This is a genomic window from Larkinella humicola, assembly GCF_008727875.1.
Lineage (GTDB): Bacteria > Bacteroidota > Bacteroidia > Cytophagales > Spirosomataceae > Larkinella > Larkinella humicola.
In genome coordinates this window covers 921,884-1,037,226 of sequence record NZ_VTWS01000001.1, presented here as the reverse complement: position 1 = coordinate 1,037,226, position 115,343 = coordinate 921,884, and the positions used below count along the sequence as shown (strand labels likewise).

Here is a 115,343-nt window from a genome sequence, read left to right as displayed (position 1 = left end):
AATCCAGGATAAAGCGGAATGGGCAAGCAGTCAGCCCGATGTGATTAATTTTTGCTCAGGCACGCTTTCGCATAGCTGGGGAGGTGTATCCACTACCGATCTTGAATATGATAACCATACAGCCGTTATCAGAAAAGGAAATATTGAAAGGACTTATCGGGTAGTAATTAAGCAGAATGAGGATATGTATTTTGCTTCTAAGGATAAGGTAATCGAGATTGAGGCAAATTTTGGTGGCAGTTTTTTGAGCAATATTCCCATTTATAATTTTTCAGATGGCGACAATAGAACAGCCGATATTGTTTTTACTAATACACAATCGGGTAATCAATTTGTCGAAAGTGGCCCTAGTTGCTGGTATAATTTTGCCACTATTGATTTATGCAGAATTCCAGCAAATGCGCCACTTGGTGAATATAGTGTTCAGCTACGAAAGAAAAACGGCCGGAAAACAACCAATCAACTTCGTGTGTTGCTGAAAGCTGGGGCACCTTATGTCGCATATCTGAATGAAATCATCCTAACTCCCCGTCCGAAGGATATAAAATTAGTTGGGGCAAATTTATATCCACAGGCAAAAATAGAGGTAGAAATTTGGCATCATCGCACCAAAGAAAGCCATCGGATGAAGCCAGTATTAAACGATCCGAGTGGGCGGGAAGGGTCATTGCCCTTGCCAGTAAATCTTAAAGCTGGTCAATATTACTATAAGGTGTATTCTGAAGGGAAACTTCAGGAGAAAGAAAAGAGACTGATTGTGCGGGAAACCGAAGAGCAACCAGTTATTTTTTGGTCAAGCTCTGGAGTGCCAATAATTCTGAAGAGAAATATGCCGGTGAATTATATTACTTGCTACCCGGTTTTGCCAAATAGCTCACCCAGTATAAAATTAACCTCAATAACCGACGGTACGAAAACATATCTGCTCAATATTCTCACAAGAGACTCCATTTATGAGTTAGGGCCTAATTACTTTAACATGCCAAGTGATATTCCATCCGGTCGTTATTTAATCACCATGCAATACAAAGATGTAGATGGAGTGTTACAGGAAAGCGAACCGCTGGAAACGGATGTTATTGTTGAATAAAATAGCTTTGGTGATTAACCATACCAAAAATATTATTGACTTATGAAAGTCCGACTACCGGATATTGTCAGCAGGTATGCGTACGTAAATCCTGTGATTGCGGTTTGCTGGGTTGGCTGTTTGCCAACGAGTCGATTCCGGTGCGCCAAGTGCTGGTGTTGGCGGTTATTCTGGTGGGGGTTTTGCTGGTCAATTTATCCAATTACCGGAACGTTCAGAAACCGGCAGCGGCAAAAAAATGATTTGTTATCAGGAAATCGCCTTCCTTGCTACCTTTGCACTAAAATCAGTTTAGGATTTATAGTTCATAGTTTAAGGCTTTTGGTGTAGAGTTTTGACTACCAATGGCTTGCGGTCTTTGGCGGACTGTGAACCAGAAGCTAAAAACGCATTCACTTTTGTATGTCCCGCACAGTTGTAACGGCAATTCTGATTATTGCATCGGTTTTACTGGCCACCTTTTCATTTTACGGGTGGCAGATTTTCAAAACGCCCAATTTGCAGGTGGGTGAAAACGACAAGGATTTTGAGTTGTTCATCCCACGTGGGGCGACGTTCAAAACCGTCATGGATTCGCTTGATGCCCACGATGTAGTGCACGATAAAATGTCGTTCCGGTTTCTGGCCCGTTTCATGAAATACACCGACAACGTGAAGAATGGCCGGTATGTGATCAAAAAGGAGATGAGCAACCAGGACGCGATTCGGAAACTGCGATCGGGTGCTCAGGATCCGATGAAGCTTACGTTCAATAACATCCGGTTGAAAGACGAACTGATTGCCAAACTGGGCAGCAAATTCGAATTCGGCCCGCAACCCCTGGACTCGCTGCTGAAAGACCCGGCGGTGTGTGAACGATACGGTTTCGACACCACGACCATCATGTGCATGTTCCTGCCGAATACCTACGAATTTTTCTGGACCACCAGTGCCACTAATTTTCTGGATCGGATGGGGAAAGAATACAAGAAATTCTGGACGCCGGAGCGCCAGCAAAAGGCAAAGAACATGGGGCTGACCCAAACCCAGGTGCAGACACTGGCGTCCATCGTGGAATCGGAAAGCAAAAAGAACGACGAAAAACCGCGCGTAGCCGGTGTATACTGGAATCGTCTGCAAAAAGGGATGCTGCTGGAAGCCGACCCGACCCTAGTTTTTGCCCACCGCGATTTCTCCATCCGCCGGGTACTGAACGTTCACAAACTCATTGATTCACCGTACAATACCTACCGGTTTAAAGGACTGCCACCGGGGCCGATCAACCTGCCGACGCTCAGCTCAATCGATGCGGTTTTGAATCACGAGAACCACGATTACCTGTATTTCGTCGCAAAAAGTGATTTTTCCGGGTATCACACCTTCGCCAAAACCTACGAGGAGCACATCAACAACGCCCGAATTTACCACGCGGAGTTGAACAAACGGGGAATTATGAAGTAAGGATGCAGAATAAAGAGGTGGGACAGGAGAAGAAAGATTAGAAAAAGCCCACGAAGTCTTTACGCTTTTATCTCACCGCTCTTGTCTAAGAAAAAATGTTCACCTACGACGTTCCACCCATTCGAGTGCGGTATGCCGACACCGACCAGATGGGGTATGTATATTACGGTAATTACGCCCGGTATTACGAAATCGGTCGGGTGGAGGCCTTGCGGAGTCTGGGGTTTCATTACAAGGAAATGGAAGCGTCGGGCGTGATGATGCCCGTGTATGAAAACCGGTCGCGGTATTTGCGCCCGGCACGGTACGACGATTTGCTGACGATTCGCGTGTCGATTCAGGAAATGCCCGGCGTGCGGATTGTTTTTCACTATGATATTTACAACCAGAACGGCGAGCACCTGAACACGGGCGAAACCACGCTGGTTTTTATGATGACGGTCACGGGCCGGCTGACCAAATCGCCGGCTGAACTCAACGAAAAACTCAAACCTTTTTTTGAAACGACGGTTTAATTTTCGTCCAGTAACGAATCTTCATCATGTTGGAAAAATTGATGCGGTACAATGCGGTGCAACGGGTTATTATTTACCTGCAAAAGCACCAGGCCTTTGATTCGCGGCAGAATTGGTTCGATTTTCTCAAGTGTTTTATTCCGAAGGTGACCGACAACGATACCAGCGAGCGGGCTGCGTCGGTGGCATTCAGTTTGATCCTGGCGGTTTTTCCGGCTATCATCTTTCTGTTTACCTTGATTCCGATGATCCCGATTCCGAATCTGGAAGGACAGGTGATGGATTTTTTTTCACAGGTGTTGCCGGCTTCTACCTACGAAACCGTTAAAACGACGATTTATGACATCATCAGCCGACCGCGGAGCAATGTGCTGTCGTTTGGTTTCTTGCTCGCACTCTATGCTGCCACCAACGGGATTCTGTCGCTGATGATGGCGTTTAACTCGTCGCACAAAACCGGTGAACGGCGCGGTTTTCTGAAAACCCGGCTGATTGCCCTGGGATTAACCATCATGCTGGCCGTAGCCCTGTTTCTGGCCATTGCAGGGCTTGTCGTCGGGGGGGTTCTGACAGACTATCTGATGCACATCAGGATTCTGGATAATGTGGTGGTGACGACCCTGTTGAACATCGCACGGTATCTGGTGGTTTTTGCGGTTTTTGTTGCCGCCATTTCGATGATCTACAAGTTTGCGCCCGACATCGACATGAAGTGGAAATTTGTCAATCCCGGCTGTCTCATTGCCTCTGTTCTGGTGGTGCTAACTACCTATGGTTTTTCCTTTTACGTCTCCAATTTTGGCTCCTATAACAAACTGTATGGTTCCATCGGAACCCTCATTGTGCTGATGATCTGGATCAACCTGGTCTGCCTCCTGCTCATTATCGGCTTTGATCTGAATGTGGCTCTGTATCAACTGGAGGGCGACAAAAACCCGCAGGTGGGGGACAAAACAATAAATGCTCCCCAAACCGCTTAGAGAGCATTTACAATAACCCTAACCCAAACTAATCAGAAGCCAAGCTCTCGGCAAGAACTCTGACCGTTTCTTGCTGACAATCAGTATAAAAACCGTGCCAGTTCCAGCGAATACTTAGTATGCGGTTTCACGGATCTGCCTTTTTTGCCCTCGCCGTTCGCTAAAAAATGTTGCATTTATGGTTTGAATAATCCATACTATTGTCGCGTAAAGAGTTACGGTCTCTTTGTCCGATAATTACCTATCCTTCATCATCATCATGGCTGAAACTCTTGTCGTGGAATCGCAGGGCCTGCTAGCGGATTACCTGTCGTCGCTCAGGCCGCTGGTAACGGTAATTTGTACCAGTTACAACCACGAACGATTTATTACCGAGTCACTTCAATCCGTTCTTGACCAAACGTATCCCATGGTTGAGCTGATTGTCATCGATAACCACAGCCGGGATCAAACAGTCGCCCGGGTGGAAGAACTCCGATTGCAATACCCCCATATTCAGTTGATTCGCAATTCCGAGAACCTGGGCATTTGTCGGGCATTTAACCAGGGGCTCAAACTGGCCAAAGGAAAGTATGTCATTGACCTGTCGGCCGATGATGTGATGCACCGTGAGCGAATTGCCCGGCAGGTGGCCGGTTTCGAGCGGCTGGCGGGGGATTACGCAGTGATCTTTAGTAATGCCGCCTACATTGACGAAGACGGTCAATTGACGGGCTACCATTATCCCATCGATGCCAGCGGCTTGTCTACCATCAATGTGCCTTCGGGCTGGGTGTTCAAGGAAATACTCACTTCCTATTTCGTCTCTACGCCCACCATGATGATGCGCAAAGATGTATTGGAAAGTCTGGGTGGTTACGACGAATCGCTGAGCTATGAGGACTTTGATTTCTGGGTGCGCACGGCCCGGAATTACCGCTATCACTACCAGGACGAAGTGCTGACAAGCAAACGAATGGTCCGTCATTCCCTGTCGACGTTGTTTACTGACCGGCAGAATTCCCTGTTGAGTTCGACGCTGAAAGTGTGTTACAAGGCCTTTGATCAATGCCAGACAACGGAAGAATACCAGGCGCTGGCTGGACGCATTCGCTGGTTTATCCGGCAGTGTTTCTACGCCGAGCAGTTTGAACTCGCGTTCCGGTTTAAAGAATTGCTGGAATTTATAGTGAAGCCCGACTTTCAAACAGCCCTGATTCTGCGTCTTTGTAAATGGCACATTCCGGTCAACGCGCTTTACCGGCGGTATACCCACTGGCTGCAAAACCGCCAGAGCGGTAAGGGTGCTGTTCGGTTATTGGTTTGACAAGCATGGAAGGCTCTGCGACTGAGATGAGCAGCGAAAGAGAAAAGGAAGGCATCACCTTCGTCTTTATTCATACTTCTCTTCTCTTTTGTCTTCCGACCTTGTTATTTGCAACCAAAATGCGTCAGCTTAGTTAAGCCAGTAAGCGATTAAACTTATGTCAGCCGAGTTTTTACGGATTCACCCCGATACCCCTGAAGAGCGAAAAATTCGCCATGTCGTTGATGTCCTGCGCGATGGTGGCGTCATTATTTACCCAACCGATACTATTTATGGGCTGGGTTGCGACATTCACAATACCCGAGCCATCGAACGCATTGCCCGAATCAAAGGCATCAAACCGCAGAAAAATGATTTTTCGTTTATCTGTCACGATTTAAGCCACATTGCCGATTATGCCAAAGTCAGCAACCTGGCCTTCAAAATGATGAAACGTCTGTTGCCCGGCCCCTACACTTTTATTCTGGATGTAAGCCACCGGGTGCCCAAAATCCTGCACACCAATAAGCGGACGGTGGGCATCCGGATTCCGGACCACAGCATCCCGCGGGCCATTGTAAAGGAGCTGGGCAATCCCATCATTACGACGACCATCAAAGACGACGACGATATTGTCCAATACATTACCGATCCTGAAATCATTTTCGAGCGGTTTCAACACCTGGTCGATCTGGTCATTGATGGCGGTATGGGCGGCAACATCCCCTCGACCATCATCGATGCCACCACCGATGACTTCGAAATCGTTCGGCGGGGATTGGGAGAAATTGAAGAGTAACCTGTTTTTCAGATTGAAGAAAAACGCACCTGTTGCTCATTAATTTCAGATTTTTTCTTCCGTTTTCCTACAGAGTTTCTATTTTTGGTGCAACTACGGATTTTAATCTGTATTTAATTTTTTCAAAGGGACACGAACTGCGGTTCGTTGGTAGGGAACAGTTCACATTTATTCATCAAAGCACAGTGGTAAACGGAGGGTGTAAGTCGTGCCGAACGGCATGGAAATTGGTTGCAATTACTTCAATTCTAATTCAATTCAACGCATTAACAGGCTGCTCGGGCAGCAACGGAAGCGGAGACGAAACGAAAAAATCCGACAGCACGGCGGTTCAAACCCCGGCTCCGTTAACGGACTCGGTTCCAGCCCCAACCCCAACCGCGGCAGTAGCGGTTGATACGACAGAAAAAGACCCTTTAAAAGCCGACACCCTGCAATTTGCTGGTACCTTACCCGACACGCTGCTGCCGAAACACCGAATTCTGGCCTTTTACGGCAACCCACATTCCAAGAGAATGGGCATTTTGGGTGAGTTTCCCCGCAAGGAAATGTTGCAGAAACTGGATCGGGAAGCGGAACGCTGGCAAAAAGCCGATCCGTCGAAACCCATTCAGAAGGCACTCCATCTGGTGGCCATCTCGGCTCAGGGAACACCCCAGAAAGACGGAAAATACCGCTTGCGGATGAGTGATAAAACGATTCGCAAAGTGATTAGCTGGGGTGCCCAGCACGGAGCAATTGTGTTTCTGGACATTCAGGTGGGTCTGGCGGATTTGAAAGGTGAGATGGCTTTTCTTGAAAAATACCTGAAGCTGCCGTATGTCCACCTCGGCATCGATCCTGAGTTCTCGATGAAAACGGGCGCCCGTCCGGGAACCCGAATTGGAACCTACGATGCGGCTGACGTCAATGATGCGGTTCAGTTTTTAAGCCGGGTAGTGAAAGAAAACAACATTCCGCCTAAGGTCCTGGTGGTTCACCGGTTCACGCAGCGCATGGTCACCAACTACAAGAACATCAAGCTCGATCCACGGGTTGCCATTGTGATTGATATGGACGGCTGGGGGCCTCCTTCCCTGAAAATCGATTCGTACCGCGATTACATTGTGAAAGAACCCGTACAGTATACCGGTTTCAAATTGTTCTATTACAACGATTTGAAGAAGGTCGACCACCGTTCGAACCACAAAGCCCCGCATGTGATGGAACCGGCAGAGGTGCTGGCCCTGGATCCCAAACCGCTCTACATCCAATATCAATAAATACTATTCCCATAAAGCCTGAAAGGCTTGCCTCCCGTAACTCCGGGCGTCGCCCCGCTTTCCCTGCCCTCCATGATGATCGTTGGACTGGGGATGCCCCGGGCGATGCCCGGGGTTAAGGGAGGCAAGCCTTTCAGGCTTTATGGGGCTGCGGGAGGCTATTATTCTGGCAGCCCCGGGCGATGCCCGGAGTTGAGGGAGGCAAACCTTTCAGGCTTTGTTGGTCTGCGGGAGGTAATTATTTTGGCAGCCCGGGGCGATGCTAAGGGTTAAGGGAGTCAAGCCTTTCAGGCTTCCATTAAATTCATTTTTTTACCACTTCACTTGCGTCTTCACGTACTTGTCCCGTTGGTGCTTCCAGCGTTTGTGTGACCAGAGCCAGTCGGAGGGAGCGTTCCGGAGCGTTATTTCCAGCAGGTCGCGGTACCGGTTCAGGATTTCTCCTTCCGGTAGGGCCAGATACGGCGGTTCGGCAATAGGGTAGAACGTCATCGTGTAATAACCTCGTCGGATGCGTTGCATCTCAATGTAAAAAACCGGAAGACTAAAACTCCGGGCCAGGCGTTCCGTACCCGGATAGAACGGTGTTTCCTGGTTCATAAAAGAGGTCCAGTAGCCATACTCGGGCTGGTCGGGAATCTGATCGGCGACGAGGGCAATCAGCCGCGGTTCATTCCGCCGGGTCACCATCTCGCGGAGCAGGGCTTTCATAGGCACCGGTTTGGCCCCAAAGCTCGAGCGAATGGAATACACCAGCTGCTCTGAAACGGGACTGGCCAGTCTTTTATAGACGGCATCGGCTGGCATGCCATTCACGACGGAAGCGGAGGGCGCCCATTCCCAGTTGCACTGGTGCGACGCCATAATCAAAACCGCCTGCCCCTGAGCCAGTAGGTCCTGCACCAGCTCTTTATTGGTGAAGTGCACCCGCTTTTGTAACTCGTCGGCTGACATACCCGGTAACTTGAACGTCTCCACCAAAACGTCTGCGAAATTGCGGTAAAATTTTCTAGCGATCTGCCGGCGTTCCGTATCCGATTTCTCAGGAAATGAGCGTTTTAGGTTGGTGTCGATCACCGTTTTCCGGTAGCGGATCACATAGGCCAGTACATAGTACAAAACGTCGGCAACCACATACAGGGCAGCAATCGGAATTCTGGAAAGGAAACGAAAAAAGGATAGTGTCATTCGAAAAAGGATAGTCCGGTTCGCAAAAGCATACCGCCAAATTAAAATTTTGCGAAACCGTTTGCTTGTTCAATACGAAATTCATTTATTTGGTGCTATCAACGCGTCGAGTATATTGGAAAAGTACCACGTTGGTCAACTAAGTCAGGGAATTCGGATTGAATTGCACTATCTGCCCAGCCTGACCTATTTCACCGCCCTCTTACCCTTCGATACCGTTTGGCTGGAAGCAGCCGAGCATTATGGAAAGCAAAGTTACAGAAATCGGTGTTATGTCCTGACGGCAAATGGCATCGACCGACTGACGGTTCCGGTACGCAATGGTACGCATAAGCAATCGATTCGTGATGTGCGGATCGATGACCGTCAGGCCTGGACCGATCGTCACTGGCGATGTTTGGTGACGGCTTACAGCAAAGCTCCTTTTTTTGAGTATTATGCTGATGAACTTGAAGCAGTATTTCGCAGAAAATGGGTCTTTCTGTTTGACCTGAATCTCGAACTGCTGACATTGTGTCTGAAATGGCTGCGCTGGCAAAAGACGCTGTCGATGACAAAAGCCTTTGAAAAACAGGTAGGTAGCGAAGTTCTGGACGCCCATGGCCAAATTGCTGATCGGAACGATGAACAAAATGGCAGGTTTTACCACCCGGTTTCGTATCAGCAGAACTTTGGCAATGTATTTGTACCTGACCTTAGCATTCTGGATTTGATTTTCTGCCAGGGAACAGCCGCCACCGACGTTTTAAAGCAGTCTCTCAACCCGTGAACAATACCGAAAAATTTTTCGTTACTACGAAAAGACGCAACTAAGTACGATACAACCCTAAGCGAATGGAAGCTAAATTTTCGAACCGAGTTAAAGAAGTTATCTCGCTCAGCAGAGAGGAAGCCCTGCGTCTGGGTCATGACTACATAGGTACAGAGCATCTGCTGCTGGGTATGATTCGGGAAGGCGAGGGGGTAGCCGTTGGGTTATTGAAAAAATTGGGCATTTCTTTAGATGAACTGCGTGTCACGATTGAGCAGGCGACCAAAGGAACCGCAACCAACAATGTCAAAAATCTGGCCAATATACCACTCACCCGCCAGTCTGAAAAAGTACTCAAGATCACGTACCTGGAAGCAAAAATCTTCAAGAGTCCGCTGATTGGCACCGAGCATCTGCTCCTGTCGATTCTTCGTGATGAGGACAATGTGGCCACCCAGATTTTGAACAAATTTAATGTCAACTACGAGGTAATAAAGGAAATGCTGGAATATCAATCCTCCGGTACACGTCCGCACATGGGCCCCGAAACGGACGACGACGACAACGACCGCGGAATGTTCGGTAGCAGCAGCTCCGGGTCGGGAAAAGATCCGAAAGGGTCTGAAAAGTCGAGAACGCCGGTTTTGGACAACTTCGGACGTGACCTAACCAAACTTGCCGAATTGGGTAAACTTGACCCGATTGTTGGCCGTGAAAAAGAAATTGAACGCGTCGCTCAGATTCTGAGCCGCCGGAAAAAGAACAACCCGATTTTGATTGGTGAGCCCGGCGTTGGTAAAACTGCCATTGCGGAAGGCCTGGCGCTGCGGATCGTTCAGAAAAAAGTATCGCGGGTGCTGTTCGGCAAACGCGTGGTAACCCTGGATCTGGCTTCGTTAGTCGCCGGTACCAAATACCGCGGGCAGTTTGAAGAACGCATGAAAGCGGTGATGAACGAACTGGAAAAATCGCCGGAAGTGATTCTGTTCATCGATGAACTCCACACCATTGTTGGTGCTGGTGGTGCTTCGGGTTCGCTCGATGCCTCCAACATGTTCAAACCGGCTTTGGCGCGGGGCGACATTCAATGTATTGGTGCCACCACGCTGGACGAATACCGCCAGTACATCGAGAAAGACGGTGCTTTGGCCCGTCGGTTCCAGGTTGTGATGGTCGACGCCACGTCGGTTGAAGAAACCATCGAAATCCTGAACAACATCAAGGATAAGTACGAAGATCACCACCACGTCAACTACACCCAGGAAGCGGTGGAAGCGGCCGTAAAACTGTCGGAGCGGTACATCTCTGACCGGTTTTTGCCCGATAAAGCTATCGACGTTCTGGATGAGGTGGGTGCCCGCGTACACATCTCCAACATCTCGGTTCCCGAAGATATTCTGCGGCTGGAAGACAGCATCGAGAACATCAAGAAGGAGAAAAATCAGGTGGTGAAAAGCCAGAAATACGAAGAAGCCGCCCAGCTTCGCGATAAGGAAAAACGCCTGATTGATCAACTGGACCGTGCCAAACTGGCCTGGGAAGAAGAAACCAAGAAGAAACGGTACACGGTTTCGGAAGAAAACGTGGCCGAGGTTGTCGCCATGATGACCGGTATTCCGACCAGCCGCGTAGCCACCAACGAAGGCGCCAAGTTGCTGAACATGGCCGAGCAATTGACTGGTCGTGTTATTGGTCAGGACAAGGCGGTTCAGAAACTGGTGAAAGCCATTCAGCGGACGCGCGTCGGATTGAAAGATCCGAAGAAACCCATCGGTTCGTTCATCTTCCTTGGCCCAACCGGGGTTGGGAAAACGGAACTGGCGAAAGTACTGGCTTCCTACCTCTTCGACAAAGACGATGCGCTGGTGCGGATCGACATGTCGGAATACATGGAGAAATTCAGCGTAAGCCGTCTGGTCGGCGCTCCTCCGGGCTATGTGGGTTACGAAGAAGGCGGTCAGTTGACGGAAAAAATCCGTCGGAAACCGTACTCCGTGGTTCTGCTGGATGAGATCGAAAAAGCCCACCCGGATGTGTTTAACATTCTGTTGCAGGTGCTTGACGACGGTATTTTGACGGATGGGTTGGGTCGCCGGGTCGATTTCCGGAACACCATCATCATTATGACCTCGAACATCGGGGTTCGTGACCTGAAAGATTTTGGTTCCGGGATTGGTTTTGCCACCCGTGGCAAGTCCGAAAACCAGGACGAGATCATGAAGAGCACAATTCAGAATGCGCTTCGGAAAGCCTTCTCGCCGGAATTCCTGAACCGTCTGGACGATGTGATCGTGTTCAACTCGCTGCAACGCGAAGATATTCACAAGATCATCGACCTGATGCTGGGCAAACTGCTTGGTCGCGTTACAAGCCTGGGTTACAAAGTTGAACTGACGGAAAAAGCGAAGGATTTCCTTTCAGAAAAAGGATATGACCCTCAGTATGGCGCACGTCCGTTAAGCCGGGCGATCCAGAAGTTCCTGGAAGATCCCGTCGCAGAAGAGATTCTGAAAGGCGATCTTAAGGAAGGTGATGTGATTATGGCCGACTACGAGGAGAATGCCGAGAACCTGACCATCACGGTGAAGAAGCATGAGCAGGTAACCGAATAAGCTGAATTAAGAACAATTAAGATACGATTTCGAATAGGCTGGACGCAAGTTCAGCCTATTTTTTTTGAAGTTGATAGGAATTGCGGCAGATTGGTTTGGGAATGTTGAACCGGTATTATTATTGCTCTATTCTTTCCGTAACTCAACCTCTTATGAAATTCACGGCTACTCTGTCTTTCTCCCTCCTGCTTGTCCAACTCTCGTTTGCCCAAACCGAACCGGGCCGGGCTCTCTGGAGCGGTACTCTGCAGATCAACACTACGCAACTGGCGGGAGACTACCCCAACGGCTACACCCGGCGAAGTCCTCAACTCACTTTTTCCATCAACCATGGCGTTTTCCTGCAAAACAACTGGATGCTGGGGCTAGCCGTCAGCGGTTCTCATTACAAACAGGTGAATGCCAATACCATTCCGCTCAATCAGCAGTATACGAGGGGTGGTTTGTCGGCTTTTGTCCGAAAATACTGGGGCACCAACAACTGGCGAATCTATGCCGGGGGGGGCATCGGCGGCAGTCTTGATCAATATCGTCAGGAAGTGTATGATGCCGCAACAAGCATCCGGAGCGAAAACCGTACGAATACCTACCAGGTTTCGCCCTTCACCCAGATCGGGGGCGTCTATTTTCTGGATGGCCGTTGGGGAATGGAAGTTTCGACCAACAGCACCATATTCCCTTTCACGTTTAGCGGGTTAACGGCAGGGTTGATCTACATGACCGGCCGGACGCGGTCGGAACGGGACATTCAGGCGGCAACACCTCCAACGGTTGGCTCCCAGGCCCGCGCCGGGCGGTTTACGGTTGGGGCGAGTGTGGTGTTTTCGGGATCGAAAGAAGACGTAAACCTTCGGACTTTTGAATCCCAAAGCCTGATTGCCGCTCCGGCATTGGGCTTTTTTGTCGCCAATAATTTTTTAGTAGGTCTTTCGGTTCCGATCACCTGGAGCAAGAACCAGGGCGCCAACTTCACCAGCGAAACCAGCCTGGGCTTTGCACCGTACGTTCGGGCCTACTTGTCCAACACCCGGCTTCGTCCGTATGTCGGAGCGACGTTCACGTATTCCGCTTACTCCTTTAAGCAGGACCCGTTTCCGAAAGAACAAATTAACCACACCGCCGGGGGAACACTCAATGCCGGGTTAGCTTACCTGATCGGGCAGAATTTCATTGCGGAAGCCAACCTGTTAAACCTCAATGTCAGCAAGCAGACCCAGAACAATGAGTTGAAAAACGGGCTGTGGCTGCAGGGGTTGCAGGTGACCACCTCACCGGCTTTTACAGTTCAGTACGTTTTTTAGAAACCGGCTTCTATAAGGAGTTGCATACGGTTTTACTCACCAGTTGATACAACAGATCAATCGCTTCTTTGGATGTTTCGATACCGTGGCCGGTTTGGCGTAAAATCTGGCTACACTGTAGCGTCAGAATATGCTCTTCGGCCAGTCGAATGGTTTCGTCGGGCGGGAAGAGCGGGTCGTTTTCGCCCAGAATCAGGTAAATGTCCGTGGTGATCCGATGCAACTCTTCCTTCCTGAGGGGAGTCGGATAGTCGCCCCGAAACCGGTGGTTCACTAGCGCATACAGGAGGTAATCGCTGACAAGTTGTCGATAAGCGGGCGGAACCGTGTGGTTTGGAGGACAGAAAATGGCCTTATCCAGAAACGTGTTCAAATTGCCCGGTGTCGGAAACACCATCGGCAGCAGGTTGTAGTAGAGATTTCGGATTGAGGATGAAAAGGACTGAATACCCGCCGGATTGATCAGAATGGCCTTGTTGACCCGTTCAGGCGATTCCAGGCAGAGCCTTAGACAGATCAGTCCGCCGAGTGAAGCGCCCGCCAGGGTCGTTGTCTTTAAACCCAGCCCGTCGAGCAGTTCGGTTGCCCACATCCCATAGTCGTTCGATTTCACGCCGGGACTTTGCCCATCGCTCAGGCTGGGCTGTCCATTGACATCAACCAGAAAATACCGGTACGTTTCGCGGAAAGGCTGCAACGCATTGTCCAGATCCCAGAACAGGCCGCAGGTCCGGGCACCCGGAAAAAAGACCATCGTCGGTGCGTCCAGCAAATGCATATTGGCCGCCCAAATCCGGGTGTTGCCGAACGACGTGGAAACCGTAATCCGCTCGTACCTAAACCCGTTCAGGGCTTCCACCTGCTGGTTCCAGTCTTCCAGAAAAAAAGTAGCTTCGGCTGGGTTTTTAAACGTTGAACGACGGGATGGTTGCATACTGATTCGGGATGGAGCGTGTCTCAATGGACCAAAAATAGCTTCCCGTGGCCGAAGGAAATAAAACTAATGAATAACGGGTGGCTATGGGCTGACAACTGGCAAATTCGGGTGAATACCGGGTAGAAATCAGGTAAAATCAGTTAAAGTGATCTTAACTATTTTTAACGAAGCAATTTTACACATAGGTCAGTGAATCCCTTTATCTTTTCCGGATAAACCACAGCAACATGAAAAAGTATGTACTGATAGCCAGTTTGTGTTTGATTTCCGCACTCGCGGTAGGACAAACGGAAAAGGGCCAGGGGTTTTGGTCGGGCAATGCGTCACTGACTTACACTTCATTTAAGCAAAATCGGAGCGCATTTGAGAATCAGTACCAAAGCTCTGTCAATACGTTTTCCTTCAATCGGGGGGTGTTTTTTAAGGATAACTGGTTAGCCGGTGGTGGGCTAACGGTTTCACTGAACACCATCAATCAGAAAGTCCCGGAGCCTAATCAACAAAATTCGTACAAATCCACAACGGTTGGAACGGGCCTGTCTGGCTTTATAAGACGGTATTGGGGCAAGGATCAGTGGCGCGTGTTTGCGGGGGGCGGCTTATCGGTTAATTACGGAATCGTTCATTACAACGCTGCTGTTACAAATCGATCGGATGAAAATTCCTTTTTCATTCAGCCATACGCGCAGGTAGGAGCAGCTTATTACCTCACCGACCGGATTGGGCTGGAGGCTTCAGCCAGTTCAAATTCATTTCCGCTTCATTTTAGCAGCTTTGGACTTGGTCTAACCATTCTGACTGGTGTGACCAGGAATGGGCCAGATGTATACGAGGCTCCTCAAACGGCAAAGGGGCGTTGGATATTAGGGGGGCAACTCGGATTCTTCACCCAGAGCACCAAGCCCGGCATAGCCTATCCGGAAGGGCAACGAACAACGGAGTTTTCGATCGCTCCTTCAGTCGGATGGTTTGTTAAAAAGAATCTTTTACTCGGTGTTTCGATTCCAATCGTTGCCCGATGGCAGGAGGAGAGGTCAGGGTTTTCTTATGGACTCAACCCTTATCTGAAAAAATACATTTCTGATAACCGGCTAAGGCCTTTCGTTGCGGGCAATTTAAGTTACCAAATTTCTGGAAACAAACCGGACGACGGATACGGTTCCGTCCAAAAGGCGGGCCTGGCAGTAAGTGCCGGTTTGGCTTATCTTTTGGGTGATCGGTTTATTGTGGAAGCTACGCTGGGCCGGATTTACTTTGATCGCAGTTTTTACCCGAAAGACCAGAACATTGACCAATGGACGGGTGGAGCATCGGCAACGCTGCAACCGAGCTTTTCCATCAATTACGTTTTTGATTGAAATAAAAAACCAGTCAAGATGCCGGGGCTTGACCGGTTTTTTGCTGCTATTCTCTGGTGATCGTTTATTTCAACGTCTTAGCACACTCCTCCACTTTGTCGGTGTTGATGTAATCGACACCGATTTTGGCCAGTTGTTTCCAGGTATTGGGGTTATCGGGAGCAGCCCAAAACCGGATCGGTTTGTCCTGAGCGTGCGCCCGTTTGATAAACCGTTTTAGTGTTTCCCGGTCTTTTTCCGGCATTTCGCCTTCGCCGTTCCAGCGGGAATAGGTTTGAAAGGTATCGCTGAAAAGGGCGACGTGTTTGATCGTTTCATCGTCGTATAATTCACTGGGCCGTCCGTCGAACAGGATGTAGGCAGGGTAGTCGATCCAGTTGGCGATGGGTGGACGACTGCCGCTGACCACCAGTTGAATGGCCATCGGATTCATGGCCCGGTCGAAGCAGGTGCGGTAAGGCGCCACGGCTTTCTGCAACTCCTCAAGGGCTCTCTCGCCATTGTCCTTCAGATCGACCAGTAACTGAAACGTGTATTTCCGGTCTTTGCTCACCGATCCATTGACCGACTGGCGGCTTTTATTTTGCCCGAACAAGGCGGCAATGGGCTTTAAATACAGCGAATCCAGCGTTCGGCCCGGCTGAATTTGGGATTTATCATGGGCAACCAGTAACTTACCGTCAACCAGAAAAACGTCGGCTTCAATGGAACCGGCCTGACTTCGGATTGCGGCCGTTAGCGGCTCCGGTTTTTCGTAATCGTTGTGGGCGTGAACTTTCTGAGCAACACTCCATTGACTCCAACAAACGATAAAACAGATACATACAAACCTTGCCATAATGATGAGAGAATGTTCGGTGAAGGGACAGGGACCCGTTTCGCAACAGAAATTGGATTTTCTTTCCGGTTTGCAGTGGAAAATAAATCGCTGATGCGACTCTTTGCAACGTTTCGGGCAAAAGTAGTCGGATGATCGAATATATACTACTATTTTTGCGGCCAATCTTACAAAGCCTCGTTACTTACATTTTACTCCATGAGTTTACTTCAAGGAAAAGTTGCATTGATAACCGGAGCCTCCCGGGGCATCGGTCGAGCCATTGCCATTCGGTTTGCCCAGGAAGGTGCCGATATCGCATTTACGTACCTCTCCAGCGTTGAAAAAGGGCAGGCGCTGGAAGCCGAACTGGCGGCTTTTGGGGTCAGGGTAAAGGGGTATCGTTCCGATGCTTCGGATTATAAAGCTGCTGAAGAACTGGCCAGCCAGATCGTAGCTGATTTTGGCACCATTGATGCCGTGGTCAACAATGCCGGTATCACCCGCGACGGCTTGCTGATGCGGATGAGTGAAGAACAATGGGATGTCGTTATCAACGTTAATCTGAAGTCGGTCTTTAACCTGACCAAAGCCGTGATCAAACCGATGATGAAAGCCAAAAAAGGCTCCATCATCAACCTGACTTCCGTGGTCGGAATTCGGGGTAACGCTGGTCAGGCTAACTATGCCGCTTCCAAAGCCGGTATTATCGGGTTTACCAAGTCGGTTGCGCTGGAACTGGGTTCCCGCAACATTCGTTCGAATGCCATTGCGCCCGGTTTTATCGAAACTGAAATGACCGGCGAAATCAACGAAAAAGCCGTAGAAGAATGGAAGCAGTCGATCCCGCTCCGGCGCGGTGGACAACCGGAAGAAGTCGCTGACTGCGCCGTTTTCCTGGCTTCCGACCTTTCCCGCTACATCACCGGCCAGGTGCTGCAGGTGGACGGGGGAATGCTTACTTAAATGATGAATGATGGATGATGAATGATGAGCAGGTCGTTTGCTCCATTCATCGTTCATCATTCATAACTCATCATTCTATAATCGATGCGCTCCGAACTTTATTTCCAATCGTCTCCCTGGTGGTTGCTGCTGTGTCTGGCGGTGGGGGCGGCCTATGCATTTGCGTTGTACCAGCGGAATTCCGGTTGGAGTCAGCGGATGAATCTCTCGCTGGCCGCGTTCCGGTTTCTGGTGGTCAGTACCGTGTGTTTTTTGCTGCTCAATCCGCTGATTCGCAGCACGCAGACCATCACCGAAAAACCGAAAGTAGTACTGGCGATTGATAATTCGGAGTCGATGATGGTGGGCGGCAGGCCCCAACTCGACCGCGCTCTTGAAGCCGCCAACCAACTGCGCGAGCGGCTGACGAGCGACGACATCGACGTGTCGGTGCAAACATTGGGCGACAGCCTGGTGGCGGGTGACCTGAAAACGATTCCGTTCAACCAGCGGACCACCGACTTGTCGAACCTGCTGGGCGGCATTCGGAATGCCTACGAAGGCCGGAACCTGACCGACGTGGTGCTGATTTCGGACGGTATTGCCAACCAGGGGCTTTCGCCAACGTTCGGGCGGTATAACTTTGCCCTGCACACCGTGGGCGTGGGCGACACCATTCCGAAGCGCGATGTTCAACTGAAAGACGCCGTTGCCAATAAAATCGCCTACCTCGGCAACCAGTTTCCGATTCAGGCCGATGTGGTCAGCTACGGTTTTCAGGGCCGTAGCGGAACCGTAGTGTTGCGGCAGAACGGCAAGGAACTGAGTCGGCAAACCGTCAATTTCAGCCAGGCCGAAACCTTTCAGCAACTAACTTTTCAGGCGTTTTCGAACCAGAAGGGTATGCAGCACTACGTGGTCGAAGTGTTGCCCCAGGACGGCGAATTTACGCCCCGCAACAACCGCCGGGATGTGTATATCGACATCATCGACGGCAAGGAGAAAATTCTGTTGCTGGCCCTGAGTCCGCATCCCGACGTGAAAGCCCTGCGTAGCATTATCGAGAAAAACCAGAACTACGAGCTCGACATCCGCATTCTGAACGGCGGAACCGCCGAGATTCCGGACAAGGTCTATGATCTCGTAATTCTCCACCAGTTGCCGGATAACCAGAACGCTGGGGCTGCTGTGGTGCAGCGTGTCATGCAAAAAAACACGCCCCTGCTGTTTATCCTGGGAAATCAGTCCGGCCTGCAATCCTTTAACGGCCTGAATCCGGTGGTTCAGGTGGTGGCGGGGGGGGGCCAGACCGACAAAGTAACCGGGCGGTTTAATCCTGATTTTCGGCAACTGAACCTGGATGCGCAAAAATTGACCCTCCTGGATCGCTTGCCGCCCATGCTGGTTCCGTTCGGCGATTACAAACTGTCGCCGGGGAGCGAGGTGGTGCTCTGGCAACAGGTCGGAAGTGTTCGCACGAGCAAACCGTTGCTGGCCATCAACATCACGACGCCCCGTAAAGCCGCCGTTCTGGCGGGGGAGGGGTTTTGGGAATGGCGTCTCGAAGAATTTGCCCTGACCGATAACCAGGCCGTGGTAGACGAACTGATTCAGAAAGTGATGCAATTGGTTTCGATCAAGGAAGACCGCCGGAAACTGCGGGTGTATCCGATTCGGAACGAATTTCTGGCGGGCGAGAAAGTGACGTTCGAGACCGAAATGTACAACGACATTTACGAAAAGCTGTTCGACCGGCCGGTTCGGCTGGAAATCACCAACGAGCGAGCGGTTCCGCGCAGTTTTAACTACACACCAACGGCGAGCAATTCCCGGTTTGAGGTGAGCAGTTTGCCGGAGGGCGTGTATCGCTTCCGGGCCACGGCCTCACTCAATGGCCGGACCGAAACCGCCAGTGGCGAATTCATCGTACGGGAGCAGCAGTTTGAAGCCATCAACACCACCGCCGACCATATGATGCTGCGGCAATTGGCACAGCAAACCGGGGGCCGTTTCTACAATGCATCGACGCTGGCATCGCTGGCGGACGATCTGGTGAAAAAGAAACCGCCCGGACGACTGAGTAGCAATGAAGAATTGAACGAACTCATCAATTTACGATGGCTGTTTTTCCTGATCGTCATTCTGATCAGTGCCGAGTGGGGATTGCGGAAATATCATGGAGCGTATTAGAAAGTGTGAAGCAGGAGGGCGTGATGGCATGAGGAAAAGAAGGCGACACGTCTGGATGGGAATGATTCTTTTTTCGCTCCTTCATTCCTCCATTTCCCCGTCTTTCGCTCAGGATACGACCAGGCAGGCGGCAGAACCCTGCTACCGCTGTCGTCTGCGGAATTTGCTCATTGCGGAAACCGTCGTCTACGGAACGACTATTTACGGCCTGAGCCGGGCGTGGTATGACAACCCGCTGACCAATTTTCATTTTTTTAACGACAACCGGGAGTGGCTGCAAATCGACAAGGTGGGTCACATGGTGACGGCATATCAGATAGCCCGGGTTTCGGCACAGGCGTATCGCTGGGCGGGTTTGTCGGATCGGAAAGCCGCTATGTATGCCGGACTTACCGGTCTGATTTTCCAGACACCCATCGAAATTCTGGACGGTTTTTCGCCCGAATACGGTTTCTCGGTGGGGGACATGATTGCCAATATGGCAGGCCCCGCGTTGTATACAGGACAATACCTGGCCTGGGGTGAATTGCGGATTCAGCCGAAGTTTTCGTTTCACAACACCGCGCTGGCGAAAGTTCGTCCAAACTTGCTGGGCAGTAGCTGGAATGAGCGGTGGTTAAAAGATTATAACGGGCAAACATATTGGTTATCGATTAATCCGTCGACCTTTGCCCGGCGGGACTCAAAATTGCCCAAATGGCTGAATATTGCCGTGGGGTATGGGATTCAGGATATGGTAGCCGCTGAAACGTCAAAAAGCATCGAGCTTGGCTACCGGCCCTACCGGCAGTATTTCCTGTCGCTGGACATTGATTTTACCCGGATACCCACCCGAAAAAAAGGCTTGAAAACGTTGTTCTTTTTGTTGAACACGCTGAAAATGCCCGCGCCGACGCTGGAATACAACGGTCGGAACGGTTTTCAGTTTCATGCGTTATACTTTTAGTAGAGTAATTAACTATGAATATTGGTGACAAAGTGCGCATGTTGCGGGCGAAGGAACAGGGGGTCGTTACGCGCTTCCTGCCCGGCAATCAGGTAGAAATTGAAATTGAAGACGGTTTTCGAATTCCGGTTTTGCGGTCGGAGATCGTGGTCGTGTCGGCGCTGGAATCCACGCGGTTTCAGTCCGCTCCCGGTATTGAAGCCCAAAAATCAGCAAAACCCGAAATTATCAGCAGTGCAGGCATTTACCTGGCTTTTGTGCCGCAAAACGGTCCCGGTAACCTGAAAATAGTCGTTACCTATCTGGTGAACAATACGGACTGGGATCTGCCATTTTCCATCGGTGAAGAACGCGAAAACCGCTACACGGGCCTGTATGCGGAAGTACTGAAAGCGCGCTCCTTTTTCAAAATGGCCCAGCCCTATGCGCTGGCCACTTTCGAAAACTGGCCGACTTTTTTGTTTCAGGCTCTTTGGCACCGGCGTGGTGCCGCTTCGTTGCGAGAACCGTTGATCCGGCGGCTCAAGTGTCGAACACAGACTTTTCAGGCCAGCACCGGCCCCATCCCGGTGTTGAATCAGACCGGTCATGTTTTTCAACTCGATGTGGAAGATGTGGAGGAGGAAAAACCGGTTGTGAAGGAAGCTGGCAAACCGCTGGATGCCACGGCTCTGCGCGAAAGTTTGATGGGAAATACCGAAAAAAAGGAATCGTCGGCCAAGGAACCGGTTAGGCTGGTGCGCCCCTCGTCGATCATCGACCTGCACATTGACAAACTCCTGCCCAGTGGATTTGGAAGCCGAACCAATGCCGAGTTGCTGGACGTTCAGATTCAGGAGTTTGAGAAAAATCTGGAAAAAGCGATTGCCAGCGGCATGGACGACATTACGTTTATTCATGGGGTTGGCAACGGTGTTTTGCGAAATGAACTCCACCGGCGGTTGGGTAAATACCCCGGCGTAGCTTATTTTGAAGATGCTCAGAAGGAAAAATTTGGCTACGGTGCGACCAAGGTTAAGATTAAATAAAATTATTTTTACTACATTGACCCGATTCCTGAGTCTATTGCTGGTTTTTCTGGCAGTACAGGCTTGCAAACACACCGCTACGACAAATCCGAAGGCGCCGAAAGCCGCCTATTCGGTAACCAAAATGGAGGTACAGAACGACAAGTTTTTATCGACTGTAAATATTCCTGTATCCATTGCGCTGACCGACGTCGAGCGTCAGATCAACAGTCAGGTAAACGGCCTGATTTATGAAGACAACAGCCTGACTGACAACGATGACGATCAGTTTATGACCAAAGTCTGGAAGCGGGAACCCATTCAGGTGACAGCGCAGGACAGTCTCTTTTTCTTTCAGGTTCCGCTGAAAATATGGGCGAAGGCCGGGATGTCCGTGCTGGGCTTCACGAAATACCAGGAAACGGAATTCGAACTGAACCTCAAATTTGCTACCCGGTTTTCCATCGACAAAGACTGGACCGCCAGCACCCAGACCACCGCGCAGGGGTACGACTGGGTGAAAAAACCGGCCTTAAAAATTGCGGGTTTCGACGTTCCGGTAACCAGCATTGTGGGACGGCTCATCGACAAAAATCTGGGCAAGATCACCAAAGCCCTCGATGAACAGATCCACAAGCAAATCGATCTGCGGACACCGGTGCTCACGGCCTGGAACACCATCCGCCAGCCCTACCTGGTTTCCGAAAAATACCGCACCTGGTTGCTGGTAGTACCCAAACGCATTCTGATCACCCCCTTTCGGTTCGAAAAAGGAGCCATCCGGTCGACGATTGGCATTGAAGGCTTTACCTTAACCCAGACCGGAGCCAAACCCGACGTCCGACCGGCCGTTACCATTCCGGAATTAATCGTCTCAAAAGAAATCCCCGATCAATTTCGCATCGGTTTGCTCAGCGAAGCGACCTACGCCGAAGCAGCGAAGGTGGTTTCGGACGAATTTGTGGGGCAGTCCTACGAATTTCGCGACGGACGTTACAAGATTACGATCCGGGGCATCGAGTTGTACGGACAAAACAACAATTTGATCATCAAGGCCACGCTGGAAGGCAGCATCAACGGTGCTATTTACCTGCGGGGACAACCTTTTTATGACCAGCAGACCCGGACGATCTCGTTGAGGGACCTGCATTATGACCTGGACACAAAAAATATTCTGTATAAAACGGCGAGTTGGTTATTACAGGGTAGCTTTGCACGCACGTTGGAAAAACAACTGACGATTCCGGTCGGCAGCCAGATTGATGAAGCCAGAAAGTCGCTTCAGGCCCGATTAACGAACAATCAAATCACAAAGGGAGTTATTATCAACGGGAAGCTCGAACAAGTATCGCCGGATCAGGTTTACTTGACACAGGAGTCGATGCTGGCGGTCGTATATGCGTCCGGTCGAATCAGTTTGAAGGTCGAAGGATTATAGTTAAACCCGGATTGATGCATCTTTTTTGGCAATAGGCTCGAAAAATTTGCAGTTTTTCGATACCAGGTTTTTAAAGAACCTAAGTATTTATAGATTTGCGGTAATCACGGAATGGCAACCAACGCGAGGTAAATTGTCTTATCGCTCCGGAACGGTTTACCGAACCGGGGAGGAAAGTCCGGACAGCATAGAGTACCATACTTCCTAACGGGAAGGCAGGTGGTGGAAGGCGCTCGCGCTGACGGCCATTTGACAGAAAGTGCCACAGAAAACGAACCGCCGGTGCTGTGTTTAGTTTCTAAACGGAGCGACGGTAAGGGTGAAAAGGTGGGGTAAGAGCCCACCGCCCGGCTGGTGACAGCCGGGGCAGGGTAAACCTTATGGGCTGAAAGATCAAATAGGCATCAGAAGGGGGGCGACTCGTTCCCGTAGTTTCGACCCCGGTCGAAATGATGCTGATGCGGGTAGATCGATGGAGTTTCGGAGTGATCCGGAATCGAGATAAATGATAAGAACCCGAACAGGGTTGTTTCGGCAATCTGATTGGAGACAGAATCCGGCTTATAGATTTACTTCGCGGAAAGTTGCCGACGAATGAAAAGAGTAGTTTTTAAACGGTCCGCCGTAGCGCCGGCTTGCCGAGCGATTGTTCTACGTTAAAGGCTTATGAATTAAACCTGAGTTCTCATGAAGAAAATTTCCATTTTCGCTTCTCTGACGCTTCTGTTACTGACGCAGGCTGTCGGGTATGCCCAAACTGACACCACCACCCGTTCCTCGGCCGGAACATCGAACCGTAATCGATCCTACGAAGGCGACTACAAAATGAATACCTGGTCAGTGACCGTCACACCCGCGCTCACCCGTTTCTTTGGCGACCTGGATAATTACGGTTTTTACAAAGGATTCCCCCAAAAAGGGCCCAACACCAAAACGACCGGTGCGCTTGGCGTATCGATCAACAAACAGCTTAGCCACCTTTTTGGAGCATCCGCCGATTTTCACATCGGCTCGTTGCGCGGCTCGAAACAGGCACTCTATAATGCCTCGTTCCGTTCCAACTTCCTGCAGGGAACGCTGAACGCCAATGTCAACATGAAATCACTCCTGTTTGGAACCCGGAAGCTGAAACGCTGGAAGTGGGATCTGCACGCCGGGGCTGGTTTGATGTGGTTCGATACCCGCGTGTATGACCTGACGACGGGCCAGATGATTCGGTATAGCAACGACCGGCGCGACTACAGCTCGGTTACCCAGGGAAAATGGGAAAGCAACGGCTCTGTTTACACCCGTGAATTTGTTTTCCCACTGGGGTCGGCCCTGCATTATGAACTGACGTCGCGTCTGGACCTTGGGATCGATGCCACGCTGTATATGGTCAATACCGAGAAACTGGATATGACCGTTGGCGGTGTTGACAACTCGAAAGCCGCGAATGTATACGGCTGGAGACGGGGTGATTCCGGTTTGGACAAGTGGGCTGGGCTGGGCCTGTCGCTGACCTACAAGATTGGTAAAGACGCCGTTCGGGTTGGAAAAGATGGCGTATATGACCCCGCGAAAGGTCGCTACCACCTGCGTTGGGCTGATCCAAAAGATCTGCTGAAAGAGCCTTACAACCCAACCATGAACGACGCTGATTCGATTGCCAAAGCCAACATGCCTAAACCCGTCGATCCTCGTTTGTATACGGACACGGACAATGACGGTGTTGCTGACCTTTTTGACAAAGAACCCGCTACGCCAGCCGGTAGTATCGTTTCCGGTGCCGGTGTTGCCATGAACCTGGACAGCATCATCAGCTCGATCCTGCGCGGCAAATTTGCTCCGGAATGCGAAGCGTTGTTCAGTAATATCGAATTCGATACCGACAAAGCCACGATTCGGCCGGCTTCGCAGGACATCATGAAGAAGGTAGTTGAACTGTTGAACCTGAAAACCAACTGCGGCATCATTCTCGTAGGACACGCCGATTACCGGGCTTCCTACGGTTACAACATTCAACTCTCGAAGCGTCGGGTGGATGCCGCCAAACGCTATCTGACCCGCGCCGGTTTAACAGACCCGAGTCGGGTGACGGTCGAGTATTACGGTGAGTATCGACCGATTGCGCCGAATACGTCCGGGGATAACCTCCAGCGAAACCGTCGGGTCGAAATCAAAATTGTTCCGATGAACATGCTCCGGTCTCCGTACCAGTCCGGGCAACGGTTCGACTCAAGAGAACCGAGATAATAACAGACAACCCTGTATGCAAAACCCCGGCGTTCGTCGGGGTTTTGTTGTTTTGTAGGTAATGATAAATGTAAAATGATGGATGTTAAATGTAAAAGTGTTCTAAACGTTCCACCCTACTTTTACATTTAACGTCCATCATTTTACATTTATCATTTTCTGACTTCGCCCCTCTGTTTCAAGAAAAAAAATAGTACCTTTGCACCCTAATTCTATTGAAGGACGGCCTCACTTTTGTGAACCAACCGTATCCCTCCAAAAACAAACCAATAAAATGGCAGTTAAAATCCGTTTATCGCGTCGGGGACGCAAAAAACTGGCTATCTACGACATCGTTATAGCCGATGCCAGAGCACCACGTGATGGTAGCTTTATTGAAAAAATCGGTTCGTATAACCCGAACACCGATCCATCTACCGTGGTCCTGAAAAGTGATCGTGCCGTAGATTGGCTGATGAAAGGGGCTCAACCGACCGATACCGCCCGTTCAATATTGTCACACGAAGGCGTTATGTTGAAAAAACACCTGCAAGTCGGTGTACTCAAAGGCGCCATCTCGCAGGAACAGGCCGATTCCAAGTTTGAAGACTGGAAACAAGGTAAAGAAGGCCGGAAACAAGGCAGTGCCGACACCAAATCTCAACTGAAAGCCGATGCCAAGCAGGCTCGTCTGGAAGCTGAGAAAAAGGTAAACGAAGCACGTGCGCTGGCGATCGCCAAGAAAAACGTGGTTGAAGAGCCCGCGGTTGAGGCTCCGGAAGTGGTTGAAGAAGCGGAAGTGGAAGCACCTGTTGCGGAAGCTGCCGTTGAAGCCCCTGCTGCTGAGCCCGTTGCCGAAGCCGCTCCGGTAGAAGCACCTGCTGCTGAGCCCATTGCCGAAGCCGCTCCGGTTGCCGAAGCCCCTGCTGCTGAAGAAGCACCTGTTGCTGAAGCACCAGCCGCTGAAGAAGCCCCTGCTACTGAAGCTCCCGCCGATGCACCGGTTGCTGAAGCACCAGCCGCCGAAGAAAAACCCGCTGATGAGGGTGAAGCAAAAGCTTAGTATTTCGTAAGAAATTTGAGTTGACAACTGATGGAAGTCTGTTTCTTGAAATGGAATTCTGTCAGTTGTTGTTTTATACAGACCTATCCCGAATCATCGGCGGGATGCAAAATGTTAGAAGTCGTGACCAAAGACGATTGTTTTCAATTAGGAAAAATAACGAAAACGCACGGAGTACGGGGCGAACTGGTATTCTTTCTCGATGTCGATATGCCGGAACTCTACGCCGAAATGGATTCGGTTCTGATCGAAGTGAAAGGCGATCTGGTTCCCTATTTCATCGAGTCGATTTCGGTGAACCGCAACCGCGGCATTGTGGCTCTGGAAAGCGTGGAAACGATTGAGGAAGCACAGAAGCTAGTGAACTGTGACTTGTTTTTACCCCTCGACAACCTGGACGAACTGGATGAAGGGCAGTTTTATTTTCACGAAATTGTCGGGTTTCTGGTTCGGGATGAAAAACTGGGCGATCTTGGAACGGTTCGTACCGTATACAATGTAGCCCCCCAGAATTTGATTTCGATGGATTACCAGGGTAAGGAAGTTCTGATTCCGGTGAACGACGAACTGACCCCCTCGGCGGATAAAGTGCACAAAATCCTGCATGTCCGACTGCCGGATGGCCTGGTCGATATTTACCTCGAAGAACCATCCGCCAAAATCGGGAAGAAAACCAACGAAGACGACGAAGAGGAATTGCTTGATGAGGATTGATATTTTAACCTGTCTGCCCCGCTTGCTGGACAGTTTCTTTGCGCATTCCATTTTGCAACGCGCCCAGCAGGGCGGTTTTGTGGAAGTGGCAGTGCACGACCTGCGTGATTATACGCTCGACAAACACCGGCGGGTCGACGATTATGCGTTTGGGGGCGGAGCCGGAATGGTAATGTCCATCGAACCGATTGCCCGCTGCATTCGTGCCCTCCAAAGCGAACGTTCCTACGATGAAGTGATCTATGTAACGCCCGACGGCGAGCGGTTTGAGCAACGAACGGCCAACCGGCTTTCGTTGACCCGGAACCTGATCATTTTGTGTGGCCATTACAAAGGCGTCGATGAGCGCGTTCGGGAACTGTTCATTACCAAGGAAATCAGCGTGGGTGATTATGTGTTGTCCGGGGGCGAACTCCCTGCTGCGGTCATTTCCGACGCCATCATCCGCTTGTTGCCCGGCGTTCTGAACGACGAAACCTCAGCCCTGACGGATTCTTTTCAGGATGATTTGCTGGCTCCTCCCGTTTATACCCGTCCGGCCGAATTCGAAGGGCATACGGTGCCCGACATCCTGCTTTCAGGCCATGAAGCGAAGATCAACGAGTGGCGGTTTGAGAAAGCCCTGGAACGAACCAAACTGCGTCGCCCGGACTTGCTGTCCTGAAACCGGGCCACCCCCCCAACTCATTGAGTCGGTGGGTTGTTTTCCTGTTCTTCCTTTTCCTTCCGACGTTGCTCCCGCCGTTCCTTGCGCAATTGCCGCCGTGATTTGGGCACCGAATCCGTTTGAATGGCGGCACCTTTGGCGGGCTCCTGCTCGGGTGAGACCACTTCCGGTTCGGCCCGGTCGCGTCCTAAAACCCGCCGAAAAAAATCATTGATGCCGTTGGTGGCTTCATCCGTTTCTTCTTCCGGCATCATCAATGAGTCGATTTCGATGGAATCGACCGGCGCCACTTCCTGCCGCAATCCTTCCCGCAGTCGCACACCGTAGAACCCATACGCCGTTGTGTCATAGGGTGTTAATCCCCGCGAAGCCATGATCCGGCCAATCAGCCTGAAATAACCCCGCAAATAGGTTCTGACGGATCCATCCGGATAAAACCGGCTCAGGGTCGCTTTCGGCGAAGGAACGACGTATGATAAAAGAATGCTTTCACCAATGTCGAGATTAGACGGGCTTTTGGCAAAATAATACCGGGAAGCCTCTCCGATTCCGTAGATGTTTCGACCCCATTCGATGAAGTTGAGGTAAATCTCATACATCCGTTCTTTGCTGATAATGCGCTGGTTTTCAATGAGCCACACGATCAAAATTTCTTCGGCTTTCCGGGAAAGTGTTTTGTTTCGATTCAAAAACGCATTCTTCACAAATTGCATCGAGATAGTACTGGCTCCGCGTTTGAACTTTTTGGTTTTGAAGTTGGTCGCCAGCGACACCCGGAATGCCTTTTCGTTGAAACCGTTGTGGGTGAAGAAGTTGTAATCCTCCGCCGTCAGAATGGCATTGCGCAGGTTGGGCGAAATGGCGTTGAGGGGCGTAAAATCCGGGTTGGCGGGGCCAACGATGAACTTGCGTACCAGCTTGTCTTTTTCGTAGACCTCGTGTTCAAACGGTTTGTTGACCCGACTAAAATCTTCCTTCCCAAATTGCAGAATCTTGAACTGATCCGGCGTGAGGCTGGAGTTGAACTGCACCGAATCGGGGAGGGAACTATCGAGGTGAAGCACCGCGTCATACTTCAGTTTACCGGCAACTTTCATGCCTTCCAGCGATTCAAACAGGCCTTGCGGAAAGGCATCGAACAGGTCCTGAGCGTCGAGCGGATCGGTATGGATTTGAACGTCGTAGATTTTGACGGGCGAAACCGTGTATTTGATAAACGGTCGGGCTTTGGCTTTTCCGAGGTAAATGGTGGAGGAACTGTCGATGCCGATGTAGTTCTCCCCAAAAAACAGATTGGCGTCCATGGCAGCCCGTTCCACCACCACGTCGCCCAGTGCCACGGCCGGGTGATTGATGCGCAGATTTCGGACGGCTCCAGCGCCTTCAATCTTGAACTCACCGCCGGAACTGGCGACATCGCGGAGTTCGGCCCGCAGCGTATCGGCCTGTAATTTCAACTTGAAGCGTTGTTCCAGATACGGTAATTCGAGCGGTTTTCCATCGGCAAAGAGGGCCACGTTGGCCTCCTGATCTGAGGCCGCTATTGTGCCCATCAGGTGCCAGACCGACTCGTTGCCGTTGATCCGAATGGTCGATGTCAGTTCTTCGTCGTCAATGGTGGCCGTTTCTGTCAGAAAGCTCAGTTGACGGTCGTCGTCGGTCAGCCGGAGTTCCAGATTCTGAATGTCCATATTTTCCGGAATCTTGGCCAGCAGGTTATCGACCAGATTTTCGGCCACATCTGCCAGATCGACCCGTCGGCTGCTGGTTTCGGTATCACGGGCCGAAGCCGTCGAATCCTTTTTCTGTGATTTGAGGAGGAAGTCGATGTTGGAGGTGCTGTCCCGCCGAACGATGTGGGCGAGGCCATTTTGCAGGGTGAGTGATGAAACCGCCACGCGACCGAACAACAGGGGCCAAATGCTGACCCCAACCTCCGTTTTGCCAACCCGCAACAGGCTATCGCGCGACTCCGGAACGACAGTAATATTGGAAAAAGCTACGGTTGACAGGCCCGTAAATTGAGCTTTCCCAATGGTAACCGTCAGGTTATAGTCCCGCTTCGCTTTCCGAATGCCTCTGGCGAGCCCTTCTTTCAGCAGAGCTTCCCGTTTGGTGTAGATAATACCGGCTCCAATGGCACCCAGGACAAAAAATCCCAGCAGCACCCAGCCTGAAATAATCAGTATACGTTTTTTATTGACTTGCATTGTAAGCTAGTAAAGTGGTCCGAAAAGGAATTCCGGCACTTTCATGGTGTGGTGCGAAGTTACGGCTATTTATCAAAATCCAGGTGGCAATTCCACCAACCGGTATCGAAGCGGGTGTTAAATTGCTTGTAAAACTGGATGGCGGGCTCGTTCCAATCGAGCACCTGCCACATCATGCCCGTACAGTCCGTTTTGCGGCCTTCTGCAATGGTGGCATCGAACAACGCCTTGCCCAGCCCCCGACCCCGAAAGTTTTCGTTAACAATAATATCTTCCAGATACAATCGCTTGCCTTTCCAGGTCGAATACCGGTAATAGTATAACGACATGGCCACAATCTTGTTTTCGATTTCGGCCACCAGCACCCCGAAAAGCGGGTTTTCGCCAAAACCGTCTTTCAGCATCTGTTCGGGCGTGTTGGTCACTTCGTGGGGTGCTTTTTCGTACAGGGCCAGTTCCTGAACCAGTTCAAACAACTGCAGAACATCGGCGGGGGTACCTTTGCGGATGGTCATTCGAGGATACGAAGTATTGTTTTAAATTGAGTTTTCTATACTTTTTATATTTCGCTATTCAGAATTTACATTTCAATATTCGTTATTCAATATTCATCATTCGATATTTTTACCAGCGTTTAAATATCGAATGATGAATATTGAATAACGAATATTGAAACACAAAACCGTTCATCGGTTTTCGAGGTATTTTTCCCATTTCTCCAGCACCGACCGGAAATCATCCGGGAGTTCAGACTCAAACTGGAGCCACTCGCGGGTTCGGGGATGTTCGAAACCGAGCGATTTGGCGTGGAGGGCCTGCCGGGGCATCAGGACAAAACAGTTCTGAACAAACGATTTATAGGAACCGTTGGCATTTCCGCGCAGGATGCGGTCACCGCCGTACGTGGCATCGCTGAAAAGCGGATGGCCCAGATACTGCATGTGCGCGCGGATCTGGTGGGTTCGTCCGGTTTCGAGTTTGCATTCCACGAGGGAAACGTAGTGGAGTGCTTTCAAAACTTTGTAGTGCGTAACGGCGCGTTTTCCCTGGCTGCCGTCGGGAAAAACCGCCTGCACTTTCCGGTCGCGGAGACTCCGGCCGATGTTCCCGTCGATGGTGCCTTCATTTTCTTTCAGTTCGCCCCAGGCCAGGGCGTTGTAGGTTCGCTCGATGGTGTGTTCAAAAAACTGGCGGCCGAGGTGGGTCATGGCGTATTCGGTTTTGGCAATGACCATCAAACCCGAGGTGTCCTTGTCGATCCGGTGCACCAGACCGGGGCGGATGCTGCCGTTACGGGAGGTGGGTAAGTTCTGGAAATGAAACACCAGGGCGTTCACCAGCGTACCGGTCCAGTTGCTATACGCCGGATGCACTACCATGCCAGCCGGTTTGTTCAGCACCAATACCTCATCATCTTCGTAAACAATGTTCAGCGGAATGTTTTCCGGCAGAATATCCGTGTCGCGGGGCGGATGGGGCAACGAAACCGTAATGACATCCTGCGGTTTGATTTTATAACTCGCCTTGATGGCATTGCCGTTGACCTTCACCGCTTCCGTATCAATTCCGTTCTGAATTTTGGTTCGGGTCGCGTTCGGCAATCGCTCGGTTAAAAACCGGTCAATCCGTACCAGATTCTGACCGGGATCGACCACGATGCGGAAATGTTCGTAAAGCTCGTCTTCATCCGGGTCAGCAAGCACCGGTTCTTCATCCTGCTGGGCCATGGTCTCAGGTTGTAACATCTTACAAAAGTACCAAGAATCAGACGTTTTAGCGAACGGTCACTAGTTTTTGTTAAAATATCGCGTGACCTTGTTACTTTTGTGGCGTCGAAATAGGAACGACGTGTTGCAACCTGATAACAATGACAACGTATATCCCACCCCGAATGTGGCCTTTACGGGCCACCTGTCTGAAAATTGCCCTCATTCTACCCTTCGCACTGACCACGCTTTCCAGTTGCGAACCCGATGCAGTCGTCGTCCCTGAAACTGAGTATGGCGGTGTTTTTACCGTCCAGGAAGCCGATCCAAAGGAAAGTTATTTGTTGACGCTGCGTAAAAATCCGGAGAAAGCGAAAACATTTACTATCGAAAATCTGGCCAATCTGGTCAAAGAGCCCCTCCAAGCGACGGTAACAAATGGGAAACTGGTGATTGTAGACCAGGCTTTTACCAACTATCTGGGCGACAAGTATACCATTTCCGGCGAGGGAGAACTCATCGACGAAACCCTGGTTCTGCGCTATTCCATCAATGGACACAATGGGTATGCCGGATCGGTTTTCGCGAAAAAACAGGGCGACGGCAAATAAACGGACGTGAACGACTGGCTGGCAGTTTCTGAATTTTCCCGACTGCAATTTCTGCCGAACCCTTTTCTGGAACCGGTGCCCGTTCAGCTCTATCTGAAGCGGGATGATGAGTTACATCCGACGGTGTCGGGTAACAAGTGGCGCAAGCTCAAATACAACCTGGCCGAAGCGCGTCGGTTGGGTCACCAAACGCTGTTAACCTACGGCGGGGCCTATTCCAACCACCTATACGCTGTTGCGGCCGCCGGTCGCGAATTCGGTTTTTCGACCATTGGCGTCATCCGGGGGGAGGACCGCCGGGAGCGCGACACGCCAACGCTGGCCTTCGCCCGTGCGCAGGGAATGCAGCTTCATTTCGTCACCCGGCAGCAGTTCCGGAACCTAAGCGATGCGGTTTTTCAACAGGATCTTCGGCAACGTTTCGGCACCTACTACGACCTGCCGGAAGGCGGCACCAACGCGTTGGCCGTGCGGGGAACGGCGGAAATTATCCCGGAAATTTTGCAGCAAATCAATTCTTTGCCAGACTACATCTGTTGTCCGGTCGGCACGGGCGGAACACTGGCGGGTCTGGAGCAATCGGCCCCGAATGGCCTGAAGGTGTTGGGTTTTTCGTCCCTGAAAGGCTTCATTCCTGACCTGAACCGGCCCCAAAACGTGCAAACCGACTACCATTTTGGTGGTTACGCCAAAACCACCCCCGAATTACTGACCTTCATTCGCCGTTTTGAACAGAAAACCGGCGTGCAGATCGAGCAGGTATACACCGCCAAAATGCTGTATGGCATTTACGATCTGGCCCGAAAAAACTACTTTTTGCCAGACAGTAAAGTTGTCGCGATTCACACCGGTGGTTTGCAGGGGAGAAGTGACAAGCTGGATGAATAAAACGGACTTTCCGGCGTGATCGGGTGAAAACGAAGACCAGTAAAATCACCAGCCAGCCCTCTTTTAGAGGAAAATCAATCAACTCAGAATAGACAGATGGAATATCGGAAATTGGGCGAGTCGGACGTAACGGTTTCGGCCATTGCTTTTGGTGCCTGGGCGGTTGGCGGCTGGATGTGGGGCGGAACGGAGCGAAAGGAAGCTGTCGAAGCCATTCAGGCCGCGTATGATCTGGGCGTTACGTCCATCGACACGGCCCCGGTTTACGGCCAGGGAACGAGCGAAGAAATTGTTGGAGAAGCCATCAAAGACATTCCCCGGGATCGGGTGCAGATTCTGACCAAGTACGGGATGCGGTGGGATCTGGCGAAAGGAACGCTGGCTTTTCATACGAAAAACAACGACGGAACGCCGATCGATGTGTACAAATACGCGGCTAAGGAAAGCATCATCAAAGAGTGTGAAGCCAGCCTGAAACGACTCGGAACCGATTACATCGACCTGTACCAGATTCACTGGCCGGATGTTACCACCCCGATTTCGGAAACGATGGAAGCCGTGAGCCGGTTGATCGAGCAGGGGAAAATCCGGCAGGCCGGAGTTTCCAACTACAGCGTCGAGCAGATGAAGGAGGCCGAAAAAACGCTGCAACTGGCTTCGAACCAGGTTTCCTACAGCATGGTCAAGCGTGAAATCGAAGCCGAGCTGGTGCCGTATTGCCTCGAAAACCGGAAGTCGATTCTGGCCTACAGTCCGCTGGAACGCGGTTTGCTGGCGGGCAAAATCAAACCGGGGCATCAGTTTGCCGAGGGTGATCATCGGGTCAATTACAAGGCTTTCAAAGACGGAAACATCGCGCGTGTGTGGCCCTTTCTTAATAAAATCATTCCAATGGCCGAACAGAAGCAGGTGAGCCTGAGTCAGTTGGTGATTCGCTGGACGATTGACCAACCCGGCATTACCGTCGCCCTCGTGGGGGCCCGGAATGCCGAACAGGCGGTTCAAAACGCCAAAGCCATCGACGTCCGGCTGACGGCGGAGGAGACGGCTTTTATCAACCAGCAACTGGATTCCGTCGTGTTGGTGTAACCCTGTCAGCGGTCGAAGACCCTGACAGCGGTTGAGGGTTCGTTAATGCTTAACCGCTGTCAGGGTCTTCGACCGCTGACAGGATTACTTCAGGTATTTCCGGTAAAAAGGCCGGTAGCCGAGCAACAACGCAAACGGCGTCAGAAGCCCAAACACAATTTTCTGGACGGCAAAGGGCGGTTTGGCCAGGCGAAACACCTGATCAAAATGATTCATCATGAGGGCCACCTGCAAAAGGCCCGGTACTCCGTCGGCGTTGGTTTTGCCGTCACTCGCCAGCCCGGTGTTTAGCTCCAGTAAGTATTCTGTGTCCATCGCCGGAATGGTTTTCCAGGAAGCAACGGTTTTGTCGTCGGTGGCATTCCACATGGAATGAACGCTATTTTTTTTGATGTGGATCTTGTCGCCGGGTCGGAGAGTCTGAAGGTTACCCTCCAACCGAATGGATAATTCGCCCTGCAACACTTCAAAATATTCGTCCTGATGGGGATGGTAATGGGCAATGGGTTCTTTGGAGTGAGCCTCGTAGGTCGTTATCAGTTCCAGAAGCTGACCGTTGGTATCGGCCTGCGTCTGCACAAACTGGATGATCTGCCCGGTTTTCGGGTTCCGAATTTCTTTACCTTTATGTGCCATGGTGTGTATTTGTTGTTGGGCGAAGATAGCAGGGCCTGTTCGCAGATACCAAGACATTATTAGGAAGCGGTTAAAGGGTATGCCCCCCAAGATCGTATTTCAACTTCGATATTTGTTATTCAATATCAGTCCTGTACGAAGGATGCATTTCCCCCAACCACTTTGGCTGCTGGCGCAGAACGATCTTTAGAATGGCTTTTTATGATGCTGTGGCGCGACTGATGAGGGGCCGCGTAGCGGACGGATGTTTGTAGCCACAGTGTGTCATCGAGAAAGCCCGCGTGCCTTTGGGTACGAAACAGGCAGGGGCAGGCGATGGCGTACCCAAAGGCACGCGGCAGGAACCGGGTCGTCTTTTCGTTACAAACCTTTGTCCGCTACGCGGCCCCTCATTGGCGTTAGCATCGACAAGGGTTTGCAAAAATCGTTACCCAAAAAAAGAAGAAAAAGCGGTCTGCCAAGCGTTTTAAATCCTTCGTACAGGACTGATATTGAATAACGAATATCGAAATTGAACTCCAACTCAAACCGGCAAATAAATGGTGAAAGAGGCTCCTTTGTTTAACTCACTTTCGGCGATAATCACTCCTTTGTGATTTTCAACGATCTTTTTACACAATGCCAGACCAATGCCCGTTCCACTATATGACTTTCGCCCGTTTAACCGATGAAAAATGGTGAAAATCTGTTCGGCATACTGCTGTTCAAAACCGATACCGTTGTCTTTAAAATTCAGTTTGACATACACCTGATCGGGCTGTAAATTCGGAATCGTTCGGGCTACTTCTGGCAAAAGAAAATCCGATGAAATACGGATTTCGGGATTCTTTTCAGAAAACTTGAGCGAATTGCCAATCAGGTTTGAAAAAAGCTGATTCAATTGCAGTGGAATCGCGGTCAGTGTCGGGAGTTCATCCTGTACGATAACCGCCTTTTTTTGCTCAATTAATAACTCAAAGTCAGTTTTGACATTCTTCAGAATCAGGTTAAGATCAGTCGGAACAAATTGTTCGTCGGTTCTGGAAAGGCGTGAATAATTCAGCACATCTTTAATCAGGGCGGACATGCGCTGTGCCGAAGAACTGATTTTAGACAACAGGTTCTTTGACGATTCTTCGTCGTGAGCGGTGTCGGTTAACAGTTCTGTAAACGTTTGAATTTTGCGCAGCGGTTCTTGCAAATCATGGCTGGCGATGTAGGCAAACTGCTCCAGTTCGTGGTTGGTGCGCACCAGTTCATCGTTCATATTCCGGAGTTCAAGCGTTCGCTCCATTACCCGCTTTTCCAGTTCCTGGGCAATTTCTTCCAGATTTTTCCGGGCCTCCACCTGCTGTGTAATGTCGATGGCCGACCCCAGTAACCGGACGGGTTTCTGTTGGGCATCAAAAATTACTTTTCCAATTGCCCGCACCCAGTGAACGGCATGGTCGGGCCGGGCCAGCCGGGCTTCGTAGTGCAAACGACCCGTTCGGAAAGCCTCTTCGTGCGCTTTGGCCCGAATTGGCAGGTCATCCGGGTGAATGGCTCCACTAAATTCAGAATGCTGATGCGGCTGATTTGGGGCCAATCCGAAAATTTCCACGAGCCGTTCTGAATACTGAAAAACGCCATGCTCGATGTCCCAGTCATACGTTCCCATTTCGGCGGCTTCGACGGCCAGACGGGATCGTTGCTCGGCCTCATAAATGGTGATGCGGGCTTCCACTTTCTCCGTCACATCGTTAACGGTCACCATGATACCGGAAACCGTTTGGTCGGTTCCGAAGAGGGGAGCATATTCAAAATCAAGGTAATATTTGCCCATGCCCTCCGGGGTGTTCACATAAGCGAGGGCTTCTTTTTCCGTGTAGGATTCGCCCGTTTTGTAAACTTTGGCAAGCAGATCGGGAAAGGGCTGATCATGCAACTCCGGGAATATCTCCAGCAATTTTTTTCCCTGAACCTCCGAAAAGGGTCGTTTCCACAGCGTTTTCAGCATGGTCTCGTTGGCAATTTCGATGATCAGGTCGGTTCCTCTGAAAATCGCCATCGCAATTGGCGACTGAATGACCAGATTCCGAAATTGCCGTTCACTTTCCTGCGTAGCGTGTTTGGATTTGACCAGTTCGGTCACCTCATTGGCAACAACGATGAGGCCGCTCACCGACTGATCGGCTTCCCGCAGGGGCTGATATACAAAATTGACATAGACGATGTCCGTTTTTCCAAACCGGTTGAGGGCGACGGCAAATTCGTTGCCAAAAAAAGGTTCGCCCGTTTCGACCACCCGGTTTAGCAATTCCAGGATGCCCTGATTGCGAATTTCCGGCAAGGCATCCAGTATGGCCTTTCCGAGCGTCTGCTCCGCCGACTTTCCAATCAGATTGAGATAGGCATCATTGGCGGCCTCAAACACAAAATCAGTTCCCTGTAAAACCGCAATGCCCACAGGGGCCTGGTTGATCACATTCCGAATGTGTTCTTCCGCTTTCAGGCGGTTTTTCGCAATCGTCAATTGCGTCTGACGGTCGATGTCAGCCAGTAGTTGGGCCTGTATAAACTCATTTTCGTAGCGTTCGATCGTGTCAATGGCTGTGGCGATCTGTGTGCTAATCTGGCTAATAAACTGTTGATAATCAGTGTCAAATTCGCGGTGCGGATTAATGCCAGTTACCAGAATGCCCAGCCGGTCTCCCGAACTTGCTTTGAGAACCGGGTAGCTACAGGCATTGTCGGGTAGTCGGTCTGTCAGCGACTGGACGATCGATCTGACTTTCTTCGAAACGCCCAGAATCCAGATCGGCTGACCGGTTTTTAGGGCGGTGTTGAGTTGCCAGAAGTCGTCGGTGGCGTCGTCGGCGAGCGAAACGGTTTTCTCGAACGGAGCTTCTTCCGGCAGAATACCCGAACAATGGATCAACTGAGCCTCCTGCCCGTTCGGGTCGATCAGATAAAAGGCGGCAAACGGAATGTCTTTGTAGTTCTGGCCCAGAACGTCAATGGCAATCCGGCCTGCATCGACTTTTGTTTTTGCGGATAGAACCCGACTGGTTAGCGCATTCAGCGTCTGCAACCGGCGTTGTTGCAATACCTTGCCCGTTTCTTCATGACAGGCGCAGAACAAACCGCCTACCTGCCCGTTCTCGTCGATAATCGGGCTGTATGAAAAATTGAAGTAGCCCTCTTCGGGAAATTCTTTTCGTTCCAGCAACAGCATCAAGTCCTGGCCGTAGATCGATTGCTGCTGATCAAAAACCAGATTTTTCATCGGAAGCAAACTTTCTTCCCAGATTTCGGACCAGAGTTCGTTGGCGGGCTTGCCCAGAAAGGCGGGATGTTTATGGCCCATCAACGGGACATAGGCATCGTTGTGAAGGTTTATCAATTCCGGTCCCCACCAGATAAACATGGGGTAGCTGGACCGAAGCACGATGCTGACGGCGGTTTTTAAACTTTGCGGCCACTGATCGGGTTCGCCCAGGGGGGATTTGGACCAGTCGAAAGCCCGCAGGCGTTGGCCTACTTCACCACCACCTGCTAAAAAAGGGAACAGGGTGGAATTTGGGGTTTGTTTACTTACCAAGTCGATGTTAGAAAATAGCCGATTTTACAATAAAGTTACGAAATAAAAAAAGTACACCCGATAAGGTCCGCTTACTTCTTCACTTCTCTGAAATCCAGTTGTTGAATCAGGGCAGGGTTTTCGGGCGTCAGGGTAAAAAAGACATCGATAGTCGCTTTTTCGCCTTCAATCAGGAAGCGGCCCCGCAGTTGATTTTCGGCCACCAACTCGCCGACACGAACAATGGTTCCTGCTTTGGCGTACAAATCCTGTACCGTTTTTCGACGGATTTCGAGCGACAAATCCGGGAAGAAGTTTTCCGCAAAGAGTTGGCTTTCAGTCGCATTCTTCCAATCGGGGAGAAGTTGAACCAGTTCAGCTTTGCGTTGCGCCAGGATTTTGGAAACCGGAATCAGACGGGGTTTTAAACCCGCCGTCGTAATCAGCGTATCCAGTGCGGCCCAGTTTACCGAACCCATGCCGGCGTAGGTTAGGTTCCCGAAGGCCACCACGCCAATTCCGTATTCCGGCACGATCCACCACTGGCTGCCAAAACCGGGAAGCCCGCCTGTATGGCCTACATAAACCCGCCCATCGCAATCGCGGCTCCAGCGCAGACCATAGGCGTAGCTGCTCACCATTGGGCAGGCCCGGCCACTGGGGTATTTGAAGTTGGCACTGAGGCTGTTGAATGTCCAGGGTTGTTGCATTTCGCGCACCGAACTGCGTTTGATGGGTGACCCGCTGCCCCGGCCGGTTTCGGCATCGCTGCGGGCGGGCCAGGCTGACTCATGAAACGCCATGTACTTGCTAAAATCCTCCACAGAGGTAATTAAACCGCCCATCGCGCCGTATGATCCGTCGTGCAAGAGCGGTTCTTCGAGCCAGCTATTCGCTTGCCAGCGGTAACCGTGTGCCAGTAACGCCGACGGTATTTTGGTGTATTCCCAAACCGTTTGCGTCATACCCAGCGGTTTGAAAATGGCTTCGTCGATGTATTGCTGGTACGGTTTTCCGGAAACTTTGGTGATGATGGCACCCAGCATCGCAAACCCCAGATTGCTGTATTCATAGGTTATTCCCGGAACATTCGAAAGCGACAATCCTCCCGCAATCAGCTTGAGCAGATCGGCCGGGCTGTCGTCCAGTTGCCGGTCACCCCAGGGATTGTCTTCGGGAAATCCTGCTGAATGCGTCATCAGATTCCGAACCGTAATCAGGGGCGAATCCGAGGTAAGGTAGGACAGTTTTTTTAATTCCGGAATGTAGAGGTAAGCCGGATCGTCGAGCCGCAGTTTGCCTTCGTCCCGCAGTTTCAGAATCGCCATGGTAGTCACACTCTTGCTCATCGATGCCATGCGAAACAGTGACTTCGGCGTGGCCGCGGTTTTCTTCGCCACATCCGTGAAGCCAAAACCGCCCGCATGAACCAGCTTTCCATCGACTACGACGCCAAACGCCAGACCGGGAAAATGGTTCTTTTCAGCATGTTGGCGGTATAAACTGTCGATGACCGGGAAAACCGCTGCAATTTTTTCATTCCGCTGGGGATCGGCAAAAAACGGCGCCTGGTAAGTGGTTGAATACGAGGCAGGCAGGCGTTCTCCCGCTGCGGGTTTGGGCTGGCCGTTGGCGATCGAGGCAAGCAGAAGAGCGAGGGGAAGGAGGTGTTTTTTCATGGCTGTATTCGGTTGCGCTAAAATAGGACGCATTTGTGAAAAGAGCTATTTCTAACCAACAAGAACTACCTTTGTCTGGAACGAAGCCCGGCAGCATCTTGGAACAGAAGATCCTTTTTATTACCCCACCTTTCACGCAGCTCAACACGCCGTATCCGGCCACGGCTTACCTGAAGGGCTTTCTGAATACGAAGGGATTCCGGTCGCACCAGGCTGATCTGGGGATTGAGGTGATTCTGAAGCTGTTCTCACGAAACGGTTTGCAGACGTTGTTTTCCGAACTGGACGCTTCAGACGCCGAACTGTCTGAAAACAGCTTTCGGATTTTTTCGCTCCGCGACGATTACATCAGCACCATCGACCCGGTGATCCGGTTTTTGCAGAACAAAAATCCGACGCTGGCCCACAGCATTTGCGATCGTTCCTATTTGCCCGAAGCCTCGCGGTTTGCCCAACTCGATGACCTGGACTGGGCGTTCGGCACGATGGGCATTCACGACAAAGCGCGGCATCTGGCGACCCTGTACCTCGAAGACCTGGCCGATCTGATCACCGAAGCCATCGATCCGCACTTTGGATTTAGTCGGTATGCCGAACGTCTGGGGCGCTCGGCCACGCACTTCGATGACCTTCATGCGGCTTTACAAGCTCCCGAAACCCTGATTTCGGTAACCTTAACGAACCTGCTCGAACAACGGCTGCAACAATGGCAACCCGATGTGGTTTGTCTGACAGTTCCGTTCCCCGGAAACCTGTATGGTGCGTTAAAGTGCGGTCAGTATCTCAAGAAACACCATCCCGATATCGCCGTCATCATGGGGGGCGGTTATGCCAATACGGAACTCCGTTCGCTGAAGGAACCCCGGGTTTTTGATTACGTCGATTACATCTGCCTCGACGACGGCGAAGCGCCCTTGCTGTCGCTGCTGGATTTTCTGGCGGGTCAGCGCGACCGGGCCGGTTTGAAGCGGGTCTATGCCCGAACGGAGGGCGTCGTGACCTACTACAACCAGAACCGGGAGCGCGATGTACCACAACGGGATACCGGCACGCCCGACTACCGCGATCTGCGGCTGAACGACTATTTATCCGTCATCGAAATCGTCAATCCGATGCACCGGCTCTGGAGCGACGGACGCTGGAATAAGCTGACCCTGGCGCACGGGTGTTACTGGGGGAAATGTTCATTTTGTGACGTCACCCTCGACTACATCAAACGGTATGAACCCTTGACTGCAGCCCTGCTCTGTGACCGGATTGAGGAGATTATCGAACAAACCGGGCAGAATGGTTTTCACTTTGTGGACGAAGCAGCACCGCCCGCTTTAATGCGCGATCTGGCACTCGAAATCATCCGGCGGAAGCTGACGGTAGTGTGGTGGACCAACATCCGGTTCGAAAAAAACTTCACCCCCGACCTCTGTCAGTTGCTGAAATTATCGGGCTGCATTGCCGTTTCGGGTGGGCTGGAAGTAGCGTCGGATCGCTTGCTCGAACGCATGAAAAAAGGCGTCACGGTGGCGCAGGTTGCGCGGGTAGCCGACGGTTTTACGCAGGCCGGCATCATGGTTCATGCGTACCTGATGTACGGTTTTCCGACGCAAACGGCGCAGGAAACCATCGATTCGCTGGAAATGGTGCGGCAATTGTTCGAAACCGGGATTGTGCAGTCGGGGTTCTGGCACCGGTTTGCCATGACGGCCCACAGCCCGGTGGGACTGCATCCGGCGGGTTTCGACGTCCAGCGGATTGGCCCCGAAACCGGTTTGTTTGCCGACAACGACCTGGACCACGACGACCCCTTAGGGACCGATCACAGTCTGTTTTCAGAGGGTTTGCGGAAATCGCTTTTCAACTACATGCACGGCGTCGCTTTTGAGTTTCCGCTCAAAAAGTGGTTTACTTTCAAAACCCCGCCGACCAGCATTCCGCCGAAGTATATTGAACAGAGTATTCGTCAATTGCCGGACAGTGAATTTCGTTCCAATGCGATGGTGATCTGGCCGGGAAGTTTGCCAGTCGCGTCGATTCTGGAAGTCAGGAAAGGAAATAAAGTAAGCGAAGTGGCTGAACTGGTTTTCTACACGAAGAAAAGCGAATGGGCGTTGGAAACCAGCGTATCGGTAGGAGAGTGGCTGGAGGGCGCAATGCCCAAACTGGTGATTGGCAATCCCGAACCTTACTCCCTCGACGGCTTGAAAGCGGACTTTGAAGCCGCCGGTTTAGGGAGTTTTGGGACTTTTATGCAGTCGGCAGCATGGCGAAATTTGCGTCAGAATGGACTGCTGATTGTTTAAGATTAATAATCTTTTTTGTTGTCGCGCTTCGTTTGTTTGTCGGCCCGTTTTTCCTTCAACGTTTTTTCCGACGGTTTTTTTGCGCTTCCTTTTGTGGGTGCTTTCTGCTGTGCCATGGTTCTGGGGATTAGAGTTGTGTTAATGAAAGAAAATATAGACCAGAATCCGACTGAAAACCGCCACGGTTTTAGACCTGGTTCTGTTATCTAACGTCTTTTCTCTTTAATCTTGCTTAAGGTAGCCTTAAAAAACGAAAAACAACGTGCATTGGTGATTAAAAAGAAGATTTGTCCCGGAAAACCCCCGTTTCGCAACTTGGGCTATCTTTGCAGCCGAATGTAACCGAATTCTGATCATGACCCCGCTTCAGCCCAATAACCCACTCCACGGCAAGACCCTCGAAAACATCCTGACCGAGCTGGTGGAACACTATGGCTGGGCGCGATTGGGGCAACGCATTACCATCCGCTGTTTTACTGACAATCCAAGCATCAAATCCAGCCTCACGTTCCTGCGAAAGACGCCCTGGGCGCGGCAAAAAGTAGAAGAACTATACCTATCCCTCAAAACCAAGTGACCTGTTTTTTATGAGAAAACCCTACCTGATTGTCTTGATTTCCACCTTGTTTTTTGGCTGGATGGTGTCCGAAAAACCGGCTCCTGACCCTGAGTTTCCGGATGAACTCGTCCAGTTTACACCGTATGAACACAACCCGGTTTTTGCCGGTACGAAGGCATCCACCTGGGATCATCACATCCGGGAGCGGGGCTACATTCTGCGGGAGGGCAAAAACTGGTACCTGTGGTACACGGGCTACAAAGACGGAAAAAGCACGACGAAATATCTGGGGCTGGCGACGTCATCCGACGGGTTTACCTGGAAACGGCACCCGGAAAACCCCATTTATACTCAGGGTTGGGTGGAGGATATGTCGGTTGTGAAATCGGGCAGCACCTATTATATGTTTGCTGAAGGGAAAGAGGACGTTGCCCACCTCCTGACGTCGACCGACCGCCTTCACTGGGAAGAACGCGGCCCGCTTGATATCCGCGGTGTCGACGGAAAACCGCTCAGTGCCGGTCCGTATGGCACCCCGGCCATCTGGAAGGAAGGTGGTGTCTGGTATTTATTTTATGAACGGAACGATGCCGCGGTTTGGCTGGCCACCTCCAAAGACCTTAAAAGCTGGAAGAACGTGCAGGATGAGCCGGTTTTGAAATGCGGACCGGAGAAATACGACCAGTTTGCGGTGGCAACCAACCAGATTATCAAACATAAAGGGCTGTATTATATGTACTACCACGCGTCGGCTTTTAAAGACTGGCGGGAGTGGACCAACAACGTAGCGGTTTCGAAAGACCTGATTCACTGGAAGAAATACGCCAAAAATCCCATTATGGAAAACAATACGTCGAGCGGATTTCTGGTTCATGACGGTACGAAATACCGCCTTTATACGATGCACCCGGATGTCCGGGTTTTTCTGCCCACTTCCCAACCCTAACGAATTGATTTAACTATTCCATCCTGATGAAACGCTATTTTCTGCTTGTTGCTTTCCTTTTTTCATTCCTCCCGGTTTTTTCACAAGGCTCAATGACTCCTCAACCCAAGGCGGGGAAAAAGTCAGTGTCTGGCAACCCGGTGTTTCCGGGCTGGTATGCCGATCCCGAAGGTGTTATTCTGGGGAACAAATACTGGATTTATCCAACCTACTCGGCACCCTACAACCAGCAGGTTTTCATGGATGCGTTTTCGTCACCCGACCTGGTGACCTGGACGAAACACAGCCGGATTATCGACACCACGGCCATCAAATGGGCCTGGCGGGCCATGTGGGCACCGGCCATCGTTGAAAAAGGCGGCAAGTATTACCTGTTTTTCGGAGCGAATGACATTCAGAATGATCAGAAAGACGTGGGCGGGATTGGCGTGGCCGTGGCCGACAATCCGGCGGGACCATTCAGGGATCTTCTGGGTAAACCGCTGATCGACAAGATCATCAACGGGGCACAGCCCATCGACCAGTTTGTTTTCAAGGACAAAGACGGTCAGTATTACATGATTTACGGCGGCTGGCGGCACTGCAACATCGCTAAACTGAAAGACGATTTCACCGGTTTTGTGCCGTTTGCCGATGGCACGACGTTTAAGGAAATTACGCCCAAAGGCTACGTTGAAGGGCCGTTCATGTTCATTCGCAACGGCAAATATTATTTCATGTGGTCGGAAGGTGGCTGGACTGGCCCAAACTATTCCGTCGCTTACGCCATGGCGGATTCGCCGTTTGGCCCCTTCGAGCGGGTTGATAAAATTCTCAAGCAGGATCCCGCAGTGGCAACCGGCGCGGGTCATCATTCCGTGATTCAGGTGCCGGGCAAAGATCAATGGTACATCGTGTATCACCGTCGGCCGCTAACGGAAACCGATGGTAACCATCGCGAAACCTGCATCGACGTCATGGAATTTGACGCGAAGGGATTGATTAAGCCGGTGAAGATTACGGTGGAAGGCGTGAAGCCGCAGCCGTTGAAGTAGCAGCGTTCAGTGTTCATGATTCTTTGTTCAGTATTCGTTATTCAACATTCGGTGTTCGATATTCAAGTTTAATAATAACGCCAGCTATGAGATGATGCCCTTGCCTAACAGTTGTTTGAGTGCCAGAGGCACGTAATGTTAATAGCAAATCGGTATTTCAAGAGCTCCAGGCGTGCCGGAGGTACGCAACTCAGCTTATATCGCGTACCTCCGGCACGCCTGGAGCTCTTGAAATACCGATTTGCTATTAACATCGGACCCCGGAGGGGTCAATAATCTCACAGTTTGCGTTAAAACTAGAAAATATCGAATAATGAACACCAAGCCCCCGATCAGTTACCGACTGCCCGTTTCAAAATACCGCCGACGAAACTTCCCAGAAACGTGAGGAAAATGGAACCGTAGAGGCAGAAAAGCTCCAGTTCCTGTTTACCGCCGTTTTCGGGAGAAGCCGTAAAAAACGTGTAGCCGATCCAGAGGAAAGCCGCTTGCAAAACTGCCAGAATCCAGCCTTTGCGGGGTTCCAGGAAACCGATGATCGCAGCGCTGACTGCCGCCAGAAAATACGGCCAGTGTACCACATCCGCCCATTTAATCACAAAGAGTAGCAGCGCACTGTTGGACAGAATCAACAGGGTGTTGATGATGAGCCGTGTGTTGAAAAACGGTTCGTTGGTGTATGATCTATCGGGCGGTTGTGGCATCACGGTGGCTATTTTTTTTGCGAAATTAGTCACAATTCCCATCCGGTGTGCAAACCGGGCCGGCAATGGTTTCCGCATCGGTCAATGGGTTAACGACTTTCCATTCACCGTATGACTTGATGAGCGCACCCAGAAAGGTTTCGGGTGCCTGCGCCCCGGAAACGGCGTATTTCTGGTTAAAGACAAAAAAAGGAACGCCGGTGACGCCAACCTGACGGGCTTCCCGAATGTCCGCTTTCACCTCGGCCGCAAACTGATCGGATTCCAGCACCTGTTCGACGTCCGGAGCCGCCAGTCCGATGTCCGTGCCGAGTTGCAGCAGGGTGTCGTGATCGGCGGTATTGAGTCCTTCGGTAAAATACGCTTTGAACAGGCGTTCTTCCATGTCGTCGCCTTTGCCCCGGGTTTTGGCGAGTTGCACCACGCGGTGGGCGTCGAAGGAATTGGCCACCACGGCTTTGTCGAAGTCATAGTGCAGCCCCACTTCGGCGGCCATGTTGGTCACATAATCATTCATTTGTTTGGCATAGCCGAGCGTCCAGCCTTTGGCTTCAGCCAGGTATTCGGTAATGCTTTTATCCGGATTCGTTTCCTGAGCCGGATTGAGCTGAAAGCTTTTCCAGACAATCTCAATCGACTCCTTTTGATCAAACTGCTCCAGAGCAGCTTCAAACTTCCGCTTTCCGATGTAGCAAAACGGACACATCACGTCCGACCAGATTTCAACTTTCATGTTCTTGGGTAGTTATATAAAACGAGTTGGTCTCACCTTCCAGGGAATCGAATGACTCCCGCCAATCATTAGATGTTGTTACATCAATAAGGATTTGGGATGAAATTTGGTTCAGGTGGTTGTCATGTATAGTTGCCAGTTCCAGCTCCCATCTCCGGATGGCATCCGAAGATGTCTATGGAGTACCCCGTTGGGGTTGTTGGTTTAGATACTACAACCTTTTTTGTACATTTACGACCATTCCGCTGATGTGTTCACAAAAATGACCTACGAAGCCTGGTCTCCGCTTTTTCTGGGAATGGTGCTGTCCATTTTTCTGGCAAATTCCGTGCAGTGGCTGATGTACCGGGAACGGATTTATGGCCTTTATACCTTCTATACCCTCACCTGGGCCTTTTACTTCGTCGTCAACCATTTCGCACTGCCTTACAATATTGGTAATTTTTACAAACTGGTTCTGTCGTATACAGGCTATATTCTGTACCTGGAACTGGCCAAACTGTTCCTGAATCTAAAAGACCGGCCCCGGTTTACGCGCTGGGTCGTCATTGTGCAGTGGATGCTGGTTTTCTACTGCCTTGCCAAGACCTACATCTACCTGTTCACCGATTTCTGGCAAACCAGGCTGCATAACATCTTGCTTCAGCCGGTTCGGATTGCCCTTTTATCGGTCGGGGCCTACGTCGTGTATTCGTTCTGGCGGTCGAAAGACATGGTGGCCCGGTTTTTCGTCGCCGGCACTGCGTCCCTGCTGATCAACCATTCCATCACCACCATTCTGCTCATCCGTTCGCCGACCTTCAGCCAGAGCCTGCCGTTCTGGCAGCACCCCGATTTGTTCGTGCAGACGGGTGTAGTACTGGACCTGATTTTCTTCTCACTCGGCATTTCCTACCGCCACCGGCGCGAAGCCATTCGCAAAGCCGTGGTGGAAAAGGACCTGGAACGCGAACGCGAACAGCGGCACCGTGAAAATCTGGAAAATGACCTGGTACTCCAGCGGATGCAACAGGAAAAAACCGAAGTGCAGATGCGGGCGTTGCAAAGCCAGGTTAATCCGCATTTTCTGTTCAACGGACTCAACACGCTTTCGTCTCTGATCGACGAAGACCCCCGGCAGGCCAGCGAATTTGTCGATGAACTCTCCAATGTGTACCGGTATCTGCTGCGCAGCAACGAGAACGAACTTGTGACCCTCAGCGACGAACTCCGGTTTATTCGCTCGTATTTTCATCTGCTGCAAACCCGTTTCGGGCACAGTGTCTCGTTGCAGGAAACGGTTTCGGATGCCAATCAGACCGCTCTGCTGCCCCCGTTGACGCTGCAATTGCTGGTTGAGAATGCCGTGAAGCACAACATCATTTTGCCCGATCAACCGCTCCAGATCCGGATTCGCACCACCAGCCAGGATCTGCTGATTGTCGAAAATAACCTGCAACGCAAAAACCTGCGCATCGAGTCGAACGGCGTCGGGTTGTCCAACATCGACACCAAATATCGCTTGCTGAACCAGCCCGCCCCCCTCGTTGGCGAAGCGGACGGTTGGTTTCAGGTCATCCTGACGTTGTTGAAACTACCCGAATCGCAAGTGGTAAAACCGGTTGGTCACAGGCATGAATGAACGGGAGAAATCATTGGAAAGTCTGAAAAAGATGGCTTTCCAGGCCGGCGAACTGAGTGAGGTGGAGTGGGAGGCTTTTGCGGCCTGCTGGCATCCAGTCGATTACCGACGGAAAACCACGCTGACCACCGCCGGTGAAATCGAACGCTACCTGTATTATGTGGTCGAGGGTGTTCAGCGGGCGTATTACGTGGGGGAGGGGAAACGGGATGCCACGCTGATTTTTTCGTATACCGGCTCGATGTCGGGCATTATCGACTCGTTTCAATTGCAAAAACCGTCGCTGTATTACCTCGAAACGCTGACCGCCAGCCGGTTGCTGCGGATTTCATACGCGGATTTCAACCGGGTTCTTGGCACGTATCCGGCACTGGAACGCTGGGGACGCATCGGTACAGCGGCTGCGATGTCGGGCCTGATGGAGCGGTATATCGAGCTGATGACGTTCAGTGCCGAAGAGAAATTTCGGGTGTTGTTGACCCGCAGTCCGCACGTCCTGCAACTGATTCCGCACAAGTACCTGGCGTCATACCTCGGTCTGGACCCCACCACCTTCAGCAAATTACTGGCTTCCGTCAAATTGTAGCCGGGTTGAAAATCTTGGTCTGCACCAATATTTTTCGGTTGAAACCGTCGTAGGTTTGTCTGCATAAACGCCCATAGCCATGTCCGAATGTCGACCTAACGACTTGCTCGATCAGTTAGCCCGTGAAACGCAAACGCTCGTTGAGCTGGTCCTGGCGGAATTTAGTCCGCTGTCAGTTTGTGAGTTAAACCGCCAGCCCGCCCCGGATCGGTGGAGCATTGCGCAGTGCCTGGAGCACCTGAACAGCTACGGGCATTACTACCTGCCGCAGCTCGAAGCCGCCGTTTTGAAAGGCGAAACCGAGTCGATTCGGGCCGCTTCGACGTTTCGCAGCGGCTGGCTGGGTAACTACTTCGCCAATTCGATGCAGCCCAGGGCCGACGGTTCGATTGGGTTAAAAATGAAAGCCGTCAAGGGACACACGCCCGTTTCGAACCTGAATGCGTCGGCGGTTTTAGCGGTTTTTCTGGAACAGCAACACGCCCTGCTGGAACTGCTGGAACGCGCCAAACTGGTGAACATTCAAAAACTCTACATCCCCATTTCCATTGCCCGATTCATCCGGCTTTCGGTGGGCGACACCTTCCGGTTTCTGATTGCGCACGAGCAACGGCATGTGTTACAGGCCTGTCGCGTGGCCTCCGGGCTGATTCTTCGTCCGAACGTTTCGGTAGAATCGTAATATTTCCTAAGTTTGGTCATGCTCCTGACCATAACCATCCTCGGCATTCTTGCCCTCATTGCGCTTATCTCGTTTGTCCGCCTGCACACCTTCCTGGCCTTTCTGGCGGTTTCATTGGGCGTTGGCCTGGCCCTGGGCCAAAAACCGCTGGAAATTCTGGATTCGATTCAGAAAGGCATCGGTGGTACGCTCGGTTCCATTACCGCCATCATTGCCCTGGGGGCGATGCTCGGCAAGCTGGTGGCCCAAAGCGGGGCCGCCCAGCGCATTGCCGTCAAACTCATGGATCTGGTGGGCACCGGCCACGCCCGCTGGGCTTTTCTGGTAACCGGTTTCATTGTCGGGCTGCCGTTGTTTTATTCCGTTGGATTTCTGCTGCTGGCTCCGCTGGTCATTACGGTTTCGTACCGGTATAAACTCCCTGCGCTCTACATCGGCCTGCCCATGCTGGCGTCGTTGTCGGTCACGCAGGGGTATCTGCCGCCCCACCCGGCGCCACTGGCGATTCTGAAACAGTTCAACGCCGACATGGGGCTGACGCTTTTTTACGGCATCATCGTCTCGATTCCAGCCATTTTGATTTCCGGTGCCTTGTTTGGCTCAACCCTCAAACGCTACACGACCCCGGCCAATCCGGCCTTTATTGCGCCCGACCTGAGCGAAGACGAAATGCCCTCGGCCACCACCAGTTTCCTGACGGTTTTGCTGCCAATTTTACTGATTGGTCTCAGCACCTTTCTGAATCCGTTGTTGCCGGAAGGCTCGCTGGTTCAGCAAGTGATTGGTTTTGTGGGCGAACCGGTGGTGAGCATGTTCCTGTCGGTGCTGGTGGCGACTTATACGCTGGGGCTTCGGCGGGGAAAAACCATGCCGGAAGTGACCGGACTGTTTGGCGAAGCGGTCAAAGATGTGGCCATGCTTTTCCTGATTTTCGGCGGTGCCGGGGCCTTGAAACAGGTGTTGACCGACGGCGGGGTAAGCCAGTCCATTGCCGAAATGATGGAAAATTCGACCCTGCATCCGTTCGTGCTGGCCTGGGGAATGGCCGCCCTGATCCGGGTTTGCACCGGCTCGTCAACGGTTTCGGGCATTACGACCGCCGGTTTTGTCGCACCCATGCTGGCGGCTACGGGCGTGGAGCCGAACCTGATGGTGCTGAGCATCGGGGCTGGTAGCATGATGTTTTCACACGTCAACGACACCGGTTTCTGGCTGTTTCGCGAATATTTCCAATTATCGATGGCCGATACGCTCAAAACCTGGTCGGTGATGGAAACGCTGGTGTCGATTACCGGTTTGACGGGGGTGATGGCTCTGAATCTGATTCTTGGCTAGAAACTTTTGCCGTTCAGACCAGCTTGTCCACGGTAATCGGCAGTTCCCGAACCCGTTTTCCAGTGGCATGGAAAACCGCATTGGCCACCGCAGCCGCTACACCAACGATGGCGATTTCGCCCAGGCCTTTCGCGCCGATCGGGTTGACGTGAACATCCGGCTGATCCACGAAAAAGACCTCAATTTGCGGAATATCAGCGTGAACCGGGATGTGGTAGCTGGCAAAATCGCTGGTTACATAGCGGCCATACCGGTGATCCATCACGGATTCTTCCATCAACGCCATACCGATCCCGCCCACAACGCCCCCGATCGACTGGCTGCGGGCGGTTTTGTCGTTGATGATTTTACCAACATCGGCGCAGGTCACCACCCGTTTGACACGCACCTCGCCGGTGACCGGACTCACGTGAACCTCCACAAAATGGCAGCCAAACGAATACATAGAATACTGATCCCGCTCCGGCCCCGATTTTGATTCTTCCGTCATTTCCACTTGGGGCAGCTTGTGATACTTTAGAATATCCGCGTACGAAACGCTTGAACGGGACTCGGCATTCGGATAAATCCGGCCATTCTTAATCTCGATTTCGTCGGGCCAGGCACTGCTCAGGATGGAACCGGGCATGGACGCTCCCAGAATCAGGAGCTTGTTTTTCAGGGCTTTGCAGGCATCGTGAACGGCTGATCCTACGCTGGGAATAGTAGCAGAACCGTTCTGGCCGGGAGCGTCGGGCAAACTGGAATCGCCCAGATCGAAGCGGATTTTTTTGGGACTGACGCCCAGCATCCGGGCCGCAATCTGCGTCATGGCTGTGCCGGTTCCGGGGCCAATGTCCATCGTCGCGCTCTGGACCACCACCGAACCGTCGGCTTGCATCATCGCTTTGGCTTTGGAAGGATGGCGGTGAAAACCGTAGAGGCTGGACGCCATGCCGTAGCCGACCAGCATCCCATCGGTTTGCATCGACTGGGGTTCCGGCTTCCGGTTTTTCCAGCCAAACTGCTCCGATCCCATGCGGTAACATTCCTTCAGCGATTTGGCGGACCACGGCAGGTTTCGTTCGGGGTCGGCATCGGCGTGGTTGCGCAACCGCAATTCCAGCGGGTCGAGTTGCAGGGCAAATGCCAGCTCATCGAGCGCCGATTCCAGGGCAAACATCCCCGTCGCGTCGCCGGGGCCTCGCATCCAGGTGGGCGTGTTCACATCCAGGTTGAGCAGCCGATAGCGCGTAGACACGTTGAGGCAGGCATACATCGCCCGCGTGGCCAGGATTGTTCGTTCCAGGTGTTCTTCGTAGGCCGAAGTCTGCCCGATGCCTTCGTGCATAATCGCCGTTAGAATGCCGGTTTTGGTGGCACCGATGGCGAGTTTTTGTTCGGTAAAAGGGCGGTATCCCACCGAGGTAAACATCAATTCGCGGCCCAGAACCAGTTTGACCGGCCGTTTGACCTGTTTGGCTGCCAGCACAGCCGCAACCGTGTGGGGCCAGACCCGGATGCCCGAGCCAAAAGCCCCGCCGATAAATTGGGCGTTCACTTTTACATTGTCACGAGGCAATTTAAACGCCTGCGCCAGATTGCCCTGCGCCGATTTAACCCCCTGATTTTTATCGTAAACCGTCAGTTTGTCGTCGGCTTCCCAAACCGCAATAATGGCATGGGGTTCCAGCGGCTGGTGGTGCTGGGTGGGAATGGTGTAGGTGGCTTCCAGTTTGACTTCTGCCGATGGCATGGCGTCGGGATCACCCCGGTCGTAATCCTGAAACGGGGATGTTTTGTTCCGTTGCACATTCATCGCGATGGCGGCTTTGGACCGGTTGGCGACAAAGTCGGTCTGGTGGGTTTCAGTCTGGTAATCAATCTCTACGAGCGAAGCCGCCTGTTGGGCCTGCTCCAGCGTTTGGGCCACCACCACCGCGACGGGCTGTCCGCTGAAATAGATTAATTCATCGTAAAACACCCGAAATGCCGTACCAATCGGAGCCCTTTCGGCGGGTTGTTTGAGAGGTGGGTAAGCAGGTACACCGGGGGTGTTCCGGTGGCTGATGACGGCCAGAACGCCCGGTGCTGCTTCCGCCGGTTTGGCGTTGATGTTTGTAATGCGGCCTTTGGCGATGGTGCTGGTAATCAGCACCGCGTGTGCCAGGTTGTCGAACGGGTATTCGGCTGAATAGGTAGCCGCTCCCGTTACTTTCAATCGGCCATCGACGCGGTTGAGCGAAGGTTCCGGTTCGGCAGGAGGTAGGTGGGCATTTGCCATAGAATGGATCAGGAAAGACTGGCGGCTAGTTTTAACGCCTGAACAATGGCGTTCGGTGCGACTTTCAGTTTGTAGGCATTGTGTTCAAACGCCCGCGCGCCCTGCATGGCGACTTCAGCAGCCTGGCGAAAAATCGTTTCAGAAACCGTTTGCCCGGTCAGCAGCTTTTCGGCTTCGAACAACCGCCAAGGTTTGTGCGCTACGCCCCCCATCGCCAGTCGGACGGTTTTGATCCGGTTTTGGTCGATGTCGAGCGCGGCTGCCACCGAGACCAGCGCGAAGGCGTAGGAGGCCCGGTCGCGCACCTTGAGATAATGGACGTGTTTCGGAAAAACCGCATCGGGAATCTCCACCGCCGTGATGAGTTCACCGTTTGCCAGGGTAGTATCCTGCTCGGGTCGGTTGTTTGGTAATCGGTGAAAATCGTTCATCGGAATTTGCCGTTCTCCATGGGGACCCTGCACCCAAACCGTTGCTTCCAGTGCCGACAATGCCACACTCAAATCGCTGGGGTGAACGGCGATGCAACTCCTGGGATCGGGTTTTTCGGGAACCCCAAAGATGGCGTGCATCCGGTTGATGCCTCCCAAAGCGCCACAGCCCGAACCGGGAATCCGTTTGTTGCAGGGGAAGGCCCGGTCGTAAAAATAGGGGCAACGGGTTCGCTGGAGCAGATTGCCGCCCACCGTCGCCATGTTGCGCAACTGACCCGAAGCCCCGGCATTGAGGGCCTGCACCAGCAGCGGATGGCTGGCCAGAACCCGCTTGTGGCTGGCTACCTCGCTGTTCAGTACCAGTGCTCCGATTCGGAGAAAACCGTCCCGCTTTTCGATCTTTTTCAGCGGTAAGTGGTTGATATCGACGAGTTTTCCCGGAGCCGCAATGTTGTGTTTCATCAGGTCGATGAGGTTGGTACCCCCGGCAATAAACTGCGCTTTCGGATTAGTAGCGACCAGTTCGATGGCTTCCTGAAGGGTTGAAGGGCGGACGTATTCAAAAGGTTTCATGCGTTCTGCCCACCGGTTTTAACGTCCAGAATGGCTTTCACAATGTTGGGATAGGCTCCGCACCGGCAGAGGTTGCCGCTCATGTATTCCTGAATGTCGGCTTCGGAATTGGCGCGCCCCTCGCGAAGGCAACTCACCGCCGACATCAGTTGGCCGGGGGTGCAATAGCCACATTGAAAACCGTCGTGTTTGATGAACGCTTCCTGCATCGGATGCAAACGGTCGCCTTTTGCCAGCCCTTCAATGGTGGTTATTTTCCGCCCGTTCTGCATGACTGCAAAGCTCAGGCAGGCCAGCACCCGCTGTCCGTCGACATGAACGGTACAGGCTCCGCACTGGCCGAAATCGCACCCTTTCTTGGTGCCGGTCAATCCCAGTTGTTCGCGCAATAAGTCGAGCAGAGTGGTTCGCGGATCGGTGGAAAGCCGCAGTTTTTTGCCGTTGACCGAGAGGGTGAAGCTCACTTTTTCGGCATTTCCTACGGGAGCTTCATCCGAATCCGGTTCGGCGGTTTTCAGGAACGGGAAGGGGGAAAGGGTCAGGCTAGCCACCGCCAGCGACTGTTTCAAAAACAACCGACGGTCACTCTGCTCAAAAAAGGTACCATCGTCCGGTGGGGTCGGGTCGTCCGGTTTATCGTCCGTCATCAAAAACTAAGGTTAAGGGTCGTCAGAGTAAAGTTAGTTTATAGTGGTCAGATTTGTATTTTCTGAGACGGCTGACATATTTTCTAAGTCTTTCGCTTACCGCCCCTAAATCCCCTGAAGGGGACTTTTGAATTCGGATTAAGCTGTGTCCAAGTCCCCTTCAGGGGATTTAGGGGCGGTAAGCGAAAGTTGTAAATTCAAATAACAAAACTAAATAAAAAAAATATACCATTTTGTTTTTTGTTTAATCGATTAAACATACATTTGAAGCGCCTGACTGCTCCTCATGAACAAGAAGAAAGTTTCCCTGAAAGACATTGCTGAGAAAGCGCAGGTTTCAACCGCACTGGTTTCGTATGTTCTGAATGGAAAAGAAAAAGAAAGCCGGGTCGGGCACGAGATCGCCGTTAAAATCAAACAGATTGCCAAAGAGCTGAATTACCAGCCAAATTACCTGGCAAAAAGTTTACGGAGCGGAAAAACCCAGACCATCGGGTTGATTATTGCCGATATATCGAACCCGTTTTTTGCCAACATCGCCCGCATTGTGGAAGATGAAGCAAAAAAAAATGGGTATACGGTTATCATCGGCAGTTCGGATGAAAAAGCGGAGAAGTCCTGGGCTCTGATCACGGTTTTTCTGAACCGGCAGGTGGACGGTTTTATCATCGTCTCGTCGGAAAATTCGGAAGAGCAGATTGAGTACCTGATTGAAAAGAATGTTGCTTTCGTCTTGTTGGACCGGCACTTCCCCGACATTCCTACCCATTTTGTTTCGCTGAACAGTTACAAAGCCGCCTTCGATGCGGGCGTTCATTTGATTCAGGGCGGGTATAAAAACATTGGGCTCATTGCCTATAAATCACAACTCTTTCACATGCAGGAGCGAATCCGGGGCTACCGGGAGTCGCTGGCGGAAAGTGGAATTGTGTTTCATCCGGCATGGCTGAAAGAGGTGGGATTCGATACGATCGACGAGGAAATCAAAGTCGGTATCGACGAAATGCTGGCGTCGGAGTTTCCGGTGGATGCCCTGATTTTTGCGACCTACCGGCTGGCCATCACCGGTTTGAAATACATTAATGCGCTGGGATTGAAGGTCCCGGATGATCTGGCCATTGTCAGTTTTGGTCAGGCCGAAGTGTTTGATCTTTACTATTGCCCGATTACCTACGTCCAGCAACCGATGGAGGAGTTGGGAAAAACCGCCGTTGAAATTTTGATTCATCAATTGAAAGAACCTCATGATGAAAAAAGACAGACTCTGATGGAGGCCCAACTGATGGCGCGGGATTCGTCCCGACCCAAAGCAGCCATTTCCTGAAAATTCATCATTTTGGTGATTTGCTTAATCGTTTAAACAATACCCCTAAATCCCCTGAAGGGGACTTGGACGATAAATAATCCGAGTGCATAAAGTCCCCTTTAGGCCGGGCCGACGCTTCGGGATTTAGGGGCCAATAGTACACTATTCCTTACCCTTAATTTTTTCCGTTTTTGTATGCAACGAAGACATTTTCTGAAATCTGCGGTGCTGGGTTCCGGAGCCATTCTGACCGGAATTCCCCTGTTGAGTGAAGCGGCCATTCCCAAACTGAAAATTACCAAAATCCGGTATTATGCGGCCCCCGGCTACAACAAACCGCTGTTTAATCAGGCGCGGGGCATTGTCGAGATCGAAACCGACGGCGGTATTGTTGGCATCGGTGAAGGCGGTTCGAAAGACATGATCGAGCAGTGTGCGCAGATGATGATTGGCGAAAATCCGTTCCGCATCGAACACATCTGGCAGAACCTGTACCGGGGCATGTTTTACCCGCCGGGCCGCGAAAAACTGCACGCCCAGGGGGCGCTCGACATGGCGCTTTGGGATCTCAAAGGCAAGGCGCTCGGTGTGCCGGTGTATGAACTGCTCGGCGGTGCGACCCGCGATTACGTCGAATGCTACGCCACCGGTTTCCGGGCGTCCAAAGCCACATCAGAAGAAGGTCGCGCGCAGGACTGCATCAAGGCCGGATTGCGGGCCTACCGGATCGGCCCGACGGGCGGAAACGGCACCGAACCGTTCGATTTTTACGATAACGCGAAGAAAACCATCGACTTCTGCAAACGCATCGACGCGGCCGTTGGCGGGGGTGGCAAATGGGCTGTCGATCTGCACACCCGATTCGACACCACCGAAGGCATCAAAATCTGCAAGGCGCTGGAATCGCTTGAACCGTATTTTGTGGAGGATATCGTCCGGTCGGAAAACCCGGACGTCTACAAAACCGTGCGGGCGATGACCAACGTGCCCATTGCCGTGGGCGAACAGTTTGGCGATCGCTGGGACAGCAATACCTTCATCGAGCAACACCTGATCGACTACACCCGGTTTACGGTTCCGAATACCGGCGGTATTTCCGAATTCAAAAAACTGGCGTCGATGTGTGAAACCCATTACGTGGGCATGATTCCGCATTTTACCGGGCCGTTATCCACGGCCACCCTGGTTCATGTGCTGGGTTCGAGCAGTCCGACGCGCTGCCTGATGGAACTGGGTGGGGGCGAACCCGAACGGCCGCCCTACTTTAACGAAGACTACGTGAATTTTAAAAACGGCAAATTATACCTCAATCCTGAACCGGGGCTGGGCGTCAAATTTGACCCGAAAAAAGCGACGTTTGTCCTGGAAGTTACCGCCAACACGAAGTTCCCGCACCCGATCCTGAAAGCCCCGGATGGCTCCATCCATAACTGGTAGAAGCAAGAGTTAAGAGTGATGAGTGATGAGTTAAAAAGAACGCGTCAGCTTAACTCTTAACTCATCACTCTTAACTCCTGCTTCATCACTCATTTCCTACACCCTTATCTCTTCCTGAACATGAAAAAACCTGTAAAAATCCTGGTATTTCTGCTGGTTCTGGGCCAAACCCTGGCCTTTGCCCAGAACAACCGCGTGACCGGCAAAGTCACCGGTGCCGACAACAAGGCGCTTCCCGGCGTGAATGTGCTGGTGAGCGGAACCACCGTAGGTACGGTTGCCGACGCCGACGGCAACTACGCCATCAATGCGCCCTCCGATGCTTCGCTGGTTTTTTCGTACATCAGCTACATCACCCAAACCGTTGCGGTCAACGGCCGTTCGGTGATCAACGTGCAACTGGTAGAGGATACCAAAAATCTGAACGAAGTGGTCGTAACGGCCCTCGGGATCAAACGGGAAGCGAAAACGCTGGGCTATGCCACGGCCACGGTCAACGCCGACCAGATTTCGACCAACCGCAGTCCGAACCTGATGACCGGTTTGCAGGGAAAAATGGCGGGGGTCAACATCTCGACCATGTCGACCGGGCCGGGCGGCAGTTCCAAAATCCGGATTCGGGGCCAGTCATCGTTCAGCGGACAAAACAACCCGCTGATTGTGATCAACGGCGTTCCGGTCGATAATTCCAACTATGCTCTCGGCGGTAACTTCGGAAACCGCTCGGCCAACAGCTCAGACGGGGGCGACGGTCTTTCGAGCATCAACCCCGACGACATCGAAACGATGACGGTTTTGAAGGGTGCCACGGCAGCCGCCCTGTACGGGTCGCGGGCGAAAGATGGTGTGGTGATGATCACAACCAAAAGCCGGGGGGCCGGCAAAGGCTTCGGGGTGGAATACAACACCAATTTTACGACCGACACACCCCTGGATTTCACGGATTTCCAGTATGAATACGGCCAGGGTGAAGGCGGTATTCGGCCCACAACGCCCAACCCGACTTCGGGCGTCTGGAGTTTCGGCGAAAAATTCCAGCCCGGCATGACGCAAGTGCTGTTCGACGGCGAAGTCTATCCCTACGAACCGGTGCGCAACCGTGTCCGGCAATTCTACAACATCGGAACCAATTTTACGAACACCCTGACGGTTTCCAACAACACCGAAAATGGCGGTTTCAGCCTTTCGTTTGCCAACACAGACAACAAGGCCATTACGCCCAACTCGGATTTCAACCGGAAAACCATCAACCTGGGCTTCTCGCAGAACATCAACAAAAACCTGGTTGCCAGCGGAAACATCAACTATTCCAACGAATACAACCGCAACCCGACGCAGCTCAACACCCAGGACTTTGCTACGCCCACGGTGGTCATGACCCTGGCGAACTCGATGCCGTTTGAAGCCCTCAAAAACAATCAGGTGCTGCCCAATGGCGATGAGTTCGTGTTTTCGCGGTTTCTGGTACGGAACAATCCCTATTATTCGGTGAACTACCACTTCGAAAACATCAAGCGCGACCGGCTTTTTGGCAACGTCGCGCTGAAATACCAGTTTACGAAATGGCTGTATTTGCAGGGACGGCTGGCGCAGGATTTGTACACCCGGAACCAGGATTACAACATTCCGAACGGCTACGCGCCCATTGCCAAAGCCCCGGCGGGGTACGTCAACGGGTCGTATACGCAGGATGTGCGCAAGTTTGTGGAACGGAATTATGACTTCATTCTGGGCGGAAACCACACGTTCGGGAACATTGGCGTCGATGTTACCCTCGGTGGAAACCAGCGGTTTGTGCGGATGGACTACAACAGCGTGGCGGTGCAGGATTTTGTGCAGCCCGGTTTGTATACGGTGATGAATGGGCGGGTTAAAAACCCCCTGTACAGTTTGTCGGAACGGAAAATCAATTCGCTGTATGCGGCTGCGACCATCTCCTACAAGGAATATCTGTTCCTGAATGCCACTGCGAGAAATGACTGGTTTTCAACTCTTTCGCCCGAAAATCGCAGCATCCTGTATCCCTCGGTGACCGGTAGTTTCGTGTTTTCGCAGGCATTTACCAACCTGCCCACCTGGCTGACGTTTGGGAAGATCCGTGCCGCGTATGCGCAGGTCGGTGACGATAACGTAAGCCCGTATTCCAACGCGTTGTTTTATGCCGTCAACAACAACAACTTCCCGACGCCTTCCGGCCAACTGGTTCCGGTGGGGGGGATCAACGCGTCGTCGGTGCCGAACCGCAACCTGCGGCCGTTGCGGGTTTCGGAAGCCGAAGGCGGTATTGAGCTGAAATTCTTCAACAACCGATTGGGCCTCGACTTTACGTATTACCGGAAAATAACGGAAGATCAGATTCTGGCGACGCAGGTTTCGGATGCGTCGTCGTATACCAACAAACTGATCAACGTCGGCAAAAGCATGAACAAAGGGATCGAGGTATTGCTGACCGGCACGCCCATCAATACCTCGGCGTTTCGCTGGGATGTCAGCGCCAACTTTGCCTACAACACGTCCGAGGTACTGACGCTGGGGTTGGGCGTAGCCGATACCATGATCACCGTCGGCGGATCGGGGGGCAGCACGCTCCGGCAGGTGGTGGGCAAACCCATCGGGCAGTTGTTCACCTTCAATTACCTCCGCGATGCACAGGGAAGGCAGGTGTTCGACAAAGGAAGCGGTCGGCCGTTGCGCAACAACACGCCGGTGAACGTCGGAAATGCGTTACCGAAGTATTTTGGCGGTTTTACCAATACCTTCAATTACAAAGGCATAACCCTTTCGGCCCTGATCGATTTCAAACTGGGCTTTAAGATGATCGGTGGTCAGAACATGAATTACTTGCGCCACGGTCTGCACAAAAAGACGCTCGATGGACGGGCCGAAGGCTACGTGATTGGCAAAGGCGTGAACCCGGACGGCGAAGTCAACACGACTCGCTCCGCCGTTCAGCCGTTCTACGAAACACCGAACGTGCTCGGGATTTACGAGGATTTTATCTACAACGCCGGGTTCTGGAAACTCCGTCAGCTTACGCTGGGCTATGATTTTACGAAGCTGCTGCCGCAGAAATTTTTCATCAAGGGCATTCGCCTTAGTGCGGTGGCCAACAACGTGGCGGTTTTGAAAAAATGGACCGAAAACATGGACCCGGAAATGGTAAACAACGCTTCGGATAATGCGACCGGTCTGGATTTCTGGCCAAGCTTGCCCCCAACCCGCAGCATGGGTTTCAACCTGAACATCAAGTTTTAATCCGTCCACCGATTCTGAAAACATACCATGAAAACGAAACTAAAACTCATCCTGGGCTTGCTGACGACGTTCAGTCTGCTCACCGGTTGCGACGATCAATTCGACGAAATCAACACCAACAAAGTCGATCCTACGACGCTGGCGCCGTCGTTTGTGATGAACAAAGCCATCATCGACGCGACCTACCTCGACGGTTTCGGCACGCTGCAAATGCTGTGTTATGAATTCGGCATTGTGCAGCAGATCATCACGCCCTACGGCAGCTCGCTGGCCGGGGCCAACTACAACCAGAACAACGTGAGCAACACGCCCCTGGTCTGGCAGAATTTTTACCGGAACGTGTTGAAACAGATTGTCGATGTGGTGGAGAAAACGAAAGAAGATGCCAACCGGACCAATCTGTACCACTCGGCCCGGATCTGGAAGGCGTACTCGTTCATGATTTTAACCGATACTTATGGCGACATTCCGTATACCGAAGCGGCCAAGGGGTACATCAGCGAAATCACGTCGCCCAAATACGATGCGCAGGAAGCGATTTACAAGGACATCCTGAAGGAACTGGATGAAGCCTCGGCGGCTTTGGATGCGACGAAAGCCATTGAAACCACCGACATTTTATACGGAGGCAACGTGGCTAAATGGAAAAAACTCGGGTATTCGCTGATGTTGCGGGCCGCCATGCGCCTGACCAAAGTAGACCCGACCACCGCCAGGACCTACGTAACCAAAGCCGTGACCGGTGGGGTCATGCAGTCCAACGATGACAACTCGGTGATGCGGCATACAGCTTTGTATAACAACTGGATTGCCAACCACTTACAGGCCCGCGAGAAAACTAATTTTTACCTGACTGCGCCGTTTGTGAACTACCTCAAGACCAACAATGACCCGCGTCTGGGTTCGATTGCGGTCCGGTATGTAGGCGCGAAAGGTGGCCCGGAGCAGGTAGCTTCCCGGGCGTCGACCGATCCGAAAGTGCAGATCGGGATGCCGATGGGCTACGACAACGTGACGGTTTCGACCCCGGCGGTTCTCACCCAATTCGGCGTTGCCAGCCTTTGGGATTTTACGCAGGTCAACCTGAACACGGTGTTGAAACTGGATGCGCCGGAGTTTCACGTCACACACTCGCAAACCCAACTGCTGCTGGCGGAGGCTGCCGTGCGGGGCTGGGTGACGGGCAATGCCGCTGATTATTACGCCAAAGGCATTCGGGCGAACATGGAGCAGATGGCTGCGTACGACGCCACAGCCGCCATCAAGGAAGATGCCATTCAGGCGTATCTGGCGGCTCATCCCTTCGACACGGCCAAGGCACTGGAGCTAATCAATACGCAATACTGGGTGTCATCCTTCCTGAATGGCCCCGAATTGTTCGCCAATTTCCGCCGAAGCGGCTTTCCGACTTTATCCAAAAACCCCTATCCGGCTTCTGAAATAACCGAGGACTTCATTCGCCGGATGCCGTACCCCGACAGTGAAACCATTGTCAATCAGCAAAATGTCAATGCCGCCATCGCCCGGCAGGGGCCAAACACCTTGAGTACGCGGGTTTGGTGGGATAAGAAATGAGAAGTATGCTATGTTGTTTCGCAGAGTTGAGCAGAGTAAAAGGAGTTTAGCGGAGTTATTTTTTTTTCTCTAACAAACTCCGCTAAACTCTCCTTTGCTCCGCTCAACTCCGCGAAACAATCCTTTTAAACCCTTTTCCTGAAAATGAAGAAATCGAGTATTTCCCGACGCACCGCCATCCAGTCGGTTCTGGGCGTAGCGGGCACCGCGATCACGGCTTTACCCCAGTCATCCTATGCCTCCAGCCCCGGCCAGTTCCGGGAGTATGGCAAGGTGAAAATCACCAAACTGGAAACGTTCCTGGTGAAACCCCGCTGGATTTTCCTGAAAATACACACCGACGTGGGCGTGGTGGGGCTGGGCGAACCGCTGCTGGAAGGCCGGGCGTTGACGATCCAAACCGCCATCAAGGAAGTTGAGCCGTACCTGATTGGCAAAGACCCCCGGCACATTATTCACCACTGGCAGGCCATTTACCGGCACGCGTTTTACCGGGGTGGTCCCATTTTGACGAGCGCCCTGAGCGGGATCGATCACGCGTTATGGGACATCAAAGGCAAGCTGCTGAACGTACCGGTTTACGAACTGTTCGGCGGTCCCACCCGCGACCGCGTGCGAATTTATGGCCGGGCGAGCAATGCCGAGGACATGAAAAAACGGAAGGCGGAAGGCTACACGGTGATCAAAACCGGGATTGCCAAGAAAAATCCGGCCAATATTGTGGAGAATCCCCAGTTTGTGAAGTATGCAATCGATAATTTTGCCTCGCTTCGGGAAGCCGGTGGGCCGGAAATGGACATTGCCATCGATTTTCACGGCGCCATTTCGCCCCAACTGGCCAAGGTGCTGATCAAGGGACTGGAACCGTATCAACCGATGTTCATCGAAGAACCGTGTCAGGCGCAGAATGTGGATACGATGGTGGACATCGCGCGCGGAACCCATTTGCCGATTGCCACCGGCGAGCGGATTTTTACGAAATGGGGCTTCCGCGAGATTCTGGAAAAAGGAGCCGCCAGCATCATCCAGCCGGACCTTTGCCACGCGGGCGGAATTACGGAAGGGCGGATCATTGCCGGTATGGCCGAAGCCTATTACGTGCCGATTGCCCCGCACAACCCGATGGGGCCCATTTCGCTGGCGGTCGGCTTGCATTTGGCTGCGAGCGTACCCAATTTTCTGGTGCAGGAGCAGGTTTCGCTGGGCGAGGGCTACCTGAAAAAACCGTTTAAACTGGAAAAAGACGGAACGGTTTTGATTCCGTCGGGGCCGGGCCTGGGTGTCGAACTCGATGAGACTCAGCTCAAAGACAAAATCGGCCACGACTGGAAAAATCCGGAAACGTACAATGCGCTGGATGGCTCCGTCGTCGATTGGTAGGCCAGCGAATCCATTCGGACTTCCTGAAAAAAGGTCCGAATCACTTTTTAGTCAAATTCTTTCATGCCGAATCAAAACACGGATGACCGGGTAACTCCGGAACAAAAAAACGGTTTATACCGCATTCAACTGGCCAATCTGGCGTTGGAAATAAACCCGGAAACTGGCGGTCTGATCACGGCTTTGACGATCGACGGTGCGAATTTCCTGACGGGAAAAGACGTACACCCGGATTTTTGGGGGTCGACGTTCTGGCCGAGTCCCCAGAGCGACTGGGGCAACACCCCTCCGCCAGAGCTGGATCATCAACCGTATGCGGTTTCTGTCGACAATAACCGGGTCACGCTGGTCAGTCAGAAAGCGGCAACGCTGGGGGATGTGGTTACGAAGGAAATTTCCGGAAATGAACCCAACCGCTCTTTTACAATCCGGTATACGATCACGAACGGATCGGACCAGCCGCGCCGGGTCGCGCCCTGGGAAGTAACCCGCGTGCATCCGGGCGGGTTGACTTTTTATCCCTCAGGAAGTGACAACCGCTGGGGCAACATCGCCGGTCTGGCCGAAGACCTGGAGGGAATCACCTGGTTTCAGCACCAGAAAACCGCTTATCCGTCCCTGCACAACAAATTTTTTGCCGACGGTTCTGAAGGGTGGCTGGCACAGGTGAAGGACGGAATTCTATTTGTGAAGAAATTTCCGGAAATCACCGCCAACGAAGCGGCTCCCTCCGAAGCTGAAATCGAAATATATACCAACCAGGCGGGAACGTATGTCGAAATTGAACAGCAGGGACGCTGGCAGGAATTGCAACCTGGGGCATCGCTAACCTGGGAAGTGAGCTGGTTTCTCAGGAGGTTGCCAGACGGGATTAAACCAGACCTTGGAAGTCAGGACCTGGTTTCGTATGTCCGTAAACTGGTGGAATAATGCGATCCGACTTCAATTTGCCAGGCGGTTTTAATGAGAACCATGACAAAAAATACTTCATCTTAACCATCCGATTATTGAATGAGTACTTATTTATTATGTTGTGACTGGGGGACTTCTTTTTTTCGATTGCGACTCATTAACCGGTCTGATTATCGGTTGATTGAAGAAGTTACTTCGCAGCAGGGTATCGCCAGTATTTACACGAGCTGGAAAGCGATTGGGGAACGATCCGGTATTGGAAAGGAACAGTTCTTTCGGGATGCGCTGGTGAAACAGATCGACTTACTGGCCAGCAATGCCGGGATTAAACTGGATCAGGTTCCGGTGGCGGTTTCGGGTATGGCTTCTTCCTCCATAGGCATGGACGAAATCCCGTATGCGTCTTTGCCTTTCGCGATGGATGGCAGTCAGGCCAGTTTTCGCCACTTCGATGCGACCGAAACGTTTCCGCACGAGCTGATTTTGATTTCCGGCGTGAAGAGTCAGGAAGACGTGATGCGGGGGGAAGAAACGCAGTTGATTGGCTTAACCGCCCTCCTCGACCGGGAAGGAAACCGCCCTAACGAAGCCATTTTCATCTTTCCGGGCACCCATTCCAAGCACATGTATGTGCAGGGGGGGCAACTGCTGAATTTTGAAACGTACATGACCGGCGAGGTTTTCAACCTGATGGCTTCCACCAGTATTTTAAAAGATTCCGTGGATGTCAGTGGTTTTAACGACTTTTCGGAGACTCATCTGGCGGCTTTTAAAGCGGGTCTTTCGGAGGCCGGTTCGCCACTTTTGAACCGATTGTTTACCGTTAGGACCAATCAATTGTTTGGAAATTTAACGAAGCAGCAAAATGCGTTCTACCTGAGTGGATTGTTGATTGGTGCTGAACTAAAACCGCTTCAGGAAAAGGAGAACTGGCAACTGGTTTTATGCAGTGGAACCAACCTGTTTCCGTTTTATAAACAGGCGATTGAAGACCTGAACTTAGCCGGACGAACGACCACCATAGCTGCCGAACGGATTGACAAAGCCGCCATCATTGGGCAGGTTATTCTGTTCCAAAATCAGAACCTAAACGTCTAAGCCGTCTTCGAATGAGTCAGACTCTTTTCTCGTGGGATTTATTCAAAAAAGCCCCCATCATCGGAATTGTCAGAAATCTGGCGGTGGAGGACGTGATTCAAATCCTGCCGATTTACCGGAACGCTGGTCTCACCACCATTGAAATAACGATGAATACCGCTGGTGCCGAAGACCTGATTCGGTATGCCGTTGCGCAGGAACAAACCGGGCTGAACATTGGTGCCGGAACGGTTTGTACGGAGCCGGAACTGGAGCGGGCGCTGGCGGCTGGCGCGCAGTTTATCGTAACGCCCATTCTCAACGAAAACGTGATCCGGACGTGCGTGGCGCGTGATATTCCCATCTTTCCGGGTGCTTTTACGCCTTCCGAAATTTACAAAGCCTGGTCGCTGGGGGCCAGTATGGTCAAGGTTTTCCCCGCGGCCTCGCTCGGGCCCTCGTACCTGAAAGAGGTCAAAGGTCCGTTGAATCAGATCAAGCTGGTGCCGACCGGCGGGGTGAGTCTCGCCAACATGACTGACTTCCTGAAAGCCGGAGCCGACGGACTGGGTATTGGTGGACAACTCTTTGATTCTAAACTGATTCAGCAAAAAAACTGGGACGGTTTACAACAGCATTTCCGGCAGTTTGTCAACCAGCTCACAACCCGTTCCACCTGACGTTTCCTACTGACTATTCACCCAAGACCCTAACCCGCGTGTCGACCGTTCAAATTAAAAATTACCGCTGGATTGTTGTCGCGCTGGTGTTTTTAGCGACGACCATCAATTACCTTGATCGCCAGATTATTGGCTTGTTGAAACCCATTCTCGAAACGGAATTCAACTGGACGGAAACGGATTATGCCCGGATTGTGATGGCGTTTACGGCCGCCTATGCCATTGGCCTGGGGCTTTCGGGCTGGCTGATCGACAAAACCGGCACCAAACTCGGCTACACGATCACCATTGTTTTCTGGAGCGTGGCCGGGATGCTCCACGCCGTGGCCCGCGGAGCCGTGGGGTTCGGTTTGGCGCGGATTGGGCTCGGGCTCGGGGAGGCTGGCAATTTTCCGGCGGCTGTCAAAACCGTGGCCGAGTGGTTTCCCAAAAAAGAACGCGGACTGGCAACCGGTATTTTCAATTCGGGAACCAGCGTTGGCGTCGTGCTGGCGTTGGTGCTGGTTCCCTGGATATTAAGTGCCTACGGCTGGCAGGAGGTGTTCTGGATCACCGGCGGTCTGGGCTTTGTCTGGCTGATTTTCTGGTTGATTTTTTACGACATTCCTTCCCGGCAAAAACGCCTGACTCCAGAAGAGTTTTTCCTGATCACAAATGGGCAGGAAAAGGACGAAAACGAAGCCGACAACCAGGTTTCGATCCAGTGGTTCAAGCTGTTTACGCTGCCGCAAACCTGGGCGTTCATCACCGGAAAAGCCCTGATCGATCCGATTTTCTGGTTCTTTTTGTTCTGGTTACCGTCCTATTTTTCAAGTACTTATAATCTGGATTTAAAAAAAATAAGCCCGGAGTTAATGATTATTTATACCGCCACAACCGTGGGCAGCATCGGCGGAGGCTATTTCTCGTCGTGGCTCATTAAAGCTGGCTGGCCGACTTTGAAAGCCCGCAAAACCGCCCTGTTAATTTTTGCCATTCTGGAAATCTCGATCATTCTGGCGCAATTTGCTACCAACGTCTGGATGGTCGTCGCGCTGATTAGTCTGGCCGTTGCCGTGCATCAGGCCTGGGCTACCAACATCTTCACGATGGCTTCCGATCTTTTTCCCAAACAGGCCGTTAGCTCGGTGGTCGGCATTGGCGGAATGGCCGGAGCCGTGGGTGGGATCTTTTTCCCGATGCTAGTGGGGGATTTACTGGATCGCTACAAAGAAGCCGGTAATTTGTCGGCGGGGTATAATGTTCTATTCACGATTTGCGGATTTACCTATTTAATTGTCTGGACGATTATCCATTTCTTAACCAGAAAGTCTAAATTGGTCGAGCTAAATCAATTGACCTGATTCCGAATGACTCGCCAAAAACTTAAACGTTTGCCCCTAAATCCCGAACGTCGGCCCGGCCTGAAGGGGACTTGGACACTGCTTAATCCGGATCTGAAAGTCCCCTTCAGACCGGGCCGACGTTCGGGATTTAGGGGCAAACAGCCCAAAACCTTGTTGACCATCTTTTCATTGCTTCTTTTCGCCGGACTGTTACCCACGCTCAGCGGCTGGGTCAGTCCACCGGCGCCGACAAAGCCCAATGTGGTTCTGTTTTTTATCGACGATCTGGGTTACGGCGATTTGTCGTGCTACGGTGCGCTGGGTTACACGACGCCCAATCTCGATCGGATGGCGGCAGAGGGAACCCGGTTTACGAGTTTTCTGGCGGCTCAGGCAGTTTGCAGTGCTTCGCGGGCGGCTTTGCTGACGGGCTGTTATCCCAACCGGCTCGGTATTTCCGGGGCTTTCGGACCTAATTCTCCGGTTGGACTCAACCCTGAGGAAGAGACGATTGCGGAGTTGCTGAAAGAAAAAGGCTACGCAACCGGTATTTTCGGGAAGTGGCATTTGGGGAGTCAGACGAAGTTTCTGCCACAACAACAGGGTTTTGATGAATTTTATGGCGTGCCGTATTCGCACGACATGTGGCCGCTCCATCCCAATCAAGCGATGGCTAACTACCCGGCTTTGCATCTGATCGAAGGCAGTTCACCCGGTAAGGAAATCCGGACGCTGGACGATGCGAGCCACCTGACGCCTTCGATCACGGAGCGGGCCATCGGTTTTATTCGGAAACACAAAAAAGTACCGTTTTTTCTGTATGTACCGCACCCGTTGCCGCACGTACCGCTGGCAGCTTCCAGCCGGTTTCGGGGCAAAAGTGCCATCGGGTTGCTGGGCGATGTGATGATGGAACTGGATTGGTCGGTGGGGCAGATTATGCAGGAACTGAAACACCAGGGACTGGACAAAAATACCCTCGTCATTTTCACCAGCGACAACGGCCCCTGGCTGAATTATGGCGACCATGCGGGTTCGGCGGGCGGTTTTCGGGAGGGCAAAGGAACGTCGTTCGAGGGCGGTCACCGTGTACCCTGTATCATTCGCTGGCCGGGCGTGGTTCCGGCGGGGCGGGTTTGCAACAAGTTGTTGACAACGATGGAGATTCTGCCGACGGTTGTCAGGTTGTGCGGTTCCCGGCTGCCGAAGAAAGCCATTGATGGCGTCGACATGGTGGCGTTGCTGAAAGGAGACGAAACCGTTACGCCCCGCGATCATTTCTTCTATTATTACCGGAAAAACAGCCTGGAAGCCGTTCGGAAAGGGGATTGGAAACTGGTTTTTGCCCATCCGGGTCGTACCTATGAAGGGTTTCCACCGGGCAAAGGCGGACAGCCGGGTCCAAATACCGAAGACCATGCGTTTCCGGTCGCCCTATATGACCTCCGGCGCGACCCCAGTGAGCGGTATGATGTCCGTGAGCAAAACCCTGAAATTGTGGCGGTTCTGGAAAAACTAGCCGACGAAGCCCGCGCCGATTTGGGGGATGATTTGCAGAAACGGGAAGGGAAAAACGTGCGTCCGGCGGGCCGGGTCGACAAATAGAGCGGTGTACGGTTAACTATCTTTCCGGTGCGGAATGATCGTCCAGTGTTTGGCGTTCGGCATGTGCTCGGCAACAATGACAGCCGCTACCTCTTCCAGATTTTCTTCATTGGTAGTAAAAAAGAGACTCTTGTGATGCGCGTCATCCTGGGTCGTATGCACTTCAAAATATTCATTGTGCTGCGAGATATCGTCTTTTTCGACCAGTTGAAAATGTAACATGCCTGCTGGAGTTAGGTAGGAATGGAAAAAAAGTTGCCCACTCAACCAGGAGTCTCCACCGGAACGGCGGATAGGCTGGATCAGTGGGCTAGTGTTTAATTAGCCGCTTTGGCCGCTTCAATGGCTGCAGCCGCTTCAAGTGCCGCAATGGCCGCCCCGTTCTTCTCGGCATACTCATCACGTTTGCTCTCGAAGTAGGAGAAAATCTCCGTGATGGAATCCAGGTTTTCGGCGATTTTTCCGTGCATGGTTCCCAGCGTTTTTTCCAGATTCGCGTCATTCAACCCATTCATGTTGTCGACTTCGATCTTTCCGATTTTCTGAATGAGGGCCGTCTGACTATTTTGAAGATCCTCGAATTCACGAACAATCTTATTCATCAATTCAAACTTCTGTAGCTTATCCATAATTGCAATTTGTGGTCTATACAGAATAGTAACCGGAAGCCTGCCAAAAAGTTTAACAGAAGGGATAATCCAGGTAAAGAAGTTGGGTGTTTGCCGGAGTAACTGTTTATCAGCCCACTGCTTTAGCTGTGGGTAAATTGAAGTGAGACCGAATCATAAAGGAACCGTTTTAACGGTTTTCTGGCTGTTGAAACGGTTCGGTTAACATGGAGTTATTTTTTCGCTTGACCCACCCGGCCTTTAGGAGAACGAATCAGAAAGCGAAAGTCCTAAAACCATTTAACGATCGTTAAAACCAGAACTCAAAACGGATTTTGCAAGATAAAACCGTTCCAGTCCAGCGCGGACTGGTAGAAATATTCCCGCCAGTTGCCGATCAAGCCTTCGCGGATTTTGACACTGACCATGCCGTGCGCACTGGAACCGTTGGTGAGCGTAAACTCGCCCGAGCCAACCTGGGTTTGTTCATCGAATGTCAGGTGGTGCCACACCATTTGCACCACTTTCGGTCGTCCTTTCCAGCCGCCAAAAAACTCAAAAATCCGGTCACGACCCCGGTAAATCTGTTTGTTGGGCGGTTCGGAATAAATGGCATCGAGCGTGAAACAGTCGGCTGCTTTTCGACCATTGTTCTCGTTGAGACCAGCGGCCACGGTTTGCATGAGCCGAATGAATTCGGCCCGGTTGATGGGTTTCCGGTTGCCCAACTGGGCTTGAGATTCAACGAATAATCCGAATAAGAAAAAGCAGAAAAGTAAGGTTCGCTTCATGAAATGGGGGCGGTGGGTGCTTCCTGTTGGAGCAACGATCAGTCGTTCCGATAGATTGTCAGGCGGAGGATTTTTGCCCCAAAATTTCTTTGGCAGCCCGAATGCCCTGGTAAAAGGCCTCCTCAAAAATCGAAATACCGCTCAGGTCCGAGTGGGCAAAATAGAGTTTGTTATGGATGGCAGTGGCGGCTTTTTGGCGGGCTTCACCCCAGATAAACCCGGGCGTGGGCGCTATCATCCCGTGCCCCCAAACCCAGCAATCGATGGTCGTAATGTAGTCACTAACACCGGGATGCGCCCTTTCCAGATCGGCCACCAGCACCGATACCCAGTCTTCATACGGCGTTTGGTACGCTTTGCGCCGGGCTACATCGGGCGGTTCCTGAACCAGCGGCCAATACACGGTAATCACTTTCCGGTCCGTCGCTTTCAAGTGCTGGTGCGTAGCCGTGACGTAGCCGACGGAGGGGCTTCCGTAGATCACGTTATCCCAGCAGAGTGGCATGCCCCGGCTCTGCGGCAATCCATTGACGGTTAGATTCGCTACCAGCCAGGGAGCGTATTCAAATCCGGCGATTACCCGGTTTTTGATTAGATTCTTCGTAATGAACTGGGGCGTCGCCAGCAACACCTTCCGGGCCTGAATCGCAATGGTCGTTTTCTGAGCCACATCGTAACTGAGAATGCGAACGCCCAGATCGGTTTCTTCGACACTGAAAATGAGCCGGTTGGATTGGATGGGCGACTTTGCCTGCTCTTCCAGTTGATTAATTAGGAACGCATTGCCTTCCGGCCAGGTCAGCACCGCATTGGCTTCGGCATTGGCTGCAACGCCTTTTCGGGCGGCAAAATAATGCAAACCGGCCCAGGCTGAGGTGTTGGCCAGAGTCGTTCCGTAATCATCCTTGCAACCGTATTCCAGAAACCAGCGCAAATACGGTGAGGTAAACTGCAGCTCGTTCAAATACGTTTCGAACGAAACTGCATCCCACTGCCGGAAGCGGTCATCCGTCGAAGACCCCTCGAGCGGAATCGCAAAGGCATCCCGGCCATCCCTTCCTTTGGCTTGTTTCAGTTCGTCTACGAGTTTAAAAAACCGGACGATCTGCTGTTTGTCGTCGGCCGAAATCCCTACTTCCGGCACCAGCCCTTCCTGCCAGTGTCCGTTGATGAACAGCCGTTCTTCGGGATCGTGGCACAGGTAGTAGTCATTGTAAACCGGTAAACCGCCTGCATCAAAACCGGTAATGACCTGGCTTTCGGTCAGGAAATCAAGCAGTTCGCGATTGCGGAGATCAGGAATCGGTAGATAATGCGCCCCCCACGGATAGGCCGATACGGCATTCTGACCACTGACGGCATTCCCGCCCGGCCGATCCGCCAATTCCACCAGCAACACGTCCCGCATGCCCTGCTGCCAGAGCCAGCGCCGGGCCGACAAACCCGCAACGCCACCGCCCACAATCAGGACTTCCGTTTTCAGTGTCTGCGTCGGCGGGGGCAGTTTTTCCGGATTCCGCAGCAAATGGCCGACCGCATGATTTGCTCCGATCATGCCGCCCTTGATGTGTTGGAGAGATGACGGCTGGCAGGCACTCAAACCCGCCGATCCGGCCAGCATAGCAGTTAAACCGAGTCCGGCTGCTTGCTCCAGAAACTGTCGGCGGCCCGGCGATTCGGGCGGGTCAGTGGGCGTAGGGCGTCCAGTCATCTTCGAAATAATGCACCAGCACCTGGTTGTTGAGCTTGTTGATTTCGGTCGGAACCTCGGCCATGTCGGGCGGAAAATTCAGCATGTCGTGGATGGTTCGCGCATTGACAAACCGGAGTCCCTTCGGCAACGGCCCTTCACCCCGCCAGTGGTGGTTTCGCAACAGCAGAATAAAACCCCATTCGCCAAACGAGGGCACATAAGCGTGGTAGGGAATGGTCTGAAAACCGGTGGCAGCAATCGTGTTTCGAATGCACCAGAACGACTGCCGGGCAATGTAGGGAGAGGTCGATTGCACCACAGCCAGACCACCCGGTTGAATCAGGCGGTTGAGTTCCTGGTAGAAGGACGTGCTGTAGAGTTTACCAATTGAGTAATTCGATGGATCGGGAAAATCAATGACAATCAGGTCGTAACGGGCGGTGTCCTGCCGGACGAAATTGTAAGCATCGGTATTGATAATCTGTACTTTGGGCGAAAGTAAGGAACGGTTATTCAGTTTAAGGAGTACCTCATTCCGGCGAAAAAGATCCGTCATGCCCGGATCAAGGTCGACGAGTGTAATAGATTGGATGTGCGGGTATTTCAGGATTTCCCGAACCGCCAGACCATCTCCTCCGCCCAACACCAGCACCCGGCTGGCTTTCGGAAGGGCCTGCAAAGCCGGGTGAACGAGCGCTTCGTGGTAGCGGTATTCATCCGCCGAACTGAACTGGAGGTTGCCGTTGAGGAAAAGCCGTAACTCGCGGTTGTTGGCCGTCAGCACGATGCGCTGGTACGACGTGCTTTTGCTGTAAATTACCTTGTCCTGAAACGTCAGATTTTCGGTGTAGGTCATGATCTGTTCGGCGTAAACAAAACCGCCGATCAGCAGAAATGAGGAGAGGAGAATGGCCGTGACCAGCGACCGGCGATACGGTTTGGTTTCGGGAAACTGGTGCAGCAGAAACCAGGCGACGGCGACGTTCATCAATCCAAAAAACAGGGACGTCCGGATGAGGCCGAGGTAGGGAACGAGAACAAGCGGGAAGATCAGCGAAGCGAGCAAGGCCCCAATGTAATCAAAGGTAAAAACTCTGGAAACCAGGTCTTTGAAGGCGAGCTGGTTCTCCAGAATCCGCATCAGCAGCGGAATTTCCAGCCCCACCAGAATCCCGGTCAAACTCACCAGCGAATACAGAACCAACCGGAACGAAGCCGCGTATTCGAACAACACAAAGAGCAGGGGAGCACTGCCACCGCCCACAATGCCGACCAGAATTTCGATGCGGATGAACCACTTCAATAGATTACCGTCGAGGTATTTGGACAGCCACGAACCGATGCCCATCGAAAACAGATAAACGCCGATGATGGTCGAAAACTGTGTTACCGAATCGCCCAGGAGGTAGCTCGCCAGCGTTCCGGCCACCAATTCGTAGATAAGTCCGCAGGTCGCAATCACAAAAACCGACAGCAACAACAACAGGTGCCGGTGTCGGTTATCCGGGTTACTCATGGATGGCGGAACTGATGATAATCGCCACCGCAATCATGAAAGCGGCTGCCAGAATGGAAAGCGCGACGTTTTCTTCATCGACAATCTTTTTCCAGAGGTTTTCGGGGGCAATTTTCTCGATAATGACGAAACTGATGACCAGAATCAGGATACCGACAAACGAATAAACGACGGAGGGAATGATGTACTTCAGCGTAGACAAGTCCATGAGAAACAGGGTTTATTTGTGGTAAAAATAACTGCGTCGGCCCGAATGCCGCCCTCCCGATCCGTTTTTGTAGTTGTCGAGTTTGTCGACACTTTCCAGATCGTCGCCCAGCAACCGGCTGCCCGACATCCCGGCCCAGGTGAAGCCGGCCAGGAGCAAACCACCCGCCAGTACCAGGAATTTGATTTTAGCGAGGTTTTTCATGATGGTTACATTGACAAAAAGGTTTTTTTATGTTCGGATAGTATGTTGTGGTTCTCGTGTTTTGCCCTTAAATCCCGAAGCGTCAGCCCGGCCTAAAGGGGACTTAAATAATCTAGGTGCAAAAGTCCCCTTCAAGCCGGGCCGACGCTTCGGGATTTAGGGGCAAAACCGGATTGAAACTAACCCGTCGGTCCAAAATCACTCTCGGCCCAGCGTTTCTGTTCGAACAGATTGCGCTGAAAAAACAGGATGATCGGGTAAATCGCCAGCAGGGCCAGCATGATAAACAGGTTGGAATACAGAATCGGATTTTGAATCACTTTAAGCTGGAAAACAACCCGGTTTTTCCCTTCGGACGACGGATATAGGTTGAGGTGATAGCGCCCGGACGGAATGCGTGACAAAATGGCTTCGTCGTCCTGCGCCCCTTCCTGCCAGCTTTCGCCGTATTCAACACCGTGGTAATATTCAACAATGCGCGTAAACTCGTAGGATTGGTTGGTGCTTTCGTTAATCAGACTGACCGGTAATTCAAGCCAGTTGTTGTCGACATTCACCTTTAACTGAATCGCCACAGCCGCCGGGCCGTCGATGTCGAACGAGGGCGATACGATGGGTTGGGCACGGCTTTGCACCGTCGAATCCGAGTTCCAGGTAAACTCCTGATTGAGAAGGGTTTTCTGCGGTTTCAGGAAGTAAAAAAGCACCTGAACAGCTACGATCAGCAACGCCAGCCGGGTCGTCAACCAGATCGCTGGTTCCCGTTTTTCGACCGCCGGATTGGGCTGGATAGCCCCAACGCCAACGGGATTCGGTAAAGCCGCATCGGCCAGTCCGAAGGCTTTCGAAATGTCCTGTGGCGTTTTGTATTCAGCCTTGTAGCACTCGGTTTTCTGGCTGCTGGCTTCCCGGCTGACCAGATAGGGCGGGTGAATATACTCCGAAATGGTCAGTTCCGTATCATCAACAATGTTCCAGTAAAACTCACCAACAGCGTTCAGAATGAGGCAGTTGTAGCGGTTGTACAGGGCGTATTCGCGGTCCTGATCCGAGACTTTAGCGTTTTGCTTTTCGGTATAGGTTTCGTCCACCGACCGAACCAGCATCCAGTGACCCCTGAATTCGGCCAGCATCTGGTGCGGACCTTCTTTGGTCATCAGGACGTATTCCATCCAGCTTTCTTCGTACTGGATTTCCCGCTTGCGTAGGTAGCCCGTCACCCGAACCCATTTGCTGTCGATGTACCCTTCGGCCCCGAGCGGCAGGGCGGGCGGGGTGGGCATGGGCGGAAAGGCCATGATGATGCGTTGCGGGCCGGTATCGCCATACAGAAAATAGGTGTAGCACTGGCCGCAGCAGAAATACGAACTCTCGGAGAGGTCATAGCCCGGAACCGGGGCCTGGCAGTGGGGACAGTTGAACGCGGTGGGAGAAAAGGATGGGTCGGTGGGCATGGTTTCGGACAGCGTCAGCGGATGATTTCCTGTTCGTTTAAAACCGCCGTAGCCCCGAACAGACGCAGGGATTCTTCATAAAACCGTCGGACTTTCGGGCTGTTATCGCGTTGAAAATTGGACAGGAAAACGTCGAACGTCGCCAGCCCGTTTTCGGGCCAGGTATGAATCGACACGTGCGATTCGGTCAGGCAGAGAACCGCCGTAAAACCGCCATTGGGAAACGAATAGTACACCTCGCCGACCTTGGCCAGTTCCAGTTCCTGAATCAGCTGGTCGAAGCCCGTGCGACACCGCCCAACGTCCGTGAGAGCAGACAACGGAGCTTCAAAGGTCGACAGGATGTGCAGGCCGGGGCGATAGGCATTCATGGCCCGCAAGATAAAATTTTGTTATTTCTTTTTCGGAAAATTTTGCGCTAAAAATACTGCATCCGCTTTCGACCAGCCTTGCCGGGCCAGTTGGCGTTCGCGTTCGGCGGTGGCTTTGTCGCCTTTCAGTTCGGCCACCCGGGCGAGGGCAAAATGGGTGCCCGGATAATACGGATCATGTTCGGCCAGCACCTTCGTGGCTTCTTCAGCGAAATCAGTTAGTTTCAGTTGGGCGGCCACCTGGGCGATCATTTCCAGTTGGAAAAGGGCTTCAATCCACGGATCGGGGCCGGTTTGGTCGCGGGCGCTGGCCTGAAACTTGCGGATGTCGGCCAGTCCTTTCTCCCGGGCTGCGGGGTCATGCAAAGCAATCAGGGACGCCAGGAACTTGGGATGGGGATCGAGCCAGGCATTCAGCCAGTCGGTGTGGGCAATGTTTTTGGCTTCTACCAACTCGGTTTGCGACTGTTTCAGCGACGCCCGCGCCGATTCGATCTGGTTCTTTTTCAGGGCGATCATGCCCAGTAAATAGTGTCCGATTACGCGTTCGCCCGGGGTTTTGCCTTTCGTCATTTCCTCGGCGATGGGCCGGGCTTCCTCATCCCGGTTTTGCGTAATCAGCAGGGTTGGGTAACCCATTTTGTTGTAAAAGGTCCGCTCCAGATTGATCGGTCGTTTGATCTCAAACCGCTCCTTCACCAATTGTTCCGCTTCCTGAATCCGGCCCTGGTACTGGTAACAAAGTGCCAGCAGCGAGATGTTGTGAATGTGGTGCCAGTCGTACATCGGGTCGTATTTTTCGCTGGTATACAGGCCGCGTTCGATGGCATCCGTCTGTTTCATTTCCGCGATGGCACTATCCACATCTCCGGTTTTCATCAGGTCGTGGGCGTACATGTGGAGGGCATGGGCCAGATTTGGCGCCAGCCGCGCGTAGGCTTTGCCGTGTTTCAGGGCCTCGGTATAGTCGCCCATGCCTTCGTAGGCGTGAATCAGATAGTGGTGAGCCGCCGGATGTTCGGGCGCAAACTGGAGGATTTTCTCATAGATAGCGATACTGCCCGTCGAGGAACCCTGACCCCGGCCGGTGGCAAATTTTTCGTAGGAGTTGCCGGACAGCAACCACAGTTCTGGATCGGTCGGGTAGCGCTTGACGGCTCCGTTGACTTTCGTTCGATACTCGTTCAGCAGCTTTTGATTGCTCAGGGAATCGACGGCTTTCAACTGCGCAAACCGCAGATCGATGTGGGCTTTTTCGCGTTCCGAAGCAAATTTCGAGAACGATTTGGCGGTTTCGGCGGCTTTTAAAGCGGCTTTGTTGTCTTCCAGTTGGATATAGAGACGGCTCAGACCCACGTGCGCCATCACGAATGTCGAATCGAATTTCAATGCTTCGTGAAACGACCGGGCGGCTTCGACCAGCGCATACCCGTGCAGGTACGCCATGCCCTGCTCAAAATACGCCTGTGCCTTCGGGATTTTGGTCGACGTCGGCGTCGCGAATTGACCGACATTCGGCCGTAAAGCCACGGATTGTTGCAGCAACGAATTGGGGATCCCGCCGATGTTCGCCATCCCGCAAATGGGGGCGTAGGGGACTTCGCGAACCGTCAGCGTTTGTGTCGGTACGGACGACTTTTGGGTTTGGGAGTATTCACCCACCAGCAACGCGATCAGCAGGAGCGGGAGGAAGGTGTAGGTATAGAGTCGTTTCATGATCGTGTTGGCAGATCGTATGGGCGTCCCGTTGATAGGTAAAATGCGGATACCCGTCCGGGGTGTACGTAAAAATAGCAATTTATTAATTGGGATGTCAACCGTTTACGAAAAGGCAAGCCGGAGCGGCTAACTTTTGCGCACGGGAATAGTTTAATAGAAAACCAGATTCAACCCTATGGAAAAGATGTTTGTAGTTCGCGTCATCGCCGTCGATGAGCGGGGCGTTGAAACGCCCACCACAGTACCGATGAAATTTGATGCGTCACCCGACGTCGCGCTCATTGAACAGGATTTGGATGCCCAATACCCGCACCTGAAACACCGGGTTGTTGAAATGGATGAATTAAAAACCCCGGAGCAGGTCGAAGATTGGCAGCATTCGTATCTGGGGCCGGTGCTGGGGTCAGAACATACTCCGTTGGAGGAAGAGAAGGAAACGAAGGAGGGGTAATAAGGGAATTTTAAATGTAAAATGATGAACGTTAAATGTAAAAGGAGTTGGCAATTCAGCACTTCTACATTTAACATTCATCATTTATTATTTGAAATTCCTTTTTTAACTTCTATTGCAAAAGCTCCCGCCCCTTCGCCAGTGCCCGGTCGAGGCCGGTGGCATCGGTGCCGCCAGCGGTGGCAAAGAACGGCTGACCACCGCCACCCCCGCGGATTTCCTTCGCCAGTTCTTTCACCAGCGTCCCGGCGTGGAGGTTTTTGGTTTTGATCAGGTCATCGGGCAGCATCACCGCCAGTTGCGGTTTTCCATTGATATCCGAACCCAGCACCAGCGCCAGGTTGTCCAGCTTCGCTTTCAGGTCGTAGGCCAGTTGTTTCAGCGCATCCGCCGATGGAACCTCAATGCGTTCAACAATGACAAAATGCCCGTTGGCCGAATAGACTTTCGTCAACAGATCCGCTTTCACTTTCTGGAGCTTCTCGGCTTCCAGCACCTCAATTTTTTTCTGTAGCTGATGGCGTTCGTCCATCAGGTTTTGAACGGCTTTCAGCACATCTTTCGGCGCTTTCAGGAGTTCTTTCAACTGGTCCAGTGTTGCTTGCTGCTCGTTCAGAAGGGCTAGGGCCTTTTCGGCGGTAACGGCTTCGATGCGTCGGATACCGGTCGAAACGGAACCTTCGGACGTGAACTTGAAGAGGCCGATTTGCCCCGTTGCCGGTACGTGGGTTCCGCCACAAAGTTCGACCGAATAGTTCGGGTCAAAGGTAATGACGCGCACGAAGTCGCCGTATTTTTCACCGAACAAGGCCATCGCGCCGAGGTTGCGGGCTTCGTCGATGGGCACATTGCGCCGTTCGTTCAACGGAATATTCTCCCGGATTTTTTCATTCACAATTCGCTCCACTTCCCCCAGTTCGGCATCCGTCACTTTGGCGAAGTGGGAGAAGTCAAACCGCAAGGCATCCGGCCCGACGTACGAACCTTTCTGCCCGACGTGTTTGCCCAGCACCTGACGCAGGGCGGCATGAAGCAAGTGCGTAGCCGAGTGGTTGTCTTCAATGGCGACGCGACGGTGGGTATCAATTTTGGCGAAAACCGCCGTATGATTATCCAGGATGTCCTCCAGATTTTTGTCGTTGGAAATATGGATGATCAGGTCGTTTTCTTTTTTCGTATCGGCGATGCGCACCAACACGGTTTCGTCGCCCACCCGCAGTTCCAGGCTGCCGGTATCGCCAATCTGACCACCGGATTCGGCGTAGAACGGCGTCCGGTCCAGCACGATCTGGTATTGTGTGCCTTGTTTGTTCTGTACTTTCCGGTATTTGGCAATTCGGGCTTCGGCTTCGGTCTGGTCGTAGCCGACAAACGCGACGCCGTCGATGTCGGTGAGTTCCGTCCAGTCGCCGGTTGCCGAAGTCGCATCTTTGCGCGAGCGTTCTTTCTGCTGTTGAAGGGCTTTCTGAAAACCGGCTTCGTCGATGGAAAGCCCTTTCTCGCGAGCAATCAGAGCGGTTAGATCGGAGGGGAAACCGAACGTATCGTTGAGTTCAAAAACCGTCTCGCCGTCGATTTCTTTCCCGCCCGACTGTGCCAGATCGGAGGTGATTTTATCGAGTAATTTCAAACCATTTTCCAAGGTTCGCAGAAACGAGGCTTCTTCTTCCCGAATCACGGTTGCCACAAAATCACGCTGGGCATTCAATTCGGGGAAAACGTCGGCAAACTGCATCGCCAGTGTCGGCACGAGTTTGGTCATAAACGGTTCGGTGAAACCAAGGTACGAGTAGCCGTAGCGAACGGCCCGGCGCAAAATCCGGCGGATGACGTAGCCCGCCCGCGCGTTCGACGGCACCAGACCGTCGGCAATGGCGAACGAAACCGCCCGGATGTGGTCGGCAATGACACGCATGGCTACGTCCGGATAATCGCGCTGCGAACCTTTGTAGGAAATGCCCGACAGTTCTTCGATGACCTTGATGGTGTGCGTAAACACATCGGTGTCGTAGTTGGACAACTTGCCCTGAATCGCCATGCAAAGCCGCTCAAAACCCATGCCGGTGTCGACATGCCGCGCGGGCAGCGGGTCGAGCGAACCGTCGGCTTTGCGGTTGAACTGCATGAAAACGAGGTTCCAGATTTCCACCACCTGCGGGTGATCGGCGTTCACCAGTTCCTTACCGGGTTTCTGATCCACCTCCGACTGGGGCCGCAGATCGACGTGGATTTCGGAGCACGGACCACACGGCCCCGTATCGCCCATTTCCCAGAAATTATCTTTTTTGTTTCCGAGAATAATCCGGTCCTTACCCACAATCGGTTTCCACAAATCCCAGGCTTCCTGATCAAACGGAACGTTGTCTTTGGTATCGCCTTCAAAAACCGAAACATAGAGCCGGTCCTTCGGCAGTTGGTAGACCTCCGTCAGTAGTTCCCACGCCCAGGTAATGGCTTCTTTCTTGAAATAATCACCAAACGACCAGTTGCCCAGCATCTCGAACATGGTGTGGTGGTAGGTGTCAAAACCGACATCTTCGAGGTCATTGTGTTTCCCCGAAACCCGCAGACATTTCTGCGTATCAGCGACCCGTTTGGCGGGCGGTGTTCCGTTGCCCAGAAAAAAATCCTTAAATTGAGCCATGCCCGAGTTGTTGAACATCAGCGTCGGGTCGTTTTTGGCCACCAGGGGCGCCGACTGAACAATCAGGTGGTTTTTACTTTGAAAAAAGTCTAAAAAATGCTGGCGAATTTCGGAAGAAGTCATGGTACTTGGTGGTCAGTCATCACGCCTGTGATGGCTACGGATTGAAATGTTTTGCAAATTTACGGAAAACTTGTGTTTCTTCCGGTTTGAACGGAAGTTTGTTCTATGGAGGAGTTAACAAAACGGTATTACGGCATTCGCGAGGTGGCCGACATGCTGGGGGTGAACATATCGAAATTACGGTTTTACGAAAAAGAGTTTCCTACGCTCAAGCCCCGTAAAAACCGCGCCGGTGACCGGATTTATACCAAAGATGACATCATACATCTTCGGGAAATACTGGAATTGGTGGAAGAAAAAAAACTGACGCTGGAAGGGGCGAGGCAACACCTCAAAGCCCGCTCCTCGCGTCAGAATGAAATTAAACAGATGATCGGCCGTTTGCAGGAAATCCGCAAATTTCTGGTCGAAACCCAGAGTCAACTGGAGGGATAATTTTCGGTATTCAGTTTACGGTGGCTACCGCCTGCTTAAGAACGCGGCAGTCAGCGTGCGTCAACCACCGTAAACCGTAAACTGTATTCAGTTTACGGTTCTTTACATCCTCCTCGAACGGTATTGGTAATAATCCCAGGTTTTTCGGATGCCGGCGTAGACGCCGTTGCTGCGGGGGAATAAACCACCCTGATCGGAAGCCGCTGAAACGGTCACAAGCAGACCATTCTGGTTCAGCGGAACGCCCACCTGCAGGAGGGATGAAAACTGTTCGACGGTGTTGGCAAAGGGAACGTCGTAGGTGCCAAAATTTTCGCTGTACGACAGCTTCATCTGAAACGTACAGTTGCGCCCAAACCCACCCTGCAAACCGGTGTGGAATGCCCGAACCCGGTTGTTGCTGAAAAAACCGTACTGCGGCAGATCCGGGCGGGCCGTGGTCATCGGTGTGATGAAGGGCGTTCCGATTCCCTGTCCAAAATACGACCAGCCGCTGCGGTACTGGCTGTGGTTGAAGTAGTTATCCCGCCCCCGCAATTTGTCGGTGGCTTCAAAAACCCCACCTCCCTGGCTTTTGGTATACAACAGTTCCACAACGGCACCGGTGATGCGGAAGCCCGAGGTCGCCGGTTTCAAACTCCGGAAGCGAATGCCGTTGAGTCCATCTTCCAGGTTCGTGCGGTAAAACAGCGAGCCGTCTTCGTACACACTCTGGCGATACACCAGAATCGAAAGTTTTTTCGTGCTGAACTCCAGGCCAACGTCGATGCTCCCCAGGTGGTTGCCGATCCGGTTTTCCCGGTCAAAACGGCTGTAATACGTCGTGTCGACACCGGGATTGTAGCCCAGGCTACTCCCCGTCACCATATACGAATACGCCTGAAAGTTAGACGGAAAACGGCCTTCTTTCACGAGTCCGTCGGAAAGCTCGCTGGTCGTTCCGCCCCACTCGACCTGGTGATTGAAACCGGCGTAGAGTTTGATGGGCCAGCGCGCTTTGCCGATGCGGGCATACAGGGCTTTCTGGTGCAGATAGGCCCGGCTAACAAAATTATTTCGTTCAAACCAGCCGTGCGCAAAAAAACCTCGGATCGATAGGATGCCACCCGTAAACGGAACAGGAGTGTATTGGGAGAGACCGATCTGAACTTTAGGCAACGGAAGTGCATTGCCCGACCAACTGTAGGAACCCGAACTCAGGGTTGAATCCACGAGACCGATGACCTCGCGACGCCGACCGGCCACCAGTTCGAAGGCTCCGGCGCGAATTTTGCCGTAGAGTTCCGGAATAATCAGGGTAGATTTTGATCCCATGCCCGTATTTCCGACCAGTTCGACCCCGTATCCGAAGCCAAAAAAATCACGCTTTTTTACGGGCGTATTGTCATCAACTGCGTCATAGCGGGAATCCCAGCGAAGGCCGGTTCGTACGCTGGCATACGGCAAATCTGTCGGTACGGTTCCGTATTGGTTCGAGCGAAGCCAGAAGGGCGTCTGTTTGGAATTTCCGTAAAAACCGCCCACTTCTGCAAAAAGCTGAATGGGCTTCCGTTCGATCCGGGTCTGACAAAGTCCCAGAATCGGGCAGAGAAGCAGTAAAAGTAGTCTCATTTTGCCCTGACCGGTAAGAAGGTGCCGCCTAAGTAATACATTACGTAAAAACCTATCCCGGCAAATCCAACGGTAATCGAGCTTTCGCTGGTTAGTTTATAAGCCATATAAGCGCTTCCGAGGGCCAAAGATCCGCTGATCAGAATCAGCAGAATGTGCAAACACCAGGAAAGGAAGGAGCGTTTTTCAATATTCATTTTGGGTGTCATGTGCGGTCAAGAAATGTAAGTGTGTATTGTGCTATGAATTGAACTCTGATTGTACGGTTTTAATCGGGATCGAAATCGCTGAAAAACATCGATCCAGATGGTATTCGGGACGGTCAGGAAAAAAGTACGGTGGGGCAACGAGAGACGAAAAATAGATAATACGCTAATGGAGCGGTGGGTAATCCAGAAAACTGCTTCTGCCGAAGCGGGCGAACAGGCGGTTTGCAACGTGACCTTCAGCAAACAGAATGGCAAATACTAATTTCATGCAATTGGGTAAGTTTTCATTCTTAAACTTTTGGTAACATTAAAGGTTTTAAGAATTTTACCATTTTGAGTAATTTAAAATCAATCTAGTTGTAAAGTATTGTGAAATTATTTTTGCCGGTCCCGGTTTTTGTCTTATAAAAAATCAGGAAACAACCGCTTTAGTGCGGTATTCTCTTGATTTCAAGGTGCTTACCTGGATGGGGGACGATGATTTGGAGTTGGTTTAATTCGCAGACATGAGTACTAATAACTGAGTGGTGTCACACGCCAGAAACTATACGTTTCCAAAAAAATAAAGTTTGGGTCTATACGTTCGGAAGGCCGGTTCTCGTAAATATCCTACTTTGCGTCCGACAGGGTCTTCAGAAAGGCAAGCAGTGCGGATTTTTCGGAGGTCGTCAGATCAAGTTTTTCAGCCGGAAGGGTTTGATTTTCGAGCACAATACCAAGTCCGCGGCCCCCACCCTGGTTGTAGAATTCCAGTACTTCCTCCAACGTTTGGTACGCACCGTTGTGCATATACGGGCTGGTTTGGGCTGCATTTCGCACCGTTGGCGTTTTAAAGGAATACTTCAGCGGGTCGAGCCGGAAAAGGGCATAACGACCGGGATCCGGATCGATTTGACGGCGGTTGGGCCTCACCGGAACCCCAATGACCTCCGACTCGGTCTGGGTGAAAACCGGCGGCACCGTTCCGTTGAAGAGCGGCAGAAAGTGGCAGGTTCCGCATTTGGCTTTGCCCATAAAAAGATTAAAACCGAGCCGTTCTTCGGCCGACAAAAGCGGTTTTCCGGTTCCGTGGAATTGCTCCCGCATGGCTCGGTCGAACCGGGAATTGAGACGAACGAGGGACCGTTCGTAGGCTGCCAGGGCATTCTGGATGTGAAATGGTTCGATCGAATCCCGCAGGATCGGGAAAGCCTTTTTAAACCACGCCCGGTACCGACTGTTTTGCTGCAAGGTCCGGGCCGCATATTCCAGAGATCCGTGCATTTCGTCCACATTCTGAATGACTTCCGACGCCTGATTTTCGAGCGTCTGAGCGCGTAGATCGTAGAACTGGGCGTTTTGTAAAGCCGCATTCAGCAAGGTGGGCGTGTTTCGCCGGACGAACCCACGACCCGACAGGGTGGCATTTTTGGGCAATCCGTCGGTGAAGGCATTCGCGGGCTGGTGGCAACTGGCGCACGACCGTTTTCCGCCCGACGCCGAATTGTTGCCGACGGATAAAATCGGGTCAGAAAACAGCTTTTTGCCCAGCAGCACCTTGGCCGGATTGGTGCGCATCGCGACCGTCGGTGCGTAGAAATCCGGATTGAAAGCGTTGGTGTCGAACAGCGTTTTGGCATCCGTCCGCAACGCCCGAAGCTCGTTAAACGGTTGGATGTTGCGCTGTTGCTGAAACGCCAGCATGTGCGTGGTAAGCGGATTGGCAACCGTAGTGATGAACTGAAACCGGTCGAACGTGTTGAAGTCTGAAGCGCGGTTCAGGTGCGTTTCGGAGTTTTCCAGAAGCTGAATAAGGCGACGAAAACCGGGGGTATTCGTGCTATAGAAGGATACATAGGTACTCAACCCCCCGAGCGACGCAGCGGCTTCGGGCAGGGCCGTCTGGCAGCGTGGAGTGTCGAAGCCGCTGATTCCGAGCGTGATGATCCGAAAGATCTGAAGTCGCAGGGCATCGAAAACGTGGGCGTCCGTCAGTGCCGTATCGTTCCCGAAATCCGCATACCGCAGCAGTTCGCGCCGGAGTTTTTTTATTTCCCGAATCAGGTCCGACCGCCGGTTGGGATCAAAGGTCGGGAAAAGCAATTCTTCGATGACCTGCAAGCCGCCGGGTTCCGAAATCCGGTTGTCTTCGGCTTCAATTTCGGGCAGGGGCGGACCGTTGACCAGCCGGGTGGTAGCCGGAAAATAATACTCCGCAAACGGCTCCAGCTTCTTGTAGGCCCGGCGGCAGGCCAGAAAGGCGGTTTTCAACGAATCGGATGAGGTACTGTGTTCGGCCAGCGGCAAAAACCGGGTTTCAATCAGGTCACGGAATTTCGCCAGATCGTGGGAAAACTGCTGTTTAACGCGTTCCGTAGCCGCAACTGGTTTTTCAGTTGGTGAGTCCAGGTAATTGAGGAGAAAGACACCTGTGAATGTTGCGAGCAGGAAAAGGCCCCACCCCCCTAAAGGGGGCTTGAAACTAGGTAAGTTCAAGTTCCCTTTAGGGGGGTGGGGGGCCTTATTTCGGAACACCGCGCACAATGACAATTTGACCACCTTCGCCCATATTCCCAATCGCATTGTCGTAAATATTGACGTTTTTGGTGATCGCGCTGCCATCCGCGTTGATGAATTTGGTATCGCGCCAGGTGTGCGGTTGCAGGTTGATCAGGAACGTGTTCGGCACGCCAACCACGTCCGAAATATCAGTCATCGCGCCGTATTCCCAGGTACTGATGCCCTGGTGGCCAATGATGTTGTATTTGCGCTGGAAGTCGCCATCGTCCCGGCGGTGGTTCATTTCCAGGAACGGCTTGAGCTGTTTGGTGGTGATGCCGTATTGCCAGATGCGACCGTCGTGGTCGGGTGTCGAAATCGGCGCGTCGCCATCTTCCCCGATGTACACAAAATTCTCAGTGACGCAGATGTTGTCCGGATTGATCAGGCTTTTGCCCGGATTGGAATATCCTTCGGCCACAAACGACAACTGGCCTTTCAGCGGGTTGCTGGCATCCAGTTCCAGGCGGTAAATGCGGCCCCACTGCACCCGGTCGCTGGCGAACGAACCGGTAACGGCAAAATACAGTTCACGGCCATTGGCCGCGCTGCCTTTCCGGTAGTCAATGTCTTCGACCCGCGCAAACTGAATGGCATTTTTTTCCAGTTGCTGCGCGGCAATCTGCACTCCCGTGGCGGTTTTTGCGTTGTCGATTTCCACAAATTCGACCTCATACCGCTGGTCGGCCTGCATGTTTTTTTCGATCGGGTCCTGGTTGGTCCGGCGGAGGGTGTAGAGTTTTCCGTTTTGGAGGTCGCCGGGCGTCGTAGAAACGTACATCGTCACTTGCCCATTGCCTTCATCTTCCGTCATTAACACGACGGTTTTGTTGGGATACGAGCCTTTCGGCAAAGGAAGCGCATTTTCAAACGAAGCTTTTCCCAGCGCCGGAAGCGTCCGGTTGCCGTTCTTTTTATCGGCCGCACCCAGGGGATCGATGGCGTGAACCCGCCCTTCTGTGTCGCCCTCGCCTGCGGTCAGGTAGAGCGGACCAAAACCGTGTTCGGCCGGGCTAGCCATCGTGGCCGAACACAGGCGCCAGATTCCGCCCTCGGCATCGACAATGTATTCGCCTTTCACCGGTTTGAAGGTTTTATCCAGATAGACCCGGGATACAGAGCGGATGATTTCGTGGTTGGTGATCAGCACATAACCGTCGCCCGCCGGATTTTTCACCAAACCGGCCCCATCGGGTTCGCCGGCAAAAACAAAATCCGGTGATTGTTCCAGCTTATCATAACTGCTGATGAGCGGCAGAATTTCCAGGCTTTCAAAACCGGGCAGGGCCTTTAACAGCGGGGGCGTGGTCGAATGGGCTTTCAATACCACTTCGGAGTTGATGGCCGGGTTGGTTCCGGTTTTTCCTTCTTTTTGACAACCCATCCATCCAGGCGCTGAAAGGAGGAGGGCGATCGGGATGGATGAGCGAAACAGGGAGAACGTTGACATGGAATGGGGCTGTTTAGCAAATATACTCAATTTTTATTTTGACCCGCACCGTTACTCCGGGCTTCCGATTCCGTCTTGATAAAAACCCTGAATGACCAGCCCGTGAATCAACCTGAATTATTTTACCAATCGGCACTGACGTCCGTACCCGGTGTGGGCGATGTATTGATTCGTCAACTGATGAGTTATTGCGGCTCGGCTTCCGAGGTTTTTCGGTCGCCCTTGTCGAAATTGAGGAAAACCCCCGGCGTGGGCGAGGTGATTGCCCGCGCTATTTTGCACCCGGACGTGTTACGGGAAGCGGAACAGACGCAACTGCGGTGCGAAAAGCTGGGGATTCAGCAGGTATTTTATACCGAGAAGGCCTATCCGGTCCGCCTGAAAGCCCTCTACGATGCTCCGGCGATGCTGTATTTTCAGGGTACCGCCGACTTGAACGCTGCCCGCACCCTCGGCATTGTCGGAACGCGGCAGGCCACCGACTACGGACGGCGGATCACGGAGGAACTGATTCAGGCGGTGCAACCCTACCAGCCGCTGGTGATCAGTGGTCTGGCCTACGGCATTGACATTGCCGCCCACCGGGCCAGTTTGATCAACAGCCTGTCAACGGTGGGTGTGATGGCCAGTGGGGTCGATATTGTCTATCCGTATGTGCACAAGAAAACCGCGCAGGAGATGGTGCTGCTCGGCGGTTTGCTCACCGAAAACCGTCCCGGCGTCAAGCCTGATGCCCGCTTGTTTCCGGCCCGAAACCGCATCATCGCGGGCTTGAGCGACGCCATCGTCATTGTGGAAGCGGCCACCAAAGGCGGGGCTTTGATCACGGCGGAATACGCCAACAACTACCACCGGGAAGTGTTTGCCGTTCCCGGCCATCTGAATCAGACGTTTTCGCAAGGCTGCAACAAGCTGATTCGGGAAAACAAAGCGCAGATTTATACCAAACCGGAGGATGTGATTGAAGCCCTGAACTGGGATCAGCCGGTGAGCAAAACCGCTCCAACCGACAAAACCGCCCTGGCCCTGGAATTTACGGAAGAAGAAAGTCAGATTCTGGCGCTCTTTCGTCAAAAGCCCGACTGGCACATCGACGAGCTGAGTTGGCGAACGCAGATTCACCTCGGCAAACTGGCGTCACTGCTCCTGAACCTGGAGTTCAGGGGGATGGTCAGGACGCTGCCGGGGAAGAAGTACCAATTGAATTAAAGAATTAAGGAATGAAAAATGTAAAATGATGAATGTTGAATGTAAAAGGGGTTTCCAATCCGAAACTTTTACATTCAACATTCATCATTTTACATTTTTCATTCCAACTTAAAACCCTAATCCAATGGCAAAACCGCGTACCGTGGTCGGGAATGTTCCCAGGTTGGTGAGCGCGCCGTTGTTCAGGTTAATGGTGTACAGGTTGGTCGAACTGCCCGCCGTCAACAGCGCATAGGCCTTGTCGCTCCGTCCGCCGATGTCGAATCCGTTGGTTGCCGTGATGTCGATGCCCAGTGGACTTCCACCCACCAGCGTGCCGTCGTTCGGCGGAATCTGACGGTACAGGCGGTTGGAGAAGTCGTCGAGGTCATACAACACCGTTGTCGTTGCGCCCTGAACGTTGTTCGAATAGGCAGCCGCCCGCACCGAAGGCTTGTCAACCGCCGTGGGGCCATAATTGAGTGGTTTGTCGACACTAACGTTCCCATTTGTCGGATCAATCCGCAAGTTCTGACCCGAGTTGCTGATGACCCGAATCCGGTCGACGGTCGGGTTGAAATCAAAACCGTAGTCACTGCCCGTCAGGGTTGGCGTGAAGGCTCCCGTACCCACCACCGTGAGCTGGGCGTTGTTGGTGCCGGCCGGATACGAAATGGTATAAATGCGGCTGGAATTTCCCAGGGCGTAGAGTTGCCCCGTTGCCGGACGCATGTCGATACCGCGAATCGTTTCGCCCGGTTGCAGGCCGGTAATGGTACGCTGAACCGGCCGGATGTCGAAGGGATCGAAAATCAGGAGGTCGTTGCCACTGACGGCGTAGGCGACGGCATCCGTCGGAATGGCCAGCCCGATGAAGTTTCTGGAACCCAGATCGCCCAGCTTCTGAATGGAACCCGTGGTAAGATTCACGTTACCCAATTCTGCTTTGTTGCCCACCCAGTAGGCCAGCAGGGCATGGCTGTTGTCGGACGAAATGTCGAAACCGGCACTTCCCGTAATGTCTTTTCCCAGGGGGCCGACGTTGACGAGTGTTCCGTTGTTGGGCGGAATCTGGGAGTAAAGACGATCCGAAACCGGATCGATGTCATACAAAACCGTACTGCTCGAAACGCCCTTGCTGTTGGTGTAGGCCACTGCCGAAATCGCCGGGCTCATTCCACCGTTGATATTTCCATCCTGCCCGCCGGTCTGGAGCATGCCGGTGTTGGGATTGAGCCGGAGGTTTTGGCCGGTACTGGTCACCAACCGGATCAGGTCGACCGTCGGATTGAAATCAAAAGCGACCGAAGCCCCGTCGGTGATGGCGGGAGAGAAAGGATCCATACTCACCGACCGCGCTACCCCGGTTTCCTGGTTGATGACGTAAACCCGGGAGGTGCTGCCCAGTCCATAGAGTTGCCCCGTTGCCGGGCGGAAGTCGATGGCCAGGATTTTTTCGTTTTCTTTCAAACCTGTAATCTCGGTATCCGACAGGTTCGCCATCGGGTTCGAAACGGTCTTCTTGTTCAACCGGTTGTTGTCCGTTAAAACAAAAAACGAAAGCTCCGTCGCGCTTTCACGGGCACTGTTGTGTTTCGTCGCATCGGGGCTCAGGGCGCTCTCGGGTGACGTACAGGCGTTCAGACCCACCATCAGGCCCAGTACCCACGCGCCTGCCGGTAGGCGAAATCCTCCTTTTTTAGTCGTACTCATGTTTCAAATCGTTTTAGAAAGGTTGAATGGAATGATAGGATATTGACAGTCATACGAATGAAGACGGGTATTTAGATTTCCAACCCACCAGAATGTTAGGATATGGCCGCAGTGGGAGAAAGTGAGTCGCTGATAATGAGTAAGTTGCCAGGCCAGCGATGGAGAAAGATAATACTACGGTAAAGTTGAAACCGGAGATTACCAGCTCTTTTTAACAGACAGGTACAGGCCCGTTTGAGTCGGGTATAACGCGCCCTGATCCAGGGCGAAAGAGGCTGACAGGAAGGTATTGGAAAACCGGGGAAGGGGAATCCGAGCCGCCAACAGGGCTGAAAACTGCTCGAAACGGGGAGAATACGGCTGGTTGTAGGTACCGTAGTTGCGGCTGAACGACGCCCGCGCATTGAGTTGAACCCGGTATAGAATTCCTTCCAGACCGAGATACCAGACATTGACCCGGTTATTGGGGAAGAAGCCGCCCCCGGTGTATTGTTGCACGCGGGCGGTGTAGTCGGCTCGCGGGGCAATGAAGGGCGTGCCGATGGTTCGCCCAAAATACGACCAGCCTTCCCGGTACTGGCCATGGTTAAAATAATTGTCAGCTCCCTGATACTGGGCCGTCTGGTCGAAAACCGGTCCACTCTGACTGGTCATCGGGAGCCACTCCACCACGGCGGCATTCCACCGGAACCGGGGGGGTGGCGTGGCGCTTTTATTCCGAAAACGCAGTCCCCACAACCCATCGGGAAAGTTGAGGTAAACGATTCCACTGACGTCTTCGTAAAAATGCTGGTAGTAAAGCAAGGTACTTAACCGGGAGGTCGTCCATTCCAGCGCGTAGTCGATGGAACCCAGGTGGTTGCCGACCCGGTTTTCGCCGTCGAAGGCGGTTTGCTGACTGGTGGTGATTTCTTTTGGATAGAGACCAAAAACGAGTCCCGTATAATCCCGGAACGAGGAAGGCAACTTGCCATTGACCGCGAACGAAGTGCCTTTCAGGTAATCAGCGTGGCCTCCCCACTGCACCTGGTGATTCATTCCCACGTAAAATTTTACTTTCCAGTGCGGTTTTCCGAAGCGACCGTAGAGGTATTTCTGGTGCAGATACGCGCCTTTGATGTAGGGTGCATTGAACCAGCCGTGGGCATATCCCAGCCGGAAAGCCACCAGCTTTTTCAGAAAACCGATCGGTACGAAGCCGGGCGTGTGGAACTGAACCTTCGGAATGGGGAGCGCATTGGCCGACCAGGCCACAAAACCGGACGTCAGCGTGGTGTCACCGAGGCCGTATTGCTCGCGCCGACGGCCCGCCCAGAGTTCAAATTTTCCCAGCCGAACTTTGGCGTATAATTCAGGGAGGAGAAACTGACTGCTTTTGCCCACATTCACAGCCGCGTAGCCACCAACGCCCCAATCGAACCGGTGGTGGTTCGTATAAACCGTATCGGTGCGGTAGTCGCGACTCATTTGCCCCCGTAAGGTCGCAAACGGGCCTTGCAGCGGCACGATGCCGTATTGGTTGGTGCGGAGCCAGAACGGGGTTTGGCGGGTCGCTGCGCCCATGCCACCGAGTTCGAGGTCGGCCTGAATCGGGTTGGGAAGCCCGGATTCCTGCGCCAGAGCCGACGTGGTTAGTAGCCAGCCGAATGCCAAACAAGCGAGCCGTTTCATCGGCGGATCAGGCTAACGGTTCCATTCTGCCGGATTTTGCCGCCAGGCTGCAAGGGAGTCCATGGCATCGGCCGAAATGTAGTTCAGATCCCGGGCTTCGCCCACCAGCGTTTCGTAGTCGCTCAGGCAAACCAGTTTGACGTCTTTGTCTGCAAAATTTTGACTGGCTACCGGAAAACCGTAGGTAAAAATGGCCGCCATGCCCAGCACCCCGGCGCCGGCTTGCCGCAACACATCCACCACTTTGAGCGAACTGCCTCCGGTCGAAATCAGGTCTTCAATCACCACAACGCGCTGTCCGTCTTCCAGCCGTCCCTCGATCTGGTTGCCCATGCCGTGTTTTTTGGGTTCCGGCCGAACGTATAGAAAGGGCAGGTTCAGCGCATCGGCAACCAGCGCTCCCTGCGCAATACCGGCCGTAGCAACGCCCGCAATGGCTTGAACATCAGGGAATTCTTTTAAAATTGTATCGGCTAACGCCGTACGAATATACGTCCGGGCTTCCGGGTACGAAAGCGTGATCCGGTTGTCACAATAAATCGGTGATTTCCAGCCAGAACTCCACGTAAAGGGTTCCTCCGGCCGGAGCCGAACCGCCTTCACTTCCAGTAGCAATCGGGCAACTTTTGCTGCAATCATGTATGCTTTGAATGATGAATGATGAATGATGGACGATGAATGCAAGACAAGAATGGTATTGTACCCGTAAAATAATAGGTAGCGGCCCATTCATCGTTCATCATTAAGAAAATTACTCTTCAATTCGCTTCGTCACCAGAATCTTATCGATCCGGCTTTTGTCCATGTCGATGATTTCAAACTGGTATTCCTGCCAGGAAAACGTTTCACCGGTTTTCGGAATGTCCTTGATAATCTGTAACGCAAAACCGCCCAGGGTATCGAATCCAGTCATTTCGCGCCGGTTCTGGATAATGATGTTGAAGTAATCCAGGAAATCGTCAAACGGAATCTGGGCATCCACAAGGTAACTGCCGTCGCCCCGTTCCACAATTTCGAATTCAAATTCGTTGGTGTCCGAAATGTCGCCCACGAGCGCGTCCACGATGTCGTTGAGCGTCACCATGCCCAGAACACCCCCGTACTCATCGACGATGATGCCGACGTACTGCCGGCGTTCCCGAAACCGCTCCAGCACCTGGTAAGCCATGTTGCTTTCGGGAATATACAGAATATCGCGTTTGAGTTCTTCGAGCCGGGTGAGCTGATCATCGAGGTCTTTGCCCAAAAAATCCTTGCTGTGAATGAGTCCGATCATTTCATCGACGCCCCCCTGGCAAAGCGGGTAATGCGAATGGCGGTGTTCGATGATGTACTGGCGGTTCTCTTCAACAGTCGCTTCCAGATCCAGGAACACCATTTCCTGCCGGTTGGTCATCAGGGAGGTGATCCGGCGGTCGCCGAGTTGAAAAACGTTCTGTACAATTTCCTGCTCGATCTCCTCGATGACCCCGCCCGAGGTACCTTCCTGAATCAGACTTTTGATTTCTTCTTCCGTTACGGCACTGGCGTTGGGCTTGATATTCAGAATTTTAATAATGAGGTCGCTGGAAAAGCCGAGCAGACTGATGAAGGGTGAGGTCACCCGGGACAGCATATTCATCGGCCCGGCCATTACCTTCGCAATGCCTTCCGGATTTGACAGCCCGATTCGTTTGGGTACCAGTTCGCCCAGCACCAGCGACAGATACGTAATGAGAATAACCGTCAGCGTAACCGCAATGCTGTTGGCGTAGGGTTGAAGGAGTGGAAACTGGGACACGAAGCCCGAAATCTGGTCGGTCAGGCTGTCTCCACTAAAAATACCGGTCAGGATTCCGATGAGGGTAATCCCGATTTGAACGGTAGCCAGAAACCGGTTGGGCGATTCGGCGAGTTTCAGAGCTTCTTCGGCCCGGCGGTCGCCGTTTCGGGCGTCGGTTTCGAGTCGGGCTTTGCGGGAGGAAACCAGTGCAATCTCCGATAAGGAAAAAACACCGTTCAGAATGACTAAAAAAAGAATGATTGCAAGTTCCACAAGGGGGAAAGTTGGCGTTCTGCAAAAATAGTGGATTTAGTTTCTCTTCAAAGATGAATGGTTTATCTAAATTTGTTTTGTAATTCACGCTATTCGGTACGTCGACGGTTCGACGGGCTCATTCACCCAGCAGTTCAACTACCTCATGACCATTTTTATTGACGACCGACCCATTCATTTAAAGGGTTCGAAGAAGGCAGCCAAATTGCAGGACGCTGCGCTGGATAACCACGTGGAGTACGACCGGATCATCGACGCCCGTCTCGACGGCCTGAAGCTGGCTATGTTGAAAGGGCATCTCCTGGTGCTCAATGCGACGCCCGTTACCATCGAGAAACTGGTCAATTTGCTCAACAACTACGAAATGGGCGACCTGAGCTCTATTACGCTGGTAGCCGCTGAAAAAAAGGCCGTTGAGGAGAAGTTTAAAAGTATGTTCAAGATTGTCCGGGCCGCCGGAGGAGTGGTGTTTAAGGAGGATAAAATGCTGCTGATTTTCCGTCGGGGCAAGTGGGATCTGCCCAAAGGGAAACTCGACGGGGATGAGCAGTCGCGGGTGGCGGCCCTGCGGGAAGTGGAAGAAGAAACCGGGGTGGTGGCTACCCTCGAAAACCGCATCTGTACGACCTGGCACACCTACACGCTGAACGGAAACCGAATCCTGAAAAAGACCAAATGGTACCACATGACCTGCGTCGACGATGCCCGGATGACGCCCCAAACCGACGAGGACATCGAACGACTCGAATGGATGGATGCCAAACAAACGGCCCTGGCCCTCACCAACTCCTTCAGCTCCATCCGGTATGTGATCGATGAGGTGAATGGGAAGGTTTTGAAATAGTTAATAATTAAGAGTTAAGAGTTGGCTGTCGCACTTGTTTCAGCTTGCGTCAGCCAACTCTTAACTCATCACTCTTAACTACTTCAGTTTGTACGGCAGAAACTCGTCGATGTTTTTGGAATAGCGGTGCAATTCCCGGATGATGCTTGAACTGATGGGGGCGAGAGACGGAGAGGTGATCAGAAAGACGGTTTCGACGTCTTCGTACACGTACCGGTTGACCTGCGAAATGCTGTTTTCGTATTCAAAATCCGTCGTGTTGCGCAAGCCCCGCAGCAAAAACCGGGCTCCCAGGTCGCGGGCGACGTTGGCGGTCAGGTCGTCATACGATACGACTTTCACCGCCGGATAGGCCGCAAAAGTTTGCTCAATCAGGCCGACCATCACGTCCAGCGGAAAATACCGCTGTTTGCTGGCGTTCCGGCCAATGCCGATGAAGATTTCATCAAAAAGTTTGAGTCCCCGTAACACTATGTCTTCATGTCCCTTCGTAAACGGGTCGAAGGAGCCGGGAAAGAGCGCGATTCGTTTCATACAGGTTTAAAAAACCGGGTGGTGGCTGGCTGGTGAATGAAGGTCAGTTGGTTGCCCGTTCTCACTCGATCAGGGTGTTTCCGTACAAACTGAAATACCGGTGTTCCGGTAACTCATCGAAAGCCGGTGTCAACTGCAAGCCGGGCGGTGTTGAACCAAAGCGAATGGTGGGCAGAAATTGTTCGAGGGCCGTATAGATTTCGGCAAAAGGCGTAATTTCTCCGAACAAAACCACCTGCAATTCCTTCGGTTCGGTTTTCAATTCATTGATGACATACAGGATGTAATAGACCAGATCGGTGGCATTTTTGTAGGCAAACCGGTTGCAGAACCTGAACTCTCCACCTTTGCGATAAATAACCGTAACCGATTCATCTTCAAAATTTAACGATAGTTTTTGGTCCGAATTCAGCACCGAATCCGTCAGCGACGTTGCCTGAATCAGCGTGCTCGACTGGTGAACGAGCGTAATCTGTTGCAGGGGATAGGTGGCCGACAGCCAATCGGTCAGGGCATTGTCGACGCTGAAAACCGCCTGAAAATCCTCTTTTTTATGAGCATAGGCCAGCGCGTGTTCCGAGCTGGAGAGCGGATTGCCGCGCATCAACTGGAGATACTGCCCTGCGTATTCTTTCCGGAACAGACCGGACGGAACCAGTGTAAACGAAGGGGAATTGACCGATACCTGAATGCTTTTCCAGTAGGACGACTGAAGGATTGGATGGTTTTGGTAAATGGTTCGTAAGGAGGGCAGTAGCGGGTTTTCAGTCAACAGGGTCGGAAAGGTGTAGTCTTCCAGCCAGACACACCGGCGCGGATGGGGTTCGACCACACAAAACCGGAACCGTTCCTTGCCCATTTCCAGGCAAAGCTGATACGAGTCGGTCGTTGACACATCAAAAGAATCTTCCCGAATGACGACGGTTGGGGTCACAGTAGCAATGGTCTCGATACGCACAAAAAAGTGAATGGGTTAACAGGTACAGTGGGAAGTTATATGTTTTCCAGTTTTGGGAACATATGGTGAGCTAAATGTACAAAAATACCCGACAGACCACCGCTATTGTTTCAAATAACCTTTTAAGTGGAAGACCTCCTCCATAGACTGGCACAGGCGGAACATGCGGTGTACTTCGTTTTCGGGGTACGTTTTGATTTCCTCGAACGTCATCAGCCGCACTTCGGTGATGATCTGGTTTTCGGCGTCCATTTCCGGGTCGAACCCCTGGCGAAGGTGGCCGCCCACAATGCGGACCTCGAAAAACAACTCCATCGCGTGCAGGGGCGTCTGCATAAATTCGTTAACAAACTGGAGTTCGCCCACTTCAATATCCAGTCCGGTTTCTTCGTGAAATTCCCGGACGAGGGCTTCGTAGGCGGTTTCGCCATATTGGGGGCCACCGCCCGGCGGACACCAGAAGGTATCCGTGGGGCCAATGCCCCGGTGACGGACCATCAATAGTTTTCCGTCCATGAGGCACAAACCGCATACCCGCAGCCGCAGGCGATTGCCGTAGAGCCGCTTTACTTCTTCGCGTGCAATATCCAAGTTGATCTCTGGTGGTTTCAGCCCGCAAATATAACAGGAGTTAAGAGTTATGAGTTATGCTTTTTACCCCTAAATCCCCTAAAGGGGACTTGGACACCGCTTAAACCGGATGCTGAAAGTCCCCTTTAGGGGATTTAGGGGCAAAAAAGTATGCTTTCAACTCAATAGGGGCTTCCCGAAATGTAGCTTTCCAGGGAGTGGATGCGGGCTTTCTGATCGTGAATGATGGCTGAAACGACGTCATTGATGGAAATAATGCCGATGAGGCTGCCTTCATCGACGACGGGCAGGTGGCGAATGTGTTTGTCAGACATGATCAGCATGGCGTCTTCCAGGCGTTGATCGGAGCTGATGGTGATCAGGTTGGCGGTCATGACCTCTTTGATCAGGGTGTCTTTCGACGCCCGGCCTTTCAAAATCCCTTTTCGGGCATAGTCGCGTTCTGAAAAGATTCCCGACAAATTTCCTGCGTCGATCACCAGAACAGCCCCGATATTTTTGGTAGCCATAGCTTCCAAAGCTTCATAAACCGTCGTGTCGGACGTGACGGAATAGATGGTGTTGATCGTTTTGCCTTGCAAAACCTGACGGATTTTCATGATTTAAGGAAGTTTGGTAAATGGGTTGGGATCAAAATAAAAAAAAGGTATGATAAAAGCAATGCGGTGTTGTATTTTGGGGGCTATATGCCTCATAATTCTTGGAATTATCAAAACTTGCTTGGTGATTCAAGGGTGGCAGTCGATTTGTTTTTAAAAAGAAGTACGCCTAAGTTTGAAAAAAAACCGCCTATGCTTTCCTTTCCATCGCGTGTGCGCAGACTGCTCAGCGGGTTGTTGTTCCTCGCATGCCTGAGTCTGTCGTGCCAGCGGCCTCCGGTCAAAGCCGAGCAGGAAGACGTCAATCCGCTGGTGGGTTCCTGGGAAAAAGTGAACCCCTCGAAGTGCAGTCAGATGTATCCGGATGTGATCGAGTTCAGCGCGAACGGAGTATACCAAACGCAGTCGGAAGTAACGTCCGTGGCGATGGCCTGGGATGCCGGGACGTATGCCGTGGACCGGCAAATAGTAAAGATTGCCAATGCCCTGGAAGTTTCGAAGCCCTACCGGTTTGTAATAAAGAACGAAATCGTTACGTTTGAGGATGAGCAGGGATGCCGGTTTCCCTACCGGCGTTTGTAAAAATCGGTTGAAAAAACCGGCTGTTATTCCGTATATTCGTACAATGAATGATACTCTCACGCCCGCAGAATTGCTGGCGAAACGCTTCCCTTTCAAGCCTACTCCCGGGCAGCAGCACTTCTTTGAACAGATGAATCCGTTCATGATTCGGTCAGAGCATGAAAATTACCGGGATTGCTTTTTGCTCAAAGGCTATGCCGGTACCGGAAAAACCACCCTCATCAGTACGCTGATCAAAGTGTTGCCTAAGTTTGGGTTTAAATCCGTTCTGCTGGCGCCCACGGGCCGGGCGGCCAAGGTCATGGCGAATTACTCGAAGCGCATGGCCCAGACAATTCACCGGAAAATTTACCGCCAGGTGGCCGACTCCAGTTCGGGAAATCTGGTGTTTCAGCGGCAGAAAAATTACCACGAAGACACGGTTTTTATCGTCGATGAAGCCTCGATGATCAGTGATGATTCAGAGATCGGCATGAACGGTTTGCTGGCCGACCTGGTCGATTTTGTGTTTGAAAACCCCGGAAACCGCCTGATGCTGGTGGGGGATGTGGCGCAGCTTCCGCCCGTGGGCAAGGAACTCAGCCCGGCGCTCGACAAAGGGTACCTGGAGCGGCATTTCGACATGGTGGTGGTGGAACAGGAGTTGGTGGAGGTTATGCGGCAGGACGAGCATTCGGGTATTCTGTTGAATGCCACCAACCTGCGGGATGTGCTGAACGAACCGAATCCAAAGATCCACCTGAACGTTCGGAAATTCCGGGACATCTATAAAATGACCGGCGAAAAGCTGGAAGACGGAATCCGGTATTGCTACGACAAGTACGGGCGCGAAAATACCATCATCATCACGCGTTCCAACAAGATGGCCGTGCAGTACAACCAGTACATTCGCCGGGCCATCAACCAGTGTGAAGAAGAACTTGACGCGGGTGACATGCTGATGATTGTCAAGAACAATTATACGGTTTTAGAAGACGATTCACCGGCGGGTTTTCTGGCCAACGGCGATTTTGTGGAGGTGATGAAAATCCGCAAACGGGAAGAACAACACGGTCTTAAATTTGCCACCGTCACCCTGCGGCTGGTCGATCTGGAGGAGCAACCCGAGTTTGAAACCAAGATTATTCTCGATACGCTGTATTCCCCGCAGCCCTCGCTGGGGCGGGATGAAAACAAGCAGTTGTATGAGAGCGTCCAGCAGGATTATTTTTATATCAAATCGAAAAAGGAACGTTCCGAAGCCATCCGGCGCGACCCGTATCTGAGTGCGTTGCAGGTAAAGTTTGCCTACGCCCTGACCTGTCACAAGGCGCAGGGCGGGCAATGGCCGGCGGTTTTTGTCGATCAGGGCTATTTGCCTGACGGACAGGTGAACCAGGATTTTGTGCGGTGGCTCTACACGGCCATTACCCGGGCCACCGACGAAGCGTTTCTGATGAATTTTATGCCGCAATTTTTTGGAAACTCCCCCCATGAACCTGACTGAATTTACCAACACCCTGACGAACGCCCAACCGCCGTTTGGTCTGCACCCGGTTGCCGAAGCCCTCTGGTATGACGCCAAAGGCAATTGGGAACAGGCCCATACCATTGCCCAGAGTAAGGAAGGAACCCGCGACTACGACCGTTTGCACGCCTATCTGCACCGCAAGGAAGGCGACGAGTGGAACGCCGGGTACTGGTATCGCCGGGCGGGTGCAGCGGTTTTTTCCGGCTCGCTGGACGACGAGTGGAATGCGTTGATTCAAACTTTTCTGGCGAAATAAGCGATGAAACGCATACGCTGGGTGATCGTTTTGCTGCTGGCGGTCCAGACGGTTTGGGCGCAGGGCTGGAAAGCCGGGGTGGCCCGAACGGTAATTACACCGAATGAACCGCAGTGGATGGCGGGGTATGCCGCCCGTACCCGTCCCGCCGAGGGAAAACTTCACGATCTGTGGGCCAAAGCGCTGGCGCTGGAGGACGAAAAAGGAAACCGGGTGGTGCTGGTGACCACCGATCTGCTGGGTTTCCCAAAAAAACTCTCGGACCAAATCCGGGAGCGGCTAAACCGCCAGTTCGGGCTGTCGAAAGCACAGATCCTTCTGAACAGTTCGCACACCCATTCCGGGCCGGTTCTGGCCCACGCCCTGTACGATATTTACCCGCTCGATGCCAGCGAATTGGCGAAGATCAACCGGTATACCCGCCAACTGGAAGACCTGATGGTGATGCTGGTTGGGCAAGCTCTGAAAGACCTTGAACCGGCGGAACTATTTGCCCAGAATGGTGTAACGCGGTTTCAGGTCAACCGGCGCAACAACAAGGAAGGCTCGCTGCGGGAGCAGACGGAATTGAAAGGCCCGAATGACCACGCGGTTCCGGTGATCAAGGTGCTCGACAAGGCCGGGAAGCTCAAAGCCATTGCCTTCGGATACGCCTGTCACCCCACCGTGCTGGATCAATACCAATGGTCGGGCGATTACGTCGGGTTTGCCCAACTGGAGCTGGAAAAAGCGCATCCAGGTGCGATGGCGCTGTTTTTTCAAGGAGCCGCCGGGGATCAGAACCCGATGCCCCGCCGAACCGTGCCGCTGGCCCGGCAACACGGTCGGGAACTGGCCGTGGCCGTGGATCGCGTGCTCGAAGAACCCATGCGGAAATTGACGGCCCAGGTCAGAACCGCCTATTCCGAAATTGACCTTCCACTGGCCGCTCCGCCTTCGGAAGCGGAATTGACGAAAACCAGCCAGGAAGGGGAGAGTTACATGAAACGCTGGGCAACCCGGATGCTGGCCGAAAGAAAGCAGGGCAAGCCGGTATTGACCCACTATCCGTACCCCTTGCAGGTGTGGCAGTTGGGCGACCAGCCTCTGCTGGCGTTTGGGGGTGAGCTCGTCATCGAATACGCCATTGCGTGTAAAAAACGGTTTGGTCCCGACCTTTTCGTGCTGGGGTATTCCAACGATGTGATGGGCTACATTCCATCCGCCACGGTGTTGAAAGAAGGCGGATACGAAGGAGCTTCATCACAGATGGTTTATGGTTTGCCGGGTCTTTGGGATTCCACCGTTCCGGTTCTGATTAATCAGGAAATCAACCGTTTAGCCGAGCAGGCTGGCGTGCCATCACTAAAATAAGTTTATTGAAATGACTGCCTGGTAATCATGAATACGGCGGGATAGTTGTTATCTTTATAAACACGTCCTGAACCCCTGCTCATCATGACCGGCAAGCAAGCGTATTTAACCTGGATCGTCGATGACGATGCGGAGTATGGCCTTCTGCTCCAAAAGGCTTTTTTTGAGAAAAAGCTTGAAAGCCGACTGGATTTCTTCCTCAGCGGTCAGTTGGTGATGGAAAGACTGGACAATGCCGATGGGGAGCTTCCTGATTTGATTTTACTGGATTTGGAATTGCCAAAACAGGACGGGATCGACACCCTGTCGGCGATCAGGAACAACCCGCGGGGGAAATACATTCCGGTGCTAATGGTAAGTAACTCTGCTTCACCCGCTACCATCAGCCTTTGTTACCAGCTAGGTGTTAATGCCTATGTGGTGAAGCCCAACCGGTTTGATGATCTGGCCTACTTTGTCAACTCGATCTGCCGCTACTGGCTTGAAATGTCCGATCAGCTTACCCGAACCTAATTCGGTTCATCCGTAGCAGGTAAACTATTTTCATAGCTTTTTCGGCCTTTTTGGGATAGAACATCTACCCGGCTGGACTGACGCTACGTGTAGGGATTAGCGTTATCGCAATTCTAAGGCCGATTTTAGGTAAAATTGTTCCGAAAAATACCCCTGTCTGCGATCTGAAATGTACTGCGTTAATGCCATAGATAACGACAGTATTTTATTGAAATTTAAGCAATTAGCTTAAATTTACAGAACATTCATCAAGTAAATGGGTTGTCACTGATACAGGCTCATCCCGGAAATGTCCGGAAGGTAGAGGAGTGCTGGCACCGATAAAATAATCGTAGGTATTTTTATAAACTGCGCGGCTGACTACTTATTCACATGGTCTGGCTTCCTGAGAACGGCACATGGCGGATTCCCTGAATGATAAACCGAAAAAATCCCTCCCGCCGGAAGAGCAGCCGAAGGACCAGTCTGATTTATTGCAGGGTATCCTGATCAATATTCCAACGGGTTTATACGTCTACGATCCGGTCTTCGGCGACGATGGCCAGCCGACGGATTTTCGGCTGGTGTTGCTGAACCCGCTGGCGGCTCAACTGGTTGATCGACCGTCGGATGCCCTGATCGGTGAGTCGATGAAGCTCCTTTTGCCAAGTCTGATAACCGTTGATTTGTGCGCGTTAGCTATCCAGGTCTTTCAAACCCATCAAACCCACCAGTTCGAAACCGAATTCCACCACCGCAACGGTCTTGTCGGCTGGTATAAAATCAGTATATCCCGGTATGACCACCGGATTATTGTAACGACAATTGATATCACCGCTCTCAAAGAAGTGCAGGTCAGGCTGCAAAAGGTGACAGAAACCATGCAAACGATGCTGGATGGCTCACCGATTGCGATTTCGCAACTGAAAGCCGTCCGCGATCGGAAGGGGAATCTCATCGATTTCGTCTACGAAGGGGCCAACGAAAAATACGCTTTGCTGCTCAAACGCTCGGTGAGTGACCTGGTTGGAAAGCGGTTTTTAGGGTTATTTCCGGAAGCCCGCGAGTTAATTTTTGCTGATTATGCCCAGGCCATTGAAAACGGCGAACCCCGACGCACCGAGCGGTATTATGCGGGTGAGCCATTACGCGGCTGGTTCGACATAGCGATTATCAAAAACGACGACGGCGTGGTGGCTTCATACCTGGATATTAACGACCGCAAAGAAGCAGAAAGGCAGTTGGCAGTGACGATGCAAAATCTTCAGGAGGCTAAAAATCAGGCCGATATGGATTTGATTCGCTTGCAGATCGCCGAGGAGGAGGTTAACCGGGTGCTGCGGCATGAACGGGAAATAAACACGCACCAGTCGCAGTTTATCACCTTTGTTTCACACCAGTTCCGCAATCCGATGACGGGTATTCTGCTGGCTGCCGAAGCGCTGGCCAAATTCAGCGAACGGTCGATGGGCACGGTATTGGCCGAGAAAGTGGCGCATTATGCCCACCAGACCCGCCAGGAGATCCAGCGGCTCGACAAACTGCTGACGAAAGTGTTATTTCAGGATCGCATGCAGTTGCTGCAGATCGCGCTCCGGATCGAGGATGTAGAACTGGTGGCTTTTTGCAAGAATTTGATTGCGCAACAACTCGAACAGCATCCGGATTACCAGCGGATTCAGTTTCAAAGCGATCAGGAGACAATCTGGGCAAAAGGCGATTTGGTCATTCTGGAGCAGGTGCTGGAAAACCTGATGAGCAATGCGTTAAAGTATTCCATCGGTTCCGAAAAACCGGTAGAAGTGGGGATCGATACGGTAGACCATGAAATTCGGATATCGGTCCGGGATTTCGGGATTGGCATTCCGGGCGAAGAACTGGAACATGTTGGCAAGACGTTCTTCCGGGCGTCGAACACCTCCTTCATCTCGGGCATCGGGCTGGGACTTTCGTTATCCCGCCAGTTTATCAAGCAACACGGAGGACGACTCGACGTCGAGAGCAAACTCAATCAGTATACGCTATGCACGATTGTGTTGCCCTGCTGAGCGCCTAAGCAGTTTATATAAAATAATTGTCTGATAATTAGCCCTTTTGCCGGTGCACCCGGGATCTGGCACATTTATTGTCTTAATCCCTTCTGTGAACAAATTAATCTTATTATCAGAATTTTAAACCTTCGATAAGAGACAGTTTTTCCAACGCTTCTTTGGGTGTTCAGCTTATTTTCATATGAAAAATACGTCTGTTAACTTTCATCGGCACTCCGCAATCATATGCTGATGTATGCTCAAAAAAAGTAAAATTTTTCTTTCCGGCGAACCCTTGCCGTACTAAATTTGCACGATTCGAAATCAAATCCGGGCGCTGAAGCAGGCAGCTTCCCACGCTTTCGAGCCAACATCCTGCTGTTACTGTGAAGTAGAACGTGGCGTCCTGGGAGTAGTTAGTCACCCTACCATTTCGATTTACCTGTAGCCCCCAACAGTCGCAGACTGTCGGATCGAACCCTTTTTGCCCTTTACTTTTTAAACGGGATTTATCCCGATCGGATATCTATGGATTTATATAAATCAATATAGTAACATTTTTTTATTTATTAACGCAACGTATGAAAAACCGTAACGATCTACTGGCTTGCCTTGTCCTCCTTTTGGGATTGAGTTTTAGTACGGCCTGGGGCAGTGGGGGAGTCATCCACCCCGTCACAATGCCGTTAAATACCCTGTCCAACGAACCCGCCCCCGTCAACCGGCAGCGGTATATGGGCGTCACCATCTTTAATTTTGAAAATGATCCCCGGGTCGACGATGAGCGCATCGAACATTCGGCCGCAGCGGGCTGCAATGCCGTTGAAATTACCATCAACTGGGACCGGGTTTATCCCACCCGCCAGAGTGTGCCCAACTGGAAAGTGGTTGATTCACACGTCCAAACCGCCTTGCGGCTGGGCTTGAAGATTGCCCTGCGAATTCATGTCGGTCGTGAAATCAAGCTGCTGGGCGATTTTTGGGAGACCAACGAGACCATGCAGGCGGCTGATGGGTCAAGGAGTACGGGCAGTGGCATCACGCAGTTCAGCTACGCCCACCAGCCGACGATCGAACTGGCGAAGAATTTCGTGAAGGAAACCACCCGGCGGTATCTCTATTTACAACAGCAAAACAAGCTGCTGTTTTTCTCCGTGGTGGCCTCGCCTGCTCTGGAATCCGAATATTCGCCGGTACTCGACAAGGCCGATGGCGACAAGGTGGTCATTGCCTTCGATTACAGCGATCCCATGAAAACTGCCTTCCGGCAGTGGTTGCAGCAGAAATTCGCGCTTTCGGATCTCAACAAGCGCTGGAACACCGGTTTTGGCGACTGGAATGCCGTCGTGCCACCGGGCAACACGACCAGCGATCCACGGGGCATCTTTAGCGCCAATCGCCGGGGGCTGGATTGGTACGTCTTCCGGCACCGCCTGCTCGAACGGTTTTTGAACGACATTACCAACACGATCAAGAGCGTCGATGGGTCGATCCGGGTGGTCAATCAGCACGGAGCCGTCTGGGACCGGCTGAGTGGTCTGCGGGGCACGTATGCTTTCAAGAGCCTGAACCAGAACTCGGACGGGCTGAAATTTAACGACGGCCCCACCTACAACCACCGGTTTTCGATGGACCTCGTGCGTGGCAACTTAAAACCGGGTGCGTTCATGATCAATGCCGTCGACGGAATGTTCTGGCAAACGGTTTCAATCGATACCTACTACAACCAGGTGAAGGAATGTTTTGACCACGGGGCGTCCATGCTGACGCTGGCCAATTTTGGAGGAAAAGACGCCCGCGCCACCCTCACCGAGCTGGTCAACCAGGTGGTGGATGCCGGTTTGCTAAATCAACCCGTGACGCAGGTGCAAACCGGCAGCAGCATCAGTTACAAACTGTCGGAAATTCTTCGGGACACCTACACGCCCATCACCAATCGCTGGACGGATCAATACAATAAATCCGGAAAAAAACCGGTCCAGGTTACACTGATCGAAGATTTACTGAATGAGATGGACGAACCAGCCCAACCCGACGTGAACAAGGCACCGCAGATTATTACGGCGTATGCAGACCGCGATGCCACCGTTGGCAAACCGTTTAGCCTGGCTGTTTCGGAAAGCCATTTCAGCGATTCGGATGGAACCATCGCCAAAGTCGAGGTGAACGGTTTGTCGGCTGGTCTGAGTTACAATGCGTCTACGAACCTCATTGCCGGTACGCCAACGTCGGTGGCAACACTGAGCGTTACGGTGAAAGCAACCGACAACGACGGCGCAACCGGCACGGATGCTTTTCTGATTCGGGTAAAATCGGCCACGGAACCCGCTCCGGCTCCAGAGCCGGAACCGGAAGGGCCCGTAACCGGTAGTTTTGATGGCTATCTGGATAAAGTAGAATGTGGTACGATGCGCGGGTGGGCGTGGGACCGGAACAAACCCGACTCGCCCGTAACGATCGAGTTTTCGGCCGACGGTAAGGTGATCGGAACCGCGGAAGCGGATATTTACAGAACGGATCTGGACGAAGCCGGGAAGGGAAATGGCAGTCATGCCTATAGCTTTCCGACGCCGGTAAGTCTGAAAGATGGGAAAGCCCACCAGATCAGTGCCAAAGTGCGGAACAGCACCTATACCTTGAAGTATGCGCCAAAATCATTGACTTGTCCGTCGCCGGCGAGAGCCTCGGTGGAGTCTGCAGAACGGGGTTTGTCAGTGACGGTGTTGGGAAATCCCGTTGGTGAGCAAACGAGCGTGGAAGTTCGGGGTGTGGAAGGGAAACCGGTACGGTTTCAATTCACTGACGTCCGCGGGCGAATCATCAGCGAGCGGGCGGTAGAAACCGCCGGTGTCGTTGAAAAACAGCAATTCAATCTGGACCGCGAACTGACGGGTCTGTTCCTCTTACGGGTGGTATCGGGTCAGCAGGCGGTAACCATAAAATTACTGAAACCCTAAAGGCGCCTATTTCTAAAAAAACAGCCCAAATGCGTTATTTGGGCTGTTTTTTTGCCTGATAAAACCGTATTTATTAAAAAAAAGGTAAAATAGAGTAGTAGTTATCCGACATTCCCAATATTTCTGGTGATTCTGTAGCCACGTTTCGTCACACATTCTGTACTTTTGCAGGGCTGATTCGCGAGATCAGCCACTGTTCATTCTTCATCGACTTCTGATTGATCGACCGGCCTGCCTGACTTGAGGACGGTTTTTTTGTGCCTTTTTACGTTGCAATTACCATTTCTTATTTGATAGTATGACTCATTTAGCACAGCAACTGGAGATTCTGTTTCCGGCAGAAGACCAGATTCCGGAAGAATTTCGGATCGAAGAATTGCATCAGCGGGACTACCTCGTGGATGGTGAAATCCGGCAGTGGGACGGTCCGACGCAGGAAGTGGTGTCGCCCATTTTTGTTCAGACGCCTGCCGGACTGGTTCGGAAAGTGATCGGCAGTTACCCCTTGCCGGTGGATGACAACGAAGCCCTGGATGCGCTGGATGCCGCCGTTCGGGCTTTCGACAGCGGTCGGGGTGCCTGGCCGACGATGTCGGTAACGGATCGGATCGAGTGCATGGAGCGCTTTGTCGGGAAGATGATGGAGCAGAAAAATGCTGTCGTTAACCTGCTGATGTGGGAAATCGGGAAAACCCTGGCCGACTCGATCAAGGAGTTCGACCGAACCGTGCAATATATTTACGACACCATCGACGCCTTCAAAGACGTTGATCGGGCCGGTTCGCGTTTCCGGATCGAAGAAGGCATCATCGGCCAGATTCGTCGCTCGCCCCTGGGCGTCGTTTTGTGCATGGGGCCGTTCAATTACCCGCTCAACGAAACCTATACGACGCTGATCCCGGCCATATTGATGGGCAATACGGTGTTGTTTAAACCCCCGAAACACGGTACGCTGCTGCATCATCCGCTGCTGGACGCGTTCCGGACGTCGTTTCCGAAGGGAGTGGTCAATACGGTTTATGGGCGGGGAGCGACGGTGGTGCCGACACTGATGAAGTCGGGCAAAATCAACGTGCTGGCGCTCATTGGGTCGAGCCGGGTGGCCGACAGCCTCAAAAAGATGCACCCCAAAAGCAACCGACTGCGGGCGGTGTTGAGTCTGGATGCTAAAAATGCCGCCATTATTCTACCCGATGCCGACATCGAGCTGACCGTGAAAGAGTGTATGCTGGGTGCGATGTCGTTTAATGGGCAGCGGTGTACGGCCCTAAAAATCCTGTGGGTACACCGGTCGGTAGCCGATGTTTTTCTGCAACGCATGGGCGAAGAACTGAACAAGCTGAAACCCGGAATGCCGTGGAGCAAAGGTGCGCAGGTGACGCCCCTGCCGGAGCCCGGAAAACCGGCCTATCTGGATGCGTGTCTGCGGGATGCCGAAGCGAAGGGCGCCCGGATTATGAATGAAGGGGGCGGTACAACCGTGGAATCTTTCGTCTTTCCGGCCTTGGTTTATCCCGTAAAGGACGGTATGAAACTTTACCGTGAAGAGCAGTTCGGGCCGGTGGTTCCGGTGGTTCCCTTCGACGATATTGATGAGCCGATTGCCTACATCATCGATGCGGATCACGGCCAGCAGGTCAGCATTTTCGGGAGCGAAAGCGAACCGCTCGCGCGTTTGATCGATCCGCTGGTCAACCAGGTCAGCCGGGTGAATATCAACGCGCAATGCCAGCGTGGCCCGGATACGTTTCCGTTTACGGGCCGGAAAGACTCGGCGGAAGGCACCCTGTCGGTGGAGGATGCACTGCGGTCATTTTCCATCCGCACCGTGGTGGCCACGAAAGATACGGCGCAGAACAAGGCCATATTGAACGACATTGTCGAGCAGCACCAATCCGAATTTTTATCGACAAAATTCATTTTTTAATACGACTCCAAAACCGGCTCCTGCCGTGCCTTTTTGCCAACACGGGATGGATTTTTTCCATACTGACCGGAAGAAGGTACGGCGGGATTGCCTGATTGTATTATTTCAGGATCGCATTAATTGAAATTTAATGCCTTCTCCTCCTGATTTTCGAGTGGGTTTGTGAACTCATTGGTAGAAATCTTGTTACATCCAATAAAATTTGGGTTGTACGTTGTATTCATCTACCAGCATGGCACTTGAACTCGTTCCGATCGATCGCATCAGCAAACAAGATAAAGCTCTTTTTCAACAATCTTATTTCAAAAATCACCAGCCCGTCATCATCCAAGATTTTTGTCACGACTGGCCGGCCTATACAAACTGGTCCTTTGAGAAGCTTAAAGAACGGGCCGGTCATCTAACGGTCGATTTGTACAATAACAAGCCAGCCGAGCCAGACAAAAGCACGATGTTTGTCGATGAACGTATGAATTTTGGCGATTATCTGGACAAAATTTCTTCCAATCAGCCCGTCCAGTTACGCATTTTTCTCTTCAATATTTTCAAGCACATTCCTTCCCTCAAAAAAGACATTCTGAAGCCGGATCTGGTAGACGGTTTTGCGATGAGTCTGCCATTTATGTTTTACGGGGGAGCCGGGTCGGTGGTACACATGCACTATGACATTGACCTGTCGCACGTTTTCCTGACGCAGTTTGTGGGGCGGAAGCGGGTGGTTTTGTTCGCGCCGGAATATACGCCCCTGTTGTATCGGCTCCCGTTTTCGGTCATTTCGTATATGAACGTCAACAAACCGGACTATCAGAAATACCCGGGCTTACAGCACGTCAAAGGGTACGAATGCACCCTGGACTACGGCGAAACGCTTTACATCCCAGCCGGTTACTGGCATTACATTGAATACATCGACGGCGGGTATGCACTGTCGCTCCGGGTTCTCAATGAATCCTGGCTGAAACGGATTCAGGGAGCCTGGAATCTGCTCGGGGAAATGCGGATTGACAACTTCATGAAGAAGTACTTTACAAAACCGTGGTTTGAGTATAAAAACCGGAAAGCGTTTGAAAATGCCAATGAAGCGATGAAAGATTTCCAGCATCTGGAAAATGCAGAAGTGTAACGTGTAGTAACAGGCATAACAAAAAATCCCGGTTATAGACCATAGCCGGGATTTTTTGTTATGGCCTTGTTCATCTGGCGTTAATTCGGCTTTCATCCGATTCAGAAATAGCCTGTTTTTATAAAATTTGCCAGAAAATTAATTTGGAAATGAGGTATATTCTGTTTAAGTTTCTTAAGGTTAAATAGCTATTTTAAAAATCATTTAACGTATAAACGTGACTGTTAGCAGGTGTATTATTGAATTGTTATCAAATATGCTTGTTGGACTTAATTTCATAATATAGCTGCTCATTGGATTACTGAAATGATCATTGTAGGATACTGAAAAAATAGGGCAAATAAATGCTGGAAAATGGAAAAAAAATGGCGTAAAATAAACGAAGGGATCTATACATTTTTTGTTGGAAACGAGAAGGAAGGATCACTCAGTATGAACACTGCGGGTGGTAAAGCAACCGCCATTGTGGGCAGCAAACAATTCACGATCAGGAGAACCGGATTCTGGCAAAGTTCCCTGGAAATTTTTGACCAGGATGAAAGACAGGTAGCCAGGGCTTATCCTGAAACATGGTATGGTAATTCGATGGTTTTCGAATACGAAGGCCGAACCTATCAATTAAAAATAAAAAGTAATCCGCTGGCAGAGTGGTCGATACTGGCGGAAAAGCAAGCCGTTTTATCGTACGGTTTAACGGTTGATCAAGGGAAAACGGTAGTTGCCATCCATTCCCAAGCCGGGAATTTGGACTATTTGCCCGACTTTCTGCTCTGGTACCTTTTTGAACCCATAGCGGCTGAAAACACGGCCGATCCTGATTTTTTTCTAACCCTGGCGGTATAACGCTTCATTCTCCGAAAACCGGGAACGCTTCTTTCGTCGGTGTTTCGTAACCGGACAATTCAAAAATGAGCACAATCATTACCCCCGAAGACCCCGAATGGCTCATAAAACTGGTTCAGGAACGGTATGCTTTTTGTCATCCGGATCCAGCCCAGGCCGAACGCATTCATCACTTTGAACAGGACAAAAGGCATTCATCCAAAGACACATACTTTTCGCAATGGGAAGAATGGGATTTTGAATGGGCGACTTTTAAAGACATTCTGGACAACGAGCAGTTCGAACGGTATGAAGCGAATCTAAAAACACGGATTCGGAGTTACGAAGAAAGCCTGGTGCAAGAAGACAACGGCAAATTGGGCGAACTTGCGTATAACCAATCATTACTAGCCAACTACGAAACGGTTTTGTCTGATTTTTTTAATCCCCGGTCTCCGTTAAAATTGACAGTCCTGTTTCAGGAAGAGACCAAGATTGCATTTTTAAAAGCGGAGTACAGGCGGTATTTAAATGAGATGAAAGTCAAGTTATTGGTCGATCATTTTCGGTTTGCCCGAACGTTAATGCCCAATCAGTTAAAGATAACGTTGTTGCAGCATCAATTCGATTATCTGTGGCCGGACTATTTTTCTTTTAAACACCGAATGGACGAGCCCACCAAAGCCACGGCGAATTACCTGAAAGGAAAGCTTTACTATATTGATGACAAAATCTATAAATTTGTTCAGGATAAGTTTGATGAGCTGAAGTCTTTAAATCAGGAAAATTACGACAAATACCTGGGTGAACGACCCGCTGGCGGTGTTCTGACCTACGGGCCCTCAACGCCCGAAGACCTGCGGGAACACCAGTTGATGAGTTTGTTGCTACTTGACGAAAACAAATACGGATGGTGGGAGTAAACCTCTGAATTCAGGCAGCCGCTCCGTCATTCCTGAAAACGGAACGTCCGGCGGTTTTTTCTTGCCGTTCAAAAAAACGAGCTCGTGCGGGTTCGTTTTTTTTGCGTAGAATTGAACGTTTAAAACATCAGCACCGAAAAACCCGATGGCCTTGCGGTTGTCGAAGACAAGCATATGGGACTATTTGACTTCATTCGCAATGAATTTATCGAGGTCATCGACTGGGTCGATAACTCGAACGATACGGTAATCTGGAAATTTCCGGACAATGGCAACAACATCAAATACGGCGCCCAACTGACCGTGCGCGAGTCGCAGGTGGCGGTTTTCATCAACGAAGGCCGAATTGCCGATGTGTATCAACCGGGTCGCTATGAACTGACTACCCAGAACATGCCGATCATGACCACGTTGCGGTCGTGGAAAATGGGATTCGAGTCGCCGTTCAAAGTCGATATTTACTTCGTTTCGACCAAGCAGTTTACGAACCTCAAATGGGGAACGCAAAACCCATTCATCGTCCGCGATCCCGAACTGAAGCAGGTGCGGGTTCGAGCGTTCGGGGTGTTTGCCCTGCGGGTGGTCGATGCCGGGAAGTTTATCAAGGAATACGCCGGAACGACGCCCGTTGTCCGGATCGGTGATGTGGAGGATCAACTTCGCTCGGCCATCATCACCAACTTCACGGACACAATTGGCGAAGCCGGTATTTCGGTCTACGATTTATCCCGGAATTACAAGGAAATCGGCGATAAACTGCTGCCGTTGCTCCAATCGGATTTTACGGGTTACGGCCTGGAGCTGACCAAATTTTACGTCGAAAATACGAGCCTGCCGCCTGAAGTGGAAGCCTTCCTCGACAAAACCACGCAGATGAATATGGTGGGCGATATGGCTCGTTTTCAACAATTTCAGGCGGGTGTTGCGCTGGAAGATGCCGCCGAAAGCGGTGGTGCCGGAGGGGCAGCCGTGTTGCTGGGCGGTTTGGGTAATTTCATGCAGAACACCAGCGCGGCCAATGCTCCGCAGACGCCCAAGGAAGACAAAACGGAGGTCATGAACCTGCTGAAACAATTGGGCGAACTGAAAGCCGCCGGGATTTTGACCGAAGAGGAATTCAACGCCAAAAAAGCCGAATTACTAGCCCGATTATAGCCCCAAACCGGTAGGAACGCGGGTCGTCCGCGTTCCCGTCCCACCATGCAACCATCAGAACTTTCAGACCTGGTCCGGGCTCCCTGCAAGGCCTGCGGAGCGCAGTTGAAATTTTCGGCCGAGAAACAGAAACTGAGCTGCGATTATTGCGGCAATACCGAAGACATCCCGTTCACCAAAAGCAACCTGCACGAGAACCCGCTGGCTTTTCGGGTCGAAGACCGGCAGTTACCCAACGCGCCGACGGAAGAAAAGCGTCTGTTTACCTGCCAGAATTGCGGTGCCAAAACGACCGTGAACTACGACGCGCCGACTCTTACCTGTGCCTTTTGCAATTCCAAAAACGTGAACCCTGATGCGCAGAAAACCCGGCTGATCGAACCCGCCGGATTGTTGCCGTTCCGGATTTCGAAAGAGCAGGCGTTGCAGCGGTTCAAGAGCTGGGTGGGGGATAGCTGGCTGGCGCCGTCGGATCTGGCGGCCGGTGCGATGCTGGATAACCTGCACGGTATCTACATTCCGTTCTGGACCTTCGACGCCCAGGCGCATTCGACCTACACCGGAGAAGCCGGGTTTTATTACTACGTTCCGGTGCAGGTGCGCGATGCCAACGGCAAGACGGTGACCCAGCAACAGCAGCGCGTCCGGTGGGAATACCGCAGTGGGTCGCACCAGGCATTTTACGACGACATGCTCGAAATGGCGTCCCGGAAATTGTCGGAGCAGGAAAGCCAGGTGCAGGAAGCCAGCCGCTACGATTTGAAGGCAATTGTCGATTATGATCCGCGGATCTTGCTGGGCTGGGAAGCTGAAGTGTACAGCATCGATTTGCCCGAAAGCGCCCGCAAAGCTGAAGAACAGATTCGGAGCCGCGAAGAAAATGCCTGTGCCTCGCAAATGGGCGGGGATACGCAGCGCAATTTAAATGTCGACACGAGCCTGACCAACCAGACGTTCAAGCACATTTTGTTGCCGCTCTGGATTTGTATGTATCTCTACAACGGCAAGCCCTACCGGTTTCTGGTCAACGGTCAAACCGGGCAAATTGCGGGTGAACGACCCAAATCGGTCTGGAAAATTGCGCTGGTGGTATTTGCTTTTCTTTTGTTGGTACTATTCTTTTACTGGCTGGGAAAACGCTAAAAGCACTTCGTTTTTTTCTCACATATGATAAAAGCTTATCGCAAGGTTGTTCCCGTAATTCCTTAATTTTACACCTTCGGCAAAGGCTATTTTCGTTTGTTATCTGCGTAAGTCCTTGTTGGTCAATAAAATGCGTGCACTGAAAAAGGTCATTGTCCATTGCTTGAGTCTATCCATCTTGTAAAATCTTTCGGGGACGTAACCGCCGTTCGGGGCGTTTCACTGGTCATAAAACCGGGTGAGGTGGTGGGGTTGATCGGAGCGAGTGGCTCGGGGAAAAGTACGATGCTCAATCTGATGGCGGGTTTACTCGATGCAACGGAAGGGGTCGTTCAATTAAATAATGAACGGATCAAAGGGCCATCAGAACAGTTGGTTCCGGGGCATCCGCATATCAAATTGGTGCATCAGGAATACCAGTTGATGCCACACGTTTCCGTCCGCGAAAATATCGCCTACGCCTTACGGTTTTACGAAAAACGTTACCAGGATTTTCGGGTCGAGCAGTTGATCAACCTGTGTCGGCTCGAAGCGGTGCAACACCGGCTCCCGCGCCAGGTGTCGGGGGGCGAAAAACAGCGGACAGCCATTGCCCGTGCCATTGCCGAAAAACCCGCCGTGTTGTTGCTCGACGAACCGTTCAGTCACCTCGATTTACCGAACCGCGAATTGATCCGCAGTATGTTGCTGGATCTGGTTCGGAACGAAAAAACCGCCTGCCTGTTTGTCACCCACGACGCGACCGATGCCCTGTCCATTTCGCACCGCATCGGGATTTTGCAGGATGGCCAACTGATTCAGATGGGTGCGCCGATGGATGTCTACCGCCGTCCGTATAACGCCTATGCCGCGCAAATGACCGGCCCGGCCAACCTGATTCGGGCCAAACACCTGCCGCTGATGGGCATCATTCACGCCTACCAGCCCAACGCTCTGGCGTGTGTTCGGCCGGAAAACATCCGGTTGAGCGATCGCGGCCGCTTCGGCGGAACCGTCCGAAATGTGTTTTTCAAAGGCGCTTACCTGGAAGTGGAGGTCGAAATGAACCGGTTTGTCAACCTGACGTTTATCGCAGCCTCCCACGAAAAAATCAAAGTAGGTCAGTTGATCGGGCTGGAAATGTCGCCCGAGTCGGTTCACTGGATGCGCGGTTCGTCGGTCTAGTCGTCCGATTTTTTCTGGTTCGAAATCACCGTCTGCGGATTGCCCCGGTGGGAGACATCCGCTCCACCCCGCGTGTTTTTCTCCAGTCGTTTCGTTACGGTCACCGAGGCATCACTTGCTCCCGACGCCCGGATAATCGCTTCATCGGCCGTTAAGTCGTAAGCCTGCAAATCCGACGCCCCCGAAATGTCAACATCGAGTTGCTTCACGCGGCCCCGAAGTTTGGTGTCGGAAGCCCCGGAGGCTTTCAGCCGGATGCGGTTGGCTGAAATGTCTTTCATCGTCAGATCGGCGGCTCCCGACAGTGTAATGTCCAGCTCTTCACTGTCGAACGCATCATTCACGTCGCCGTCGGAGGCACCGGAAAGGGTAATGCCGCGCAGGGCGGGCATCGTGACCAGCAAGCGGGGTGATTTGCGGCTTTTGCCCGGCATCCAGTTGCCAGCCGGCCGGTTAAACCGGGCGACCAGCACGCCGTTTTCGCTTTTGACCGAAAGGTATTCGGTTTCGCCGGGCGACAGATCGGCCACAATGTCAAAAGCGCCTTTCCGGATTTCGACATCGATGGCGTTGGCCACGTCGATGCGGTCGAACGACTTGATACTGAACTGTTTCGTTACCGATTGCGCTTCTGAAAAACCGGCCATCAGTGTCGAAAACAAGAGCGATAAATAAAAACGATGGGTTTGCATGGTGGTTAGCGAAAGATAAAATTCCTGCGATGAAGATGCCGTCCTGAACCGGAACGTTGCACCGATTCCTATTTTCTTTTCTGCCACGGCACGGCCCCGCCCAGTTGGATGTGGTTCATTAACAGGCGGGTCAGCTCATTGGCTTTCGCTTTTTCCTGCTTCGATAGATCGGTGGTTTCTTTCGGATCGTCTTTCAGGTTATACAATTCAA

99 protein-coding genes and 1 other RNA gene (2 of these 100 running past the window's edge) are annotated in these 115,343 nt (G+C 52.1%); 61 read left to right on the top strand and 39 right to left on the bottom strand.

Annotated elements, in window-relative coordinates; all coding sequences use genetic code 11:
- The 8 genes from F0P93_RS04430 to F0P93_RS04400 form a co-directional block, all read left to right on the top strand.
- Window positions 1–1,090: the 3' portion of a hypothetical protein gene (locus F0P93_RS04430; RefSeq protein ID WP_150875076.1), read on the top strand. The gene continues 260 nt to the left of window position 1, outside the view; only the last 1,090 of its 1,350 coding nucleotides appear in the window; its start codon lies off the left edge, out of view; it ends in the stop codon at window positions 1,088–1,090.
- 104 nt (window positions 1,091–1,194) lie between these two features.
- Window positions 1,195–1,332 (top strand): hypothetical protein, encoded by a 138-nt coding sequence (locus tag F0P93_RS31430; RefSeq protein WP_191908722.1) that lies wholly within the window; start codon window positions 1,195–1,197, stop codon window positions 1,330–1,332.
- 160 nt (window positions 1,333–1,492) lie between these two features.
- Window positions 1,493–2,530 carry an endolytic transglycosylase MltG gene (gene mltG, locus F0P93_RS04425; protein ID WP_150875075.1) on the top strand — a complete coding sequence of 346 codons (1,038 nt, stop codon included), beginning with the start codon at window positions 1,493–1,495 and terminating at the stop codon, window positions 2,528–2,530.
- Window positions 2,531–2,625: 95 nt separating this feature from the next.
- Window positions 2,626–3,045, top strand: a complete 420-nt coding sequence (locus tag F0P93_RS04420) for an acyl-CoA thioesterase (RefSeq protein WP_150875074.1) — start codon at window positions 2,626–2,628, stop codon at window positions 3,043–3,045.
- A gap of 26 nt (window positions 3,046–3,071) precedes the next feature.
- The gene (locus F0P93_RS04415) at window positions 3,072–4,025 is read left to right on the top strand and encodes a YihY/virulence factor BrkB family protein (protein ID WP_150875073.1); all 954 of its coding nucleotides are present in this window, start codon (window positions 3,072–3,074) and stop codon (window positions 4,023–4,025) included.
- A 259-nt stretch (window positions 4,026–4,284) separates the two neighbouring features.
- Window positions 4,285–5,331, top strand: coding sequence for a glycosyltransferase family 2 protein (locus tag F0P93_RS04410; protein WP_150875072.1), 1,047 nt, complete (start codon window positions 4,285–4,287; stop codon window positions 5,329–5,331).
- Window positions 5,332–5,488: 157 nt separating this feature from the next.
- The gene (locus F0P93_RS04405) at window positions 5,489–6,109 is read left to right on the top strand and encodes an L-threonylcarbamoyladenylate synthase (RefSeq protein ID WP_150875071.1); all 621 of its coding nucleotides are present in this window, start codon (window positions 5,489–5,491) and stop codon (window positions 6,107–6,109) included.
- 227 nt (window positions 6,110–6,336) lie between these two features.
- On the top strand, window positions 6,337–7,371 hold the full coding sequence (locus tag F0P93_RS04400) for a hypothetical protein (RefSeq protein WP_225309371.1): 1,035 nt from the start codon (window positions 6,337–6,339) through the stop codon (window positions 7,369–7,371).
- A 312-nt stretch (window positions 7,372–7,683) separates the two neighbouring features.
- Here the strand turns inward: F0P93_RS04400 and F0P93_RS04395 are convergent, their stop codons facing one another.
- On the bottom strand, window positions 7,684–8,559 hold the full coding sequence (locus F0P93_RS04395) for a lysophospholipid acyltransferase family protein (protein WP_150875070.1): 876 nt from the start codon (window positions 8,557–8,559) through the stop codon (window positions 7,684–7,686).
- A gap of 61 nt (window positions 8,560–8,620) precedes the next feature.
- Here F0P93_RS04395 and F0P93_RS04390 point away from each other — a divergent pair, with 61 nt between their 5' ends.
- The 3 genes from F0P93_RS04390 (at window position 8,621) to F0P93_RS04380 (ending at window position 13,223) form a co-directional block, all read left to right on the top strand.
- Window positions 8,621–9,328, top strand: coding sequence for a WbqC family protein (locus F0P93_RS04390; RefSeq protein WP_225309370.1), 708 nt, complete (start codon window positions 8,621–8,623; stop codon window positions 9,326–9,328).
- A gap of 65 nt (window positions 9,329–9,393) precedes the next feature.
- Entirely contained in the window at window positions 9,394–11,922 is a 2,529-nt protein-coding gene (locus F0P93_RS04385; RefSeq protein ID WP_150875069.1) for an ATP-dependent Clp protease ATP-binding subunit, read from the top strand.
- Window positions 11,923–12,074: 152 nt separating this feature from the next.
- Window positions 12,075–13,223 (top strand): hypothetical protein, encoded by a 1,149-nt coding sequence (locus F0P93_RS04380; protein ID WP_150875068.1) that lies wholly within the window; start codon window positions 12,075–12,077, stop codon window positions 13,221–13,223.
- Between the two features lie 10 nt (window positions 13,224–13,233).
- On the opposite strand, the gene F0P93_RS04375 is transcribed toward F0P93_RS04380, so the two are convergent.
- Complete coding sequence (locus tag F0P93_RS04375; RefSeq protein WP_150875067.1) at window positions 13,234–14,157, bottom strand: alpha/beta fold hydrolase; 924 nt, start codon at window positions 14,155–14,157, stop codon at window positions 13,234–13,236.
- Between the two features lie 230 nt (window positions 14,158–14,387).
- On the opposite strand from F0P93_RS04375, the gene F0P93_RS04370 reads away from it, so the two are divergent.
- The gene (locus F0P93_RS04370; protein WP_150875066.1) at window positions 14,388–15,518 is read left to right on the top strand and encodes a PorT family protein; all 1,131 of its coding nucleotides are present in this window, start codon (window positions 14,388–14,390) and stop codon (window positions 15,516–15,518) included.
- A gap of 64 nt (window positions 15,519–15,582) precedes the next feature.
- On the opposite strand, the gene F0P93_RS04365 is transcribed toward F0P93_RS04370, so the two are convergent.
- On the bottom strand, window positions 15,583–16,356 hold the full coding sequence (locus tag F0P93_RS04365; RefSeq protein ID WP_150875065.1) for a phosphatidylinositol-specific phospholipase C/glycerophosphodiester phosphodiesterase family protein: 774 nt from the start codon (window positions 16,354–16,356) through the stop codon (window positions 15,583–15,585).
- A gap of 198 nt (window positions 16,357–16,554) precedes the next feature.
- On the opposite strand from F0P93_RS04365, the gene fabG reads away from it, so the two are divergent.
- The 10 genes from fabG (at window position 16,555) to trmD (ending at window position 27,516) form a co-directional block, all read left to right on the top strand.
- On the top strand, window positions 16,555–17,301 hold the full coding sequence (gene fabG, locus F0P93_RS04360) for a 3-oxoacyl-[acyl-carrier-protein] reductase (RefSeq protein WP_150875064.1): 747 nt from the start codon (window positions 16,555–16,557) through the stop codon (window positions 17,299–17,301).
- An 84-nt stretch (window positions 17,302–17,385) separates the two neighbouring features.
- Window positions 17,386–19,470: a vWA domain-containing protein gene (locus tag F0P93_RS04355; protein ID WP_150875063.1), complete on the top strand. Its 2,085-nt coding sequence runs from the start codon at window positions 17,386–17,388 to the stop codon at window positions 19,468–19,470.
- A 28-nt stretch (window positions 19,471–19,498) separates the two neighbouring features.
- Window positions 19,499–20,416, top strand: coding sequence for a DUF2279 domain-containing protein (locus tag F0P93_RS04350; protein WP_191908721.1), 918 nt, complete (start codon window positions 19,499–19,501; stop codon window positions 20,414–20,416).
- A gap of 14 nt (window positions 20,417–20,430) precedes the next feature.
- Window positions 20,431–21,444, top strand: a complete 1,014-nt coding sequence (locus F0P93_RS04345; protein ID WP_150875061.1) for a Smr/MutS family protein — start codon at window positions 20,431–20,433, stop codon at window positions 21,442–21,444.
- A 16-nt stretch (window positions 21,445–21,460) separates the two neighbouring features.
- A complete protein-coding gene (locus F0P93_RS04340; protein ID WP_310587980.1) occupies window positions 21,461–22,861 on the top strand; it encodes a DUF4403 family protein in 1,401 nt (466 codons plus the stop codon).
- Window positions 22,862–22,986: 125 nt separating this feature from the next.
- Window positions 22,987–23,441, top strand: an RNA gene (gene rnpB / locus F0P93_RS04335) — RNase P RNA component class A.
- A gap of 107 nt (window positions 23,442–23,548) precedes the next feature.
- Window positions 23,549–25,096: an OmpA family protein gene (locus F0P93_RS04330; protein ID WP_225309369.1), complete on the top strand. Its 1,548-nt coding sequence runs from the start codon at window positions 23,549–23,551 to the stop codon at window positions 25,094–25,096.
- Window positions 25,097–25,370: 274 nt separating this feature from the next.
- Window positions 25,371–26,138 (top strand): 30S ribosomal protein S16, encoded by a 768-nt coding sequence (locus F0P93_RS04325; protein ID WP_150875059.1) that lies wholly within the window; start codon window positions 25,371–25,373, stop codon window positions 26,136–26,138.
- Window positions 26,139–26,249: 111 nt separating this feature from the next.
- Complete coding sequence (rimM, locus tag F0P93_RS04320) at window positions 26,250–26,852, top strand: ribosome maturation factor RimM (RefSeq protein WP_225309368.1); 603 nt, start codon at window positions 26,250–26,252, stop codon at window positions 26,850–26,852.
- Window positions 26,842–27,516 carry a tRNA (guanosine(37)-N1)-methyltransferase TrmD gene (trmD, locus tag F0P93_RS04315; protein WP_150875058.1) on the top strand — a complete coding sequence of 225 codons (675 nt, stop codon included), beginning with the start codon at window positions 26,842–26,844 and terminating at the stop codon, window positions 27,514–27,516. The genes rimM and trmD overlap by 11 nt, the downstream gene beginning before the upstream one ends.
- A gap of 20 nt (window positions 27,517–27,536) precedes the next feature.
- Here the strand turns inward: trmD and F0P93_RS04310 are convergent, their stop codons facing one another.
- From F0P93_RS04310 to F0P93_RS04300, 3 genes are all read right to left on the bottom strand, one after another.
- Complete coding sequence (locus F0P93_RS04310; protein ID WP_150875057.1) at window positions 27,537–29,729, bottom strand: transglycosylase domain-containing protein; 2,193 nt, start codon at window positions 29,727–29,729, stop codon at window positions 27,537–27,539.
- A 65-nt stretch (window positions 29,730–29,794) separates the two neighbouring features.
- A complete protein-coding gene (locus F0P93_RS04305; protein WP_150875056.1) occupies window positions 29,795–30,244 on the bottom strand; it encodes a GNAT family N-acetyltransferase in 450 nt (149 codons plus the stop codon).
- A 171-nt stretch (window positions 30,245–30,415) separates the two neighbouring features.
- The gene (locus tag F0P93_RS04300) at window positions 30,416–31,474 is read right to left on the bottom strand and encodes an RluA family pseudouridine synthase (RefSeq protein ID WP_374756763.1); all 1,059 of its coding nucleotides are present in this window, start codon (window positions 31,472–31,474) and stop codon (window positions 30,416–30,418) included.
- Window positions 31,475–31,596: 122 nt separating this feature from the next.
- Here F0P93_RS04300 and F0P93_RS04295 point away from each other — a divergent pair, with 122 nt between their 5' ends.
- The 3 genes from F0P93_RS04295 to F0P93_RS04285 all read left to right on the top strand — a co-directional run bounded on the left by F0P93_RS04295 (window position 31,597) and on the right by F0P93_RS04285 (window position 34,023).
- Entirely contained in the window at window positions 31,597–32,046 is a 450-nt protein-coding gene (locus F0P93_RS04295; protein WP_150875055.1) for a hypothetical protein, read from the top strand.
- A gap of 6 nt (window positions 32,047–32,052) precedes the next feature.
- Window positions 32,053–32,934, top strand: coding sequence for a 1-aminocyclopropane-1-carboxylate deaminase/D-cysteine desulfhydrase (locus F0P93_RS04290; RefSeq protein ID WP_150875054.1), 882 nt, complete (start codon window positions 32,053–32,055; stop codon window positions 32,932–32,934).
- 96 nt (window positions 32,935–33,030) lie between these two features.
- Window positions 33,031–34,023 (top strand): aldo/keto reductase, encoded by a 993-nt coding sequence (locus F0P93_RS04285; protein ID WP_150875053.1) that lies wholly within the window; start codon window positions 33,031–33,033, stop codon window positions 34,021–34,023.
- Window positions 34,024–34,107: 84 nt separating this feature from the next.
- Here the strand turns inward: F0P93_RS04285 and F0P93_RS04280 are convergent, their stop codons facing one another.
- The 3 genes from F0P93_RS04280 to F0P93_RS04270 all read right to left on the bottom strand — a co-directional run bounded on the left by F0P93_RS04280 (window position 34,108) and on the right by F0P93_RS04270 (window position 39,879).
- The gene (locus F0P93_RS04280; protein WP_150875052.1) at window positions 34,108–34,659 is read right to left on the bottom strand and encodes a cupin domain-containing protein; all 552 of its coding nucleotides are present in this window, start codon (window positions 34,657–34,659) and stop codon (window positions 34,108–34,110) included.
- Between the two features lie 523 nt (window positions 34,660–35,182).
- A complete protein-coding gene (locus F0P93_RS04275; RefSeq protein ID WP_150875051.1) occupies window positions 35,183–38,221 on the bottom strand; it encodes a PAS domain-containing protein in 3,039 nt (1,012 codons plus the stop codon).
- A gap of 71 nt (window positions 38,222–38,292) precedes the next feature.
- Window positions 38,293–39,879, bottom strand: coding sequence for a serine hydrolase domain-containing protein (locus F0P93_RS04270; RefSeq protein WP_150875050.1), 1,587 nt, complete (start codon window positions 39,877–39,879; stop codon window positions 38,293–38,295).
- Window positions 39,880–39,977: 98 nt separating this feature from the next.
- On the opposite strand from F0P93_RS04270, the gene F0P93_RS04265 reads away from it, so the two are divergent.
- The 4 genes from F0P93_RS04265 to F0P93_RS04250 all read left to right on the top strand — a co-directional run bounded on the left by F0P93_RS04265 (window position 39,978) and on the right by F0P93_RS04250 (window position 44,715).
- Complete coding sequence (locus F0P93_RS04265) at window positions 39,978–42,176, top strand: B12-binding domain-containing radical SAM protein (RefSeq protein WP_150875049.1); 2,199 nt, start codon at window positions 39,978–39,980, stop codon at window positions 42,174–42,176.
- 355 nt (window positions 42,177–42,531) lie between these two features.
- Entirely contained in the window at window positions 42,532–42,753 is a 222-nt protein-coding gene (locus F0P93_RS04260; protein ID WP_150875048.1) for a VF530 family protein, read from the top strand.
- Between the two features lie 10 nt (window positions 42,754–42,763).
- Window positions 42,764–43,681: a glycoside hydrolase family protein gene (locus F0P93_RS04255; protein ID WP_150875047.1), complete on the top strand. Its 918-nt coding sequence runs from the start codon at window positions 42,764–42,766 to the stop codon at window positions 43,679–43,681.
- A 92-nt stretch (window positions 43,682–43,773) separates the two neighbouring features.
- Window positions 43,774–44,715 carry a glycoside hydrolase family 43 protein gene (locus tag F0P93_RS04250; RefSeq protein WP_225309406.1) on the top strand — a complete coding sequence of 314 codons (942 nt, stop codon included), beginning with the start codon at window positions 43,774–43,776 and terminating at the stop codon, window positions 44,713–44,715.
- Between the two features lie 332 nt (window positions 44,716–45,047).
- Here F0P93_RS04250 and F0P93_RS04245 read toward each other — a convergent pair whose 3' ends face one another.
- Window positions 45,048–45,497: a hypothetical protein gene (locus F0P93_RS04245; protein ID WP_225309367.1), complete on the bottom strand. Its 450-nt coding sequence runs from the start codon at window positions 45,495–45,497 to the stop codon at window positions 45,048–45,050.
- Window positions 45,445–46,152, bottom strand: coding sequence for a DsbA family oxidoreductase (locus F0P93_RS04240; RefSeq protein WP_150875045.1), 708 nt, complete (start codon window positions 46,150–46,152; stop codon window positions 45,445–45,447). Before F0P93_RS04240 ends, F0P93_RS04245 begins: the two co-directional genes overlap by 53 nt.
- A gap of 262 nt (window positions 46,153–46,414) precedes the next feature.
- On the opposite strand from F0P93_RS04240, the gene F0P93_RS04235 reads away from it, so the two are divergent.
- The 4 genes from F0P93_RS04235 to F0P93_RS04220 all read left to right on the top strand — a co-directional run bounded on the left by F0P93_RS04235 (window position 46,415) and on the right by F0P93_RS04220 (window position 50,376).
- Entirely contained in the window at window positions 46,415–47,773 is a 1,359-nt protein-coding gene (locus F0P93_RS04235) for a sensor histidine kinase (RefSeq protein ID WP_150875044.1), read from the top strand.
- Complete coding sequence (locus F0P93_RS04230) at window positions 47,766–48,359, top strand: Crp/Fnr family transcriptional regulator (protein ID WP_150875043.1); 594 nt, start codon at window positions 47,766–47,768, stop codon at window positions 48,357–48,359. Before F0P93_RS04235 ends, F0P93_RS04230 begins: the two co-directional genes overlap by 8 nt.
- A 79-nt stretch (window positions 48,360–48,438) precedes the next feature.
- The gene (locus tag F0P93_RS04225; protein WP_150875042.1) at window positions 48,439–49,041 is read left to right on the top strand and encodes a DinB family protein; all 603 of its coding nucleotides are present in this window, start codon (window positions 48,439–48,441) and stop codon (window positions 49,039–49,041) included.
- Window positions 49,042–49,059: 18 nt separating this feature from the next.
- Complete coding sequence (locus F0P93_RS04220; RefSeq protein ID WP_150875041.1) at window positions 49,060–50,376, top strand: gluconate:H+ symporter; 1,317 nt, start codon at window positions 49,060–49,062, stop codon at window positions 50,374–50,376.
- A gap of 13 nt (window positions 50,377–50,389) precedes the next feature.
- Here the strand turns inward: F0P93_RS04220 and F0P93_RS04215 are convergent, their stop codons facing one another.
- Genes F0P93_RS04215 through F0P93_RS04205 form a run of 3 tightly spaced genes read right to left on the bottom strand, consistent with a single transcriptional unit; the run spans window position 50,390 to window position 54,293 of the window.
- Window positions 50,390–52,639, bottom strand: a complete 2,250-nt coding sequence (locus F0P93_RS04215) for a xanthine dehydrogenase family protein molybdopterin-binding subunit (protein WP_150875040.1) — start codon at window positions 52,637–52,639, stop codon at window positions 50,390–50,392.
- A gap of 8 nt (window positions 52,640–52,647) precedes the next feature.
- Window positions 52,648–53,646, bottom strand: a complete 999-nt coding sequence (locus tag F0P93_RS04210; RefSeq protein WP_150875039.1) for an FAD binding domain-containing protein — start codon at window positions 53,644–53,646, stop codon at window positions 52,648–52,650.
- Window positions 53,643–54,293 (bottom strand): (2Fe-2S)-binding protein, encoded by a 651-nt coding sequence (locus F0P93_RS04205; RefSeq protein WP_150875038.1) that lies wholly within the window; start codon window positions 54,291–54,293, stop codon window positions 53,643–53,645. Before F0P93_RS04205 ends, F0P93_RS04210 begins: the two co-directional genes overlap by 4 nt.
- 286 nt (window positions 54,294–54,579) lie before the next feature.
- Between F0P93_RS04205 and F0P93_RS04200 the strand changes: the two genes are divergently transcribed.
- From F0P93_RS04200 to F0P93_RS04155, 10 genes are all read left to right on the top strand, one after another.
- A complete protein-coding gene (locus tag F0P93_RS04200) occupies window positions 54,580–55,617 on the top strand; it encodes a LacI family DNA-binding transcriptional regulator (RefSeq protein WP_150875037.1) in 1,038 nt (345 codons plus the stop codon).
- Window positions 55,618–55,794: 177 nt separating this feature from the next.
- Window positions 55,795–57,036: a mandelate racemase/muconate lactonizing enzyme family protein gene (locus tag F0P93_RS04195; RefSeq protein WP_150875036.1), complete on the top strand. Its 1,242-nt coding sequence runs from the start codon at window positions 55,795–55,797 to the stop codon at window positions 57,034–57,036.
- 120 nt (window positions 57,037–57,156) lie between these two features.
- Window positions 57,157–60,291, top strand: coding sequence for a SusC/RagA family TonB-linked outer membrane protein (locus tag F0P93_RS04190; RefSeq protein ID WP_150875035.1), 3,135 nt, complete (start codon window positions 57,157–57,159; stop codon window positions 60,289–60,291).
- A gap of 27 nt (window positions 60,292–60,318) precedes the next feature.
- Window positions 60,319–61,866 carry a SusD/RagB family nutrient-binding outer membrane lipoprotein gene (locus F0P93_RS04185; protein ID WP_150875034.1) on the top strand — a complete coding sequence of 516 codons (1,548 nt, stop codon included), beginning with the start codon at window positions 60,319–60,321 and terminating at the stop codon, window positions 61,864–61,866.
- 144 nt (window positions 61,867–62,010) lie between these two features.
- Window positions 62,011–63,246, top strand: a complete 1,236-nt coding sequence (gene dgoD / locus F0P93_RS04180; RefSeq protein ID WP_150875033.1) for a galactonate dehydratase — start codon at window positions 62,011–62,013, stop codon at window positions 63,244–63,246.
- A 63-nt stretch (window positions 63,247–63,309) separates the two neighbouring features.
- The gene (locus F0P93_RS04175; RefSeq protein WP_150875032.1) at window positions 63,310–64,176 is read left to right on the top strand and encodes a DUF4380 domain-containing protein; all 867 of its coding nucleotides are present in this window, start codon (window positions 63,310–63,312) and stop codon (window positions 64,174–64,176) included.
- Window positions 64,177–64,257: 81 nt separating this feature from the next.
- Window positions 64,258–65,256 carry a 2-dehydro-3-deoxygalactonokinase gene (locus tag F0P93_RS04170; RefSeq protein ID WP_150875031.1) on the top strand — a complete coding sequence of 333 codons (999 nt, stop codon included), beginning with the start codon at window positions 64,258–64,260 and terminating at the stop codon, window positions 65,254–65,256.
- 11 nt (window positions 65,257–65,267) lie between these two features.
- On the top strand, window positions 65,268–65,915 hold the full coding sequence (locus F0P93_RS04165) for a bifunctional 4-hydroxy-2-oxoglutarate aldolase/2-dehydro-3-deoxy-phosphogluconate aldolase (RefSeq protein WP_150875030.1): 648 nt from the start codon (window positions 65,268–65,270) through the stop codon (window positions 65,913–65,915).
- A gap of 38 nt (window positions 65,916–65,953) precedes the next feature.
- Window positions 65,954–67,258, top strand: a complete 1,305-nt coding sequence (locus F0P93_RS04160; RefSeq protein ID WP_150875029.1) for an MFS transporter — start codon at window positions 65,954–65,956, stop codon at window positions 67,256–67,258.
- A gap of 171 nt (window positions 67,259–67,429) precedes the next feature.
- Window positions 67,430–68,845 (top strand): sulfatase family protein, encoded by a 1,416-nt coding sequence (locus F0P93_RS04155; protein ID WP_374756767.1) that lies wholly within the window; start codon window positions 67,430–67,432, stop codon window positions 68,843–68,845.
- 12 nt (window positions 68,846–68,857) lie between these two features.
- Here the strand turns inward: F0P93_RS04155 and F0P93_RS04150 are convergent, their stop codons facing one another.
- The 10 genes from F0P93_RS04150 to F0P93_RS04105 all read right to left on the bottom strand — a co-directional run bounded on the left by F0P93_RS04150 (window position 68,858) and on the right by F0P93_RS04105 (window position 77,406).
- On the bottom strand, window positions 68,858–69,067 hold the full coding sequence (locus tag F0P93_RS04150; RefSeq protein WP_150875027.1) for a hypothetical protein: 210 nt from the start codon (window positions 69,065–69,067) through the stop codon (window positions 68,858–68,860).
- Between the two features lie 95 nt (window positions 69,068–69,162).
- A complete protein-coding gene (locus tag F0P93_RS04145) occupies window positions 69,163–69,447 on the bottom strand; it encodes a hypothetical protein (protein ID WP_225309366.1) in 285 nt (94 codons plus the stop codon).
- A gap of 329 nt (window positions 69,448–69,776) precedes the next feature.
- Window positions 69,777–70,244: a nuclear transport factor 2 family protein gene (locus F0P93_RS04140; protein WP_150875025.1), complete on the bottom strand. Its 468-nt coding sequence runs from the start codon at window positions 70,242–70,244 to the stop codon at window positions 69,777–69,779.
- Between the two features lie 58 nt (window positions 70,245–70,302).
- Entirely contained in the window at window positions 70,303–71,955 is a 1,653-nt protein-coding gene (locus tag F0P93_RS04135; RefSeq protein WP_150875024.1) for an NAD(P)-binding protein, read from the bottom strand.
- The gene (locus tag F0P93_RS04130) at window positions 71,930–73,453 is read right to left on the bottom strand and encodes a polyamine aminopropyltransferase (RefSeq protein WP_150875023.1); all 1,524 of its coding nucleotides are present in this window, start codon (window positions 73,451–73,453) and stop codon (window positions 71,930–71,932) included. The genes F0P93_RS04135 and F0P93_RS04130 overlap by 26 nt, the downstream gene beginning before the upstream one ends.
- Window positions 73,446–73,661 (bottom strand): DUF350 domain-containing protein, encoded by a 216-nt coding sequence (locus tag F0P93_RS04125; protein ID WP_150875022.1) that lies wholly within the window; start codon window positions 73,659–73,661, stop codon window positions 73,446–73,448. The genes F0P93_RS04130 and F0P93_RS04125 overlap by 8 nt, the downstream gene beginning before the upstream one ends.
- Before the next feature lie 12 nt (window positions 73,662–73,673).
- Window positions 73,674–73,865, bottom strand: coding sequence for a hypothetical protein (locus tag F0P93_RS04120; protein WP_138990336.1), 192 nt, complete (start codon window positions 73,863–73,865; stop codon window positions 73,674–73,676).
- Between the two features lie 179 nt (window positions 73,866–74,044).
- Window positions 74,045–75,319 carry a DUF4178 domain-containing protein gene (locus F0P93_RS04115; RefSeq protein ID WP_150875021.1) on the bottom strand — a complete coding sequence of 425 codons (1,275 nt, stop codon included), beginning with the start codon at window positions 75,317–75,319 and terminating at the stop codon, window positions 74,045–74,047.
- 14 nt (window positions 75,320–75,333) lie between these two features.
- Window positions 75,334–75,690 (bottom strand): S-adenosylmethionine decarboxylase family protein, encoded by a 357-nt coding sequence (locus F0P93_RS04110; protein ID WP_150875020.1) that lies wholly within the window; start codon window positions 75,688–75,690, stop codon window positions 75,334–75,336.
- A 21-nt stretch (window positions 75,691–75,711) separates the two neighbouring features.
- Window positions 75,712–77,406: a tetratricopeptide repeat protein gene (locus tag F0P93_RS04105; protein ID WP_150875019.1), complete on the bottom strand. Its 1,695-nt coding sequence runs from the start codon at window positions 77,404–77,406 to the stop codon at window positions 75,712–75,714.
- Window positions 77,407–77,584: 178 nt separating this feature from the next.
- Here F0P93_RS04105 and F0P93_RS04100 point away from each other — a divergent pair, with 178 nt between their 5' ends.
- Complete coding sequence (locus tag F0P93_RS04100) at window positions 77,585–77,860, top strand: hypothetical protein (protein ID WP_150875018.1); 276 nt, start codon at window positions 77,585–77,587, stop codon at window positions 77,858–77,860.
- Between the two features lie 112 nt (window positions 77,861–77,972).
- Here F0P93_RS04100 and alaS read toward each other — a convergent pair whose 3' ends face one another.
- Complete coding sequence (gene alaS, locus F0P93_RS04095) at window positions 77,973–80,627, bottom strand: alanine--tRNA ligase (RefSeq protein WP_150875017.1); 2,655 nt, start codon at window positions 80,625–80,627, stop codon at window positions 77,973–77,975.
- A gap of 105 nt (window positions 80,628–80,732) precedes the next feature.
- Between alaS and F0P93_RS04090 the strand changes: the two genes are divergently transcribed.
- The gene (locus F0P93_RS04090) at window positions 80,733–81,062 is read left to right on the top strand and encodes a MerR family transcriptional regulator (protein WP_150875016.1); all 330 of its coding nucleotides are present in this window, start codon (window positions 80,733–80,735) and stop codon (window positions 81,060–81,062) included.
- 102 nt (window positions 81,063–81,164) lie between these two features.
- Here the strand turns inward: F0P93_RS04090 and F0P93_RS04085 are convergent, their stop codons facing one another.
- From F0P93_RS04085 to F0P93_RS04070, 4 genes are all read right to left on the bottom strand, one after another.
- The gene (locus F0P93_RS04085) at window positions 81,165–82,673 is read right to left on the bottom strand and encodes a capsule assembly Wzi family protein (protein WP_150875015.1); all 1,509 of its coding nucleotides are present in this window, start codon (window positions 82,671–82,673) and stop codon (window positions 81,165–81,167) included.
- Window positions 82,670–82,870: a hypothetical protein gene (locus tag F0P93_RS04080; RefSeq protein WP_191908720.1), complete on the bottom strand. Its 201-nt coding sequence runs from the start codon at window positions 82,868–82,870 to the stop codon at window positions 82,670–82,672. Before F0P93_RS04080 ends, F0P93_RS04085 begins: the two co-directional genes overlap by 4 nt.
- A 621-nt stretch (window positions 82,871–83,491) precedes the next feature.
- Window positions 83,492–85,357 carry a cytochrome-c peroxidase gene (locus F0P93_RS04075; RefSeq protein ID WP_191908719.1) on the bottom strand — a complete coding sequence of 622 codons (1,866 nt, stop codon included), beginning with the start codon at window positions 85,355–85,357 and terminating at the stop codon, window positions 83,492–83,494.
- A gap of 25 nt (window positions 85,358–85,382) precedes the next feature.
- Window positions 85,383–86,870, bottom strand: coding sequence for a PhoX family protein (locus tag F0P93_RS04070; protein WP_191908718.1), 1,488 nt, complete (start codon window positions 86,868–86,870; stop codon window positions 85,383–85,385).
- Window positions 86,871–86,972: 102 nt separating this feature from the next.
- On the opposite strand from F0P93_RS04070, the gene dprA reads away from it, so the two are divergent.
- Window positions 86,973–88,079, top strand: a complete 1,107-nt coding sequence (gene dprA, locus F0P93_RS04065) for a DNA-processing protein DprA (RefSeq protein ID WP_445482305.1) — start codon at window positions 86,973–86,975, stop codon at window positions 88,077–88,079.
- A 108-nt stretch (window positions 88,080–88,187) separates the two neighbouring features.
- Here the strand turns inward: dprA and F0P93_RS04060 are convergent, their stop codons facing one another.
- The 4 genes from F0P93_RS04060 to F0P93_RS04045 form a co-directional block, all read right to left on the bottom strand.
- Window positions 88,188–89,771 (bottom strand): DUF4394 domain-containing protein, encoded by a 1,584-nt coding sequence (locus tag F0P93_RS04060; RefSeq protein WP_150875012.1) that lies wholly within the window; start codon window positions 89,769–89,771, stop codon window positions 88,188–88,190.
- 198 nt (window positions 89,772–89,969) lie between these two features.
- The gene (locus F0P93_RS04055; RefSeq protein WP_150875011.1) at window positions 89,970–91,442 is read right to left on the bottom strand and encodes a capsule assembly Wzi family protein; all 1,473 of its coding nucleotides are present in this window, start codon (window positions 91,440–91,442) and stop codon (window positions 89,970–89,972) included.
- A 12-nt stretch (window positions 91,443–91,454) separates the two neighbouring features.
- On the bottom strand, window positions 91,455–92,081 hold the full coding sequence (gene pyrE / locus F0P93_RS04050; protein ID WP_150875010.1) for an orotate phosphoribosyltransferase: 627 nt from the start codon (window positions 92,079–92,081) through the stop codon (window positions 91,455–91,457).
- 112 nt (window positions 92,082–92,193) lie between these two features.
- Complete coding sequence (locus tag F0P93_RS04045; protein ID WP_150875009.1) at window positions 92,194–93,477, bottom strand: hemolysin family protein; 1,284 nt, start codon at window positions 93,475–93,477, stop codon at window positions 92,194–92,196.
- Between the two features lie 145 nt (window positions 93,478–93,622).
- On the opposite strand from F0P93_RS04045, the gene F0P93_RS04040 reads away from it, so the two are divergent.
- Complete coding sequence (locus F0P93_RS04040; protein ID WP_150875008.1) at window positions 93,623–94,321, top strand: NUDIX hydrolase; 699 nt, start codon at window positions 93,623–93,625, stop codon at window positions 94,319–94,321.
- A gap of 78 nt (window positions 94,322–94,399) precedes the next feature.
- Here F0P93_RS04040 and coaD read toward each other — a convergent pair whose 3' ends face one another.
- From coaD to F0P93_RS04020, 4 genes are all read right to left on the bottom strand, one after another.
- Entirely contained in the window at window positions 94,400–94,855 is a 456-nt protein-coding gene (gene coaD / locus F0P93_RS04035) for a pantetheine-phosphate adenylyltransferase (RefSeq protein WP_150875007.1), read from the bottom strand.
- 61 nt (window positions 94,856–94,916) lie between these two features.
- On the bottom strand, window positions 94,917–95,813 hold the full coding sequence (locus F0P93_RS04030) for a DUF3822 family protein (RefSeq protein ID WP_225309365.1): 897 nt from the start codon (window positions 95,811–95,813) through the stop codon (window positions 94,917–94,919).
- Window positions 95,814–95,915: 102 nt separating this feature from the next.
- Window positions 95,916–96,404: an NUDIX domain-containing protein gene (locus F0P93_RS04025; RefSeq protein ID WP_225309364.1), complete on the bottom strand. Its 489-nt coding sequence runs from the start codon at window positions 96,402–96,404 to the stop codon at window positions 95,916–95,918.
- A gap of 161 nt (window positions 96,405–96,565) precedes the next feature.
- On the bottom strand, window positions 96,566–97,003 hold the full coding sequence (locus F0P93_RS04020) for a CBS domain-containing protein (RefSeq protein WP_150875006.1): 438 nt from the start codon (window positions 97,001–97,003) through the stop codon (window positions 96,566–96,568).
- A 213-nt stretch (window positions 97,004–97,216) separates the two neighbouring features.
- Here F0P93_RS04020 and F0P93_RS04015 point away from each other — a divergent pair, with 213 nt between their 5' ends.
- The 14 genes from F0P93_RS04015 to F0P93_RS03950 all read left to right on the top strand — a co-directional run bounded on the left by F0P93_RS04015 (window position 97,217) and on the right by F0P93_RS03950 (window position 114,440).
- Window positions 97,217–97,585: a hypothetical protein gene (locus F0P93_RS04015; RefSeq protein WP_150875005.1), complete on the top strand. Its 369-nt coding sequence runs from the start codon at window positions 97,217–97,219 to the stop codon at window positions 97,583–97,585.
- A gap of 43 nt (window positions 97,586–97,628) precedes the next feature.
- Window positions 97,629–99,071, top strand: coding sequence for an ATP-dependent DNA helicase (locus F0P93_RS04010; RefSeq protein ID WP_150875004.1), 1,443 nt, complete (start codon window positions 97,629–97,631; stop codon window positions 99,069–99,071).
- Entirely contained in the window at window positions 99,058–99,351 is a 294-nt protein-coding gene (locus tag F0P93_RS04005) for a hypothetical protein (protein WP_150875003.1), read from the top strand. The genes F0P93_RS04010 and F0P93_RS04005 overlap by 14 nt, the downstream gene beginning before the upstream one ends.
- 3 nt (window positions 99,352–99,354) lie before the next feature.
- Window positions 99,355–100,704 carry a neutral/alkaline non-lysosomal ceramidase N-terminal domain-containing protein gene (locus F0P93_RS04000; RefSeq protein WP_150875002.1) on the top strand — a complete coding sequence of 450 codons (1,350 nt, stop codon included), beginning with the start codon at window positions 99,355–99,357 and terminating at the stop codon, window positions 100,702–100,704.
- 84 nt (window positions 100,705–100,788) lie between these two features.
- Window positions 100,789–101,217: a response regulator gene (locus F0P93_RS03995; RefSeq protein WP_150875001.1), complete on the top strand. Its 429-nt coding sequence runs from the start codon at window positions 100,789–100,791 to the stop codon at window positions 101,215–101,217.
- A 398-nt stretch (window positions 101,218–101,615) separates the two neighbouring features.
- Window positions 101,616–103,244: a sensor histidine kinase gene (locus tag F0P93_RS03990; protein WP_150875000.1), complete on the top strand. Its 1,629-nt coding sequence runs from the start codon at window positions 101,616–101,618 to the stop codon at window positions 103,242–103,244.
- A 563-nt stretch (window positions 103,245–103,807) separates the two neighbouring features.
- A complete protein-coding gene (locus F0P93_RS03985) occupies window positions 103,808–106,183 on the top strand; it encodes a putative Ig domain-containing protein (protein ID WP_150874999.1) in 2,376 nt (791 codons plus the stop codon).
- Window positions 106,184–106,481: 298 nt separating this feature from the next.
- On the top strand, window positions 106,482–108,110 hold the full coding sequence (locus F0P93_RS03980) for an NADP-dependent glyceraldehyde-3-phosphate dehydrogenase (protein WP_150874998.1): 1,629 nt from the start codon (window positions 106,482–106,484) through the stop codon (window positions 108,108–108,110).
- A 232-nt stretch (window positions 108,111–108,342) separates the two neighbouring features.
- Window positions 108,343–109,233, top strand: a complete 891-nt coding sequence (locus F0P93_RS03975) for a cupin-like domain-containing protein (RefSeq protein ID WP_150874997.1) — start codon at window positions 108,343–108,345, stop codon at window positions 109,231–109,233.
- A gap of 354 nt (window positions 109,234–109,587) precedes the next feature.
- Window positions 109,588–110,076, top strand: coding sequence for a hypothetical protein (locus F0P93_RS03970; protein WP_150874996.1), 489 nt, complete (start codon window positions 109,588–109,590; stop codon window positions 110,074–110,076).
- Between the two features lie 65 nt (window positions 110,077–110,141).
- Window positions 110,142–110,978, top strand: coding sequence for a hypothetical protein (locus F0P93_RS03965; RefSeq protein ID WP_150874995.1), 837 nt, complete (start codon window positions 110,142–110,144; stop codon window positions 110,976–110,978).
- 174 nt (window positions 110,979–111,152) lie between these two features.
- Window positions 111,153–112,133 (top strand): SPFH domain-containing protein, encoded by a 981-nt coding sequence (locus F0P93_RS03960; RefSeq protein ID WP_150874994.1) that lies wholly within the window; start codon window positions 111,153–111,155, stop codon window positions 112,131–112,133.
- A gap of 45 nt (window positions 112,134–112,178) precedes the next feature.
- Window positions 112,179–113,276 (top strand): TFIIB-type zinc ribbon-containing protein, encoded by a 1,098-nt coding sequence (locus F0P93_RS03955; protein WP_150874993.1) that lies wholly within the window; start codon window positions 112,179–112,181, stop codon window positions 113,274–113,276.
- A gap of 159 nt (window positions 113,277–113,435) precedes the next feature.
- The gene (locus F0P93_RS03950) at window positions 113,436–114,440 is read left to right on the top strand and encodes an ABC transporter ATP-binding protein (protein WP_150874992.1); all 1,005 of its coding nucleotides are present in this window, start codon (window positions 113,436–113,438) and stop codon (window positions 114,438–114,440) included.
- Here the strand turns inward: F0P93_RS03950 and F0P93_RS03945 are convergent.
- Window positions 114,437–115,132, bottom strand: a complete 696-nt coding sequence (locus F0P93_RS03945) for a head GIN domain-containing protein (RefSeq protein ID WP_150874991.1) — start codon at window positions 115,130–115,132, stop codon at window positions 114,437–114,439. The genes F0P93_RS03950 and F0P93_RS03945 overlap by 4 nt on opposite strands.
- Window positions 115,133–115,200: 68 nt before the next feature.
- On the bottom strand, window positions 115,201–115,343 hold the 3' end of the coding sequence (locus F0P93_RS03940) for a sulfatase-like hydrolase/transferase (protein ID WP_150874990.1). 1,243 nt of this gene lie beyond the right edge of the window; 143 of the gene's 1,386 nt are visible here — the last part of the coding sequence; its start codon lies off the right edge, out of view; the stop codon is at window positions 115,201–115,203.

Bases quoted from the DNA above. Each gene is read 5' to 3' on its own strand.
- F0P93_RS04080 (WP_191908720.1), bottom strand. From the start codon at position 82,870: ATGAATATTGAAAAACGCTCCTTCCTTTCCTGGTGTTTGCACATTCTG.
- F0P93_RS04190 (WP_150875035.1), top strand. From the start codon at position 57,157: ATGAAAAAACCTGTAAAAATCCTGGTATTTCTGCTGGTTCTGGGCCAA.
- fabG (WP_150875064.1), top strand. From the start codon at position 16,555: ATGAGTTTACTTCAAGGAAAAGTTGCATTGATAACCGGAGCCTCCCGG.
- F0P93_RS03975 (WP_150874997.1), top strand. From the start codon at position 108,343: ATGGCACTTGAACTCGTTCCGATCGATCGCATCAGCAAACAAGATAAA.
- F0P93_RS03955 (WP_150874993.1), top strand. From the start codon at position 112,179: ATGCAACCATCAGAACTTTCAGACCTGGTCCGGGCTCCCTGCAAGGCC.
- mltG (WP_150875075.1), top strand. From the start codon at position 1,493: ATGTCCCGCACAGTTGTAACGGCAATTCTGATTATTGCATCGGTTTTA.
- F0P93_RS04010 (WP_150875004.1), top strand. From the start codon at position 97,629: ATGAATGATACTCTCACGCCCGCAGAATTGCTGGCGAAACGCTTCCCT.
- F0P93_RS04070 (WP_191908718.1), bottom strand. From the start codon at position 86,870: ATGTCAACGTTCTCCCTGTTTCGCTCATCCATCCCGATCGCCCTCCTC.
- F0P93_RS04370 (WP_150875066.1), top strand. From the start codon at position 14,388: ATGAAAAAGTATGTACTGATAGCCAGTTTGTGTTTGATTTCCGCACTC.
- F0P93_RS04375 (WP_150875067.1), bottom strand. From the start codon at position 14,157: ATGCAACCATCCCGTCGTTCAACGTTTAAAAACCCAGCCGAAGCTACT.
- F0P93_RS04270 (WP_150875050.1), bottom strand. From the start codon at position 39,879: ATGAAAAAACACCTCCTTCCCCTCGCTCTTCTGCTTGCCTCGATCGCC.
- F0P93_RS04380 (WP_150875068.1), top strand. From the start codon at position 12,075: ATGAAATTCACGGCTACTCTGTCTTTCTCCCTCCTGCTTGTCCAACTC.
- F0P93_RS04240 (WP_150875045.1), bottom strand. From the start codon at position 46,152: ATGAAAGTTGAAATCTGGTCGGACGTGATGTGTCCGTTTTGCTACATC.
- rimM (WP_225309368.1), top strand. From the start codon at position 26,250: ATGTTAGAAGTCGTGACCAAAGACGATTGTTTTCAATTAGGAAAAATA.
- F0P93_RS04365 (WP_150875065.1), bottom strand. From the start codon at position 16,356: ATGGCAAGGTTTGTATGTATCTGTTTTATCGTTTGTTGGAGTCAATGG.
- F0P93_RS04260 (WP_150875048.1), top strand. From the start codon at position 42,532: ATGACCCCGCTTCAGCCCAATAACCCACTCCACGGCAAGACCCTCGAA.
- F0P93_RS04405 (WP_150875071.1), top strand. From the start codon at position 5,489: ATGTCAGCCGAGTTTTTACGGATTCACCCCGATACCCCTGAAGAGCGA.
- F0P93_RS04150 (WP_150875027.1), bottom strand. From the start codon at position 69,067: ATGTTACATTTTCAACTGGTCGAAAAAGACGATATCTCGCAGCACAAT.
- F0P93_RS04145 (WP_225309366.1), bottom strand. From the start codon at position 69,447: ATGAATAAGATTGTTCGTGAATTCGAGGATCTTCAAAATAGTCAGACG.
- F0P93_RS04135 (WP_150875024.1), bottom strand. From the start codon at position 71,955: ATGACTGGACGCCCTACGCCCACTGACCCGCCCGAATCGCCGGGCCGC.
- F0P93_RS04085 (WP_150875015.1), bottom strand. From the start codon at position 82,673: ATGAGACTACTTTTACTGCTTCTCTGCCCGATTCTGGGACTTTGTCAG.
- F0P93_RS03960 (WP_150874994.1), top strand. From the start codon at position 111,153: ATGGGACTATTTGACTTCATTCGCAATGAATTTATCGAGGTCATCGAC.
- F0P93_RS04230 (WP_150875043.1), top strand. From the start codon at position 47,766: ATGAATGAACGGGAGAAATCATTGGAAAGTCTGAAAAAGATGGCTTTC.
- F0P93_RS03965 (WP_150874995.1), top strand. From the start codon at position 110,142: ATGAGCACAATCATTACCCCCGAAGACCCCGAATGGCTCATAAAACTG.
- F0P93_RS04210 (WP_150875039.1), bottom strand. From the start codon at position 53,646: ATGAAACCTTTTGAATACGTCCGCCCTTCAACCCTTCAGGAAGCCATC.
- F0P93_RS04125 (WP_150875022.1), bottom strand. From the start codon at position 73,661: ATGGACTTGTCTACGCTGAAGTACATCATTCCCTCCGTCGTTTATTCG.
- F0P93_RS04140 (WP_150875025.1), bottom strand. From the start codon at position 70,244: ATGAAGCGAACCTTACTTTTCTGCTTTTTCTTATTCGGATTATTCGTT.
- dgoD (WP_150875033.1), top strand. From the start codon at position 62,011: ATGAAGAAATCGAGTATTTCCCGACGCACCGCCATCCAGTCGGTTCTG.
- F0P93_RS04305 (WP_150875056.1), bottom strand. From the start codon at position 30,244: ATGACCATCCGCAAAGGTACCCCCGCCGATGTTCTGCAGTTGTTTGAA.
- F0P93_RS04115 (WP_150875021.1), bottom strand. From the start codon at position 75,319: ATGCCCACCGACCCATCCTTTTCTCCCACCGCGTTCAACTGTCCCCAC.
- F0P93_RS04220 (WP_150875041.1), top strand. From the start codon at position 49,060: ATGCTCCTGACCATAACCATCCTCGGCATTCTTGCCCTCATTGCGCTT.
- F0P93_RS04090 (WP_150875016.1), top strand. From the start codon at position 80,733: ATGGAGGAGTTAACAAAACGGTATTACGGCATTCGCGAGGTGGCCGAC.
- trmD (WP_150875058.1), top strand. From the start codon at position 26,842: ATGAGGATTGATATTTTAACCTGTCTGCCCCGCTTGCTGGACAGTTTC.
- F0P93_RS04175 (WP_150875032.1), top strand. From the start codon at position 63,310: ATGCCGAATCAAAACACGGATGACCGGGTAACTCCGGAACAAAAAAAC.
- F0P93_RS04300 (WP_374756763.1), bottom strand. From the start codon at position 31,474: ATGTTACAACCTGAGACCATGGCCCAGCAGGATGAAGAACCGGTGCTT.
- F0P93_RS04040 (WP_150875008.1), top strand. From the start codon at position 93,623: ATGACCATTTTTATTGACGACCGACCCATTCATTTAAAGGGTTCGAAG.
- F0P93_RS04060 (WP_150875012.1), bottom strand. From the start codon at position 89,771: ATGAGTACGACTAAAAAAGGAGGATTTCGCCTACCGGCAGGCGCGTGG.
- alaS (WP_150875017.1), bottom strand. From the start codon at position 80,627: ATGACTTCTTCCGAAATTCGCCAGCATTTTTTAGACTTTTTTCAAAGT.
- F0P93_RS04395 (WP_150875070.1), bottom strand. From the start codon at position 8,559: ATGACACTATCCTTTTTTCGTTTCCTTTCCAGAATTCCGATTGCTGCC.
- F0P93_RS04170 (WP_150875031.1), top strand. From the start codon at position 64,258: ATGAGTACTTATTTATTATGTTGTGACTGGGGGACTTCTTTTTTTCGA.
- F0P93_RS03980 (WP_150874998.1), top strand. From the start codon at position 106,482: ATGACTCATTTAGCACAGCAACTGGAGATTCTGTTTCCGGCAGAAGAC.
- F0P93_RS04345 (WP_150875061.1), top strand. From the start codon at position 20,431: ATGAATATTGGTGACAAAGTGCGCATGTTGCGGGCGAAGGAACAGGGG.
- F0P93_RS04295 (WP_150875055.1), top strand. From the start codon at position 31,597: ATGACAACGTATATCCCACCCCGAATGTGGCCTTTACGGGCCACCTGT.
- F0P93_RS04005 (WP_150875003.1), top strand. From the start codon at position 99,058: ATGAACCTGACTGAATTTACCAACACCCTGACGAACGCCCAACCGCCG.
- F0P93_RS03945 (WP_150874991.1), bottom strand. From the start codon at position 115,132: ATGCAAACCCATCGTTTTTATTTATCGCTCTTGTTTTCGACACTGATG.
- F0P93_RS04330 (WP_225309369.1), top strand. From the start codon at position 23,549: ATGAAGAAAATTTCCATTTTCGCTTCTCTGACGCTTCTGTTACTGACG.
- F0P93_RS04020 (WP_150875006.1), bottom strand. From the start codon at position 97,003: ATGAAAATCCGTCAGGTTTTGCAAGGCAAAACGATCAACACCATCTAT.
- F0P93_RS04205 (WP_150875038.1), bottom strand. From the start codon at position 54,293: ATGACGGACGATAAACCGGACGACCCGACCCCACCGGACGATGGTACC.
- F0P93_RS04120 (WP_138990336.1), bottom strand. From the start codon at position 73,865: ATGAAAAACCTCGCTAAAATCAAATTCCTGGTACTGGCGGGTGGTTTG.
- F0P93_RS04250 (WP_225309406.1), top strand. From the start codon at position 43,774: ATGACTCCTCAACCCAAGGCGGGGAAAAAGTCAGTGTCTGGCAACCCG.
- F0P93_RS04255 (WP_150875047.1), top strand. From the start codon at position 42,764: ATGAGAAAACCCTACCTGATTGTCTTGATTTCCACCTTGTTTTTTGGC.
- F0P93_RS04000 (WP_150875002.1), top strand. From the start codon at position 99,355: ATGAAACGCATACGCTGGGTGATCGTTTTGCTGCTGGCGGTCCAGACG.
- F0P93_RS04200 (WP_150875037.1), top strand. From the start codon at position 54,580: ATGAACAAGAAGAAAGTTTCCCTGAAAGACATTGCTGAGAAAGCGCAG.
- F0P93_RS04420 (WP_150875074.1), top strand. From the start codon at position 2,626: ATGTTCACCTACGACGTTCCACCCATTCGAGTGCGGTATGCCGACACC.
- F0P93_RS04385 (WP_150875069.1), top strand. From the start codon at position 9,394: ATGGAAGCTAAATTTTCGAACCGAGTTAAAGAAGTTATCTCGCTCAGC.
- F0P93_RS03985 (WP_150874999.1), top strand. From the start codon at position 103,808: ATGAAAAACCGTAACGATCTACTGGCTTGCCTTGTCCTCCTTTTGGGA.
- F0P93_RS04100 (WP_150875018.1), top strand. From the start codon at position 77,585: ATGGAAAAGATGTTTGTAGTTCGCGTCATCGCCGTCGATGAGCGGGGC.
- F0P93_RS04310 (WP_150875057.1), bottom strand. From the start codon at position 29,729: ATGCAAGTCAATAAAAAACGTATACTGATTATTTCAGGCTGGGTGCTG.
- F0P93_RS04110 (WP_150875020.1), bottom strand. From the start codon at position 75,690: ATGAATGCCTATCGCCCCGGCCTGCACATCCTGTCGACCTTTGAAGCT.
- F0P93_RS04055 (WP_150875011.1), bottom strand. From the start codon at position 91,442: ATGAAACGGCTCGCTTGTTTGGCATTCGGCTGGCTACTAACCACGTCG.
- F0P93_RS04280 (WP_150875052.1), bottom strand. From the start codon at position 34,659: ATGGCACATAAAGGTAAAGAAATTCGGAACCCGAAAACCGGGCAGATC.
- F0P93_RS04225 (WP_150875042.1), top strand. From the start codon at position 48,439: ATGTCCGAATGTCGACCTAACGACTTGCTCGATCAGTTAGCCCGTGAA.
- pyrE (WP_150875010.1), bottom strand. From the start codon at position 92,081: ATGATTGCAGCAAAAGTTGCCCGATTGCTACTGGAAGTGAAGGCGGTT.
- F0P93_RS03995 (WP_150875001.1), top strand. From the start codon at position 100,789: ATGACCGGCAAGCAAGCGTATTTAACCTGGATCGTCGATGACGATGCG.
- F0P93_RS04350 (WP_191908721.1), top strand. From the start codon at position 19,499: ATGAGGAAAAGAAGGCGACACGTCTGGATGGGAATGATTCTTTTTTCG.
- F0P93_RS04415 (WP_150875073.1), top strand. From the start codon at position 3,072: ATGTTGGAAAAATTGATGCGGTACAATGCGGTGCAACGGGTTATTATT.
- F0P93_RS03970 (WP_150874996.1), top strand. From the start codon at position 109,588: ATGGAAAAAAAATGGCGTAAAATAAACGAAGGGATCTATACATTTTTT.
- F0P93_RS04285 (WP_150875053.1), top strand. From the start codon at position 33,031: ATGGAATATCGGAAATTGGGCGAGTCGGACGTAACGGTTTCGGCCATT.
- F0P93_RS04410 (WP_150875072.1), top strand. From the start codon at position 4,285: ATGGCTGAAACTCTTGTCGTGGAATCGCAGGGCCTGCTAGCGGATTAC.
- F0P93_RS04355 (WP_150875063.1), top strand. From the start codon at position 17,386: ATGCGCTCCGAACTTTATTTCCAATCGTCTCCCTGGTGGTTGCTGCTG.
- F0P93_RS04195 (WP_150875036.1), top strand. From the start codon at position 55,795: ATGCAACGAAGACATTTTCTGAAATCTGCGGTGCTGGGTTCCGGAGCC.
- F0P93_RS04215 (WP_150875040.1), bottom strand. From the start codon at position 52,639: ATGGCAAATGCCCACCTACCTCCTGCCGAACCGGAACCTTCGCTCAAC.
- F0P93_RS03990 (WP_150875000.1), top strand. From the start codon at position 101,616: ATGGCGGATTCCCTGAATGATAAACCGAAAAAATCCCTCCCGCCGGAA.
- F0P93_RS04165 (WP_150875030.1), top strand. From the start codon at position 65,268: ATGAGTCAGACTCTTTTCTCGTGGGATTTATTCAAAAAAGCCCCCATC.
- F0P93_RS04325 (WP_150875059.1), top strand. From the start codon at position 25,371: ATGGCAGTTAAAATCCGTTTATCGCGTCGGGGACGCAAAAAACTGGCT.
- coaD (WP_150875007.1), bottom strand. From the start codon at position 94,855: ATGAAACGAATCGCGCTCTTTCCCGGCTCCTTCGACCCGTTTACGAAG.
- F0P93_RS04130 (WP_150875023.1), bottom strand. From the start codon at position 73,453: ATGAGTAACCCGGATAACCGACACCGGCACCTGTTGTTGTTGCTGTCG.
- F0P93_RS04235 (WP_150875044.1), top strand. From the start codon at position 46,415: ATGACCTACGAAGCCTGGTCTCCGCTTTTTCTGGGAATGGTGCTGTCC.
- F0P93_RS04105 (WP_150875019.1), bottom strand. From the start codon at position 77,406: ATGAAACGACTCTATACCTACACCTTCCTCCCGCTCCTGCTGATCGCG.
- F0P93_RS04185 (WP_150875034.1), top strand. From the start codon at position 60,319: ATGAAAACGAAACTAAAACTCATCCTGGGCTTGCTGACGACGTTCAGT.
- F0P93_RS04245 (WP_225309367.1), bottom strand. From the start codon at position 45,497: ATGCGGAAACCATTGCCGGCCCGGTTTGCACACCGGATGGGAATTGTG.